The sequence below is a fragment of the Pseudomonas sp. Irchel s3h17 genome (assembly GCF_900187505.1).
In the GTDB taxonomy this organism is placed as follows: Bacteria; Pseudomonadota; Gammaproteobacteria; order Pseudomonadales; family Pseudomonadaceae; genus Aquipseudomonas.
Genome location: NZ_FYDL01000001.1, coordinates 172232 through 287574 on the forward strand (window position 1 = coordinate 172232; position 115343 = coordinate 287574).

At 61.8% G+C, this 115343-nt stretch carries 99 protein-coding genes and 6 pseudogenes (1 of these 105 cut by a window edge); 53 read left to right on the forward strand and 52 right to left on the reverse strand.

The features are described from left to right. From CKW25_RS00745 to CKW25_RS00760, 3 genes are all read right to left on the reverse strand, one after another. A protein-coding gene (locus CKW25_RS00745; RefSeq protein ID WP_095077123.1) for an arsenic transporter crosses the window boundary here: on the reverse strand, positions 1–1092 show its 5' portion. The gene continues 192 nt to the left of window position 1, outside the view; 1092 of the gene's 1284 nt are visible here — the first part of the coding sequence; its start codon is at positions 1090–1092; its stop codon lies off the left edge, out of view. Between the two features lie 44 nt (positions 1093–1136). Next, a complete protein-coding gene (locus CKW25_RS00750; RefSeq protein WP_095077124.1) occupies positions 1137–1484 on the reverse strand; it encodes a metalloregulator ArsR/SmtB family transcription factor in 348 nt (115 codons plus the stop codon). A 310-nt stretch (positions 1485–1794) separates the two neighbouring features. Beyond that, positions 1795–2352, reverse strand: coding sequence for an NADPH-dependent FMN reductase (locus CKW25_RS00760; RefSeq protein ID WP_095077126.1), 558 nt, complete (start codon positions 2350–2352; stop codon positions 1795–1797). Between the two features lie 184 nt (positions 2353–2536). Here CKW25_RS00760 and CKW25_RS00765 point away from each other — a divergent pair, with 184 nt between their 5' ends. Both CKW25_RS00765 and CKW25_RS00770 read left to right on the forward strand, forming a co-directional pair. Beyond that, on the forward strand, positions 2537–2773 hold the full coding sequence (locus tag CKW25_RS00765) for a hypothetical protein (protein WP_095077127.1): 237 nt from the start codon (positions 2537–2539) through the stop codon (positions 2771–2773). A gap of 88 nt (positions 2774–2861) precedes the next feature. Further along, the gene (locus CKW25_RS00770) at positions 2862–3755 is read left to right on the forward strand and encodes a LysR substrate-binding domain-containing protein (protein ID WP_095077128.1); all 894 of its coding nucleotides are present in this window, start codon (positions 2862–2864) and stop codon (positions 3753–3755) included. Here the strand turns inward: CKW25_RS00770 and CKW25_RS00775 are convergent. The 11 genes from CKW25_RS00775 to CKW25_RS00825 form a co-directional block, all read right to left on the reverse strand. Next, positions 3721–4335 (reverse strand): GNAT family N-acetyltransferase, encoded by a 615-nt coding sequence (locus tag CKW25_RS00775; protein WP_095077129.1) that lies wholly within the window; start codon positions 4333–4335, stop codon positions 3721–3723. The genes CKW25_RS00770 and CKW25_RS00775 overlap by 35 nt on opposite strands. 14 nt (positions 4336–4349) lie before the next feature. Continuing rightward, the gene (locus CKW25_RS00780) at positions 4350–6605 is read right to left on the reverse strand and encodes an Orn/Lys/Arg decarboxylase N-terminal domain-containing protein (RefSeq protein WP_095077130.1); all 2256 of its coding nucleotides are present in this window, start codon (positions 6603–6605) and stop codon (positions 4350–4352) included. 281 nt (positions 6606–6886) lie between these two features. Then, positions 6887–7645 carry a DNA polymerase III subunit epsilon gene (gene dnaQ / locus CKW25_RS00785; RefSeq protein WP_095077131.1) on the reverse strand — a complete coding sequence of 253 codons (759 nt, stop codon included), beginning with the start codon at positions 7643–7645 and terminating at the stop codon, positions 6887–6889. 1002 nt (positions 7646–8647) lie between these two features. Then, positions 8648–9421, reverse strand: coding sequence for a 1,6-dihydroxycyclohexa-2,4-diene-1-carboxylate dehydrogenase (locus CKW25_RS00790; RefSeq protein WP_095077132.1), 774 nt, complete (start codon positions 9419–9421; stop codon positions 8648–8650). A gap of 15 nt (positions 9422–9436) precedes the next feature. After that, positions 9437–10450, reverse strand: a complete 1014-nt coding sequence (gene benC, locus CKW25_RS00795) for a benzoate 1,2-dioxygenase electron transfer component BenC (RefSeq protein WP_095077133.1) — start codon at positions 10448–10450, stop codon at positions 9437–9439. Positions 10451–10460: 10 nt separating this feature from the next. Continuing rightward, the gene (gene benB, locus CKW25_RS00800; RefSeq protein ID WP_095077134.1) at positions 10461–10949 is read right to left on the reverse strand and encodes a benzoate 1,2-dioxygenase small subunit; all 489 of its coding nucleotides are present in this window, start codon (positions 10947–10949) and stop codon (positions 10461–10463) included. Further along, complete coding sequence (benA, locus tag CKW25_RS00805; protein ID WP_095077355.1) at positions 10946–12310, reverse strand: benzoate 1,2-dioxygenase large subunit; 1365 nt, start codon at positions 12308–12310, stop codon at positions 10946–10948. The genes benB and benA overlap by 4 nt, the downstream gene beginning before the upstream one ends. 166 nt (positions 12311–12476) lie before the next feature. Beyond that, a complete protein-coding gene (locus tag CKW25_RS00810) occupies positions 12477–13433 on the reverse strand; it encodes an AraC family transcriptional regulator (RefSeq protein ID WP_095077135.1) in 957 nt (318 codons plus the stop codon). 152 nt (positions 13434–13585) lie between these two features. Then, positions 13586–14515 carry a catechol 1,2-dioxygenase gene (catA, locus tag CKW25_RS00815; protein ID WP_095077136.1) on the reverse strand — a complete coding sequence of 310 codons (930 nt, stop codon included), beginning with the start codon at positions 14513–14515 and terminating at the stop codon, positions 13586–13588. 51 nt (positions 14516–14566) lie between these two features. Then, positions 14567–14857: a muconolactone Delta-isomerase gene (catC, locus tag CKW25_RS00820; RefSeq protein WP_095077137.1), complete on the reverse strand. Its 291-nt coding sequence runs from the start codon at positions 14855–14857 to the stop codon at positions 14567–14569. A gap of 10 nt (positions 14858–14867) precedes the next feature. Then, positions 14868–16016, reverse strand: a complete 1149-nt coding sequence (locus CKW25_RS00825) for a muconate cycloisomerase family protein (protein ID WP_172736370.1) — start codon at positions 16014–16016, stop codon at positions 14868–14870. 127 nt (positions 16017–16143) lie between these two features. On the opposite strand from CKW25_RS00825, the gene CKW25_RS00830 reads away from it, so the two are divergent. Then, entirely contained in the window at positions 16144–17025 is an 882-nt protein-coding gene (locus tag CKW25_RS00830; RefSeq protein ID WP_095077138.1) for a LysR family transcriptional regulator, read from the forward strand. Positions 17026–17055: 30 nt separating this feature from the next. Here the strand turns inward: CKW25_RS00830 and rnhA are convergent, their stop codons facing one another. Together rnhA and CKW25_RS00840 are read right to left on the reverse strand one after the other, a co-directional pair. Then, positions 17056–17508 (reverse strand): ribonuclease HI, encoded by a 453-nt coding sequence (gene rnhA, locus CKW25_RS00835; protein ID WP_095077139.1) that lies wholly within the window; start codon positions 17506–17508, stop codon positions 17056–17058. 92 nt (positions 17509–17600) lie between these two features. Beyond that, positions 17601–18359: a class I SAM-dependent methyltransferase gene (locus tag CKW25_RS00840; protein WP_095077140.1), complete on the reverse strand. Its 759-nt coding sequence runs from the start codon at positions 18357–18359 to the stop codon at positions 17601–17603. Positions 18360–18492: 133 nt separating this feature from the next. Between CKW25_RS00840 and gloB the strand changes: the two genes are divergently transcribed. The 8 genes from gloB (at position 18493) to fabI (ending at position 29221) form a co-directional block, all read left to right on the forward strand. Continuing rightward, positions 18493–19260, forward strand: coding sequence for a hydroxyacylglutathione hydrolase (gloB, locus tag CKW25_RS00845; protein ID WP_095077141.1), 768 nt, complete (start codon positions 18493–18495; stop codon positions 19258–19260). A gap of 99 nt (positions 19261–19359) precedes the next feature. Beyond that, a complete protein-coding gene (locus CKW25_RS00850; protein WP_095077142.1) occupies positions 19360–20781 on the forward strand; it encodes a LysM peptidoglycan-binding domain-containing protein in 1422 nt (473 codons plus the stop codon). Between the two features lie 256 nt (positions 20782–21037). Then, entirely contained in the window at positions 21038–22870 is a 1833-nt protein-coding gene (locus tag CKW25_RS00855; protein ID WP_095077143.1) for an extracellular solute-binding protein, read from the forward strand. After that, positions 22867–24699, forward strand: coding sequence for an extracellular solute-binding protein (locus CKW25_RS00860; protein ID WP_095077144.1), 1833 nt, complete (start codon positions 22867–22869; stop codon positions 24697–24699). The genes CKW25_RS00855 and CKW25_RS00860 overlap by 4 nt, the downstream gene beginning before the upstream one ends. Before the next feature lies 1 nt (position 24700). After that, complete coding sequence (locus tag CKW25_RS00865; protein WP_095077145.1) at positions 24701–25774, forward strand: microcin C ABC transporter permease YejB; 1074 nt, start codon at positions 24701–24703, stop codon at positions 25772–25774. A 1-nt stretch (position 25775) separates the two neighbouring features. Next, on the forward strand, positions 25776–26795 hold the full coding sequence (locus CKW25_RS00870; protein WP_095077146.1) for an ABC transporter permease: 1020 nt from the start codon (positions 25776–25778) through the stop codon (positions 26793–26795). A gap of 1 nt (position 26796) precedes the next feature. Continuing rightward, a complete protein-coding gene (locus CKW25_RS00875; protein ID WP_095077147.1) occupies positions 26797–28407 on the forward strand; it encodes an ABC transporter ATP-binding protein in 1611 nt (536 codons plus the stop codon). Positions 28408–28426: 19 nt separating this feature from the next. Next, complete coding sequence (gene fabI, locus CKW25_RS00880; RefSeq protein WP_095077148.1) at positions 28427–29221, forward strand: enoyl-ACP reductase FabI; 795 nt, start codon at positions 28427–28429, stop codon at positions 29219–29221. Between the two features lie 122 nt (positions 29222–29343). On the opposite strand, the gene CKW25_RS00885 is transcribed toward fabI, so the two are convergent. The 3 genes from CKW25_RS00885 to CKW25_RS00895 are packed head-to-tail and all read right to left on the reverse strand — an operon-like array spanning position 29344 to position 32607. Further along, on the reverse strand, positions 29344–29973 hold the full coding sequence (locus tag CKW25_RS00885) for a hypothetical protein (protein WP_095077149.1): 630 nt from the start codon (positions 29971–29973) through the stop codon (positions 29344–29346). A 1-nt stretch (position 29974) separates the two neighbouring features. Next, positions 29975–32131, reverse strand: coding sequence for a xanthine dehydrogenase family protein molybdopterin-binding subunit (locus CKW25_RS00890; RefSeq protein ID WP_095077150.1), 2157 nt, complete (start codon positions 32129–32131; stop codon positions 29975–29977). Positions 32132–32145: 14 nt separating this feature from the next. Beyond that, on the reverse strand, positions 32146–32607 hold the full coding sequence (locus tag CKW25_RS00895) for a (2Fe-2S)-binding protein (protein ID WP_095077151.1): 462 nt from the start codon (positions 32605–32607) through the stop codon (positions 32146–32148). Positions 32608–32960: 353 nt separating this feature from the next. On the opposite strand from CKW25_RS00895, the gene CKW25_RS00900 reads away from it, so the two are divergent. From CKW25_RS00900 to CKW25_RS00915, 4 genes are all read left to right on the forward strand, one after another. Next, positions 32961–33485: a sigma-70 family RNA polymerase sigma factor gene (locus tag CKW25_RS00900; RefSeq protein ID WP_095077152.1), complete on the forward strand. Its 525-nt coding sequence runs from the start codon at positions 32961–32963 to the stop codon at positions 33483–33485. A gap of 6 nt (positions 33486–33491) precedes the next feature. Next, positions 33492–34475 (forward strand): FecR domain-containing protein, encoded by a 984-nt coding sequence (locus CKW25_RS00905; protein ID WP_256577889.1) that lies wholly within the window; start codon positions 33492–33494, stop codon positions 34473–34475. Positions 34476–34815: 340 nt separating this feature from the next. After that, entirely contained in the window at positions 34816–37296 is a 2481-nt protein-coding gene (locus tag CKW25_RS00910) for a TonB-dependent siderophore receptor (RefSeq protein WP_256577890.1), read from the forward strand. A gap of 125 nt (positions 37297–37421) precedes the next feature. Next, on the forward strand, positions 37422–37925 hold the full coding sequence (locus CKW25_RS00915; protein ID WP_095077153.1) for a VOC family protein: 504 nt from the start codon (positions 37422–37424) through the stop codon (positions 37923–37925). A gap of 21 nt (positions 37926–37946) precedes the next feature. On the opposite strand, the pseudogene CKW25_RS00920 reads toward CKW25_RS00915, so the two are convergent. Continuing rightward, positions 37947–38444 (reverse strand): annotated as a pseudogene (locus CKW25_RS00920) (aspartate-alanine antiporter); the annotation flags it as partial. A gap of 105 nt (positions 38445–38549) precedes the next feature. Then, positions 38550–40004, reverse strand: coding sequence for a TrkH family potassium uptake protein (locus CKW25_RS00925; RefSeq protein WP_095077154.1), 1455 nt, complete (start codon positions 40002–40004; stop codon positions 38550–38552). Positions 40005–40241: 237 nt separating this feature from the next. On the opposite strand from CKW25_RS00925, the gene CKW25_RS00930 reads away from it, so the two are divergent. Continuing rightward, positions 40242–41123 carry an AraC family transcriptional regulator gene (locus tag CKW25_RS00930; protein ID WP_095077155.1) on the forward strand — a complete coding sequence of 294 codons (882 nt, stop codon included), beginning with the start codon at positions 40242–40244 and terminating at the stop codon, positions 41121–41123. Between the two features lie 5 nt (positions 41124–41128). On the opposite strand, the gene CKW25_RS00935 is transcribed toward CKW25_RS00930, so the two are convergent. Then, on the reverse strand, positions 41129–41716 hold the full coding sequence (locus CKW25_RS00935) for a LysE family translocator (protein WP_095077156.1): 588 nt from the start codon (positions 41714–41716) through the stop codon (positions 41129–41131). 199 nt (positions 41717–41915) lie between these two features. Between CKW25_RS00935 and CKW25_RS00940 the strand changes: the two genes are divergently transcribed. Together CKW25_RS00940 and chrA are read left to right on the forward strand one after the other, a co-directional pair. Continuing rightward, entirely contained in the window at positions 41916–42626 is a 711-nt protein-coding gene (locus CKW25_RS00940; RefSeq protein ID WP_256577891.1) for an isoprenylcysteine carboxylmethyltransferase family protein, read from the forward strand. A gap of 96 nt (positions 42627–42722) precedes the next feature. Beyond that, positions 42723–43928 (forward strand): chromate efflux transporter, encoded by a 1206-nt coding sequence (chrA, locus tag CKW25_RS00945; protein WP_095077157.1) that lies wholly within the window; start codon positions 42723–42725, stop codon positions 43926–43928. Positions 43929–43967: 39 nt separating this feature from the next. On the opposite strand, the gene CKW25_RS00950 is transcribed toward chrA, so the two are convergent. Beyond that, positions 43968–44438: an Lrp/AsnC family transcriptional regulator gene (locus tag CKW25_RS00950; RefSeq protein ID WP_095077158.1), complete on the reverse strand. Its 471-nt coding sequence runs from the start codon at positions 44436–44438 to the stop codon at positions 43968–43970. 124 nt (positions 44439–44562) lie between these two features. Here CKW25_RS00950 and CKW25_RS00955 point away from each other — a divergent pair, with 124 nt between their 5' ends. Genes CKW25_RS00955 through CKW25_RS00965 form a run of 3 tightly spaced genes read left to right on the forward strand, consistent with a single transcriptional unit; the run spans position 44563 to position 49641 of the window. Next, positions 44563–45762 (forward strand): methionine gamma-lyase, encoded by a 1200-nt coding sequence (locus CKW25_RS00955; RefSeq protein WP_095077159.1) that lies wholly within the window; start codon positions 44563–44565, stop codon positions 45760–45762. 12 nt (positions 45763–45774) lie between these two features. Then, positions 45775–48459, forward strand: coding sequence for an alpha-ketoglutarate dehydrogenase (gene mdeB / locus CKW25_RS00960; protein WP_256577892.1), 2685 nt, complete (start codon positions 45775–45777; stop codon positions 48457–48459). Between the two features lie 48 nt (positions 48460–48507). Continuing rightward, positions 48508–49641 (forward strand): branched-chain amino acid ABC transporter substrate-binding protein, encoded by a 1134-nt coding sequence (locus CKW25_RS00965; RefSeq protein ID WP_095077160.1) that lies wholly within the window; start codon positions 48508–48510, stop codon positions 49639–49641. 136 nt (positions 49642–49777) lie between these two features. On the opposite strand, the gene CKW25_RS00970 is transcribed toward CKW25_RS00965, so the two are convergent. The 5 genes from CKW25_RS00970 to speB all read right to left on the reverse strand — a co-directional run bounded on the left by CKW25_RS00970 (position 49778) and on the right by speB (position 56313). Next, positions 49778–50086: a hypothetical protein gene (locus CKW25_RS00970; protein ID WP_095077161.1), complete on the reverse strand. Its 309-nt coding sequence runs from the start codon at positions 50084–50086 to the stop codon at positions 49778–49780. A gap of 213 nt (positions 50087–50299) precedes the next feature. Next, positions 50300–51985, reverse strand: coding sequence for a choline dehydrogenase (betA, locus tag CKW25_RS00975; protein WP_095077162.1), 1686 nt, complete (start codon positions 51983–51985; stop codon positions 50300–50302). 2 nt (positions 51986–51987) lie between these two features. Beyond that, on the reverse strand, positions 51988–53556 hold the full coding sequence (locus CKW25_RS00980; RefSeq protein ID WP_095077163.1) for a cytosine permease: 1569 nt from the start codon (positions 53554–53556) through the stop codon (positions 51988–51990). A 178-nt stretch (positions 53557–53734) separates the two neighbouring features. Continuing rightward, positions 53735–55243 (reverse strand): aldehyde dehydrogenase, encoded by a 1509-nt coding sequence (locus CKW25_RS00990; protein WP_095077165.1) that lies wholly within the window; start codon positions 55241–55243, stop codon positions 53735–53737. A 71-nt stretch (positions 55244–55314) separates the two neighbouring features. Then, positions 55315–56313 carry an agmatinase gene (gene speB, locus CKW25_RS00995; protein ID WP_095077166.1) on the reverse strand — a complete coding sequence of 333 codons (999 nt, stop codon included), beginning with the start codon at positions 56311–56313 and terminating at the stop codon, positions 55315–55317. Positions 56314–56464: 151 nt separating this feature from the next. Between speB and CKW25_RS01000 the strand changes: the two genes are divergently transcribed. The 7 genes and pseudogenes from CKW25_RS01000 to CKW25_RS01025 all read left to right on the forward strand — a co-directional run bounded on the left by CKW25_RS01000 (position 56465) and on the right by CKW25_RS01025 (position 65369). Beyond that, a complete protein-coding gene (locus CKW25_RS01000) occupies positions 56465–57388 on the forward strand; it encodes a LysR family transcriptional regulator (RefSeq protein WP_095077167.1) in 924 nt (307 codons plus the stop codon). Between the two features lie 84 nt (positions 57389–57472). Continuing rightward, positions 57473–59008: a sigma-54-dependent transcriptional regulator gene (locus tag CKW25_RS01005; protein WP_095077168.1), complete on the forward strand. Its 1536-nt coding sequence runs from the start codon at positions 57473–57475 to the stop codon at positions 59006–59008. 532 nt (positions 59009–59540) lie between these two features. Continuing rightward, positions 59541–59888: pseudogene (gene gcvH / locus CKW25_RS26900) on the forward strand (glycine cleavage system protein GcvH); the annotation flags it as partial. 102 nt (positions 59889–59990) lie between these two features. Then, positions 59991–61247, forward strand: a complete 1257-nt coding sequence (gene glyA / locus CKW25_RS01010) for a serine hydroxymethyltransferase (protein WP_172736391.1) — start codon at positions 59991–59993, stop codon at positions 61245–61247. Between the two features lie 29 nt (positions 61248–61276). Continuing rightward, positions 61277–62305, forward strand: a complete 1029-nt coding sequence (gene lipA / locus CKW25_RS01015) for a lipoyl synthase (protein WP_172736392.1) — start codon at positions 61277–61279, stop codon at positions 62303–62305. A gap of 239 nt (positions 62306–62544) precedes the next feature. Beyond that, complete coding sequence (locus tag CKW25_RS01020; protein ID WP_095077171.1) at positions 62545–64203, forward strand: arylsulfatase; 1659 nt, start codon at positions 62545–62547, stop codon at positions 64201–64203. A gap of 188 nt (positions 64204–64391) precedes the next feature. Then, positions 64392–65369 (forward strand): TerC family protein, encoded by a 978-nt coding sequence (locus tag CKW25_RS01025; protein ID WP_095077172.1) that lies wholly within the window; start codon positions 64392–64394, stop codon positions 65367–65369. Positions 65370–65421: 52 nt separating this feature from the next. Here CKW25_RS01025 and map read toward each other — a convergent pair whose 3' ends face one another. Both map and CKW25_RS01035 read right to left on the reverse strand, forming a co-directional pair. Further along, complete coding sequence (gene map, locus CKW25_RS01030) at positions 65422–66213, reverse strand: type I methionyl aminopeptidase (RefSeq protein ID WP_095077173.1); 792 nt, start codon at positions 66211–66213, stop codon at positions 65422–65424. Further along, positions 66210–66443, reverse strand: coding sequence for a ParD-like family protein (locus tag CKW25_RS01035; protein ID WP_095077174.1), 234 nt, complete (start codon positions 66441–66443; stop codon positions 66210–66212). Before CKW25_RS01035 ends, map begins: the two co-directional genes overlap by 4 nt. Positions 66444–66776: 333 nt before the next feature. On the opposite strand from CKW25_RS01035, the gene CKW25_RS01040 reads away from it, so the two are divergent. The 4 genes from CKW25_RS01040 (at position 66777) to yghX (ending at position 69674) form a co-directional block, all read left to right on the forward strand. Beyond that, a complete protein-coding gene (locus CKW25_RS01040) occupies positions 66777–67181 on the forward strand; it encodes a hypothetical protein (protein WP_143497219.1) in 405 nt (134 codons plus the stop codon). A 9-nt stretch (positions 67182–67190) separates the two neighbouring features. Continuing rightward, positions 67191–67706, forward strand: coding sequence for a GNAT family N-acetyltransferase (locus tag CKW25_RS01045; protein ID WP_095077176.1), 516 nt, complete (start codon positions 67191–67193; stop codon positions 67704–67706). A 423-nt stretch (positions 67707–68129) separates the two neighbouring features. Then, on the forward strand, positions 68130–68630 hold the full coding sequence (locus CKW25_RS01050; RefSeq protein WP_095077177.1) for a PaaI family thioesterase: 501 nt from the start codon (positions 68130–68132) through the stop codon (positions 68628–68630). A gap of 156 nt (positions 68631–68786) precedes the next feature. Further along, entirely contained in the window at positions 68787–69674 is an 888-nt protein-coding gene (gene yghX, locus CKW25_RS01055; protein ID WP_095077178.1) for a YghX family hydrolase, read from the forward strand. Between the two features lie 297 nt (positions 69675–69971). Here yghX and CKW25_RS01060 read toward each other — a convergent pair whose 3' ends face one another. The 4 genes from CKW25_RS01060 to CKW25_RS01075 form a co-directional block, all read right to left on the reverse strand. After that, entirely contained in the window at positions 69972–70154 is a 183-nt protein-coding gene (locus CKW25_RS01060) for a DUF1289 domain-containing protein (protein WP_095077179.1), read from the reverse strand. 3 nt (positions 70155–70157) lie between these two features. Continuing rightward, positions 70158–70529 carry a hypothetical protein gene (locus CKW25_RS01065; protein WP_095077180.1) on the reverse strand — a complete coding sequence of 124 codons (372 nt, stop codon included), beginning with the start codon at positions 70527–70529 and terminating at the stop codon, positions 70158–70160. Positions 70530–70890: 361 nt separating this feature from the next. Next, the gene (mqo, locus tag CKW25_RS01070) at positions 70891–72537 is read right to left on the reverse strand and encodes a malate dehydrogenase (quinone) (RefSeq protein ID WP_095077181.1); all 1647 of its coding nucleotides are present in this window, start codon (positions 72535–72537) and stop codon (positions 70891–70893) included. A gap of 458 nt (positions 72538–72995) precedes the next feature. After that, positions 72996–73616, reverse strand: coding sequence for a cell wall hydrolase (locus CKW25_RS01075; RefSeq protein ID WP_095077182.1), 621 nt, complete (start codon positions 73614–73616; stop codon positions 72996–72998). Positions 73617–73816: 200 nt separating this feature from the next. Between CKW25_RS01075 and CKW25_RS01080 the strand changes: the two genes are divergently transcribed. Both CKW25_RS01080 and arsN2 read left to right on the forward strand, forming a co-directional pair. Further along, the gene (locus CKW25_RS01080) at positions 73817–74671 is read left to right on the forward strand and encodes a CAP domain-containing protein (RefSeq protein WP_095077183.1); all 855 of its coding nucleotides are present in this window, start codon (positions 73817–73819) and stop codon (positions 74669–74671) included. Between the two features lie 181 nt (positions 74672–74852). After that, entirely contained in the window at positions 74853–75293 is a 441-nt protein-coding gene (arsN2, locus tag CKW25_RS01085) for an arsenic resistance N-acetyltransferase ArsN2 (protein ID WP_095077184.1), read from the forward strand. Positions 75294–75376: 83 nt separating this feature from the next. Here the strand turns inward: arsN2 and arsJ are convergent, their stop codons facing one another. From arsJ to CKW25_RS01100, 3 genes are all read right to left on the reverse strand, one after another. Continuing rightward, entirely contained in the window at positions 75377–76597 is a 1221-nt protein-coding gene (gene arsJ / locus CKW25_RS01090) for an organoarsenical effux MFS transporter ArsJ (RefSeq protein ID WP_095077185.1), read from the reverse strand. A 12-nt stretch (positions 76598–76609) separates the two neighbouring features. Next, complete coding sequence (locus tag CKW25_RS01095) at positions 76610–77614, reverse strand: ArsJ-associated glyceraldehyde-3-phosphate dehydrogenase (RefSeq protein WP_095077186.1); 1005 nt, start codon at positions 77612–77614, stop codon at positions 76610–76612. A gap of 88 nt (positions 77615–77702) precedes the next feature. Continuing rightward, positions 77703–78059, reverse strand: a complete 357-nt coding sequence (locus tag CKW25_RS01100) for a metalloregulator ArsR/SmtB family transcription factor (protein WP_095077187.1) — start codon at positions 78057–78059, stop codon at positions 77703–77705. Between the two features lie 365 nt (positions 78060–78424). On the opposite strand from CKW25_RS01100, the pseudogene CKW25_RS26905 reads away from it, so the two are divergent. The 3 genes and pseudogenes from CKW25_RS26905 to CKW25_RS01115 all read left to right on the forward strand — a co-directional run. Continuing rightward, a pseudogene (locus tag CKW25_RS26905) lies at positions 78425–78574 on the forward strand (ArsR family transcriptional regulator); the annotation flags it as partial. 154 nt (positions 78575–78728) lie between these two features. Then, a complete protein-coding gene (locus tag CKW25_RS01110) occupies positions 78729–79268 on the forward strand; it encodes a hypothetical protein (RefSeq protein ID WP_095077188.1) in 540 nt (179 codons plus the stop codon). Between the two features lie 168 nt (positions 79269–79436). Beyond that, positions 79437–80090: a peroxiredoxin gene (locus tag CKW25_RS01115; RefSeq protein ID WP_095077189.1), complete on the forward strand. Its 654-nt coding sequence runs from the start codon at positions 79437–79439 to the stop codon at positions 80088–80090. A 66-nt stretch (positions 80091–80156) separates the two neighbouring features. Here CKW25_RS01115 and CKW25_RS01120 read toward each other — a convergent pair whose 3' ends face one another. After that, entirely contained in the window at positions 80157–81515 is a 1359-nt protein-coding gene (locus CKW25_RS01120) for an MATE family efflux transporter (RefSeq protein ID WP_095077190.1), read from the reverse strand. A gap of 169 nt (positions 81516–81684) precedes the next feature. Next, positions 81685–82347 (reverse strand): hypothetical protein, encoded by a 663-nt coding sequence (locus CKW25_RS01125; protein ID WP_095077191.1) that lies wholly within the window; start codon positions 82345–82347, stop codon positions 81685–81687. Between the two features lie 182 nt (positions 82348–82529). Between CKW25_RS01125 and CKW25_RS01130 the strand changes: the two genes are divergently transcribed. Further along, entirely contained in the window at positions 82530–83429 is a 900-nt protein-coding gene (locus CKW25_RS01130) for a bile acid:sodium symporter family protein (protein ID WP_095077192.1), read from the forward strand. A gap of 289 nt (positions 83430–83718) precedes the next feature. Here the strand turns inward: CKW25_RS01130 and CKW25_RS01135 are convergent, their stop codons facing one another. Both CKW25_RS01135 and CKW25_RS01140 read right to left on the reverse strand, forming a co-directional pair. Next, the gene (locus CKW25_RS01135) at positions 83719–85164 is read right to left on the reverse strand and encodes a SulP family inorganic anion transporter (RefSeq protein WP_095077193.1); all 1446 of its coding nucleotides are present in this window, start codon (positions 85162–85164) and stop codon (positions 83719–83721) included. A gap of 190 nt (positions 85165–85354) precedes the next feature. Continuing rightward, entirely contained in the window at positions 85355–85807 is a 453-nt protein-coding gene (locus CKW25_RS01140) for a YMGG-like glycine zipper-containing protein (protein WP_095077361.1), read from the reverse strand. Between the two features lie 195 nt (positions 85808–86002). Between CKW25_RS01140 and CKW25_RS01145 the strand changes: the two genes are divergently transcribed. Then, a complete protein-coding gene (locus CKW25_RS01145; protein WP_095077362.1) occupies positions 86003–86800 on the forward strand; it encodes an alpha/beta fold hydrolase in 798 nt (265 codons plus the stop codon). On the opposite strand, the gene CKW25_RS01150 is transcribed toward CKW25_RS01145, so the two are convergent. Both CKW25_RS01150 and CKW25_RS01155 read right to left on the reverse strand, forming a co-directional pair. After that, the gene (locus CKW25_RS01150) at positions 86797–87126 is read right to left on the reverse strand and encodes a hypothetical protein (RefSeq protein ID WP_095077194.1); all 330 of its coding nucleotides are present in this window, start codon (positions 87124–87126) and stop codon (positions 86797–86799) included. The two genes, CKW25_RS01145 and CKW25_RS01150, sit on opposite strands and share 4 nt — an antisense overlap. Before the next feature lie 144 nt (positions 87127–87270). Next, positions 87271–87582, reverse strand: a pseudogene (locus tag CKW25_RS01155) (fatty acid--CoA ligase); the annotation flags it as partial. A 314-nt stretch (positions 87583–87896) separates the two neighbouring features. Here CKW25_RS01155 and CKW25_RS01160 point away from each other — a divergent pair. The 4 genes from CKW25_RS01160 to CKW25_RS01175 all read left to right on the forward strand — a co-directional run bounded on the left by CKW25_RS01160 (position 87897) and on the right by CKW25_RS01175 (position 93348). Beyond that, positions 87897–89399, forward strand: coding sequence for a PLP-dependent aminotransferase family protein (locus CKW25_RS01160; protein ID WP_095077196.1), 1503 nt, complete (start codon positions 87897–87899; stop codon positions 89397–89399). 107 nt (positions 89400–89506) lie between these two features. Then, positions 89507–90577, forward strand: coding sequence for a sugar phosphate isomerase/epimerase (locus tag CKW25_RS01165; protein WP_095077197.1), 1071 nt, complete (start codon positions 89507–89509; stop codon positions 90575–90577). Between the two features lie 51 nt (positions 90578–90628). After that, entirely contained in the window at positions 90629–91894 is a 1266-nt protein-coding gene (locus tag CKW25_RS01170) for a nitrate/nitrite transporter (RefSeq protein WP_095077198.1), read from the forward strand. Between the two features lie 248 nt (positions 91895–92142). Continuing rightward, the gene (locus CKW25_RS01175) at positions 92143–93348 is read left to right on the forward strand and encodes an MFS transporter (protein WP_095077199.1); all 1206 of its coding nucleotides are present in this window, start codon (positions 92143–92145) and stop codon (positions 93346–93348) included. A gap of 59 nt (positions 93349–93407) precedes the next feature. On the opposite strand, the gene CKW25_RS01180 is transcribed toward CKW25_RS01175, so the two are convergent. Together CKW25_RS01180 and CKW25_RS01185 are read right to left on the reverse strand one after the other, a co-directional pair. After that, positions 93408–94208 (reverse strand): hypothetical protein, encoded by an 801-nt coding sequence (locus CKW25_RS01180; protein ID WP_095077200.1) that lies wholly within the window; start codon positions 94206–94208, stop codon positions 93408–93410. A 141-nt stretch (positions 94209–94349) separates the two neighbouring features. Next, positions 94350–94784 (reverse strand): MerR family transcriptional regulator, encoded by a 435-nt coding sequence (locus CKW25_RS01185; RefSeq protein ID WP_095077201.1) that lies wholly within the window; start codon positions 94782–94784, stop codon positions 94350–94352. Between the two features lie 124 nt (positions 94785–94908). Here CKW25_RS01185 and CKW25_RS01190 point away from each other — a divergent pair, with 124 nt between their 5' ends. After that, positions 94909–96144, forward strand: a complete 1236-nt coding sequence (locus tag CKW25_RS01190) for an NADH:flavin oxidoreductase/NADH oxidase family protein (RefSeq protein ID WP_095077202.1) — start codon at positions 94909–94911, stop codon at positions 96142–96144. A gap of 365 nt (positions 96145–96509) precedes the next feature. Here the strand turns inward: CKW25_RS01190 and CKW25_RS01195 are convergent, their stop codons facing one another. Then, positions 96510–97367: a LysR family transcriptional regulator gene (locus CKW25_RS01195; RefSeq protein WP_256577003.1), complete on the reverse strand. Its 858-nt coding sequence runs from the start codon at positions 97365–97367 to the stop codon at positions 96510–96512. A 226-nt stretch (positions 97368–97593) separates the two neighbouring features. On the opposite strand from CKW25_RS01195, the gene CKW25_RS01200 reads away from it, so the two are divergent. From CKW25_RS01200 to CKW25_RS01230, 7 genes are all read left to right on the forward strand, one after another. Then, complete coding sequence (locus tag CKW25_RS01200; RefSeq protein ID WP_095077204.1) at positions 97594–98622, forward strand: amino acid ABC transporter substrate-binding protein; 1029 nt, start codon at positions 97594–97596, stop codon at positions 98620–98622. Positions 98623–99272: 650 nt separating this feature from the next. Beyond that, positions 99273–99959, forward strand: coding sequence for a hypothetical protein (locus tag CKW25_RS01205; protein WP_095077205.1), 687 nt, complete (start codon positions 99273–99275; stop codon positions 99957–99959). A gap of 257 nt (positions 99960–100216) precedes the next feature. Then, complete coding sequence (locus CKW25_RS01210; protein ID WP_218192544.1) at positions 100217–100654, forward strand: GNAT family N-acetyltransferase; 438 nt, start codon at positions 100217–100219, stop codon at positions 100652–100654. A 153-nt stretch (positions 100655–100807) separates the two neighbouring features. Further along, complete coding sequence (locus CKW25_RS01215) at positions 100808–102244, forward strand: IS1182 family transposase (protein WP_095077364.1); 1437 nt, start codon at positions 100808–100810, stop codon at positions 102242–102244. Between the two features lie 403 nt (positions 102245–102647). After that, positions 102648–104507, forward strand: a complete 1860-nt coding sequence (locus CKW25_RS01220) for an ABC transporter ATP-binding protein (protein ID WP_095077206.1) — start codon at positions 102648–102650, stop codon at positions 104505–104507. Between the two features lie 638 nt (positions 104508–105145). Further along, on the forward strand, positions 105146–105889 hold the full coding sequence (locus tag CKW25_RS01225) for a protein-L-isoaspartate(D-aspartate) O-methyltransferase (protein WP_256577895.1): 744 nt from the start codon (positions 105146–105148) through the stop codon (positions 105887–105889). 2 nt (positions 105890–105891) lie between these two features. Continuing rightward, the gene (locus CKW25_RS01230) at positions 105892–108324 is read left to right on the forward strand and encodes an SAM-dependent methyltransferase (RefSeq protein ID WP_095077207.1); all 2433 of its coding nucleotides are present in this window, start codon (positions 105892–105894) and stop codon (positions 108322–108324) included. Between the two features lie 770 nt (positions 108325–109094). On the opposite strand, the gene CKW25_RS01235 is transcribed toward CKW25_RS01230, so the two are convergent. From CKW25_RS01235 to CKW25_RS01245, 3 genes and pseudogenes are all read right to left on the reverse strand, one after another. After that, a complete protein-coding gene (locus CKW25_RS01235; protein ID WP_095077208.1) occupies positions 109095–110573 on the reverse strand; it encodes a DASS family sodium-coupled anion symporter in 1479 nt (492 codons plus the stop codon). 48 nt (positions 110574–110621) lie between these two features. Continuing rightward, the gene (locus tag CKW25_RS01240; RefSeq protein ID WP_095077209.1) at positions 110622–111572 is read right to left on the reverse strand and encodes a lactate dehydrogenase; all 951 of its coding nucleotides are present in this window, start codon (positions 111570–111572) and stop codon (positions 110622–110624) included. 387 nt (positions 111573–111959) lie between these two features. Then, positions 111960–112169 (reverse strand): annotated as a pseudogene (locus CKW25_RS01245) (DNA adenine methylase); the annotation flags it as partial. A gap of 43 nt (positions 112170–112212) precedes the next feature. Between CKW25_RS01245 and CKW25_RS01250 the strand changes: the two are divergent. Both CKW25_RS01250 and tnpB read left to right on the forward strand, forming a co-directional pair. Further along, on the forward strand, positions 112213–112536 hold the full coding sequence (locus tag CKW25_RS01250) for a transposase (RefSeq protein ID WP_172736374.1): 324 nt from the start codon (positions 112213–112215) through the stop codon (positions 112534–112536). After that, positions 112533–112706: pseudogene (gene tnpB / locus CKW25_RS26910) on the forward strand (IS66 family insertion sequence element accessory protein TnpB); the annotation flags it as partial. The gene CKW25_RS01250 and the pseudogene tnpB, both read left to right, overlap by 4 nt. A 60-nt stretch (positions 112707–112766) precedes the next feature. Here tnpB and CKW25_RS01260 read toward each other — a convergent pair. The 3 genes from CKW25_RS01260 to CKW25_RS26605 all read right to left on the reverse strand — a co-directional run bounded on the left by CKW25_RS01260 (position 112767) and on the right by CKW25_RS26605 (position 114803). Then, on the reverse strand, positions 112767–113114 hold the full coding sequence (locus tag CKW25_RS01260) for a potassium channel family protein (protein ID WP_095077210.1): 348 nt from the start codon (positions 113112–113114) through the stop codon (positions 112767–112769). A 745-nt stretch (positions 113115–113859) separates the two neighbouring features. After that, positions 113860–114258 (reverse strand): helix-turn-helix transcriptional regulator, encoded by a 399-nt coding sequence (locus CKW25_RS26600; RefSeq protein WP_172736375.1) that lies wholly within the window; start codon positions 114256–114258, stop codon positions 113860–113862. A 56-nt stretch (positions 114259–114314) separates the two neighbouring features. Beyond that, on the reverse strand, positions 114315–114803 hold the full coding sequence (locus tag CKW25_RS26605; RefSeq protein WP_172736377.1) for an AraC family transcriptional regulator ligand-binding domain-containing protein: 489 nt from the start codon (positions 114801–114803) through the stop codon (positions 114315–114317). Positions 114804–115343: the final 540 nt, after the last annotated feature.

The window sequence follows — 115343 nt, forward strand, 5'->3', positions numbered from 1 at the left end:
GGCGTAAATCATTGCCTCCTTCACCACCCCGGTGGCCTGGCTGGCATCGATCGACAACGCGCCGATCAGCACCGTGGGCAAGTTGTTCATGATCGATGACAGCAACGCGGTCAACAGCCCGGTGCCCATGGCCGCGCCCCAGACGCCGTATTGGCCGAATGCATCGAGCCAGCCGGCCAGTTGCGCGGTCAGCCCGGCGTTACGCAACCCATAGACCACCAGGTACATGCCCAGGGAGAAGATCACGATGTGCCACGGCGCTTCCTTGATCACCTTGCGCGTGGAGATCCTGTGCCCACGGCCGGCGATCGCCAGCAGCAACGCGGCACACAGCGCCGAGATCGCGCTGATGGGAATCCCCAGCGGCTCCAGGGCAAAGCACCCCAGCAGCAGAATCGCCAACACCCCCCAACCGGCAAAGAACGTGGCCTTGTCGTGGATCGCGGTCTTCGGCTCGTCCAGCTGGTGCGGGTCGTAACGGGCCGGAATGTCGCGCCGGAAGAACCACAGCAACACCGCCAGGGTCGCCGCGACCGCCACCAGGTTGACCGGCACCATCACCGCCGCATAACGGTTGAAACCGATGTGAAAGAAGTCGGCGGAGACAATGTTCACCAGGTTCGACACCACCAGCGGCAGGCTCGCGGTGTCGGCAATAAACCCGGCGCCCATGACGAACGCCAGGGTGGCCACCGGGGAAAACCGCAGGGCCAGCAGCATCGACATCACGATCGGCGTGAGGATCAACGCCGCACCATCATTGGCGAACAGCGCCGAGACCAGCGCCCCGAGCAACACCATGTAAGCGAACAGCTTGCGCCCGCTGCCACGCCCCCAGCGCGCCACATGCAAGGCCGCCCAGGCAAAGAGCCCGGCTTCATCGAGCAGCAGGCTGATGATGATCAGCGCGACAAAGGTGCCAGTGGCGTTCCAGATGATTTCCCACACCAGCGGGATATCACTGACATGGACCACCCCGCTGAGCAGCGCCAGCACCGCGCCGAAGACGGCGCTCCAGCCGACACCCAGGCCTTTGGGTTGCCAGATCACCAGGGTAATGGTCAGCAGGAAAATCAATGATGCGATCAGCATGCGCAACAGCCTTCAACACGGGGAGACAGGAATAATGAGGGGGATCAGCAGCAGCGCACCGGACGGCCCGCCATCGCCTGCAGGCGCGCGATGTCGGCGGCGAGCCAATGTGCGTGGGCTGCCAGGGCACCTTGCAGGAGTGTGGTGACCCAGGGCGCCAGTTGTGGATGCACGCGGTAATACACCCACTGCCCCTGACGGCGGTCGGCAAGCAAACCGCTGCTGCGCAATTGCGCCAGGTGACGGGAAATTTTCGGCTGGCTCAGGTCCAGGGCCGCCGTCAGCTCACAGACGCACAGTTCACCCTCGGCGCAGATCAGCAAGGCGATACGCGCGCGGGTGTCATCGGCCAAGGCCTTGAACACGTCGACGGGATTGGCGGTTTCGGACATGGGCTATCAACGCCTGGACATAGGAGGCGCAAATATATGGAATTTCGAATATAAGGTAAAGCGTCCGTTGCAGCGACCGCTGCATAATGCTGTTCAGTTAAAGACAGGGTTGCTAAACACATCCCCCGTGGCGAGGGAGCTTGCTCCCGCTGGGTTGCGCAGCAGCCCCAAAAACTATCGCCAAGTTCTTTCTGAAAGACCGCAATAGCTTTGTTGGGGGCGCTTCGCGCCCCAGCGGGAGCAAGCTCCCTCGCCACGGGTTTATCACTCGCTTCAAAGGTTTCTTGACTGAACAGCATGACTACCAGGGTCAGGCCTTTTTATGCTGCTCGACCCACTCGCCGTAGGCATTGATGAAACTCTGCAAGAACGGCTGCAGTTTCTCCGACAGCTTGCCCGACTCGTCGAAGGCCGAACCGGCATTGCTCAGGTAGGCCTCCGGCTGCTGCATGCATGGCACGTTGAGAAACACCATGGACTGGCGCAGATGGTGATTGGCACCGAAACCGCCGATGGCACCGGGCGATGCACTGATCACCGCACCCGGTTTGCCGCCCCAAGCGCTCTTGCCGTAAGGCCTGGAACCGACGTCGATGGCATTCTTCAGCGGTGCCGGCACCGAGCGGTTGTACTCCGGGGTGACAAACAATACTGCATCGCAAGCACTGACTTGATCGCGGAAAGTACTGTAGGCTGCCGGCGGTGTAACGTCGATGTCTTCGTTGTAGAGCGGCAGGTCGCCAATCTCGACGATTTTCATGTGAAGGTTTGCCGGCGCCAGTTCGATCAGCGCCTGGGCAACCTTGCGGTTGATCGACTGTTTTCTCAAGCTGCCCACCAGGACAGCAACCGTATAGACCTTGCTCATGGGAGACTCCCGACTATCTCGCTAAAGGAGCCTGTAGTTATAGATGATCCAGCCGCCCTGCAACGACTCCAGATCATGGAATCAGGGCAAAACATTATTTTTTTCCCACGGGAAAACTTACACCGCTTATCGACGGTCTATAGAGCCGCAAATTGAGTGACTTATCTCCAGAGGTTCTAAGCAGATGGCAGCAGTACTCGTCGGACAATTCCATGCAAGAGACGCGCAAGGCCGTGTCTATTCCGTGCATGAGTTCCAGGAATCCACCCCGTCGGCAGAGGGCATCGAAGGCGCTGCGCCCGTGACCACTTACAAGCTGGCCATTGGCGACCGGGTCAACAAGCTCGATGACAATGAATTCCTGCTGGTGCAGTCCAATGTCACCCTCATCCGTGAACCTGAGCCCCGCGTTGCGTCATAACCCGCCTTTATCCGCTGAAGTCACAGGCACGGACTTGGGTTAGGATTCAGCCAATGAATCCTTCACCTGCTGAACATGGACTTCACGCATGCGTTTACGTCATATCGAAGTGATCCAGGCGCTCCTGCAAACCGGCCATCTGGGCACCGCCGCCGAAATGCTGCAACTGCCGGTGGCCGAGGTCGAAGCGCTGTTGCGCGAGACCGAGGGGCAACTGGGCTTCATGCTGTTTGCCAGCGTGCGTGGACGTTTGCAGGCGACCCGCGAAGCCCGTGAGTTGCAGGTTCAGATTGCCCACGTCTACGAAGCACTGGAACCGGTGCAACGCCTGGCCGACAGCCTCAAGCAGTACCAGGCCCCTCCCCTGCGGGTCATTGGCACCCCGCCCCTGGCCCAGCAGTTGCTACCCCAGGGCATTGCAAGCTTGCGGCGGCGCTTCCCGGAGGTGCCCTGCTCGCTGCTATGCCTGCCCACTCGCGAGATCGTCAAAAGCCTGCTGCTGCGTGAAAGCGATCTGGGGCTCAGCCTGCATGATCCCGAGCACGGGGACATTCAGTGCCAGGTCATTGCCCAGGGCAAGCTGCAACTCCTGGCGCCCCACGGCTGGCTGCAACCCCGGCAGAAATACATCAGCGTGCAAGACCTGGCCGGCCAGTCGATGGTCGGGCTGGAAGGCCACGATCCGCTCAGCGTGCTGTTCGAGAGCAAGTTGCAGGCATTGCGTCCGGCCCCGGTCGTCCATACACGGGTGCAGACCCACCAGATGATGCGCAGCATGGTCGAGGCCGGCGAAGGCCTGGCCGTTGTCGACCCCTTTACCGCCATCGGCGCCAGGGCTGGTGGCCTGGACGTGTGCCCGGTGTCACCGGCCGTGCCGATCAACCTCTACGCCCTGACCCTGAACAACGTTGCGCCAACGCCGACGGTCGAAGCCTTGCTCGACATCCTCAAGGCACAAGCACAGGCGATGTTGGCGACCTGACCGGGTGTTCCAGCGGGTTGTCAAAGACCCGGTACCAGAACAAGGCCACTTCGGCCGTCTGCGGGTCGATCCCGCGATAACGCAGGTGGTCGATGCCGCCGATCACGTAGCCGCAGCGCTCATAGAGCCGGCAGGCGCCCAGGTTGTTGTTCTGGGTTTCCAGCATGATGCCCGGCAGCTTCTTCTTGCGGCTCCAGAACTGCGCAACGTCCAGCAGTGCCTTGGCCACCCCGTGACGCCGCGCTGGAGCGTGCACCGCCAGCTCGTCGATGTGGGCAAAACCATTCCAGTTGGTACTGACCACGACGTGCCCCACCGGAAAATCATCCAGGAAGGCCATGAAAATCGCGCTGTCCACTCCATCGCGGTAGCTGGCGAACTCCTCCGGGTCGATGCCGTAGCATTTGCGATAAGGCGTAATGGGCTGCAACGGCCACTCGCTCACCGGCGTGTCGATCCGCGCGGCGGCATAGGCCCTGACTTCAAAGCTGAAGTCACTGCACCAGACGTACTCCGCAAAACCTTCGTCGGCGACACGCACGGCCAGGCCCGGGTACTTGGGATTGATCACCGGCTGCATACTGGGAAACGTCCTCAAATCTTGATGCAATCGACGGTGTACTGCCGCCCATTGCCCTCGTCTTCATGTTGCAGGCCATGCACATCGGCAACGAACCCCGGGAAACTGCTGTCGAACGTGCGGGCAAATGCCAGGTAATCGATGATCGAGCGGGTCGCTTCGGTGAACCGCTCCCCGGGCATGATCAACGGGATGCCCGGCGGGTATGGCACCAGCATCACCGCCGCGATCCGGCCCTGCAAGTGATCGATGGACACCGCCTCGACCTCGCCACGCACCAGTTGATCATAGGCGTCGGCCGGTTTCAGGGCGATCTCGGGCAACACGGTGTACATGCGCTTGAGGTGCTTGGCCGTGGCATTGCTGCGATAGCAGGCGTGCAGTTGGTCGCACAAATCCCGCAGGCCCATGCCCTGATACCGGGCCAGGTCGCGCTGAGCCACACAGGGCAGGCAGGTGGCCAGGCTGATGTTGGCGTCGTAGCTGCGCTTGAACTCCAGCAGTTCGGTGAGCAAGGTACTCCATTTGCCCTTGGTGATGCCCATGGAAAACAGCACCAGGAACGAATACAGGCCGGTCTTCTCCACCACCAGCCCGCGCTCCCAGAGGAACTTGCTGACCACCGCGGCCGGTATCCCGCGCTCGCTCAGCGCCCCTCCCGCGGTCAGGCCTGGCATGACCAGGGTCACCTTGATCGGGTCCAGCAACACGTAATCTTCGGCGATGTCGCCAAAACCGTGCCAGTCGGCTTCAGGCCCCAACAGCCAGTCGGCGGTGCTTACCTGGTCGATGCCTTCCACCAACGGTGGCTGCCAGATCGAGAACCACCAGTCGTCGGCGGCGATGTGCTGCCGCAGATTGGCCAGCGCACGGCGAAAACTCAGGGCTTCGTCGAACATTTCCTGCAGCAGCGAACGCCCCGCCGGACCTTCCATCATCGCCGACGCCACGTCCAGCGAGGCAATGATGCTGTACTGCGGCGAGGTCGAGATGTGCATCATGAAGGCTTCATTGAAGCGGTCGCGGTCCAGTTGCCGCGCCCCACCGTCCTGCACATGAATCATCGACGCCTGGCTGAAGGCCGCCAGCAGCTTGTGGGTGGAATGGGTGGTGAACACCAGCGGGCTGTCGGCCGAGCGCGAGGTGCCCATGCCGTAACGCCCGGCGAAGAACTCGTGAAAGGCCGCATAGGCGTACCAGGCTTCGTCGAAGTGCAGGACCTCGACACTGTTGCCCAGGGTTTGCTTGATCAGTTCGGCGTTGTAGCAGAGGCCGTCGTAGGTCGAGTTGGTGACCACCGCCAGTTTCACTTTCGCGGGACGACCCTGGGTCAGCGGGCTGGCATCGATCTTGGCCTGGATCGACTCGGGACTGAACTCACTCAAGGGGATTGGCCCAATGATCCCCAGCTCATTGCGTTCCGGGCACAGGTACAGGGGAATCGCCCCGGTCATGATGATCGAATGCAGCACGGACTTGTGGCAGTTGCGGTCCACCAGCACCAGGTCGTCCCGGGCCACCATCGCCTGCCAGACGATCTTGTTGGCGGTCGAGGTGCCATTGATCACGAAAAACGTATGATCGGCGCCGAAATTGCGCGCCGCACGGGCTTCCGCTTCCGCCAGCGGTCCGGTGTGGTCCAGCAGTGAGCCGAGCTCGGGCACCGACACCGACAAGTCCGAGCGCAAGGTGTTCTCGCCAAAGAACTGGTGAAACGCCTGCCCCACCGGGCTCTTGTGATAGGCCACGCCACCACCGTGCCCCGGGGTGTGCCAGGAATAGTTGGAGTCGGCGGTGTGTTGCACCAGCGCCTTGAAAAATGGCGGCAACAGGCCATCGAGGTAGTTGCGCGCCGCCCGCGCCACCTGGCGCGCGAGAAACGGCACGGTGTCTTCGAACAGGTAGAGAATGCCGCGCAACTGGTTCAGTTCGCTCATGGCATCGGCCGGGGCGTTTTCCAGCGTGACCTGCTCGCCCAGGGCAAAGATCGGCAGATGGGGCGCGCGCAGGCGGGCCAGGCGAATCAGCTCGACCATGTTCTGCAGCAGGTGGGTATTTTCCCCGGCACCCTCGGCGGCGATCAGCATGCACGCCAGGCCATGGTGGGTAGAGGCAACCAGGCGCCCTTCGGCGTAATCGACGGCCGAGAAGATACTGAAACCTTCCTGTTCCAGCTCCCTGGCGATGCCGCGCACGCGGTCACCGGCTACCGTATCGGCCTTGATGTCGCGGTGGACAATCAGGATGGGAAACTTCAAGTCTTTATACATGGGGGCTCAGCGTCCTGAGACGGCAGACCATGGGCTGCCAATACACTCAGGGTAGAGGGTGGAGGCTGATGTGGCGAGTGAATGCTCCGAAACAGGGCAACCACCCCACTGTGGCGAGGCCGCTTGCTCCCGCTGGGGTGCGCAGCGCCCCTGAAATCAGCCACCGCGGGGGTTCGGATGGAATGCAATTGCCGGATTACGACCGCTTCGCCCGAGCGCGGACCGGCCGGCGGGAGCAAGCTCCCTCGCCACGACAACCCGCTCGATTCACCGTCTGCCGGTTAGCCTTGCACCTTGGCCTCGGCCAACTGGGTCCACAGCGCGGGGGCTCCGGCGGACTTGGCGATGATTGCCAGGCGCACCTCATGCGCGGCCAGTTCCGCTTCGCTGGCGCGAATGATTCGCGCCGGCGTGCGATCGGTCGGCAGGCGACGGATTTCACTGGCCTGGCTGCCCGAGCCCTCACCGGAACCATTGCCGTCAGACGCATTACCGGCCAGGGACAGGCTGGTCTGGCCGCCGGTCATGGTCAGGTAAACGTCGGCGAGGATCTCGGAGTCGAGCAAGGCGCCGTGCAGTTCACGACCGGAGTTGTCGACACCATAGCGTTTGCACAAGGCGTCGAGGCTGTTGCGCTGCCCCGGGTGACGCTCACGGGCCATCATCAGGGTGTCGAGGATCGAGCAATGCTGGGTGATGTCCGCCCGGTCCTGCTGGCCCATCAGCGCGAATTCGTTGTTGATGAAGCCAACGTCGAACGCCGCGTTATGGATGATCAGCTGCGCGCCCTTGATGAACTCGAAGAATTCATCGGCCACTTCAGCGAAACGCGGCTTGCCCACCAGGAACTCGTTGGTGATGCCGTGGACGCCAATCGCGCCCTCGTCACTTTCCCGGTCGGGCTGCAAGTAAACGTGGAAATGCCGGCCCGTCAGGCGTCGACCGATCAACTCGACGCAACCGATCTCGATGATCCGGTGGCTGTCGGTCACCGGCATGCCGGTGGTTTCGGTGTCGAGCACCACCATCCTCTGAGCCATCTTCGTTCAACCCCTCTTCGTGCCGTTTCGCATAGGGGCGCGATCTTAACACAGGCCGCCAAACCTGACGTGAACGCCGCCCCGTGGCGAGTGAGCTTGCTCACGCTGGGCTGCATAGCAGCCCTAAAACCGGACACCGGGTTCTATCTGAATCCCCGCAATCGCCCTGTCGGGGGCGCTTCGCACCCCAGCGCGAGCAAGCTCGCTCGCCACCGGGCATTTGTCAGGCTTCACCAACCCGGTGATGTAGGCCTCTGCTGTCAACCCCTCTTCGTGCCGTTTTGCATTCGGCGGCGATCTCAACACAGGCCGCTAAACCTGACGTGAACGCCGCCCCGTGGCGAGTGAGCTTGCTCACGCTGGGCTGCATAGCAGCCCTAAAACCAGTCACCGGGCTCTATCTGAAACCCTGCAACCGTCCTGTAGGGGCGCTTCGCACCCCAGCGCGAGCAAGCTCGCTCGCCACAGAGCATTTGTCAGGCTTCACCAACCCGGTGATGTAGGCCTCTGCTGTCAACCCCTCTTCGTGCCGTTTTGCATTCGGCGGCGATCTCAACACAGGCCGCCAAACCTGACGTGAACGCCGCCCCGTGGCGAGTGAGCTTGCTCACGCTGGGCTGCATAGCAGCCCTAAAACCAGTCACCGGGCTCTATCTGAAACCCTGCAACCGTCCTGTAGGGGCGCTTCGCACCCCAGCGCGAGCAAGCTCGCTCGCCACCGGGCATTTGTCAGGCATCACCAACCCGGTGATGTAGGCCTCTGCTGTCAACCCCTCTTCGTGCCGTTTTGCATTCGGCGGCGATCTCAACACAGGCCGCCAAACCTGACGTGAACGCCGCCCCGTGGCGAGTGAGCTTGCTCACGCTGGGCTGCATAGCAGCCCAAAAACCAGTCACCGGGCTCTATCTAAAACTCTGCAATCATCCGGTCGGGGGCGCTTCGCACCCCAGCGTGAGCAAGCTCGCTCGCCACCGGGCATATGTCAGGCATCCCCGGCCGGCTCAGCCCTGGTCGCCGCCGCCGACCGGCATCACCAGCCCGGTGATGTAGGCTGCGTCGTCCGAGGCCAGGAACAGGATCGCCCCGACTTGCTCATCGAGGGTGCCGTAGCGCTTCATCAGCGTGCTGTCGACGGTCTGGTCGACAATCTGCTGGTACCACACTTTCTCCTGCGGGCTCTGCTCGGCACTGTTGCGCGGAATCCGCCGGGGGGGTGCTTCAGTGCCGCCGGGCGCCGTGGCATTGACCCGCACCCCGCGCTCGGCGGTTTCGAACGCCAGGCACGCCGTCAGCGCATTGACCCCACCCTTGGCCGCGCCATATGGCACGCGGTTGATGCTGCGGGTGGCAATCGAGGAGACATTGACGATGGCACCGCTGCCCTGCTCCAGCATGTACGGCAGCGCGGCATGGCAGCACCACAGCGTGGGGAACAGCGATCGGCGGACTTCGGCTTCGATCTGCTGCGCCTCATAGTGTTCGAACGGCTTGGCCCAAATGGTCCCGCCGACGTTGTTGACCAGGATGTCCAGACGGCCGAAACGCTCGATGGCCGCCTGCATCACCCGGTTGCACTCGGCGAACTGCTCGAGGTCGGCGGTCAGGGTCAACACTTCATGGTGCTGGCCCAGTTGTTCCTGCAGCTCGAACACCAGTTCGGAACGGTCGACCAGCACCAGTCGCGCGCCCTCGGCCGCCATGCGCTCGGCAACCCGGCGCCCGATGCCTTGGGCTGCACCGGTGATCAGCGCGACTTTTTCGTGAAACCTGTTCATGCCGATCTCCTGTGCCTATGCCGCGCTGGCGGCGAATTTTTCGTAGTAGAAGTTTTTCGGGGCAATGTCCTGCTCCCGGATGTACTGGCTGACCGCCTCGACCATCGGCGGCGGGCCGCAGAGGTAGACGTCGACGTCGCCGTCGTTCAAGTGGCGGGGCTCGATGTGCTGGGTCACGTAGCCCTTGAGCGGGTGGACGCTCTGCGGGTTGGCCACGCAGGCACTGAAGCTGAAGTTGGGGATCCGCGCCGCAAAGCCTTGCAGACGGTCCAGTTCCACCAGGTCGAAGTCGTTGGTCACGCCATAGATCAGGTGCAAAGGATGCGCGCTGCCCTGATCGGCGATTTTCTCCAGCATCGCGGTGAACGGCGCCAGCCCGGTGCCGCCAGCCAGCAGCAGCAAGGGGCGCTGAATGTCCCGCAGGTAAAAGCTGCCCAAGGGTCCGGCCAGGCTCATGCTGTCGCCCGCCTTGGCGATACCGGTGAGAAAACTGCTCATCAGGCCGCCGGGGACGTTGCGGATCAGGAAGCTGACCTCGCCGTCACGCTGCAACGAGCTGAACGAATAGGCGCGTGTCTGCTCGCTGCCGGGAATGCCCAGGTTGACGTACTGCCCCGGCAGAAAGGCCAGCTTGCTCAAGGCCTCGCCCTTGATCGACAGCGCGATGGTGCTGTCCGACAACTGGCGCACCTGGCTGATCGCCGCGCTGTAGCTGGCCTGCTGGGTCCGGCACACGTCCGAAGACGCCGGCACCCGTATCACGCAATCGCTGAGGGCGCGCATCTGGCAGGTCAGCACAAAGCCGGCGTCGGCCTCGTCGCTGCTCAGGGCGTCCTCGATGTACTCCTCGCCCAACTCGTAACGGCCGGCTTCGGCAAAGCATTTGCAGGTGCCGCACGCGCCGTCGCGGCAATCCAGGGGGATGTTGATGCCCTGGCGGTACGCCGCATCGGCCACGGTCTCACCGGGATTGGCGTCAACGAACCGGGTGACGCCGTCTTCAAAATTCAGTGCAATGGAATGAGCCATGGCGAGCGCCTCACAAATGGTAGACATCGATGACCTGGCGAACGTAGTCGTTCTTCAGGATCACTTTCTTGGCCTTGATCAGCGGGCTGTCGCCGCGCACATCGAGGGTGTAGAAGCTGCTGCCGAAGTAGCTGTCGACGGTCTTGTAACGAAAGCTCAGGGTGTGCCAGTTGAAGCGCACGTTGCACAGGCCGTCGGCCTGTTCGAGCAGCTCGATGTTGCTGATGTTGTGAGAGGTGCGGGTGTCCGGCACGCTGGCACTGGAACGCTCGGTCTTGATCCGGAAGATCCGGTCTTCAAGCCCCATGCGGTTGCCGTACCAGATCAGCGAGATTTCCCGCTGCGGATCGCAGGTCAACTCGTCGTTATCGTCCCAGGACGGCATCCAGAAGCAGGCGTCGGCGGCATACAGTTCCAGCCAGTTGTCCCAGTCCTTGTCGTCGAGGTAGCGCGCTTCGCGGTAGAGAAAATCGCGCACGGCGTCGTAGGTCATGTTCATGCCAGTTCCTCCACCTTGATCAGCGCCGATTGCTCTTCGCTCAAGGCCTTGAGCATGGTTGCCTGCCAGTACTTGTGTTGCAGCACGAACAGGCCCTCGTCTTCGGTACGCACGCCGCTGAGCAGTGGGTGCAGGTCGATTTCCCTGGCTGCCTCGTCGGCGCCCTCGATCCAGTGCTCGGCGCCTCGGGACATATCGTTCCAGGCGCTGGTACTGCCCTGGTAACCCAACTGGCAGGAGCGGAATTCTTCCAGGTCGTCCGGGGTCGCCATGCCGCTGACGTTGAAGAAGTCTTCGTACTGACGAATCCGGCTCGAACGCGCCACGTCGCTTTCACCTTTGGGGGCGATGCAGTAGATGGTGATCTCGGTGCGGTTGACCGAGATCGGCCGGGCAATGCGGATCTGCGAGCTGAACTGGTCCATCAGGTACACGTTGGGGTACAGGCACAGATTGCGCGAGTTCTCGATCATCCAGTCGGCGCGGGCCTGGCCGAAGTCCTTGGCCAGTTCGTCGCGGCGCTCGTACAACGGACGGTCCTCGGGGTTGGACCAACGGGTCCAGAGCAGCATGTGGCCCTTGTCGAAGGAGTAGAAACCACCGCCCTGCTTGGCCCAGGTGCCGGCGCTCATGGTCGGGTTCTCGTCACCGCATTCGCGCTGCTTGCGCTGGTTCTGGGTGGCGGCATAGTTCCAGTGCACGGAACTGACGTGGTAACCGTCGGCGCCATTTTCAGCGGTGAGTTTCCAGTTGCCTTCGTAGATGTAGCTGCTGGAGCCGCGCAACACTTCCAGGCCATCGGCGGACTGGTCGACGATCATGTCGATGATCTTTGCCGATTCACCCAGGTGCTCGACCAATGGCACCACGTCTGCCTTGAGGCTGCCGAACAGGAAGCCACGATAGGACTCGAAGCGTGCCACCTTGGTCAGGTCGTGGGAGCCTTCGCAGTTGAAACTCGCCGGATAGCCCGCCGCAGCCGGGTCCTTGACCTTGAGCAGCTTGCCGGAGTTGTTGAACGTCCAGCCGTGGAATGGGCAGGTATAGGAAGATTTGTTGCCGGTCTTGTGTCGGCACAGCATCGCACCGCGGTGACTGCAGGCGTTGATGAAGGCATTCAGCTCGCCGTCCTTGTTGCGCGCAATGAAGATCGACTGGCGGCCCATGGTGGTGGTGTAGAAATCGTTTTTGTTCGGAATCTGGCTCTCGTGGGCGAGGTACAGCCAGTTGCCTTCGAAGATGTGCTGCATCTCGAGATCGAACAAGCGCGGGTCGGTAAACATCTCCCGCTTGCAGCGGAAGAGGCCCTGTTCTTTGTCGTCTTCGAGCAGGGAGTGAACGTATTCGGGTCGCAGGGACATGGCCGCCGCCTCCATTGTTTTTATTCAGGCAGGCTCATGCTAGGGCGGGTGGCGGCGCGGCAATATCCGCTGGGTGCAGATCGTTATCCGTTTTGTGCAAGGCGCACGAATGAAGTGGCAGGTGCCGGTAGACCGGCGAATTGATCATGCCAGCAGCAAAGCGCGATCAATGCCGGCGCTTGAGGGTGTCGGAGGGCAGTTCGCCGAACTGCTTGCGGTAGCTGTCGGAGAACCGCCCCAGGTGCAGGAAGCCGTAATCCATGGCCAGTTCGGTGACGTTGCGCACGGTGCAGGTCGGGTCGCTGAGGCAAGCCTGGACCCGCTCGAGCTTCTTCTGGCGGATGTAGTTTTTCGGCGTGGTGGCGGCGTTGCGCTCGAACAGGCCGTACAGCGAGCGCAGGCTTATCTGCGCCTGGCGAGCCAGTTCCTCGCTGCAGATGTCCTGCTTGAGGTTACGCTCGATATAGTCGGCAATCCGCTCGAAACTGGCCGACTGCGAACCCAGGCCGGCGCGGCTGACGTTGGTTTTCATCAGGCTGAGCATCTTGCTCACGATGATCTGCGCGTAATGCTCCTGGACCCGCGGCATGCTCTCGGCCGCCTCGGCCTCCTGACAGACCATGCCCAGCAAATTGACGAACCCTTCAAGCTCGTCCAGCTGGTAGCGATTCTCCAGGAACCGCACGCCCTGCCCCGGGTGAATCCAGCGTTGCTCCTGGCAGACCGACTCCAGCAGGCTGGCGGGCATTTTCAGGATGAATTTTTCGCAATCGTCGGAGTACGTCAGGTCCACCGGATCGTCCGGGTTGATCAGCAGCAGTTCCCCGGGGGCAAAGTAGTGTTCCTGGCGATGGCCGCGCCACAGGCAATGGCCCTTGAGCAGCACCTGCAGGTGGAAAATGGTTTCCAGCGCCGGCGAGGTCACCCGCACGCTGCCGCCGTAACTGATACGGCACAGGTCCAGGCTGGCGAATTTGCTGTGATTGAGACTGGCCTGCGGGCTACCGCTGCGGGGCAGGCGGATGCAATGGCTGCCCACGTGCTGATTGACATAGCCCGACACCGCGTAGGGGTCGGCCTGGACAAACACGCTGCTGCGCTCACTCAATAGATGCGCTTGCATAACCGGTCACTCTCATTGTTTTTATAGGCTGTGGCGGGTCGCGAGTGGCGCCCGCCCAGTACATCGGGCCCGATCATTCTATGGGTGTCATTCCATAACGCAAAGCCACGAGATAAACGGTGGGTTATCTCGTGGCCAGGCCCCCTGCGACGTCAGGCCTCCAGTGCGCGAACCCGCTCGCTGCGCTGTTGTTCCTGCGGTTGTGCCGTCGACTGCAAGGTGAAATCGAAGTCGATCTCGGCGAAACGCCCGCTGACGCCATGCTCGGCCGCCCGCTGCTGATCGTCGCTGAAGGTGATCCTGGCGATCAGTTCGTCACGGGTGGCGTAGGCGAAGTCATCATGCAGGTACTGGTCACCGTCCAGGTTGATCTGGGTGGTCAGGTGGCGATGATCGTCCGCCGAGATGAAGAAGTGAATGTGCGCCGGGCGCTGGCCATGACGGCCCAGTTGATCGAGCAGTTGCTGGGTCGGACCGTCCGGCGGGCAGCCATAACCCGACGGCACGATGCTCTGGAAGCGATAGCGGCCTTCGGCATCGGTGACGATCCGGCGACGCAGGTTGAATTCCGACTGGCTGCCATCGAAGTACGAATAGGTGCCGCCGGTGTTGGCGTGCCAGACATCCACCACGGCGCCGGCCAGCGGCGTGCCATCGGTGTTCTTGACCTGGCCTTGCATGAACAGCACCACACCCGGATCGACTCCGTCGTCCAGGCGCGCAAAACCGTCGGCCAACGGCGCGCCGGCCACGTACAGCGGGCCTTCGATGGTGCGCGGGGTGCCGCCGGCCTTGCCGGCCTGCTCGTCTTCGGCGTCCATCAACAGGTCGAGGTAGTGTTCCAGGCCAAGGCCTGCAACCAGCAGGCCGGCTTCCTGGCGCGTGCCCAGTTCGTTGAGGTAGTTGACGGCTTTCCAGAACTCTTGCGGGGTCACCTGCAGGTCTTCAATGATGTTCACCGAATCGCGCAGGATGCGGTAGATCAACGCCTTGGCCCGTGGATTGCCCTGGTCGTTGAGCAGGCCGCTGGCGTCTTCGAGGAACTTCTGGGCGCTGGCAGTGTGGGAAATTCTGACGTTCATGATTAATCCTCATCTTGTATTTATTAGAGTACAGAACCGGCAAACAACGAATCAGCGATCATCCTCATGAATAGAGGAAGGATGCCTGCACATCGCGTTCACTTCGATAGCCATGTAGGGATACAGCGGCAGTTGCATCAGCAGGTCGTGCAGTTCCTGCACGCTGTCGACGTCGAACACGCTGTAGTTGGCGTACAACCCGGCGATACGCCACAGGTGCCGCCACTTGCCCTGTTGCTGCAGGCGCTGGGCCAGGGCCTTTTCATCGGCCTTGAGCTGGGCGGCCTGCTGCGGATTCATGTCGACCGGCAGGTTCACGGTCATTTTTACGTGGAACAACATGGGCTACTCCTCAGGCGGTGTGGATGGCAGTGGCGGTTTTGTCGCGACGGAAGAACGCCAGGCGCTCCTCGTCCAGGGTCAGGCCAAGGCCAGGCGCCCTGGAAACATGCAGGTGGAAATCGCGGTACACCGGCGCTTCGCCGAGGATGTCCTCGGTCAGCAACAGCGGGCCGAACAACTCGGTGTCCCACGCCAGCTTGTCCAGGGTCAGGAAGGCATGGGCCGAGGCCAGGGTACCGATCCCACCTTCGAGCATCGTACCGCCGTACAGGCCGATCCCTGCTGCCTCGGCAATTGCCGCTGTGCGCAACACCGCGCGCGGGCCGCCGTTCTTGGCGATCTTCAGGGCGAACACCGACGCCGCGCCTTCACGGGCCAGGTTGAACGCATCCTCGACGCACTCGATCGACTCGTCCGCCATGATCGGTGCCGGGCTGATGGCATTGAGGCGCGCCATGCCGGCGCGGTTGTTGCGGGAAATCGGCTGTTCGATCAGGTCGATGCCGTTGCCGCCCAGGACCCGGCAGGCGCGCAGCGCCACCGCTTCGTCCCAGGCCTGGTTGACGTCGACCCGCACGCTGGCACGGTCGCCCAGGGCTTTCTTGATGGCAATCACGTGCGCCAGGTCGCGGTCGACTTCGCCCGCCCCGATCTTCAACTTGAAGATCCGGTGGCGCCGCAGGTCGAGCATCTGCTCGGCTTCGGCGATGTCCTTGGCGGTATCGCCGCTGGCCAGGGTCCAGGCCACCGGCAGCGAATCGCGTACCCGCCCACCCAGCAACTCGCTGACCGGCAGCCCCAGGCGTTTGCCCTGCGCGTCGAGCAAGGCGGTTTCGATACCGGACCTGGCGAAGGTATTACCGCGAATGCTACGGTCCAGGCGCAGCATGGCCGCGTTGATGTTGCACGCGTCCTGGCCCAGCAGCAGCGGCGCGAAGTGACGGTCAATGTTGGTCTTGATGCTGTCCGGGCTTTCATTGCCGTAGGCCAGGCCGCCGATGGTGGTCGACTCACCGATGCCTTCGATGCCGTCGGCACAGCGCACGCGGATGATCACCAGGGTCTGGTTCTGCATGGTATGCATGGCCAGCTTGTGCGGGCGGATAGTCGGCAGATCGACGATGATCGTTTCGATCGATTCAATGGCAGAAGAAAGCATGTCCATACCCGTCAGGTTCTTGAAGTTCTGGGATGGATTCTCGTACGGCTTTTTTCCGGGTTCCAATATAGAATTGGTCTGGATCGATACCTTAAAGGTATACACCACCCTCGACGAGTGAGAACCCATGGAACTGCGTCATCTGCGGTATTTCCAGGTGCTGGGGCAAACCCTGAACTTCACCCGCGCCGCCGAACGCCTGCACATCGCCCAACCGCCGCTGAGCCGGCAGATCCAGCAGTTGGAAGACGAACTTGGAGTGGTGCTGCTCGAGCGTGGGCGGCCATTGCGCCTGACCGAGGCCGGGCGGTTTTTCCTTGAACACTCCACGGCGCTGCTGGAACAACTGAACAAGGTCTGCGACAACACCCGCCGCATCGGCCTGGGCGAGAAGACCTGGCTGGGCATCGGCTTTGCGCCTTCGACCTTGTATGGCGTGCTGCCGGAACTGATCCGTCGCCTGCGCAGCAATGACGCCATGGAGCTGGAACTGGGGCTGTCGGAAATGACTACCCTGCAACAGGTGCAGGCCCTCAAGGCAGGCCGGATCGACGTCGGTTTCGGGCGGATTCGCATCAATGACCCGGCCATCACCCAGACCGTGTTGCGCGAAGACCGGTTGGTCGCCGCCCTGCCCGCTGGCCATCCGTTACTGGCCAGGCCCATCAGCCTCACGGAACTGGCCGACGAACCCTTTGTGCTCTACCCCGGCAATCCACGGCCCAGCTATGCCGACCACGTGATCGCGTTGTTCGAATCCTGTGGCGTGAGCATCAAGGTGGCGCAATGGACCAACGAACTGCAGACCGCCATCGGCCTGGTAGGCGCCGGGATCGGCGTGACCCTGGTGCCAGCCTCGGTGCAGTTGCTGCACCGCGACGACATCGGCTTCACGGCGATCCTGGAAAGCAACGCCACCTCACCGATCATCCTCAGCCAGCGCGTTGGCGATGTATCACCGGGGTTGAATCACTGCCTGAGGCTGATCGAGGCGCTGCGCAGCTTTTAATAACCCGCGGCGCCGCGCATCAGGTAAACGTCAGTCCTGCTTGTAGCCGCGCACGTCATCGACGCCACGGTTGGCCAACTGGTCGGCGCGCTCGTTGCCAGGATGGCCGATGTGGCCGCGCACCCACTTCCAGGTCACGTTGTGGCGGTTGACCTGTTCGTCGAGTTGCTTCCACAGGTCGGCATTCTTCACCGGTTCCTTGGCCGCGGTTTTCCAGCCACGCTTTTTCCAGTTGACCATCCACTCGTTGATGCCCTTCATCACGTATTGCGAGTCGGTCACCAGCAGCACGTCGCAGGAGCGCTTGAGCTCCTCCAGGCCGCGAATCGCCCCCATCAGCTCCATGCGGTTGTTGGTGGTGTTGGCTTCGCCCCCCCAGAGTTCCTTTTCAACGCCCTTGCACACCAGCAGCGCGCCCCAGCCGCCAGGACCAGGGTTGCCCTTGCAGGCGCCGTCGGTGAAGAGTTCTACGCTATCGCTCATGCCAATCTATCCAGAAAATGTCTGCGGCTTGCCAATCGAGGACCGACAACGCCTGAGGCCGGGCAAGCCCGGCCGGGAAAATAAAGGGAGTGTTACGGCTTGCTGTCGCGGCGATTGACCTTGGCCATCGGCAGCGGAATCAGCTTGCCCATCGGTTCGCGGCGTGCCTGGCGAACCGGTCGCAAGCCGACGACGATCTTGCGCGCCACTAGCAAATAGAAGCCGCCACCGGACCACTGCCAGTCACCGGCCCTGCGTTCCCAACCGGCCAGGCGAGCTTGCCAGGCGGGGGATGCGAGCGGCGGACGATAGCACCCGAAGCGGCGTTTCTCCAGCGCAAAACCCAGCAGATTGAGCCAGTCGGCAACCCGCGACGGCGAAATGCAACGGGCCTTGCGCAGGGCGTCCTGGGCAAACACGTGGCGTAGCCCCCAACTGCTCCAGGGGTTGATGCCGACAATCAGCAAGTGCCCGCCGGGACGTACGGCACTGGCCGCCTCGCGCAGCAAGCCATGGGGCGACAGGCAGAAATCCAGCCCGTGCTGCATCACCACCACGTCGGCGGCATGCTCGCTCAAGGGCCAGGCCTGCTCTTCGCAGACGATCTCCACCCCCGGCAGTGGTGCGCCAAGCCGGACATTGCGTTGCACCTGGGGTGCCGTGGGTGGCGCTTCGGCCGACGGGCCGTAGTGCACCAGGTAACCGCCAAAGAAGCGCCCCAGTTCGTCTTCGAGCATCCGGCGCTCTTCATCCAGCAGAAATTGCCCGAGGGGACCGGACAACCACTCGCGGGCCGCGCTGATCAATGCCAACCAGTCCGGATCCGCCTGAGCGAACGCTTTATCGGTCATTGCATTCTCCAACTCGCCAAGAATTCCAGTGTCTGTAACCCAAGGAGTAACCATGGGCGGTATCCCGCGGCTAGCCACCCAACGTCAACAGCCCCTAAGATGCGCTAATGTTTACCGCTTGGCGAATCCCGCGATGATACAGATCAGTGCTCTTCCCGCCTTTACCGACAACTATATCTGGTTGTTACAGGATCACCGCAGCCAGTGCTGCGCCGTGGTCGATCCGGGTGACGCCGCCCCTGTGCAAGCCTGGCTGGCCGAACATCCGGACTGGCGCCTGAGCGATATTCTGATCACTCACCACCACCATGATCACGTCGGCGGCGTCGAACGGTTGAAAAAAGCGACGGGCGCCACGGTCTACGGCCCGGCCAGTGAAAACATCCCGGCGCGGGACGTGGCGTTGCACGACAACGACCGTATCACCGTACTGGGCTGTACGTTCGATGTGTATGCGGTGCCTGGCCACACCCTGGGCCACATCGCCTACTACTACCATGGCCTGCTGTTCTGTGGCGATACCCTGTTCGCCGCCGGTTGCGGGCGCTTGTTCGAAGGCACGCCCGAACAGATGCACCACTCCCTCGGCCGGCTCGCGGCCCTGCCTGAAGACACCCTGGTGTATTGCACCCACGAGTACACCTTGAGCAACCTGCGCTTTGCCGTCGCCGTCGAGCCGGACAACGCCGCGATCGCCGAGCGTTTCGAGAAAGTCTCCCAACTGCGCGAGGCCGGACGCATGTCCCTGCCCTCCACCCTGGCCCTGGAAAAGCTGACAAACCCGTTCCTGCGTACCGGAGAAACATCTGTTAAAGAAAAAGTAGACGAACGGATTGGCCCTAATAACCGGTCTCCGAGTGAGGTTTTTGCGGCCCTGAGGGCTTGGAAAGATACGTTCTAAAAAGGCCGGGCATAGGCCGGAAAATTCTCAATGGTTGACCGCACCCGGTACGCTTTCTAGAATCGCCCGACATTTTTGCCCGGAACTTACTTCCAGCCAATGTCGTCATCTATTCGTAAGTCCATCAACTCAGACGCATTGACCCGCCTGGCGCAAGCCATTGCGGTGGCTGTGTCCGCCACCCTGGCGGGCTGCCAAAGCACCAGTCAAGTGCCGCAAACCGACGCGGCCCACCTGGCTTCCGTCCGCGCCAAGCAGAAGCCGGCCTGGCTCAGCGAGAAGCCGACGCCAGAGATTCCCCAGGACGTCTGGGAACGCATGCGCCAGGGCTACCAGTTGCAGGACGGGCTGGGCGTCAACCCACGCATCGAGCAACAGCGCCTGTGGTTTGCCAGCAACCCGTCAGTCCTGGAAAACGCCGGCGAACGCGGCAGCCTGTACATCCATTACATCGTCGAACGTCTCGATGAACGCAACATGCCACTGGAACTGGCCCTGCTGCCGGTGATTGAAAGCTCCTACAACCCGATGGCCTATTCGCGTGCCCATGCCGTGGGCCTGTGGCAGTTCATCCCGTCCACCGGGCGCTACTTCAACCTGCGTCAAACCCGCTTCTATGACGGTCGTCGCGACATTACCGCGTCCACGACCGCGGCCCTCGACTACCTGAGCCGCCTGCACGACATGTTCAACGGCGACTGGCTGCTGGCCCTGGCGGCCTACAACGCCGGTGAAGGCACCGTCAGCCGGGCCATCGAGCGCAATGAAAGGCTCGGCCTGCCCACCGACTACTGGAACCTGACGCTGCCGTCGGAAACCCAGGCCTACGTGCCCAAGCTGCTGGCCCTGTCGCAAGTGGTGCTGACCCCGCAAGCCTACGGCGTGAACCTCAACCCGATCGCCAACGAACCCTACTTCGAAGTCGTCGAAATCAACCAGCGCATGGACCTGTCCAAGGTCGCCGCGGTGGCCAACATCGACGAAGACGAACTGTTCCAGCTCAACCCGGCCTTCAAGCAACGCACCACCATCGACGGCCCCCAGCACTTGCTGGTGCCGACGTCCAAGGCGCAACTGCTGACGGCCAGCCTGTCGACCATGAAACCTGAAGAGCTGATCAGCAAACGCTCGTTCAAACCGGTGTTCGAAGGGGCCGATGGCCCGGCACTGGCAGGCGCCAAACGCAGCTATCGGGTCAAGCGTGGCGACAGCCTGTCGTCCATCGCCAAGGCCAACAAGGTCGAGGTCAAGGACCTGCAACGCTGGAACAACCTGACCGGCAAAAGCCTCAAGGCCGGCCAGACCCTGGTCATGCAGGACACCCGACGCAGCGGCCGGACCACCACCGTGCTCGCCGCCAACACCAAGAAGCAGACCCAGTACAAGGTCAAGCAAGGCGACTCGCTGTACATGGTTGCCAAGCGCTTCAATGTCGAGATGCAGCACCTCAAGCGCTGGAACCCGCGTGTGGGCCAGGCCCTCAAGCCCGGGCAGATGCTGACGGTTTACCAGCCGCACTGATGCGGCGCTTCGTGGCGAGGGAGCTTGCTCCCGCTCGAATGCGACACGCTCGCGGCCCATGCTAGCCGCCGTCGGCTGCCCGGTTTTGGGGCCGCTACGCGGCCCGGCGGGAGCAAGCTCCCTCGCCACGGCCTCCACGCCTGTCGATGTATCGAATCGCGGCCTTCAGTGCTTTTAACCCCTACCTTTTTCCTGTGCATACAAGCTGTTACTGTACGATCCACACAGCCCAAGCCGCCTGGATCGGATCTCTGACTTGAAGCGTTCCCTCCCCCTGTTCCTGATCAGTCTGGCCTTGAGCTCCCCGGTAAGCGCCACGATCAGCGAAAGCCATGGTTATGCGCAGTTCGGCACACTCAAGTACCCGACCCGATTCACCCACTTCGACTGGGTCAACCCGCAAGCGCCCAAGGGTGGCACCTTGCGGGTCATGGCGTTTGGCACCTTCGACACGCTCAACCCCTACACCTTCAAGGGCACCAGCCCGGTCGCCACGCCGAATTTCCTGCAATACGGCATCAACGAGCTGAACGAGCCGTTGATGGTCGGCACCGGCCAGTACGCCCCCTCTGGGGATGAACCCGCCTCCAGCTACGGCTTGATCGCCCAGTCGGTCGAATACAGCGAAGACCGCAGCTGGGTGGTATTCAACCTGCGGCCCGAAGCGCGCTTCCACGACGGCAAGCCGATCACCGCCTACGATGTGGCGTTCTCCTACCGTTTGCTGCTCAAGCAGGGCCACCCGCGATACCGCACCAACCTTCAGGAAGTACAACGGGTCGACGTTCTCAACCCGCAGCGCATTCGCTTCGTGTTCAAGCGCGCGGGCAACCCGCTGTTGATCCTGCGCCTGGGCGAGTTGCCGGTACTGCCGCAACACTACTGGAAAGGCCGCGACTTCCAGGCCACCACCTTCGAGCCGCCCTTGGGCAGCGGGCCCTATCGCATCACCCAGGTCCAGCCGGGGCGCCGACTGGTGCTGGAACGGGTCAAGGACTACTGGGGCAAGGACCTGCCAGTCAATCGCGGCAAGTACAACTACGACCGCATGGAAGTCGAGTTCTACCGCGACAGCGCGGTAGCGTTCGAAGCGTTCAAGGCGGGCGAGTTCGATATCTACATCGAGCACCAGGCCAAGAACTGGGCCAATGCCTACAACTTCCCGGCGGTACGCCGTGGCGACGTGATCAAGGCACAGGTCAGCCACCAGATTCCGACCCAGACCCAAGGCCTGTTCATGAACACCCGGCGCGGGGCCTTCGCCGACGCCAGGGTGCGTGAAGCCCTGGGCCTGATGTTCGACTTCGAATGGACCAACCGCACACTGTTCAGCGGTGCCTACAAACGGGCCACCAGCTACTACCCCAACAGCGAGTTCGCCGCCACCGGACTCCCGGTCGGCCACGAATGGCTGATGCTCTCGCCTTACCGCGAGCAACTGCCCGCCAAGCTGTTCACCGTGCCCTTCAACCTGGCGCAGACCGAGGGCCGCGGCATTCCCCGGCACACCCTGCGCCAGGCCCTGGGCCTGCTCGCGGAAGCCGGCTGGACACTCAATGGCCAGCGTTTGCAAAATGCCGCCGGCCAGCCGCTGCGCCTCGAGATTCTGCTGGTCAACCCGAACCTGGAACGCATCCTCCAGCCCTACGCCGAAAACCTGGCCAGCATCGGCGTCGATGCACACCTGCGTACAGTGGACCGTGCCCAGTACAAACAGCGCCTGGACCAGTTCGATTTCGACATGATCCTCATGACCCTCGACCAGACCCTGAGCCCGGGCCTCGAGCAGTGGCAGTACTTCCACTCCAGCCAGGTCGGGGTCAAGGGCAGCAAGAACTACGCAGGCGTGGCCAACCCGGTGGTCGACCACCTGCTGGAACACCTGCTGGCGGCCAAGTCGCGCGACGAGCAACTGGCGGCCGGCAAGGCACTGGACCGGGTGCTGCTGTGGCAGCACTACATGATCCCCAACTGGTATATCAATTATCATCGCCTGGCGTACCGCAACCGGTTCGCCTTCGTCACCACGCCGCCCTATACACTCGGGCTGAATGCGTGGTGGCTGAAGACTTCGGAGAAAGCCCAATGATGCCTTTGCGTCCCCTGCTGGGCCTGCTGTTTGCCGGGATGTGCAGCGTTTCCCTCGCGGCCCCGCAACACGCCCTGACCCTGTACAACGAGCCAGCGAAATACCCCGCCGACTTCAAGCACTTCGACTACGTCAACCCGGACGCGCCCAAGGGCGGCACCTTCCGCCAGGCCGGCTTCGGCGGCTTCGACAGCCTCAACCCCTTCATCAGTAAAGGCGTGGCGGCCACCGACATCGACCTGATCTACGACACCCTGGCCCGGCAAAGCCTGGATGAGCCTTTCACCGAGTACGGCCTGATCGCCGGCAAGATCGAAAAGGCCCCGGACAACAGTTGGGTGCGTTTCTACCTGCGTCCCGAAGCGCGCTTCCATGATGGCCATCCGGTGCGTGCCGACGACGTGGTGTTCAGCTTCCAGACCCTGATGAAAAGCGGCGCCCCGCTCTACCGTGGCTACTATGGCGACGTCCAGGAAGTGGTCGCCGAAGACCCGCTGCGGGTACTGTTCAAGTTCAAACACAACAACAATCGCGAGCTGCCGCTGATTCTCGGCCAGCTTCCGGTCCTGCCCAAGCACTGGTGGGAAAACCGAGACTTCTCCAAGGGCAACCTGGAAATCCCCCTGGGCAGCGGCCCGTACAAGGTCAGCGAGGTCAAGGCCGGGCGCTCGGTACGCTATGAACGCGTCAAGGACTACTGGGGCAAGGACCTGCCGATCAACCGGGGGTTCTACAACTTCGACGTCATGACCACCGACTATTACCGTGACAACACCGTGGCGCTGGAAGCCCTCAAGGCCGGTCAATTCGACTACTGGCTGGAGATGACCGCGAAGAGCTGGGCCAACGCCTACAACATCCCGGCGGTCACCGAGGGCCGGCTGATCAAGGAGCAGATCCCCAACAGCAACCCGACCGGCATGCAAGGCTTCATCTTCAACTTGCGTCGTCCGGTGTTCCAGGATGTGCGCGTGCGGCAGGCCCTGAGCCTGTTGCTGGACTTCGAGTGGACCAACAAGCAGCTGTTCAACGGCGCCTACGCCCGCACCCGCAGCTACTTCGAGAACTCGGAAATGGCCGCCACCGGCCTGCCGGACGCGGCACAACTGGCGATCCTCGAGCCGTTGCGCGGCAAGATCCCCGACCAGGTCTTCAGCGAAGCCTTCCAGAATTCGGTATGTGATGGCAGCGGGATGATCCGCGCCCAACAGCGCCAGGCCTATCAGTTGCTGCAGGAAGCCGGCTGGCGGATCGTTGACGACAAGATGGTCGATGCCAGCGGCAAACCGGTGACCATCGAGTTCCTGCTGGCCCAGACCGAGTTCGAGCGGGTGCTGCTGCCGTTCAAGCGCAACCTGAGTGACCTGGGGATCGACCTGGTGATTCGCCGGGTCGATGTGTCGCAGTACATCAACCGGGTGCGCTCGCGGGACTTCGACATGGTGGTGGGCAGCTTCCCCCAGTCCAGTTCACCGGGTAACGAACAGCGCGAGTTCTGGAAATCGGAAAGCGCCGACAAGCCCGGCAGCCGCAACTACATCGGCCTCAGGGACCCGGCCATCGACCAACTGGTCGAGGAGCTGATCAATGCCGACTCGCGCAACAGCCTGGTGGCCCACGCCCGGGCGCTCGACAGGGTGCTGCAATGGGGCTATTACGTGATCCCCAACTGGCACATCAAGACCTGGCGCGTAGCCTACTGGAATCACATCGGCCATCCGCAGGTCCCGCCGGCCTATGACGTTGGCATCAACACCTGGTGGGTCAAACCCGACGCCAAACCTGCGATCGAAGTCCTGAGCAAAGAGCAAACGGGCGTGGAGCAATAAGATGCTGGCGTACCTATTACGGCGACTGTTGCTGATCATCCCGACCCTGTTCGGCATCCTGCTGATCAACTTCTTGATCATCCAGGCCGCACCTGGCGGCCCGGTGGAGCAGATGATCGCCAAGCTCGAAGGCTTCGAGGGCGCCACCAGCCGCATTGCCGGTGGCGGCGCCGAAGTCTCGGTGGCGGGCTCCAGCTATCGGGGCGCCCAGGGCCTGGACCCGGCGCTGATCAAGGAAATCGAACACATGTACGGTTTCGACAAATCGGCACCGGAGCGCTTGTGGATCATGATCAAGAACTACGCCCGCCTGGATTTCGGCGACAGCTTCTTCCGCGACGCCAAGGTCATCGACCTGATCAAGGAAAAGCTGCCGGTGTCGATCTCCCTCGGACTGTGGAGCACCCTGATCATGTACCTGGTGTCGATTCCCCTGGGGATCGCCAAGGCCACCCGGCATGGCAGCCACTTCGACATCTGGACCAGTTCGGCGATCATTGTCGGCTACGCGATCCCGGCATTCCTGTTCGCCATCCTGCTGATCGTGGTGTTTGCCGGCGGCAGTTACCTGGACTGGTTCCCCTTGCGCGGCCTGACCTCGAACGACTTCGACGAGCTGAGCCTGGGCGGCAAGGTCCTCGATTACTTCTGGCACCTGGCGCTGCCCGTGACCGCGCTGGTGATCGGTAACTTCGCCACCATGACCCTGCTGACCAAAAACAGCTTCCTCGACGAAATCAACAAGCAGTACGTGGTCACCGCCAAGGCCAAGGGCCTGACCCGGCACCGCGTGCTCTATGGCCATGTGTTCCGCAACGCCATGCTCCTGGTGATCGCCGGCTTTCCTTCGGCCTTCATCGGCATTTTCTTCACCGGCTCCCTCCTGGTGGAAGTGATCTTCTCCCTCGACGGCCTCGGCCTGATGAGCTTCGAGGCGGCGATCAACCGCGATTACCCGGTGGTCTTCGGCACCCTGTTCATCTTCACCCTGCTGGGGCTGGTGGTGAAACTGATCGGCGACCTGACCTACACCCTGGTCGATCCACGTATCGACTTCGAAACACGGGAGCATTGAGATGCGCCTTTCCCCTCTCAATCGCCGACGTTACGAGCTGTTCAAGGCCAACAAGCGTGGCTGGTGGTCGCTGTGGCTGTTTCTGGTCCTGTTCGGCGCCAGCCTGGGCGCCGAACTGATCGCCAACGACAAACCGCTGGCCGTGCATTACGACGGCCAGTGGTACTTCCCGGCGCTCAAACGCTACCCGGAAACCACCTTCGGTGGCGAATTCCCCCTGGAAGCCAACTACAAGAGCCCGTACATCCGCGAGCTGCTCAAGGCCAAGGACGCCTGGACCCTGTGGGCGCCGATCCCGTTCAGCTACCAGAGCATCAACTACGACCTGAAAGTCCCGGCCCCGGGCCCGCCCTCGACGGACAACCTGCTGGGCACCGACGACCAGGGCCGCGATGTGCTGGCGCGGGTGATCTATGGGTTCCGGGTGTCGGTGCTGTTTGCCCTGACACTGACCCTGCTGAGCTCGATCATCGGCGTGATCGCCGGGGCCTTGCAGGGCTTCTATGGTGGCTGGGTCGACCTGGCCGGCCAGCGCTTCCTGGAAATCTGGTCGGGCCTGCCGGTGCTGTACCTGCTGATCATCCTTGCCAGTTTCGTGCAACCCAACTTCTGGTGGCTGCTGGGCATCATGCTGCTGTTTTCCTGGATGAGCCTGGTGGACGTGGTGCGCGCCGAGTTCCTGCGCGGACGCAACCTGGAGTACGTGCGCGCCGCCCGGGCGCTGGGCATGCGCAATGGCGCGATCATGTTCCGGCACATCCTGCCCAACGCCATGGTTTCCACCATGACCTTCATGCCCTTCATCCTCACGGGCGCCATCGGCACCTTGACCGCACTGGACTTCCTCGGCTTCGGCCTGCCCGCCGGCAGCGCGTCGCTGGGCGAGCTGGTGGCCCAGGGCAAGTCCAACCTGCAGGCGCCCTGGCTCGGCATCAGCGCCTTTGCGGTGCTGGCGCTGATGTTGAGTCTGCTGGTGTTTATCGGCGAGTCCGCTCGCGATGCCTTCGACCCGAGGAAGTGAAATGAATCAGGACAATCTGATCGAAGTGCGCGACCTCTGCGTCGAATTTACCAGCGGTGAGTCGCGACAGCGGGTGGTCGAAGGCGTCAGCTTCGACATCAAGCGCGGGGAAACCCTGGCGCTGGTGGGCGAAAGCGGCTCGGGCAAGTCGGTGACGGCGCACTCGATCCTGCGCCTGCTGCCCTACCCCCTGGCGAGCCACCCCAGCGGCACCATCCAGTATGCCGGGCATGATCTGCTGAGCCTGAAAGAGAAAACCATCCGGCACATTCGCGGCAACCGGATTGCGATGATCTTTCAGGAGCCCATGACCTCGCTCAACCCGCTGCACTCGATCGAGAAGCAGATCAACGAGGTATTGGGCATTCACAAAGGCCTGACCGGCAAGGTAGCCACCCGGCGCACCCTCGAGCTGCTGGAGCTGGTGGGCATTCCCGAGCCGCATAAACGGCTCAAGGCCCTGCCCCACGAGTTGTCCGGCGGCCAACGGCAACGGGTGATGATCGCCATGGCCCTGGCCAACGAGCCGGAGCTACTGATCGCCGACGAGCCAACCACCGCGCTGGACGTGACCGTCCAGCTGAAAATCCTCGAACTGCTCAAGGAATTACAGGCCCGCCTGGGCATGGCCCTGCTGCTGATCAGCCACGATTTGAACCTGGTGCAAAGAATTGCGCATCGCGTATGTGTCATGCAGCGCGGTTGCATCGTCGAACAGGCATCGTGTGAACAATTGTTTCGCGCGCCGCAGCATCCGTACACGCGGGAGCTGCTGGCAGCGGAGCCCAGCGGCAACCCGGCGACCAATGAAATCGGCCCGCCGTTGCTGCAGGTCGAGGACCTGAAAGTCTGGTTCCCGATCAAGAAAGGCTTTTTGCGCAGCACCGTCGATTACATCAAGGCAGTGGACGGTATCCACTTCAGCCTGCCCCAGGGCCAGACCCTGGGCATCGTCGGCGAGAGTGGTTCGGGCAAGTCGACGCTGGGCCTGGCGATTTTGCGCCTGATAGCCAGCAAAGGCGTGATCCGCTTTGAAGGCAAGCAGCTAGACTGCCTGTCGCAGCAACAGGTAAGGCCGCTTCGGCGGGAAATGCAGGTGGTCTTCCAGGACCCCTTCGGCAGCCTGAGCCCACGGATGTGCGTGAGCCAGATCGTCGGTGAAGGCCTGCGGATACACAAGATCGGCACGGAGGCCGAACAGGAACTGGCTATCATTGCAGCCCTTGAGGAGGTAGGCCTGGACCCGGAAACCCGGCACCGCTACCCCCATGAATTTTCCGGCGGGCAACGGCAAAGAATCGCCATTGCCCGGGCTTTAGTGCTAAAACCGGCGTTGATTTTGCTGGACGAGCCGACCTCGGCTCTGGACCGCACCGTGCAACGCCAGGTGGTTGAACTGCTGCGCAGACTGCAAAGCAAGTACAACCTGACGTATCTGTTCATCAGCCATGACCTGGCTGTGGTGAAAGCGCTGAGCCACCAGCTGATGGTGGTCAAGCATGGCCAAGTGGTCGAACAAGGTGACGCGCAAGGTATCTTTGCCGCACCGCAACATCCTTATACACAGCAGTTGCTGGAGGCCGCTTTCCTGGCCCCAGCAACAGCCGAATAACCTGAAAGAGGAGCAACACATGGGTTTTCTCGCCGGTAAGCGCGTACTGATCGTCGGTGTCGCCAGCAAGCTGTCCATCGCATCCGGCATCGCTGCCGCCATGCATCGCGAGGGCGCTGAGCTTGCCTTCACTTATCAGAACGACAAACTCAAGGGTCGCGTCGAAGAGTTCGCACAAGGCTGGGGTTCGAGCCCTGAGCTGTGCTTCCCGTGCGACGTGGCCAGCGATGAAGAGATCGCCAAGGTCTTCGAAGCACTGGGCAAGAAGTGGGACGGCCTGGACTGCATCGTGCACTCCGTGGGCTTCGCCCCGGGCGACCAACTGGACGGCGACTTCACCGAAGCCACCACCCGTGAAGGCTTCCGCATCGCTCACGACATCAGCGCCTACAGCTTCGTGGCCCTGGCCAAGGCCGGTCGCGAAATGATGAAAGGCCGCAACGGCAGCCTGCTGACCCTGTCGTACCTGGGCGCCGAGCGCACCATGCCGAACTACAACGTGATGGGCATGGCCAAGGCTTCCCTGGAAGCAGGCGTACGCTACCTGGCCGGCTCCCTGGGCCCGGACGGCACCCGCGTCAACGCCGTATCGGCAGGCCCGATCCGCACCCTGGCCGCTTCCGGCATCAAGAACTTCCGCAAGATGCTGGCCGCCAACGAAGCGCAAACCCCGCTGCGTCGTAACGTCACCATCGACGAAGTCGGCAACGCCGGCGCCTTCCTGTGCTCGGACCTGGCGTCCGGCATCAGCGGTGAAATCATGTACGTGGACGGCGGCTTCAACACCACCGCCATGGGCAACCTCGAAGAGTGATCTTCGCGGTGTGACAAAAAACCCGCCGATCGAGACGGGTTTATCAAAGGGTCACCCCCACACCCTGCGAAGGCTACGCTTTCGCAGGGTGTTTTGTTTTTGGAGGCCATCATCCTGAGCAATCAATGCTGATCGGTATCGATCTCGGCAAACATGGTTTCCACCTCCCCGGCCTGGCTCCCCGCCTGCGGACACGGGCCACCGGCGTGTGCCCAGCGCTTGAACTGGGTAACGAACTCATCGTGAGGCACCGGCACGGGTGCCCGGTTGCCACCAGGGCGCCACCCCCACAACACCAGTTTGTCGTCACTGACATGCTTGATCAGCGCGGCAAAGTCGCGGTCACCATTGCGGTCACGGTCCTTGATCATCTGGCACAGTTGATCGGCCGGCAAACCGATCCAGGCCATCTTGTGGGCCGGTGGCGGCAGGCTCCAGTGCGGGGCACCGGGTGGCGTATGAGGACCATAGCTGGCCGGTGGATTGCCCTCGCCGTGACAGGTGGCACAGGGCAACCCGGCGGCTCCCTTGCCGTCGACACCGCGCACCACGTTCATGGCATGGGGCGCCCCTGCGTCGGACTGCAGGGGTGAGTCATCGGGGATATGGCAGTTCTGGCAGCGCGGGCTCTGGAAGACCTTCTGCACCGTGGCAAACGCGGTCAATGCCGCCTGGTCTTCAGCAAACAGGTCCGGGGCGTAACCGCCCATCCCGAACAGCAGCACGGTGCCCAAAAACAGGTGCCGCCGCATCTCACACCCCCGCCAGTTGCAAGGGCAGCTCACGCAGCCGTTGCCCGGTCAGGGCGAACACCGCGTTGGCCACTGCCGGCGCGGTCGGCGGCACACCGGTCTCACCGATACCGCCCGGTTTGTCGGAGCTGGGCACGATGTGCACCTCCACCACCGGCATTTCGTTCAGGCGCAGCACCTGATAGTCGTGGTAGTTGGACTGCTGCACCTGGCCGTCCTTGAACGTCAGCTTGCTGTGCAAGGTGAAGCCCAGGCCAAAGGTGATGCAGGACTCCATTTGCGCGGCAATGCTCGCCGGGTTCACCGCAATCCCGCAGTCGACCGCACAGACCACGCGGTGTACGCGGATCTTCAGGTTGTCCTGCGACACCTCGGCCACCTGCGCGACGTAACTGCCAAAGGACTCGTGTACCTCCACGCCCAAGGCGTGCCCCGCCGGCAACGGTGCCTTCCAGTTGGCCTTCTCCACCGCCAGGTTCAGCACGCCCAGGTGCCGCGGATGCGCCTTGAGCAAGGTGCGTCGGTATGCCACCGGATCCTGGCCGGCCGCCGTGGCCAGTTCGTCGATCAACGACTCCATGACGAAGGCCGTATGGGTGTGCCCCACCGAACGCAACCACAACACGCTGATCCCGGTCTGCGGTGAGTGCAGGTCTACCCGGTGGTTGGCCAGCCCAGTCAGGTAAGGACTGTCGGCCACCCCTTCGACCGAGGTCTTGTCGATGCCGTCCTTGACCATGGTCGCCTCCAGCATGGTCCCGGCCATGATCGACTGGCCGACCAGCACATGCTTCCAGGCCTGGGGCAAGCCATCGGCACCCAGGCCGATACGGGCCTGATGCACAAACGCCGAGCGGTAATAGCCACCGCGAATGTCATCCTCCCTCGACCAGACGGTTTTCACCGGCGCGCCCGCCGCCTTGGCCACCTGCACCGCTTCGCTGACAAAGTCCGAGGTCGGATTGGCCCGCCGACCAAACCCGCCACCGAGGAACTCGGTATGGATCACCACCTGCTCGGGTTTGAGCCCGGTGATTTTTGCCGCGATCATCTGGTCCAGGGTCTGGAACTGGGTACCGGTCCAGATCTCGCACTGGTCCGGGGTAATCCTGACGGTGCAGTTGAGCGGTTCCATCGGCGCATGGGCCAGGTAAGGCACGCTGTACTCCGCCTCGACGGTTTTCACCGCCTTGCCCAGCGCCGTATTGACGTCGCCGGCCTGGCTGGCGGGCGTCCCCGGGGTAGCGGCCAGTTTGCGGAAGCTTTGCAGCAGCGCCAGGCTGTCCAGCCCCTTGTTGGGGCCAAGGTCCCAGTCGATTTTCAAGGCATCGCGACCTAGCTTCGCGGCCCAGTAGTGATCGGCCACCACCGCGATCCCGGTCGGCACTTGCACTACTTTATGTACCCCGGGCAGGGCCAGCGCGGCTTCGGCGTCGAATGACCTGACGCTGCCGCCAAACACCGGCGAACGGGCGACCATGGCGGTCAGCAAGCCGTCGAACTGCACGTCCATGCCGAACTTCGCCTGCCCGGTGATTTTCTGCGGAGTGTCCAGGCGCTGGGTGGGTTTGCCGATGATCCTCCAGTCCCTGGCCTCCTTGAGCTTGATCGACGCCGGATCCGGTGCCGGCAGTTGCCCGGCCTCATTGGCCAGCTCGCCATAGGTGGCCCGCTGATCACCGGCGATGACCACCCCCGACTCCGTCCGCACCTGCGACGGGGCAACATTGAAGCGCTTGGCAGCCGCCTGGACCAGCATCAAGCGGGCGGCGGCACCGGCCTGGCGATAACGGTCGAACTCCATCCAGGTCGAGGTGGAGCCCCCGGTAATCTGCATGCCTCCAAAGGCCGGCAGTCCATAGTCAGCGGCCGATGCCGGCGCGTGTTCAACACGGATGCGGCTCCAGTCGGCATCCAGTTCTTCGGCGATCAGCATGCTCAGGCCGGTCCAGATCCCCTGGCCCATTTCCGAATGCCCCAACAGGACCGTCACTCGGCCATCGGGAGCGATGCGCAAAAAGGCGTTGGGGGCGAACACCGCGTCCGGTGCCGCGGCAGCCTGGGCAAAGCGATTGGCGCTGGGAATGAAGAACCCCACCACCAGGCCCGCACCCAGCACGGCGCTGCCTTTCAGAAAGGTGCGCCGGGATGTATCCATAAAAGGACCCATGCTCAAGCCTCCCCGAGGTCGGCAGCGCGTTTGACCGCGGCACGAATGCGTGGATAGGTGCCGCAACGGCAGAGATTGCCCGACAGCGCCTGGTCGATGTCGCTGTCCGTCGGTGCCGGTATTTTCGCCAGCAACGCCACGGTCGACATGATCTGCCCGGACTGACAGTAACCGCACTGCACCACGTCGATCTCGGCCCAGGCGCGCTGCACCGGGTGCGAACCATCGCTCGACAAGCCTTCGATAGTGAGAATCTTCTGCCCATTGGCGACTGCCGCAGCCGGTGTGATGCACGAGCGCAACGGCGCGCCATCGACGTTGACCGTGCAGGCGCCGCACTGGGCCATGCCACAACCGAACTTGGTCCCGGTCAGGTGCGCGACATCACGCAATACCCACAACAGCGGCATGTCGCCAGGCACTTCCAGGGGGTGATCCTTGCCATTGATATTGAACGTCAGCACGGCAATCTCCTCGGGGCGGTCAGGACTTTCGATGTCCTTTGATCGCGTCGCTGTGGCAACGGATGCCTACGCGCGCGTCGGGTTATCCATTGAGCTAAGCGTAATTTCCCTGAGGGTCGGGGTTGAGCGACCACCGGTCACCCTACGACCCGCACAAAAACGGGGTCGGCTCTTCAAAGCCCCCTTGACGTTGTCACATCGACGGGCAACAACGCTCCTCCCATGCACCCGCTCGACACATCGCCCAAAAGCAAACCAATATCATTTGCATCACTGAAGGCCTTTTGCTTTAATCGCGACCAATTCCCATTTGCACCCTAGCCGCTACGGCGTCTCCTGGACATGCGCATTCAATGATGGTCGTCGAAACCTCTCTCGTGCAGAACCTCTACACCAGCCACCATCGCTGGCTGTACGCGCTATTACGCCGACGCCTGAGCGATGCGTTCGATGCGGCCGACCTGGCACACGACACCTTTGTCCGCGTCCTCAAGCGCCCGCAGGACTTCGAGTGCGAAGTGCATGAGCGCTCTCACCTGGCGACCATTGCCCGGGGCCTGTGCATTGATCACTGGCGCCGCCGGCAGCTGGAACAAGCCTGGCTGCAGGCCCTGAGCGAACGCCCGCCAGCGCTGCAGCCCTCCCCCGAGCAACGCTTGATCATCGTCGAGACCCTGCACGAAGTGGATGCCATGCTGCAGCGCCTGCCCAAGCGGGTCAGCGATGCGTTCATCCTCGCGCAATTGCATGGGTTGCCCTACAAGGCCATTGGCCTCGAGATCGGGGTGTCCGAACGCATGGTGAAGAAGTACCTGGCCCAGGCCCTGATGCATTGCGCCCTGCTGGAGGCCGAGCTCGACGGCCTGCTGATTGAGTAAGCGCCCTTGCCTGGCACCTTGAAAACACTCAACCACGCCAGTCTGCAACAGGCAGCCCACTGGTATGTGCAGCTCAACGACCAGCAGGTCGGCGAACAGGAGCACCTGCGCTGGCAAGCCTGGCTGGCCCAGAGCGGCGAGCACCAGGCGGCCTGGCGCTACGTGGAGCGGGTCGGCGAGCGCTTTGCGCCGCTGCACGGCGACGGCGCATCACCCGCGGCCAGCCAGGCCTTGCGGGGTACCGGGCGGACCAGCGTCACGCGCCGCCAGGCCCTGAAATCCTTGCTGTTCCTCACCTCCGGCAGCCTGCTCGGCTGGAGCGCCTGGCGCCAGACACCTCTGCCGGACACCCTGGACCGCTGGACCGCCGACCTGTCCACCGGCACCGCAGAGATCCGCGAACGCCGGCTCAGCGACGGCAGCCAGCTCTGGCTCAACGCGCTCAGCGCGCTGGATGTGCGCTTTGACACCCGTGAACGCCTGCTGCGATTGCGCGCCGGCGAAGTGCTGATCGACACGGCCAGGGATCCGTTACGACCATTTCGGGTGCAGACCGCACAGGGCCTGCTACAGGCATTGGGCACGCGTTTCAGTGTGCGCCAGGACGATGAGCGGACCTTGCTCAACGTGTTCGAAGGGGCCGTTGAGGTGCGCCTGGCCAACGACCAGGTCAACGTGGTGCAGGCCGGGTGGCAAATGGCTTTCAGCCAGACGGCCTTCGAACCCGGCCGCGCCGTCTCTATCGCCCGCGAAGCCTGGCGCCGTGGCGTGCTGTTGGCGGATAACCTGCCGCTGGGCCAGTTGATCGAGGAACTCAGCCGCTATCGCCAGGGCTATCTGGCCTGCGACCCGGCAGTGGCGCAGCTGCCGGTGATGGGTTCTTTCCCGCTCAAGGACACGGACCAGGCCCTGCGTCTGCTGGAAGCGGCGCTGCCGATCCGCGTCGAAAAGACCCTGGCCTGGTGGGTCAGCGTCGGTGCCAAAGCCTGAACCATCGCCAGCACCGCAATGCTGCTCAGTTAAGGATAGGGTTGCTCAATACATCCCCCCGTGGCGAGCGAGCTTGCTCGCGCTGGGCTGCAGAGCAGCCCCCAAAACTGTCGTCGAGTTCGTTCTGAAAGACCGCAGTCGCTTTGTTGGGTGCGCTTTGCGCACCAGCGCGAGCAAGCTCGCTCGCCACGGGTCTCTCACCCGCTTCAAGCCTTTCTTAACTGAACAGTATTGCGCCAGCACCGGAGTTTTTCAGATCGCGGTTCCCTTTTGCGTTTTTCGTTCGGTTAACCCCAAGAAGCACTTCAATTGCCGATCGACTCGATCCAAAGGGACCTCCATGCCGCACCACGTCGCCGCCCGTTTTCGTTTTGCCCTGCGCCCCTTGGCTCTGGCCCTTCCCGCTGCCCTGCTGAGCCTGGCCCCCGTGGCCGCCCAGGCGGCTGACACCGCCAGCCGCGAACAGTCCAGCAGCCAGCGCCAGTACCGCATTGCCGCGGGCTCGCTGGTCAGTGCGCTGAATAGCTACGCCGAGCAATCCGGGGTGTTCCTCGCCGGGCACAACGACCTGGCCAGCGGCAAACGCAGCCCGGGGCTCAACGGCAGCTTCACTGAACAGGAAGCCTTGCAGCGCCTGCTTCAGGGCAGCGGCCTGCAAGCCCAACCGCAAGCCGATGGCAGCTACGTGCTGCAAGCGGCGCCCACGGGTGACGGCACCTTGCAACTGGGGGCCACGACCATTTCCGGCCAAGGCCTGGGGGCGACCACCGAGGACACCCACTCCTACACCACCGGCTCCACGTCCTCGGCCACCGGCTTGCCGTTGTCACTGCGTGAAACGCCGCAGTCGGTCACCGTGATCACCCGCCAGCAAATGGACGACCGTGGCGCACAGGATGTCGGCGACGTGTTGCGCAATACCCCGGGCATCACCCAACAGGCCTACGACACCGACCGCATGGAGTTCTCGTCCCGCGGCTTTGCCATCACCAACTACCAGTACGATGGCGTCAACCGGGTCTACGACGGTGTCTACGGTGAAGCGGCCACTAACGTCGACGCGGCCACCCTGGACCGTATTGAAGTGGTCAAGGGCGCTACCGGCCTGATGACCGGCTCCGGCGACCCCTCTGCCACCGTCAACCTGATTCGCAAGAAGCCGACCAAGGCATTCAAGGCCTCGGTCAGCGGTACCGTCGGCTCCTGGGACGCCTACCGCACCGAAGGCGATATCTCCGGGCCGTTGAACGACAGCGGCAGCCTGCGCGGGCGCTTCGTCGGCGCCTATCAGGACAAGAACTCCTACCTCGATCATTACAGCCAGAAGAAGGACCTGTTCTACGGCATCCTGGAAGCCGACCTGACCCCGGACACCCTGCTGACCTTCGGCATCGACAAGTCCAGCGTGACCCCGCGCGGGACCTCCTGGACCGGTAACCCGACCTATTTCTCCGACGGCGGCCGCACCGACTTTTCCCGTCACTTCAACCCGGGCGCCGACTGGAGCCGTCGCGACTTCGACGACATCACCTACTTCGCCTCCCTGGAGCAGGCACTGGCCAATGACTGGAAACTGAAAGTCAGCCTCGACGAGAAAACCACCGACCACGACACCCGCCTGGCCTCGGCCAGTGGCGGCAACCCGGACCGGGCCACCGGCGAAGGCATGTTCCTGTACTGGGGCCGCTGGGAAGGCCATCGCGTCCAGGACACCGCCGACGTCAACCTCTCCGGCCCCTTCAGCCTGGGCGGTCGCGAGCATGAACTGGTGGCCGGCGTCATGGCGTCCCACTCGCGCCAGACCGGCTCGACCTACGACACCAGCGCGTTTGAAACGGTGCCGGGCAGCATCTATGACTGGAACGGCGACCTGCCGTACCAGGCATTTCCGAAAAACGGCAAATACGAACGCACCCAGAGCCAGAACGGCGTTTACCTGGCCACCCGCCTGCGGCCGACCGACGACCTGTCGTTCATCCTCGGCAGCCGCTTGAGCACCTTCAAGTACAACGAAGACTACCCCTACTACCCGGGCTCAGGCCTGGACGACACCCACGCCAGCTACAAGGAACATGGCGTCGTTACCCCCTACGCCGGCGTGATCTATGACCTGGACGACACCTACTCGGTCTACGCCAGCTACACCTCGATCTACCAGCCGCAGGTCCACAAGGACACCGCTGGCAAGACTCTGGCGCCGGTAGAAGGCGACAGCTATGAAACCGGCCTCAAGGCCGCGTACCTGGACGGCAGGCTGAACGCCAGCCTGGCCCTGTTCCGCATCGAGCAGGACAACCTCGCCGAATCGATCGGCACCAACCCAGTCACCAACGAAGGCATCTACAAGGCCGTCGATGGCGCCACCACCCAAGGCGTGGAGCTGGAACTGGCCGGTGAACTGCAGGAAGGCTGGAACCTGATCGCCGGCTACACCTACGCCCGCACCCGCGACCAGGACGATCAACGCGTCTACGGTTACCCGCTGTCCACCACCAAGCCGGAACACGTGATCCGTACGTTCACCACCTACCGCCTGCCGGGCGCCCTGGACAAGGTCACCGTCGGTGGCGGGGTCAGCTGGCAGAGCGCGTTCTACGGCAAGGTCTACAGCCCGACTGTGGGCGATAGCACCCGGATCAGCCAGGGCGGCTACAGCCTCGTCGACCTGATGACCCGCTATCAGTACAACGAGCACCTGAGCTTCACCGCCAACGCCAACAACGTCTTCGACAAGAAGTACCTGACGGGCCTGGGCAACTTCGAGACCACCTACTATGGCGAGCCGCGCAACCTGATGCTCACCACCAAGTGGGACTTCTAGGCCAACTGCCCCTCCCGCCGCTGCCGAACCTTCGGCAGCGCGCGGCTCTCCCGACGGTCGATCCACGGCATCACCCAACGACTATGCTGATAGTCCAGCGTGATGACCTGTTGAGGAGAACCGCCATGTCGCGTATCCAGAAACTCACCCCCTGCCTGTGGTTCGACGACCAGGCCGAGGACGCCGCGCACTTCTACTGCTCGGTGTTCGAACACTCCACCGTCACCGCCATCACTCGCTACGGCAAGGCCGGCTTCGAGTTCCACGGTCGGCCCGAAGGCTCGGTGATGACCGTCAGTTTCATGCTCGACGGCCAGACCTTCACCGCCCTCAACGGCGGCCCGGTGTTTCGCTTCAACGAGGCCATCTCGTTCCAGGTCAACTGCCACTCGCAATTTGAAATCGATCACTTCTGGTACGCATTGTCGGCCGGGGGCGACGAACAGGCCCAGCAATGCGGCTGGCTCAAGGACAAGTTCGGCCTGTCCTGGCAAATCGTACCGGTGGCGTTGATGGAAATGATGACCGACCAGGACTCCAGCAAGTCCCAACGCGCCATGCAGGCCATGCTGAACATGAAGAAAATCGACATCGCCACGCTCGAGCGGGCCTTCAACGACCAGGGCTGAGACGCCCCGGCCAGTCGGGGCTCAGCCTGCGACCACAAACACGATGATGGGGCCGCACACGGCCAGCAGCACGTTGGAGATCGCATAACACACGGTAAAGCCGATCACCGGCGTGCTGCTGCCGGACTGCTCGATGATTTTGTTCATGGACGCCGCTTCGGTCTGCGCCCCGGCCAGGGCGCCCAGCAGGATCATGGGGTGCAAGCGCAAGACATACCGACCGAAATACAGGGCGACCAGAGGCGGCAACAGGGTCACCACCACCCCGGAAAGCAACAGTGGCAGGCCATGCTCGCGCATGGCGGTGATGGCCGCAGGCCCGGCCAGCAACCCGATCACGGCGCCAAAGGCGGTCAGGCCGAACTCGGAAAACGCCCATTGCGCGGCCGGGGGCAATGCACCCGTTTCAGGGTGACGGGAGTTGTACCAGCCAATCACCAGCCCCGTCACCAGCACGCCACCGCCGACACCCAGCTCCACCGGGATCATGCCGACATGGGTCGACAGCAGCCCCACCGACAGCAACACCAGTTTCAGGGTGCCGCGGTTGAGCGCGTTGCGCACCAGGTGGCAACAGAGTCCTGTCGCAGGCCAGTGTAGTCGCTAAATCATTCCGTTCCGGGCTCAGTACTTCCAGAACACCGGCGTGAACAGCACCAGCACCGTCAGGATCTCCAGGCGCCCCAGGAGCATGCCAATGGTCAGCAGCCACTTCGCCGCATCGGGCAAGGTTGAAAAATTACCTGCCGGCCCGATGATCGCCCCTGCCCCCGGGCCCACGTTACACACGGCCGTGGCCGCCCCCGTCAACGCGGTCGTCCAGTCCAGCCCGATGAGCGCCAGCCCCAGGGCGATCACGGCAATGGTGATGGTGAAGAAAAACGAGAAGGTCAGCAGCGACCGGACAATCTCCTCGTCAATGGAGTGACCGTTGTACTGCTTCTGAATCACCGCCCGTGGGTGGATCAGTTGCTTGAGGTTGCTCATCAGCAGCGCGGCGGCCACCTGGAAACGAAAGATCTTCAGGCCTCCCGCCGTGGAGCCGGAACACCCCCCCACGAAGGTCAGGTAGAAGAACAGCAGCACGGAAAAGCTGCCCCACAAGGTGTAGTCGCCGACCGCGACCCCCGTGGTCGTGACCACTGACGTCACGTTGACCGCCACGATGCGAAACGCATCCCACCATCCGAAGTCGCTGTGCAGCCACAGCCAGGTCCCGATCGCCAGCCAGGTAGTCACCAGAAACCCGATGAACCCCCTCACCTGCTGATCCTTGAGCAGGGCACCTCGATGACCGCGCAAGCTCGCGACGTACAACGCGAACGGCAGGCTGCCGAGGATCATGATGACCACCGCCACCCAATGAATCGCCGGCTGGGTCCAGTGCCCCAGGGACGAGTCCGAAGTAGAGAAGCCGCCGGTCGAGATCAGCGACATGGCGTGGTTGACCGCTTCGAACGGGGTCATCCCAGCAAGCCACAGCGCCAGCGTGCCAAGGGCGGTCAGCCCCAGGTAAACCCAGACGATGTACGTGGCACCGACATGGGAGCGTGGCGTCACTTTCTCCGACCAGTCCGACGACTCGGTCTGGAACAAGCGCATCCCGCCCACCCGCAACATGGGCAGAATCGCCACCGCCATGCCGATAAAGCCGATACCCCCGAGCCAATGCAGCATCGAGCGCCAGATCAACAACCCGGGAGAGGCGGTGTCCAGGCCGGTCAGGACCGTGGAGCCGGTGGTGGTAATCCCCGACATCGTTTCAAAGAACGCGTCGGTGTAGCTGATGTGATGGATGAACACCATGGGCAGCGCCGCAAAGGTGCAGACCACGACCCAGCTCGCCGTCGTCAGCAGGTACATGTCCCGGGGGCGCAATTGCACGGTTTCCGGGCGCCCCTTTGCCACCAGCAACAGCCCGCAAACGAAGGTGATCAGGCTCGACCAGAGAAAGGCCGGCAGGTCGTCGCTGCGCTCGTGCGCCACCAGGGTCAGCATGGGGATCGCCATGCTGACAGCCAGCGTTATCAGGAACATGCCCAGGATGAAACCGATAAGCCGAATTGCCGTGCCAGACATCAAACAGACCCGCCAGATAAAAGGCACGCAGTATCAGAGGTCGAACCGTGCGCCCGCGTAAAGTTTCCGTAATTTTTCCCTTGGCTGCGCGGTGCACTCATCACCCGCGCCGGACCACCGGGAGGCACCGGCACCCGCTTCTCAAACAACGATTTACAGTGTAGAAGAGGCGCAAGCGTCTCGTTGCCCGCGTATCACGCACGCCACTGCCGTGATGCGCACAATGGAATCCACCCCATGTCAGACCGCAATGCCGCACAGGCCAAGGGCGTTTCCACACGCCCTTCACCTCGACCAAAGACCCAGGCTGGGGACGCGTCCCCGCGCTTCTGGCGCGATGATGCCCTGCCCTTCATCGAGGCTCGCGCCATCGCCGATGGTCGAGAAGTCTGTTACGCCCGGCATTCCCACGAGCATTTCTCCATCGGTGCAATCACGGCCGGACGCAGCACCTACCTGCATGAGCGCTCGGCCTTCGAAGTTGCAGCCGGTACCGTGGTGCTGATGAACCCCGGCGACGTCCATGCCTGCAACCCCATCGACGACCAGCCGTGGGCCTACCGCATGCTGTATGTCGATACGCCGTGGCTGACCGACCTCCAGCATCAACTGGGGTTCAGCGCGGAACTGGACTTCCGCCGTTTTACCGTCACCCATATCGCCAACCGCGCCATGTTCGACGGGCTCAATCGACTGTATGACACCCTGCTCGACGAACAGGCGTCGACCCTGCAAAAACACAGTGCCACGGTGGCGTTCTTTACCGAGGTACAGACCCTGCTCAACCCGGCCGAGGTCCTGGTTCGCGAACCCAACTTCAAGCTCGAACGGGCCGCCGAGTACATCCGCGAGCACTGCACCCAGGCGCTGAAACTGGAGGATATCTGCGAAGCGGCGCAGCTCTCGGCGTCGTACCTGATCCGCGCGTTCAAGCAGCAATACGGCATGACGCCCCATGCATTCCTGGTCAACCACCGCATCCAGTTCGCCCGCCACCAGTTGCGCCAGGGCCAGTTGATTGCCGACGTCGCGCTGCAAGCGGGGTTCGCCGATCAGGCGCATTTTCAGCGTGCCTTCAAACAGCACCTGGCCGCGACACCCGGGCAATATCGCGGCTAAACCACCTAAGGCAGCAGCAGATAGCCGGCGCTGAGTGCCAGCAGCAACGCCATCAAGCGGTTGAACAGGCGCATGCCCCCGGCATTGTTCAGGTAGTGCCGCAAATAGGTACCGGCATAGGCCCAACAGGCGACCGACAGGTAGCAGATCACCAGGTACACCGCCGCAAACTGCCAGACCAGCCCCGCATCACCGTCAGCGACAAAGGCCCCCATGCCCGCGACACAGGCCAGCCAGGCCTTGGGGTTGAGCCACTGCATCAGCGCCCCGTAGAACATCGTCGGCGCCTTGCCCCCGTCCTTGGTGCCGAGACGGCCATCATCGGTCGCCAGTTTCCAGGCCATGAACAGTAGAAACGCCACCCCGGCCAACTGCACCACCCGGGTCAACGCCGGCCAGCGTTCCAGCAGCTCATGCAAGCCCAACCCCATCAACACCAGCAACAGCACAAACCCCAGGGTGGCCCCCGCCACGTGCCGCTGACTGGCGCGGAAGCCGTACTGCGCCCCCGAACTCAGGGCAACAATGTTCACCGGCCCCGGGGTGATCGACGCGACCAACGCAAACGCGGCCATGGAAATGATCAGACTCATTGCACACCTTCCTTCAGACAACCGGGGACATCCCGGCGCTCAAGGTAGAAGGAGGCCCAGGCAGCTGTATTGAAGAAAACACCCCTTGGCGGAAGTCGGTATTGCAGATCGAACGATCTGTGTCATACGGATGTCACTGACAGTACAACTGCCGCAACACCGATGACGATCCAACACTGCATCACGAGGGATAAGCCGCATGGCAAACACCGAAGAGCCCCGTGACCCGAGCCCGATGTCGCCGGGCATGGTCGTCGCCTATGCGGTCGGCCTGCCGCTGGTGCTGTTGGGCCTGATCTTCCTGCCCGCCGGCACACTCGCCTGGCGGCCAGGATGGATATTCCTCGGCGTGCTGGTGCTGGGCTTTGGGGTGTCGGCCCTGGTGCTCGCCCGGGTCAACCCGGTGATCTACCGTGCGCGCAGCCGGATTCAGGCGGGCACCAAACGCTGGGACAAAGCCCTGCTGGCGCTTCTCCTGCCGACCCTGGTGGCGATCCTGCCGGTGGCCGCCCTCGATGCCGGGCGGTTTCATGCCTCGGCCGTTCCGGCCTGGGCGGTGCTGGCGGGTTATCTCGGTGTGCTGGCGGGGATCGGTGTGACGGGCTGGGCACAGGCGGTGAATCCATTCTTCGAGCCGGGCGTACGGATCCAGTCCGAACGGCATCAGCGGGTGATTGATGGCGGTCCCTACCGCTTCGTGCGGCACCCCGGGTATGTCGGCGCGCTGTTTCTGTTCTTCGGCATGGCGCTGGCGCTGGGCTCGTTCTGGGCGCTGGTGCCCGCCACGCTGGCGGCAGCACTGCTGGTCCTGCGCACGGCCTGGGAGGACCGGTTGTTGCGAGCCGAACTGCCCGGCTATGCCGACTATGCCCTTCAGGTCCGGTGGAGATTGCTCCCCGGCGTCTGGTGAATGATTCCTGCCCGCTGATAGGCTGTAGAGAACCCCTGAGTCCTTCGCTCATCCCGATGACCAGTGCAGCCCACATGATTTCCAGAAGAACAGCCCATGCCCCCTACCCACCTCGACGATCGTAGCCCCTGGCAGGTCTTTCTGGTCTTCCTGCGCCTGGGACTGACCTCGTTCGGTGGCCCCGTCGCCCATCTGGGCTACTTTCGAGCGGAGTTCGTGGTTCGCCGACGCTGGTTGAGTGAGCGCAGCTATGGGGATCTGGTGACGCTCTGCCAGTTTTTGCCCGGCCCCGCCAGCAGCCAGGTCGGCATGGCCCTGGGCCTGTCGCGGGCCGGCTACCGCGGCGCGCTGGCAGCCTGGCTCGGTTTTACCCTGCCCTCGGCACTGTTCCTGATCCTGCTGGCCCTGGGCATTTCCGGTTATGGGGAAGTACTGCCGGCCGGCACCCTGCACGGCCTGAAAGTCGTCGCGGTGGCCATCGTCGCCCAGGCGGTATGGGGCATGGCGCGCACCCTCTGCCCGGATGTACCCCGCATCACATTGATGGTGGCCGCGACCTGCCTGGTGCTACTGCTGCCATCGGCCTGGGCACAGGTGGGCGTGATGGCCAGCGCGGGCATCGCGGGCCTGTTGCTGTGCAAGCCCGTACGGGCCGGCGAGCATGAGCCGCTGCCGATCACGGTCAGTCGCCGGGCGGGGGCGCTGTGGTTGACCCTCTTTCTGGCCCTGCTGGCGGGCCTGCCACTGTTGGCCGGACTTGTGTCCAGTCCGACCCTGGACATGCTGGATGCCTTCTACCGCAGCGGTTCCCTGGTGTTCGGTGGCGGGCACGTCATGCTCCCGCTGCTCCAGGCCGAGGTGGTCCCCACTGGCTGGATCAGCAACGAGACCTTCCTGGCCGGCTACGGTGCGACCCAGGCCATGCCCGGCCCATTGTTCACCTTTGCCGCCTTTCTCGGGGCCTCGATGCACGGCCCGCAGTCCGGCTGGCTCGGCGGCCTGCTGTGCCTGCTGGCGATCTTCGCACCGTCCTTGCTGCTGGTGCTCGGCGTCCTGCCGTTCTGGGAACGACTGCGGCGCAACCAAGGCGTGCAGGCGGCGATGCTCGGGATCAATGCCGCGGTGGTCGGCCTGCTGCTGGCCGCGCTCTATCGACCGGTATGGACCAGCGCCATTGTGCAGCCGGCAGACTTCGGCCTGGCACTGGTTGCCTTGGTGGCGCTGATGTACTGGAAACTCCCACCCTGGCTGGTGGTCGTCGGTTGCGGCGTTGCCGGCGGGCTGTCGAGCCTCATGCCCTGAGCCGCGCGGGATGTGCACCCCGCCAGGGCCCGGTCGTGCTCAGTCCAGTACCGGGACCACGCGCGACGGCTTGACCGATTTGAACGAAAAGCTCGAATAGATCTCCTTCACTGCCGGCAGGGTTTGCAGCACCTCGCGCGCGAACTCGCCGAAAGACTCCAGGTCCTTGGCCACCACTTCCAGCAGAAAGTCGTAGCGCCCGGAGACGTTGTGGCAGGCGACGATTTCCGGGATTTCCAGCAAGCGCTGTTCGAAGGTCCTGGCCATCTCCTGGTTATGGGACTCCATCATCACGCTGACAAACGCGGTGACGCCGTAGCCCAGCGCCTTGGGCGAAAGCACCGCCTGATAGCCCGTGATCACCCCGCTCTCCTCGAGGAGTTTCACCCGTCGCCAGCACGGCGAGGTGGTCAGGGCAACCTGATCGGCCAGTTCGGCGACCGTCAGTCGGGCATTGCCTTGCAGGGCAATGAGGAGTGCCTTGTCAGTGCGATCCAGGCCAGGGGGCATGTCTTGCCTCTCAATCTTGTTTTTAGGGATGTTTATTCTAAACAACCGTTTATTCGCCGGTTATTTTGGAATTTTTCGCGTTGAGTTTGAGCATAGCATTGTAGGAAATCAGGGAGCGTTGACCATGAACAATAAAAACAATGAGCTTGGCTTTTCTACCCGCGCCATCCATCACGGCTACAACCCGCTGGACAACAACGGCGCGCTGATCCCGCCGATCTACCTGACGTCCACCTTCGCCTTCCCCACCGTCGAATACGGTGCCGGGTGTTTTGCCGGCGAAGAGCCCGGGCACTTCTACACCCGCATCTCCAACCCGACCCTGGCGCTGCTGGAGTCACGCATGGCCACCCTGGAAAATGGCGAGGCCGCGGTAGCCTTCAGCTCCGGCATGGGGGCGATTGCCGCGACCTTCTGGAGCCTGCTGCGCCCCGGCGACGAGATCATCGTCAATGGCACCCTGTACGGGTGCACCTTCGCCCTGCTGCACCACGGCATCGGCGAGTTTGGCATCAAGGTGCGCCATGTCGACATGGCCAACCTGGCCGAGTTGCGCGATGCCATCGGGCCCGCGACGCGCATGGTCTATTTCGAGTCGCCGGCCAACCCGAACATGCAACTGGTCGATATCGCCGCGGTGGCCGGGCTCACCCGCCATCACCCGGACGTCACCCTGGTGGTGGACAACACCTATTGCACCCCGTACCTGCAACGACCGCTGGACCTGGGCGCCGACGTGGTGGTGCATTCGGCCACCAAGTACCTCAGCGGCCATGGCGACATCACCGCCGGCATCGTGGTGAGCAGCCAGGCACTGGCGAGCCGCATTCGCCTGCAAGGGCTCAAGGACCTGACCGGTGCCGTGATGTCGCCCCAGGACGCCTTCCTGCTGATGCGCGGGCTCAAGACCCTGTCGTTGCGCATGGAGCGCCATTGCAGCAACGCCCAGGTGATTGCCCGGTTCTTGCAGGAACACCCTGCCGTCGAGTCGGTGACGTACCCCGGCCTGCCCTCCTTTGCCCAGTACGAGCTGGCGGCCCGGCAAATGAAGTTGCCGGGGGGCATGATTGCGTTCGAACTCAAGGGCGGGCTGCCCACCGGCAAGCGCTTCATGAACGCCCTGCAACTGTTCAGCCGCGCCGTCAGCCTGGGGGACGCCGAATCCCTGGCCCAGCACCCGGCCAGCATGACCCACTCCACCTACACCCCTGAAGAACGCGCCCGCCACGGTATTGCCGAGGGGCTGGTACGCTTGTCGGTAGGCCTGGAAGACTGCGCCGACTTGCTTGCCGACGTCGCCCAGGCCCTTGATGTGTGCGCGTGAGGGAGGTTGAAAATGGCCATGGCTTACCCCGACAACGACAGCGACTTCAGTGACCAGGACCCGCAGGAAACCCGGGAATGGCTCGACGCCCTGGGCTCCACCCTCGACGCCTGCGGCCCGGAGCGCGCCCGCTACCTGCTCAAGCGCCTGGAGGAATATGCCAGCGAACACGGTATCAGCCGCGAGGCCCAGGCCTTTTCCGCCTACCGCAACACCCTGTCCCTGGAGCAACAGGGCACCTACCCCGGTGATCTGCCGCTGGAAGAGCGCATCACCGGGTTAGTGCGCTGGAACGCCCTGGCCATGGTGGTTCGCGCCAACCAGGCCTATGGCGAACTGGGTGGGCATATCGCCAGTTACGCCTCGGCGGCGGAAATCTTCGAGGTGGGGTTCCAGCATTTTTTCCGTGGGGATGGCGACAACGGCCAGCGTAACGCCGACCTGGTGTTTTTCCAGCCGCACTCGGCGCCCGGGGTGTATGCCAGGGCGTTTCTCGAAGGACGCCTGAGTGAAGAGCAACTGGCCAACTACCGCCAGGAAATCAACGGCCCCGGCCTGTGCTCCTACCCTCATCCGTGGCTGATGCCGGACTTCTGGCAGTTCCCCACCGGGTCCATGGGCATCGGCCCCATCAGCGCGGTGTACCAGGCGCGGTTCATGCGCTACTTGCAGCACCGTGGCCTGAAGCAGACCGATGGGCGCCACGTCTGGGGCGTGTTCGGCGATGGCGAGATGGACGAGCCGGAATCCATCGCCGGCCTGTCCCTGGCCGCCCGGGAGCAACTGGACAACCTGACCTTCATCGTCAATTGCAACCTGCAGCGCCTCGACGGCCCGGTGCGCGGTAACGGCCAGATCATCCAGGAACTGGAAGCGCTGTTCGCCGGTGCTGGCTGGAACGTGATCAAAGTCCTGTGGGGCTCGGAGTGGGATGCGCTGTTCGCCCGCGACACCGAACATGTGCTGCTCAAGCGCCTGGCGGCGACCCCCGACGGTGAGTTCCAGACCCTCGGCGCCCATGACGGCGCCTATAACCTGGAACACTTCTTCCAGAAGGACCCGAACGTCCGGCGCCTGGTGGAGCACATGAGCCCCGAGGAAATCAACGCCCTCAAGCGCGGCGGGCACGACTTGCGCAAACTCTACGCCGCCTTTGCCGCCGCCAAGGCCTGCAAGGGCCGCCCGAGCGTGATTCTGGCCAAGACCAAGAAAGGCTTTGGCATCGGCGCCGCCGGCGAGTCGCGAATGACCGCGCACCAGGCGAAAAAGCTCGATATCACCGCCCTGCTGACCTTCCGTGACCGCTTCCATCTGCCGCTGACGGATGAGGACGTTGAGCAACTGCGTTTCTATCGTCCGCCGGAAAACAGCCCGGAAATGCGCTACCTGCATGCCCGGCGCCAAGCCCTGGGCGGGCCATTGCCGGCGCGCAAGCACCAGGCGCCAACCATCCCGGTGCCGCCGCTGGACGTCACCGGCGGTTTTGCCTTGCAGGCCCAGGGCAAGGAGATGTCGACCACCATGGCCGCCGTGCGCCTGCTCACCGCCTGGCTCAAAGCCCCGCAACTGGGGCCGCGGGTGGTGCCGATCGTCGCCGACGAAGCGCGTACCTTCGGCATGGCCAGCCTGTTTCGGCAGATCGGCATTTACTCGCCCCACGGGCAGTTGTACGAGCCGGAAGACAGCGGTTCGATCCTGTCTTATCGCGAATCACGCAATGGCCAGTTGCTGGAAGAAGGCATCACCGAGGCCGGCGCCCTGTCGTCCTGGGTCGCGGCGGCCACCTCTTATTCGGTGCATGGCGAGCCGATGCTGCCGGTGTACATCTACTACTCGATGTTCGGCTTCCAGCGGGTCGGCGACCTGATCTGGGCCGCCGCCGACCAGCGCTCCCGGGGCATTTTGCTGGGGGCAACCGCCGGCCGTACCACCCTGGGCGGCGAAGGCTTGCAGCACCAGGACGGTTCCAGCCTGGTGATGGCCTCGATGGTGCCCAACTGCCGCGCCTGGGACCCGTGCTTTGCCGGGGAACTGGCAGTGATCCTCGACCACGCCGCGCGCCGCCTGCTGGAGGAACAGTGCGACGAGTTCCACTACGTGGCGGTGATGAATGAAAACTACCCCCAGCCATCGATCGATGCCGACCGGCACGGCGATATCCTGCGCGGCCTGTACCGCTATTCGAGCAGCAGCCCGCAAGCTTCGCGGATTCGCCTGCGGCTGCTGGGCTCCGGGACCATCCTGCGGGAGGTGATCGAAGCCAGCGCGATCCTGGCCCGGGACTGGAACATCGACAGCGAGGTGTTCAGCGCCACCAGCTTCAGCGAACTGGCACGCCAGGCCCGCGAAGTCGAGCGCGACAATCGCCTGCAGGGCGGCGCCCGGCGCAGCAGCCAGCTGGATAAATACCTGGGCGGCACCCAACCGGTGATCGCCGCTACCGACTACATCCGCGCCTGGCCACAACTGATCGCCCAATACCTGGAAGCGCCCTACACCACCCTGGGCACCGACGGTTTCGGGCGCAGCGATACTCGCCACAACCTCAGGGAATTCTTTGAGGTGGACCGGCACAGCATTGTCATTGCCGGCTTGAAAAGCCTGGTGGACCACGACGGCCTCGACCCTGGCGTACTCGCCGAGGCGATCCGGCGCTACAAACCCGACCCCGCGCGCACCGCGCCCTGGGATCGCTGAATCACCTGCAACCCCTTATGAATCGTTACCCACAGGAGTGGAACCGCTATGAGTCGTATCAACAACACCACCACCCGCTTGCTCAGCGCCATGATCCTCGCTGGCCTGTCCTGCCATACGCTGGCGGCCGACAGCATCAGGATCGGCATCGCCGGCCCCAAGACCGGCCCGGTGGCGCAGTACGGTGACATGCAGTTCAGCGGTGCGCGCATGGCCATCGAGCAAATCAATGCCAAGGGTGGCGTCGACGGCAAGCAACTGGTGGCCGTGGAATACGACGATGCCTGCGACCCCAAGCAAGCGGTGGCGGTGGCCAACAAAGTGGTCAACGACGGTATCAAGTTCGTGGTCGGCCACCTGTGCTCCAGTTCGACCCAGCCGGCGTCGGACATCTACGAAGACGAAGGCATCGTCATGATCACCCCGGCCGCCACCAGTCCGGAACTGACGGCGCGCGGCTACCGGATGATCTTCCGCACCATTGGCCTGGACAACGCCCAGGGCCCGGCCGCGGCGCGCTACATCACGGGCCTGAAACCGGCCAGCGTCGCGGTCCTGCACGACAAGCAGCAATACGGCGAAGGCATCGCCACCTCGGTCCGCGACATCCTCGGCAAGGAAGGCATCAAGGTCGCGATGTTCGAAGGCCTCAATGTCGGCGAGCGCGACTACTCCTCGATCCTGACCCGCCTCAAGCAGGCCAATGTCGACTTCGTGTACTTCGGCGGCTACCACCCGGAAATGGGCCTGCTGCTGCGCCAAGCCAGGGAGAAAGGCCTCACCGCCCGCTTCATGGGGCCTGAAGGCGTGGGTAACGACTCCATCTCGCAGATCGCCAAGAACGCCTCGGAAGGCATGCTGGTGACCCTGCCTAAATCCTTCGACCAGGACCCGGCCAACCAGGCCCTGGTGCAAGCCTTCGAAGCGAAGCAGGAAAACCCTACCGGGCCGTTTGTCCTGCCCACCTATTCGGCGGTCGAAGTGATTGCCGGCGCCATCGCGGCGGCCAAGAGCGAAGACCCGGAGAAAGTGGCCGAGGCGATCCATGGCGGCACCTTCAAGACTCCCACCGGGGACCTGAGCTTCGATGAGAAAGGCGACCTCAAGGACTTCAAGTTCGTGGTCTACGAATGGCACTACGGCAAGCCGAAGACCGTGGCCGAACACAGCGCGGGGCTCTGACCAATCACCTGTGCAAGCCGGTTCGCCCGGCTTGCACAGGTGTCAGCGGTAGAGGGTATCGACGGTATTGGGAGGGGGAGAAACCTCGGCAATCGCCGTGGCCTCTCCAGTGTTGCCTTGGATAGACCTCGGGTTTTCAGTCCCGGCGCTTTTCCAGGCACTCACGGCGCAGGGTCAGGTTGTTGATGTCCATGCAACTGACCCCGTAATCATCGTCATCGCCTTTGTTCTTGCCCTTGTTCTTGGACTTGTCGCAATTGCCGTTGGCATTGCAATTGCCTTTGCCTTTGTTGTTGTTGTTGTTGTCATAATCACTGTTGTTCTTGAGACAGTTCCTGATCTCACTCGCACTGCCCGCATCATCGCAATCGGAACCGGCGAATGACAACGAAGGCAATGTCAGGGACAACATGAACGTGCAGGCAAGTGCCGCTACGATTCGCATATCTGGACTCCTGGGTAGAATGCTTTAACCGGCGAAGGTTACGTTGGTCAGCGCCGTCTGACTATAGCAAACACCCGAAAACTAGCCGCACACCCCTGCCCTGCTGGCGGCAACGCCAACCACATGCCCTGACGTGCAACGGCCCTGGGGAGCAAGGCTCGCCAGGGCCGTGTGCAGGATCGGGGCAGTCCGCGAACGGCTACGCCGCCGGGATCACACCCTCACATTACGCGCCGGTGCCGACGTACGCTGGCGTGTCTCCCAGGCATCGGCCAGCCCCACCGGTGCATCGGAGGCCGGTAGCGTCTGGCGTCCGCGAATCAGGTCGCTGGCGCGCTCGGCGAGCATGATGGTGGGCGCATTGAGGTTGCCGTTGGGCTCCGTCGGGAACACCGACGAGTCGACCACCCGCAGCCCCGCGATACCCCGTACCCGCAGGTCGGAATCGACCACCGCCATGTCGTCCTCGCCCATGCGGCACGAGCCACACGGATGGTAGGTGCTCTCCAGGTTGTCGCGTACGAACGCATCGATCTCGGCATCGGTATTGACCAGCGGGCCGGGAGCAATCTCGCCGTCGCGGAAGCTATCCATCGCCGGCTGGCCGATGATCTCCCGGGTCAGGCGGATGCAGCGGCGGAAACCTTCGCGGTCCTCTTCGCGTTGCAGGTAGTTGAACTGGATCAGCGGGTGCTCGTACGGGTCGGCGGAACGCACGCGCACGTAGCCGCGGCTCTTGGGTTTGTTCGGCCCGGTGAGCACCATGAAGCCGTGGCCCTTGATCGGTTTGTTGCCGTCGTAGCGCATGGCCGCGGGCAGGAAGTGGAACTGGATGTCCGGCCAGCGCAGCCCTTCCTCGGACCGGATGAAGCCACCCGCCTCGAAATGGTTGGTGGCGCCCAGGCCATCCTTGAACAACAGCCAGCGCAGGCCGATCAACAGTTTGCTCAGCGGGTCCATCTTGCTGTTGAGGGTGACCGGTTGCTTGCAGCCGAACTGTATGTAGACCTCGGCGTGATCCTGCAGGTTTTCCCCGACGCCCGGCAGGTCATGCAGCAACTCGACCCCGGCGGTGCGCAGTACCTCGGCCGGGCCGATACCGGAACGTTGCAGCAGGTGCGGCGAACCGATCGGCCCGGCCGACACGAGGATTTCCCGCTTGCAGCGCACCTCATGGGTCTGGCCCTGGTGGTCGTAGAGAATGCCCACAGCGCGCTTGCCCTCGAAGACGATCCGTCGGGTCATCGCCTTGGTGATCACCGTCAGGTTCGCACGCCCCATGGCCGGGCGCAGGTAGGCGTTGGCCGTGGAGCAGCGCACGCCGTTCTTCACGGTCATGTGCATGGCGCCGAAGCCTTCCTGCATGAAGCCGTTGCAGTCGTCGGTCTTGATGTAGCCAGCCTGGGCACCGGCTTCGACCCAGGCACCGTACAACGGGTTCTTCATGTTGTTGCCGTTGGTGGTGTGCAAGGGCCCGCTTTGCCCGCGATAGCTGTCGCCACCGGCTTCATAGCTCTCTGCCCGCTTGAAGTACGGCAGGCAATTGCGGTAGCCCCAGCCCTGGGCGCCGAGCGACTCCCATTCATCGAAATCGTAGGCGTGGCCCCGGATGTACACCAGGCCATTGATCGAGGACGAGCCACCCAGCACCTTGCCGCGCGGACAGTGGATGCGACGCCCGTTGAGGTAAGGCTCCGGCTCGGTTTCGTAACGCCAGTTGTACTTCTTGGTGTTCATCGGGATCGAGAAGGCACTGGGCATCTGGATCACCACGCTCTTGTCGCTGCCGCCGAATTCCAGGACCAGCACCGAGGTGGCCGCATCTTCGCTCAAGCGGTTGGCCAGCACACAACCTGCCGAACCGGCGCCGATGATGATGTAGTCGTATTGGATGGCCATGGTTATCTCCCGACCTTCGATTCAGTGAATGCGGACGACGTGCGCTGGGTCAGCGAGTCACCGGTGGTGTATTGCGGCGAGGTGGTTTCGATGTGCTGGATCACCGCTTCTTCGCGCTTCAGGTCGATGGAGCGGCTGAACCAGTAGTACACCAGCCCCGACACGATCAGCCCGACGAGCCAGGCGATGTCGATACTGCCCAGGGCCTTGGCGAGCGGCCCGACATACACCTCGCGCTGCTCGACGCCGTCGTAGATGTAGAAGAACGGGATCATCGAGATGAAGCCGATCGCGTACGCCGCGATGCCACGCAGGCCCCAGCTGCCGTAGATGTTGCCGTGGGGCATGAAAAAGTGCGGGATGGCGTAGCGGCCCTTGCGCACGAAGAAGTAGTCGGTGAGGTTGACCGAGGTCCACGGCACCAGGAAGTACAGCATCACCACCAGGTAGATACCCAGCACCGACAAGCCCTTGCCGGTACTCTGGATGCTCAGGGCCACGCCCAGTTGCAGCAGGATCACGAACGCGATGGCCAGGATCCGCGCCCTGCGGGTCGGCTCGATGTGCTTGATGGAGTCGACACAGGTCAGCGTGGTCAGCTTCGCGCTGTAGATGTTCATGGCAATCACTGGCAGGAACGCCAGGATGGTAATCACCACCACCGCGGTGCCCATCAGCGGCGATACGGTGTTGCCCACTTGGCCCAGGGCCACCAGCACGTCGGTGGAGTGCAGGTGATCGGCCAGCCAGCCACCGACCGAGATCATCCAGGCACCGGACAGCGAGGCCCCGAGAAACACCACGGCAATCAGTTTGCCGCTGGAGGTGTTCTTCGGCAGGTAGCGCGAATAGTCGGACACGTAAGGGGCATAGGCGATGTTGTAGCTGGCCGCCGCCGCGAACTGGGCGATAAAACCGGTCCAGTTGAAGCCCAGGGGGGCGGGTTCTACTTCGCCGGCCGCGAGTACCGGCAACGGCGCGTCGGGCACCCACCCCATCATCACGGCCAGGGTCACCAGGCCGTACAGCGGGATCGACAGGCACAACGCCCATTTGAAGCTGCGGTGCATCCAGTCATGGCCAAGGATCGCCAGGACCGCCGCCGGGATAGTCACCGCCACGGCGACCGCTGCGGGGTTGAAACCGAAGAGCGTGTGCAGGCCCTGCATCATCAACACCAGGTTGACGATGTTGAAACCGGCGAACACGAACAGCGTCGCCAACAGCACCAGAATCACTCCGCGATAGCCGAACTGCGCGCGGGACTGGATCATCTGCGGCAGGCCCAGGTGCGGGCCCTGGGAGCCGTGAAAGGCCATGAACAGCGTGCCGAACATGATGCCCAGCGTGCCGGCCAGGGTGGTCCACAAGGCGGTCAAGCCAACGCTGGGGCCGACGAAGCCGATGGTCATGGTGAAGAAGGTGAAGTTGCCGAGGAACCAGAACGGACCCTGGCTCGCCAGCTTGTCGGTACGCTCGTTCTCCGGGATGAAATCGATGGAATGCCCCTCGACGACTGACTTGTCATCGAGGGTGGACACGCTCATGGCTGACTTGGCGTTAGTGTTCATGATGGACTCTTATTGTTGGAAGATCATGACGAGAAAACCGCATTCTTTTGCGGGCCCTGTAGGAGCGAGCTTGCTCGCGAAGAACGCAAATGCGCCGCGTTTAACCAGCAAGCACGCGTTTTCGTTAACGACCTTCGCGAGCAAGCTCGCTCCTACAAGGGATTGAGTCAGCCTTGACTCAGGGCAGCGTGATCCAGACAGCCTTGGTTTCCAACAGATAATCGAGCTGTTCGGGCCCAAGGTCCTTGCCGAACCCTGACTGCTTGTAGCCACCGAACGGCATCGACGGGTCGAGGGTGCCGTGGGCATTGACGTACACCGAGCCTGCCCGCAAGCGCGGAATCAGGCTGTGCACGCGTCCAAGGTCGTTGGAATACAGTGCCGCCGCCAGCCCGTAGGCCGAGTCATTGGCCAGTGCCAGCGCCTCTTCTTCATCGTCGAACGGCGCGGTCACCAGCACCGGGCCAAAGATTTCCTCCTGGACGATGCGCATGTCATTGCGGCAATGGGCGAAGATGGTCGGCTCGACGAAGTAGCCCGGGCCATCGACGGGTTGGCCACCGTAGACCAGTTCGGCACCCTCTTGCTTGCCGGTTTCGATGTACTCGGTCACGCGCTGCTTTTGCAGCGCCGATACCAGCGGGCTGATGAAGCAGTCCGGATCCAGCCCCGGCGCCATCTTCAACGTCCGTGTGTAGGCGATCAGTTCACGCAGGAATTCGTCGTAGACACTGCGGTGGATGTAGGCCCGCGTACCGGCGTCGCACACCTGCCCCGAGTTGAAGAACACGCCGTTGGCGATCGCTTGCGCAGCCGCTGGCAGGTCCGCATCGGCGAGGACGATTACCGGTGATTTTCCTCCGAGTTCCAGGGTAAGTCGCTTCATTACGTCCAGTGCCGCACGGCCGACGGTGCGGCCGACCGGGGTCGAGCCGGTGAAGGTCAGCTTGTCGATGCCGGGGTGCGTGGCCATGGCCGCGCCGACCACGCTGCCGCGACCGGTGACGATGTTGATCACCCCGTCCGGAATGCCCGCTTCCTGCACCAGCTCGGCGAACCGCAAGGCCGACAGCGACGTCAGTTCGGCCGGCTTGACCACCACGGTGCAGCCGGTTGCCAGGGCGGCACCGAGCTTCCAGGCCATGGTCTGCAACGGGAAGTTCCAGGGCACGATGGCACCGACCACCCCCACCGCTTCCTTGCGCGTGTAGGCCAGGTAGTTGCCTGGCAGCGAGGGCTCGACGGTGCGCCCGTGCAGCTTGGTGGCCCAGCCGGCGAAGTAACGCAGGGTATCGACCGTGCCCTGGATATCGACGTCCCGGGCAAAGGCCGCTGACTTGCCCATGTCGATCGATTCGATTTCGGCAAGCTCAGCGGCGTTGGCTTCGATCAGGTCGGCCAGGCGCTGGATCATCCGCTCGCGTTCGGCGGGTTTGGCCTGGCGCCAGGCGCCACCGTCGAACTGGGCACGGGCAGCTTGCACGGCGCGATCCAGGTCCTCGGTGGTGCCCATGGGAATGCGTGTGATCAAGCCCTCGGTGGATGGCTCGATGACGTCGGAAGTCTGTCCGTCGCAGGCCTCGACCCATTGGCCTGCGATGAACATCTTCTGGACCTTGCCGAGGAAGGTCTGGGTGGCTTCGCTGACGCCGAATTTCTGCAGGTACTGCTTGACGATCGTGTCCATTTTTATTCTCTCTGCCCGGCAGTCAGGGGCTGCCGGGTCACTGTGGTTTCGATGATCGATCCGGTCCTTGATCAGGCCGGGGTGGCTTCACTCTCGGCCGCGCGCACCTTGGCCCGCTCGTGGAAGATGAAACCGATGCTATTGAGCAGCAGTTGGGCAGCGAGGATCGAAGTCATGCCGCTTGGGTCGTAGACCGGGGCGACCTCCACCAGGTCCATGCCGACGATGTTGCCCTGGCTGCGCTTGGCCAGGGCCTGGATGATTTCCAGCACTTCGTAGTACAGGAAGCCGCCGTGGCTCGGGGTGCCGGTGCCGGGGGCGATGGATGGGTCGAAGCCGTCGATGTCGATGGTGATGTAGTAGTTGATGTTCTGCGGGATCAGCGCCAGCACGCCTTCGACGCCGAGGCGGCGCACATCGCGCACCGAGAGGATCTTCGAGCCGGCCTCGTGGGCCGCTTCGTAGTCATCGCGGTTGGAGGACGACACGTTGCGAATGCCCATCTGGGTCATGCCGACGATGTGGTTCATTTCCGAGGCGCGACGCAGCGGGTTGCCATGGCCGTAGCGCACGCCGTGACGCTCGTCGACGAAGTCCAGGTGTGCATCGAAGTGGATGATGTGGATCGGCCCGCGACCTTCGAACGCCTTGATCACCGGGGCGTGTACCGAGTGATCGCCTCCGAGCACCACCGGCATCACGCCGGCATCGAGAATCTTGCGCACCGCGTATTCGGTGTTGGCGTTACTGGTGGCCATGTCGGTGTGCACGATATCGGCATCGCCAACGTCCACCATGCGCACGTCGGCGGCGGTGAGGTACATCACGTCATCTTCGTGGTCATAGGCGCCGGCGTGACCGAAGGAGAACAGCGTCGATGCCTCGCGAATCCCCCGTGGTCCGAAGCGTGCGCCGGAGCGCCACTGGGTGCCCATGTCATTGGGCACGCCAAGGACCGCCACGTCGGCATCCAGCGCATCCCAATCGGTGCACACCGGGGATTTGCCAAAGGTGCAGTGCCCCACGAATGGCAGGTTCAGACGACCGGATTCATAACCATTGTTCGACATTTCTAGCCTCTCCACTTCTTGTTATCGGCCAGGCGGACTGCAAGGCGACCGCCGTTGGAGTGACTATGGGCGCAGGTTTTCGTGGAAAAAATGCTAAACATCAGATACTCATATCGGCATTGCCGATGCATCCACACGCAGGAGGTCCAAGGTGATCCAGCTGCACGATGTCGATCTGAAGTTGCTCAGGGTGTTTGCCACGATTGTCAGGTGCGGGGGCTTTTCCGCCGCACAGGCGGCGTTGAATGCCGGCCAGTCGACCATCAGCGAACAGATGACGCATCTGGAAACCCGGCTCGGGGTCAAGCTCTGCCAACGCGGGCGCAGCGGCTTTCGCCTGACCGAGCAAGGCGTGGCCATCCATGAAGCGACCCAGCGCCTGCTCTCGGCAGTGGAGAACTTCTGCATGGACGCCGACGTGCTCAAGCAGCACATCAGCGGCAAGCTCAACCTGGGGATCATCGACACCACCATTACCGACCCGGACTCACCGATTCCGCGGACCACCCAGCGTTTTGTCTCCCGGGGGCATGACGTGCACCTGAACGTGTACGTCGGCACCCCCGCCGAACTGGAAGAGCGTGTGCTCGACGGCCGCCTGCACCTGGCCATCGGGCACTTCCCGATCCATGTGCCCGGCCTGTTGCAGGCGCCGCTGTACCAGGAAGCCCTGGGCCTGTATTGCGGGCGCCGTCACCCACTCTATGGCAGCCAGGCCGAACGCGACGAACTGCTGGCCGAAATCGGCAGCAGCCGGATTGTCGCCCGGGGCTACATGCAGCAGTACGACCTGGAACACCTGGGCGTCAGCAAGGCCGCCGCCACCGTGGACAACATCGAGGCCTTGGCGATCCTGATCATTTCCGGCGCCTACCTGGGGTTTCTGCCCGTGCACTTCGCCTCACAGTGGGTCAAGACCGGCGAGATGCAACAACTGGCACCGGCAAGCCTGCAGTTGATGTCGCCCTTCGACGTCATCACCCGGCGCGGTATTGCCCCGCCGCCGATCCTCGAGGCCTTCCTCGAGGACCTGGCCGCCTGCTCACGCAAGGCCGCCCCCCACCGGGGCAAATAATGCGCCCGGCACGCTCGCCACCCTCGAGCGTGGCCCGGCATACTGATTCACACAGATTCCCTTGCCCACCCTTGCAGGCCACCCATGCGCATCCACGTCACCTTCATCGACCGCGTCGGCATCACCCAGGAAGTGCTGGCCCTGCTCGGTCGCCGCAGTTTCAACCTGGACGCCGTCGAGATGGTGCCGCCCAACGTCTACATCGACGCCCCGACCCTCGACGCCGATGTCCTGGAGGAGTTGCGCGAAGCCTTTCTGGGCGTACAGGGCGTGCAGGCGGTGACGGTGGTCGACATGCTCCCGGGGCAACGGCGACGCTTGCAGCTCGATGCCTTGCTGGCGGCCAGCGCCGACCCGGTCATGGCGGTGGATGGCCGCGGCCATGTGCTGTTGGCCAATCCGGCCTTGATCGCGCTGTGCGGGCGGGAACCGGCCGGTGAGCCACTGACCGCGCTGTTCGATGACCCGTCCTTGCAAGCCACCCTGATCGAACGCGGCTTCCGCCTGCCCATGGGGGAAGTGAGCCTGGGCGGCCAGACGCTGCTGCTCGATGCCATGCCGATCAGCGACGCCGGCGAGTCAGGCAACCCGGCACTGGCCGGCGGCTTGCTGACCCTGTACCTGCCCGCGCGCATCTCCAAATGCGTGGCCGCCCTGCACCACGACCACGCTGCCGGATTCGATGCATTGCTGGGCGATTCGCCTCCAGTGCGCGCCCTCAAGGCCCGGGCCCAGCGCGTGGCAACCCTGGATGCGCCGCTGCTGATCCAGGGTGAAACCGGTACCGGCAAGGAGCTGGTGGCCCGCGCCTGCCATGCCATCAGCCCACGGCGCGATGCGCCCTTCCTTGCACTCAACTGTGCGGCGATGCCCGAGAGCCTGGCCGAAAGCGAGCTGTTCGGCTACGCCCCGGGCGCTTTCACCGGTGCCCAGCGCGGCGGCAAGCTCGGCCTGCTGGAACTGGCGGACCAGGGCACGGTGTTCCTCGACGAAGTCGGTGAAATGTCACCCTACCTGCAGGCCAAGTTGCTGCGTTTTCTCAGCGATGGCTGTTTCCGGCGCATCGGCGGTGATCGTGAGGTCAGGGTCAACGTGCGCGTCCTCAGCGCAACCCACCGCGACCTGGAAAAAATGGTCAGCGAGGGCAGCTTCCGCGAAGACCTGTTCTACCGCCTGAACGTGCTCAACCTGCAAGTGCCGCCGCTGCGCGAGCGCGGCCATGACATCCTGTTGATGGCCCAGCACTTCATGCAGCAAGCCTGCGCGCAGATCCAGCGCCCCCCTTGTCGACTGGCCCCCGCCACCTTCCCGGCGCTGCTGGGCAACCGCTGGCCGGGTAACGTGCGACAACTGCAGAACGTGATCTTCCGTGCCGCCGCCATTTGCGAGAACCCCCTGGTGGACATCGACGACCTGGACATCGCCAGGACCGCCGTCGCGCACCAGAACGCCGACGAAGTCGGGAGCCTGGGCGATGCCGTCGAAAGCTTTGAACGCAACCTGCTGCAACAGCTCTACCGCAGTTACCCCTCCAGCCGGCTACTGGCTACCCGCCTGCAAACCTCCCACAGCGCAATCGCCACCCGCTTGCGCAAATACGGCATTCCAGAAAAGCACTGACAGCCGTCTGCAAATCGATACAGCGTAGCGAATTCGACACGGATGCCATTGCCCTTCATTCAGGCCCCTCTCCCGCCCTGCCCAGATACCTGGCCCGTCCCCTGTGGGAGCGGGCGAGCCCGCGAAAGCAATGGGTCAGCTAACACCCATACCTGCTGCGCAGACACCATGGCCCGCACCCCGTCCGTTCCACGACCGTACCCGGACCACTGTATTGATTTCACTACACAACAGTTCGATATGACTTAAAGAATTAACGTCATCTTATTGTTTTATAACGAATAAATAGAACTGGTATCACCCTTGCTCTTAATCCTCAAACCAGGCTGGTCTTCCAGGCCAAGTCAGTTAAGCGAACGCCGACCTCTGTAGGAGCGAGCGTGCTCGCGATGGACTCAAGGGCAACGCGTTTAATCAGAAAGCACGCGTTATCGTTAACGTCCATCGCGAGCACGCTCGCTCCTACCAGGGCAAGCCTGGCAATTGCCGTCCGCCATACGCAGCGGGCGAGTCAGAACAATGGGGAGTGGATATGAGCAACCTGCGTTTTACCGTCGATCACGAATGGCTGCGTCTTGAGTCCGATGGCTCGATCACCGTCGGCATCACCCCGTTTGCCCAGCAGGCACTCGGCGATGTGGTCTTCGTCCAGGTGCCCGAGCTGCGGGCCTACCGTGCCGGCGAAGAAGTGGCCGTGCTGGAGTCGGTGAAAGCCGCCAGCAACATCGGTATGCCGCTGGATGGGCGGGTGGTGGATGTCAACGCCACCCTGGAAACCTCGCCGGAGTTGGTCAACGAGGACGCACTGGGGGCTGGCTGGTTCTTCCACCTGCATCCCGACGACACCGGCGCCATGCACCACCTGCTCGACCAGAGCGCCTACGAGCGCCTACGAGCGCCTGATCGGCGACCAGGACCACGGCTGAAGGCATCGATTGCCCGCCACATCGGCCATCCAACACGCACACTCGAGGACCGCACCATGTTCACTAAACACGACCGGCTCACTGGCTACGACGACGAACTGCTGGCGGCAATGAATGCCGAGGAGGCGCGGCAAGAGCAGCACATCGAATTGATCGCCTCGGAAAACTACACCAGCCAGCGCGTCATGCAGGCCCAAGGCCGCGGCCTGACCAACAAGTACGCCGAAGGTTATCCGGGCAAACGCTACTACGGTGGTTGCGAGCACGTCGATGTGGTCGAGCAGTTGGCCATCGACCGCGCCCGGCAGCTGTTCGGCGCCGACTATGCCAACGTCCAGCCGCACTCCGGCAGCCAGGCCAACGCGGCGGTCTATCTGGCGTTGCTGCAAGCCGGCGACACCGTGCTGGGCATGAGCCTGGCCCACGGCGGGCACCTGACCCACGGTGCCAAGGTCAGCTTCTCCGGCAAGCTCTACAACGCGGTGCAATACGGCATCGACACCACCACCGGCCTGATCGACTACGACGAAGTCGAGCGCCTGGCGGTCGAGCACCAGCCGAAAATGATCATCGCCGGGTTCTCCGCTTACTCCAAGACCCTGGATTTCCCACGCTTCCGCCAGATCGCCGACAAAGTCGGCGCTTATCTCTTTGTTGATATGGCCCACGTGGCGGGCCTGGTGGCTGCCGGCCTGTACCCGAACCCGATTCCGTTCGCCGACGTGGTCACTACCACTACCCACAAGACCCTGCGCGGTCCTCGGGGTGGCTTGATCCTGGCCAGGTCGAACCCGGAGCTGGAGAAAAAACTCAACGCCGCGGTGTTCCCCGGTGGCCAGGGCGGCCCGCTGATGCACGTGATCGCCGCCAAGGCCGTGTGCTTCAAGGAAGCTCTGGAGCCTGGCTTCAAGGTGTATCAACAGCACGTGATCGACAACGCCCAGGCGATGGCCAAGGTGTTTATCGAACGTGGCTACGATGTCGTGTCCGGTGGCACCGACAACCACCTGTTCCTGGTGAGCCTGATCCGCCAGGGCCTGACCGGCAAGGACGCCGATGCCGCGCTGGGCCGTGCCGGCATCACCGTGAACAAGAACGCCGTACCGAACGACCCGCAGTCGCCGTTCGTCACCTCGGGCCTGCGCATCGGCACCCCGGCCGTGACCTCGCGTGGTTTCAAGGTGGCCCAGTGCGTTGAGCTGGCCGGCTGGATCTGCGACATCCTCGATCACCTCGGCGATGCCGATGTCGAGGCACAGGTTGCCAGGCAGGCCGCCGCGATGTGCCTGGACTTCCCCGTCTACCGCAACTGATCGGCAGCGGGAGGCGCACGCCTCCCGCATTGCCCACGCCAGATTGCCCCCCCCGTCTAGCAACGACACCACACAGGAGTACGCTTGTGGATTCATCAGGCAACAGCCCGGCAACAGTGCAAGTGGGCATCAAACTGCGCGGCGCCGACAAGGTGGCGCGGATCCCGGTGAAGATCATCCCCACCGATGAACTGCCACGCAAACCCGACTGGATTCGCGTGCGCATCCCGGCGTCCCCGGAAGTCGACCGGATCAAGGCCCTGTTGCGCAAACACAAGCTGCACAGCGTCTGCGAAGAAGCCTCCTGCCCGAACCTGGGCGAGTGTTTCTCCGGCGGTACCGCGACCTTCATGATCATGGGCGACATCTGCACCCGTCGCTGCCCGTTCTGCGACGTCGGCCACGGCCGTCCGAAGCCACTTGACGTCAACGAGCCGGAAAGCCTGGCCATCGCCATTGCCGACCTGCGCCTGAAGTACGTGGTGATCACCTCGGTGGACCGCGACGACCTGCGTGACGGTGGCGCCCAGCACTTTGCCGACTGCATCCGCGAAATCCGCAAGCTGTCGCCGAACGTGCAGCTCGAGACCCTGGTGCCGGACTACCGTGGCCGCATGGACATCGCCCTGGAAATCACCGCTGCCGAGCCACCGGATGTGTTCAACCACAACCTGGAAACCGTGCCACGCCTGTACAAGGCGGCGCGCCCGGGTTCGGATTACCAGTGGTCGCTGACCCTGCTGCAACGCTTCAAGCAGATGATGCCGCACATCCCGACCAAGTCCGGGCTGATGCTGGGCCTGGGCGAGACCGACGAGGAAGTCATCGAAGTCATGAAGCGTATGCGCGAGCACGACATCGACATGCTGACCCTGGGCCAGTACCTGCAACCGTCCCGCAGCCACTTGCCCGTGCAGCGTTTCGTGCACCCTGACACCTTCGCCTGGTTCGCCGAGGAAGGTTACAAGATGGGCTTCAAGAACGTCGCGTCCGGCCCGCTGGTGCGCTCCTCCTACCATGCCGACCAACAGGTTCAAGGAGCCCTGGTGCAAGCGTAACGGCTCGCCCCGTTCTACGAGCGATGTTGAAATCCAGCGCCGGAATCGCACGCAATGAAAAACCGTACTAGGCTTTCGCGGGCGCCTTGAGTAGTGAATGGGAGTTCTATCGAGTGGTTGGTCTCCTCGCACTGTCCAGGCTCATGGTCAGGGGTCACTCACCAGGATTCCTGGTCGTTGTGCCGACGAGATTTGCGTCGCCAGCCACCCGGATCGACACTCGTTAAAGGAAAGCCACCATGCAAAGGCTCCCACATCGCTTCAGGTACTACGCTGCCTGTTCATTGCTGATCGCGCTTAACGGTTTTGCCCAAGCCGCGCAAACCGAAAAACCCAACATCCTGTTTATCGTCTCCGACGACACCGGCTACGGTGACCTGGGCCCCTATGGCGGGGGTGTCGGCCGAGGCATGCCGACCCCCAGCATCGACGAGCTGGCCGCAGAAGGCACAACTTTTTACTCGTTCTACGCCCAACCCAGTTGCACCCCCGGCCGGGCGGCGATGCAGACCGGACGCATTCCGAACCGCAGCGGCATGACCACCGTGGCCTTCCAGGGCCAGGGCGGCGGTTTGCCCGCGGCTGAGTGGACGCTGGCCTCGGTGCTCAAGACCGGTGGCTATGACACCTACTTCACCGGCAAATGGCACCTGGGCGAAGACGACTATGCGTTGCCCAACGCCCAGGGGTATGACGTGATGAAATACGTCGGCCTCTATCACCTCAATGCCTACACCTATGCCGACCCGCAATGGTTCCCCGACATGGACCCGGACACCCGGGCGATGTTCGCCAAAGTGACCAAGGGTGCGCTCTCGGGCAAGGCCGGGGAAAAGGCCGTCGAAGAGTTCAAGATCAATGGCCAGTACGTGGACACGCCGGTGATCGATGGCAAGCCAGGGGTGGTCGGGATTCCCTTCTTCGACGGCTACGTCGAAAAAGCCGCGCTGGAGTTCCTCGACACGGCCGCCAAGTCGGACAAGCCGTTTTTCATCAACGTCAACTTCATGAAAGTGCACCAACCGAACCTGCCGGCCCCCGAGTTCGTCCATAAATCGATCTCCAAGTCCAAGTACGCCGACTCCGTGGTTGAGCTCGATACCCGTATTGGCCGCATCATGGCCAAGCTCAAGGCGCTGGGGATGGATAAAAATACCCTGGTGGTCTACACCACCGACAACGGTGCCTGGCAGGACGTCTACCCGGACGCCGGCTACACGCCGTTCCGGGGTACCAAGGGCACCGTGCGCGAGGGGGGTAACCGAGTCCCCGCGATCATGACCTGGCCAGGTAAAATCAAGGAGAACGCGAAAAACCACGACATCCTTGGCGGCCTCGACCTGATGGCCACATTCGCCTCGGTGGCCGGTGTGAAGCTGCCGGAGAAAGATCGCGAAGGTCAGCCAATCTACTTCGACAGCTATGACATGACCCCCGTACTGCTCGGCACAGGCCCTGATCCGCGTAAAGAGTGGTTCTACTTTACCGAGAACGAACTGTCCCCCGGCGCTGCCCGTGTTGGCAACTACAAGGCGGTGTTCAACCTGCGCGGCGACAATGGCGCCCAGACCGGTGGCTTGGCGGTGGACACCAACCTGGGCTGGAAAGGTGCCACAAAATACGTGGCGACCGTGCCGCAGGTCTTCGACTTGCTGCAAGATCCGCAGGAGCGCTACGACATCTTCATGAGTAATGTCACCGAGCGCACCTGGACCATGGTGCCGATCAGCCTGGCAATCAACGCGCTGATGAAGACCTATGTCAAATACCCGCCGCGCAAACTGCAAAGCATGAGCTACGACGGACCGATCGAGTTGTCCAAGTACCAGAAATTCCAGTCGGTACGCGAAGAGCTGCAAAAAGAAGGCATCAACCTGCAAATGCCTACCGGTAACTAGCCCAGCGGTGGCAGCCTCCCATGAGGCTGCCACTTGCCGCCAAGTGCCCCTGGCGGCCGGGCAACTGGCCAACACCTCGTAAAACCCGAAGCGTTCGCAAAAAATAAACGATTTTTCCTGATCCGGCAGGCCCGATAGGATGACAGGGTCCCTGGTGAACACTGCACCTGCCAGACCGGGAGAATGGCATGTCCCCCCTCAATGTCGGCGAACCCTGGATGTGGGCGGCCTTCATCGCCTTCATCGTTGCCATGCTGGCGCTCGACCTGTTTGTCCTGGGCGGGCGCAAGGCCCATCGGGTGTCCACCCGCGAGGCACTGTCCTGGGTCATTGCCTGGAGCGGCCTGGCCCTGACCTTCGCCGCGCTGCTGTGGTGGTACCTGCACGAGCAGTTCGGCGCGCAAGACGCCCAACGCATCACCCTTGAATTCCTCACGGGCTATCTGATCGAGCAGTCACTGTCGATCGACAACATGTTCGTCTTCGTGATGATCTTCGGCTACTTCGCCGTACCAGCGTCCTTGCAGCGCCGTGTCCTGCTGTATGGCGTGCTCGGTGCCATCGTGATGCGCGCCTGCATGATTTTTGCCGGCGTCTGGCTGGTGTCGCAGTTTGCCTGGGTGCTCTACGTCTTCGGCGCCTTTCTCATCCTTACCGGGATCAAGATGCTGGTCTTCGCCGAGCACAAGCCCGATCTCGCCAAGAACCCCTTGCTGCGCTGGCTGCGACGTCACCTGCGGATCACCGACAGGTTTCACGGCCAGCGGTTTTTCGTACGACGCAACGGCGTGCACTGGGCAACGCCGATGTTCCTGGTGATGGTGCTGATCGAAGCCAGCGACCTGGTGTTCGCGATCGACAGCATCCCGGCGATCTTCGCCGTCACCACCGACCCCTTCATTATCTTCACTTCCAACATCTTCGCGATCATGGGCCTGCGCGCCCTGTACTTCCTGCTCGCCGACATGGTCGAGCGCTTCCACCTGCTCAAATATGGCCTGGCCATCGTGCTGGTGTTCATCGGCACCAAGATGTCGCTGATGCCCTGGTTCCACGTACCGATCCAATGGTCACTGGTGTTGGTCGCCAGCATCATCCTGGGCTCGGTGCTGCTGAGCCTGTGCCTGACCCAGGACAAAGCACCCGCGCGGGAAGAGGATCGATGAGCGCAGCACGCCGCGTCCTCATCGCCCCCTGCCCTTGCTCGACCTCACGGCGTCAAACAATGGCGCGATAGTCCTCGACACTGTCCGGCCAAGGGGTCAACACCTGGAAACCGTCGTCCGTCACGGCGACCATGTGCTCCCATTGGGCCGACAGAGATTGATCCTTGGTGACCACCGTCCAGCGATCGGCGAGGGTTTTCACATGACGCTTGCCGGCGTTGAGCATGGGCTCGATGGTGAAGATCATGCCGGCCTTGAGCTTCAGGCCCTGGCCTGGATAACCGTAATGCAGGACCTGCGGTTCGTCGTGGTAAACCTTGCCGATCCCGTGGCCGCAGTATTCACGCACCACACTGAACCCCGCTGTCTCGGCCACCGACTGGATGGCATGCCCAACGTCGCCCAGCGTAGCGCCGGGACGAACCTGGCGGATGCCGGCGCACATGGCCTCGTAGGTGGTCTTGACCAGGTGCCGTGCCTGCGGGGTGGGCTCGCCCACGAAGTACATGCGACTGGTGTCGCCGTACCAGCCGTCCTTGATCACGGCGATGTCGATGTTGACGATGTCGCCATCACGCAGTGCCCTGGCCGACGGAATGCCATGGCACACCACGTCATTGACCGACGCACACACGGTTTTCGGAAAGCCGTGATACCCGACGTTGCCGGGTATGGCCTTCTGCACGTTGACGATGTAGTCGTGACACAGGCGGTCGAGTTCATCGGTGGTAACCCCGGCCTTGACGTGGGGGGTAATCATCGCCAGCACCTCGGCGGCCAGCTTGCCCGCCGTGGCGGACTGGGTGATTTGTGCCGGGGTATGGATCACAACATTAGCCTTCATGGCCTGGCTCCCGATGCAGGTTCGCATAGCTGTTTCAAATCAAGGCCTCCGGCCTGTTCGGCGCGAATCAGCAAGCGGCTGATTTCGCTGTGGTCCAGGTTGGGATGCAGCTCCGCCAGCATCCCGATGCGCATCCAGTGCTCGGCCTGGGCATTGATCGAGCGACTCAGCGCCGTACTGGCAATGCGCAGATGCTCGTGCATGGCTTCTGAAATTTTGACGATACCCACGGGGTCGACCTATATGAAATGCATATGAATCGTATATTAGCCGATCCAGGGCCGGGGTAGCAATTCCCGGGACCGGGCGATACTTATCATTGAAGCGGAAAAAATAATTAGAAACTGAATAGCTCATCAAAGGGCCAATAGGGAGAACGGAAAAAATCGTACGATAAGACGTTGCAGGGACTTCGGCAGTATCAGGTGTAGATCCTGATCATCCGCAGCCCCACTGTAAGAGCATCGATCCTTTCAGTGAGCGGGCGCCTCTTTTGCCAACAATACTGGGGCGTAGATGTCAAGCGATATATGGTAGAGTGCAGGCATACAGAGGGATACACCGTGAGTAAACCAGTTCAACAAAAACTTCCGCGGCTCACCGCGGGCAAAAAGACGTTGATTGACGTCCATGGCAACAACGTTAGGATCACGGCTTTTCTGTCGAATGCTGACGCTGTGGTTGAACGGCATGCCACGAAAAGCCTCGCAGTTAGCGCTCTTAGTCAAAGCGGGGGGCTCAAGACACGTTCAGTGCGTGCGCCGCACTTGTCGAACGTAGAGCGCGAGCTGGCAGAACTCAAAAAGGTCGTTGCAGCACTGGCCGTTCGCTCTGTTGCGCGTGAAGAGAAGGCTATTGATTTTGACGTCGAGGGCATGACCGTGCTCGATGCCGACACGGCGTACCAACTGCTGGACAATCCCCCAGAGCCCACTGAGGCGCTTTGCAACCTGCTTGCCTTGCGCTAAGGGCAGTCCATGGACTTCATCACTGTCGACTTCGATAAGTCGATTGACCGCTCGGCGTTTGATTGCCAATTGCACCCTGCTCTCAACACGTACATTGCGCTGCACGCTGGGCAAGACGAAAAGCGCAACGTTTCACGCACATTCATGTACGTCGAAGATGAGGTGTTGCTGGGCTACTACACCCTGGCGAATGCCTCTGTAGCACTCGATGAGCTCAGCGAAGAACAGAAAAAGAAGATGCCTCGGTATCCTATGCCGGCAGTGCTGTTGAGCCGTCTGGCGATTGACAAGGGCATGCAGGGGAATGGGCTTGGCCAACGGCTGATGTCTGACTTTTTCCGACGCGTGTACACGGTTTCCAAGCAGTCGGGTGTGGCTTTTGTTGTCGTCGACGCGAAAGACCAGGACGCTGCCAATTACTACCGGGGTAAGCTGGGGTTTGTACCTTCAACGAACAACCCGCTACGCCTGGTACTCTCCACCGCAACCTTGATCCAGGCGTTCAAGACGCAACCTGCCGGCTAATCGCCCAGGCATTTCATTTCGCCGCGAGCGCGGCAATTTCTTCGATGCGCATTGATGCCAATTCATCAAGGTTGATCCCCGCTGCGCGAGAATCCACGATCTTTTTCAGGCCCCTTGACTGCGCACGCACATTAGCAGAGACACCGGCCACATTATTGAGACGCTCACACAGGCTCCCGGGAGCGGATCGAACCGCCCAGAGAACAGCCGGTTTTCTATCTGTATTTCCAGACGTTCCCGCGTCAACCTCTATAGCCTCAACCTGGCAGGTCACGGTATTAGCGTACAAAAATCTCCGTTTTCTCTATTCGCCCCAGCAATAACGCCTCGTCCCTATTGACCACTTCTTCAGCTGCCGCCAGTTCTGATTCGACGTAAAATCCGCTAGGCTAGGTTTTTCATTTCCCAGGACGGACCCACGGCATGCCCACGCTCCACACTTCCCTGCAAGACACCGCTGCGCCGCAAGGCGTTTGTTTTGGCTGCGGCAGCCGCAATCCGCACGGGCTGCACATCAAGAGCACCTGGCATGAAGACGGTGTGCACGTCGTGGCCGAGCATCTGCCAGAGGCCAAGTACTGCGGCTGGCCCGACCTGGTGTACGGCGGGTTGATCGCGATGCTGGTCGATTGCCATTCGAACTGGACGGTGATGGCCTATCACTACCGGGCCGAGCAACGCAGCGCCGGCAGCCTGCCGCGCATCGACTGCGTGACCGGTAACCTGGGCATCAAGTTCATCAAGCCAACGCCCATGGGCGTCCCACTCACCTTGCGCGCCAGGGTGGAAGGTGAAGTCGGGCGCAAGACCCGGGTGATCTGCGAGGTGTACGCGGGCGATGTGCTCACGGCGGTGGGCGACTCCATTTTTGTGCGCGTCGATACCGGGCAACTGGCGGCCGCCGCCCATGGTCGTGAAGACTGACGCGGGACCTGTCAGGTTGACGCGGTGCGTGCCCGGCCCTACCGCCGGGAAGCGTGCCTTCGGCCGGCGTTGAAAGCTGCTTTAATGATTCAACGCCAGCCGTGCCCGTCAGCCCCTGCCAGCGGGGCAATCCGAAGCCTGAATGGGAGCGCACCGATGAACCGTCTCACTGCGAAAGACTTTGCCCCTGAACTGCTGGAGCTCTACGACTACTACGCCCACGGCAAGATCAACCGCCGTGAGTTTCTCGACCGGGCGGCACTGTTCGCGCTGGGCGGACTGACCGCCTCCGCCCTCCTCGCCGCCTTGAGCCCGAACTACGCCCTCGCCGAGCAAGTGGAATTTACCGATCCTGACATCCTCCCTGAGTACGTCACTTACCCCTCGCCCAAGGGGCATGGGCAGGTACGGGGTTATCTGGTGCGCCCGGCGAAGGCCACCGGCAAGGTGCCGGCGGTGGTGGTCGTACATGAGAATCGAGGGCTCAACCCCTACATCGAGGATGTCGCCCGACGCTTGGCCAAGGCCGGCTTCGTCGCCCTCGCGCCGGATGGCCTGACCTCGGTGGGCGGCTACCCCGGCAACGATGACAAAGGCCGGGCGCTGCAACAGACCGTCGACCCCGCCAAACTGATGAACGACTTCTTCGCCGCCATCGAGTGGATGATGAAACACCCGGCGAGCACCGGAAAAGTGGGGATTACCGGGTTCTGTTATGGCGGTGGCGTCGCCAATGCGGCGGCCGTGGCCTATCCGGAACTGGGGGCCGCCGTGCCCTTCTATGGCCGGCAACCGGCCGCCGCGGACGTGCCGAAAATCAAGGCCCCGCTATTGCTCCACTATGGCGAACTGGACAAGGCCATCAACGAAGGCTGGCCCGCCTATGAACAGGCGTTGAAAGCGGCTGGCAAGACCTACGAGGCCTATATCTACCCCGGTGCCAACCACGGCTTCCACAACGACTCCACGCCGCGCTACGACGAGGCGGCCGCCAAGCTGGCATGGAGCAGGACGCTGGACTGGTTCAAGCGTTACCTGAGTTAAGCCGGCTTCAAGCGTAACCACTGCCCCGTGGCGAGGGAGCTTGCTCCCGCTGGGCCGGGCTGGCGCTCCGGCGCTGCGCGCCCCTGATCAGGCGATTGCGGTCTTTCAGAAAAAAACCGGCGTCCTTTTTGGGGCTGCTGCGCAGCCCAGCGCGAGCAAGCTCGCTCGCCACCGGGTGTGCGCATTCCGCCTTTGGCGAGCGCGGACATGTGACCAAGACAGAGGCCCTCACAAAGAACACCCTTCAATAATGTATGAACGCGACCTCCGTGACGAGCAAGCTCGCTCGCCACGGGGTCAGGCATTCTTTTTCTGCAGGCTCTTCAAGCGTTGCGTGGCACGCTGGGCGGCGGCCATTTTTTCCGGGCGTTTCATGCGCTTCCATTTGCGGATGTCTTCCTTGCTGCGCCCGCAACTCACACACAGTTCACCGCTCAACTGGCACACGGCGATGCACGGGTTTTCGATGTCCTTGGCCATGCCTCAACCCCGCCCCGAACGCTTGCGCGCCAGGCGTTGCTGCCAGTTGCCGGCGTGGCTGCGCCGGCACTGTTCTTCACTGTCGAACTGCACATGGTCCGCTACCGGACTGACCAGCACATCCGCCTCGCGTAATGCCATGGCCGTCAGCTCGACCATGCGCGCGCCTTGCCCAGCGGCCAGGGCTCGGTCCTGATGAGCCTCGGTCTCGAAGACCCAGACGACCCTCAGGCTGGAAGGAAAAAGGTCATAGTCCAATTCATGGGTGAGCCAGGTGAACCCCGGAATTTCTGCCTTGGCCGTTTCACAGGCTTCGGTCAGGGTGGCGATCAGGCGGCGTTCGATACGGGCCTGATCGCGTTTGCTCAACGACATGGGAGATCCTTGAATGAGGGCGATCTAAAGTGCCCATCATACTGGCGAAAAAAGCCCCGGCACCGGCCGGCAATACTGTTCAGTTAAGAAAGGCTTAAAGCGGGTGAGAGACCCGTGGCGAGCGAGCTTGCTCGCGCTGGGGCGCGAAGCGCACCCAACAAAGCGACTGCAGTCTTTCAGAACGAACTCGACGACAGTTTTTGGGGCTGCTCTGCAGCCCAGCGCGAGCAAGCTCGCTCGCCACGGGGGGATGTATTGAGCAACCCAATCCTTAACTGAACAGCATTGGGCACTGGCCAGGGCTTTTTCACATCGGCTTGAAGCCTGTGCCCCAGCCAACCGTGTTGGCCGGGGCAACGACTCACAGGGCCATGTCAGCAGCCGGGTTGCTCGGCTGTGGCTTGGCCGGGGCAGCAGGTGCCGTGGTCGGAGCCAGTGCCGGGTTGATTGCCGGTGGTGGGGCCAGCTCCAGGACCTGGCTGGTGTAGGCCCATTCCTGGGCTACGCGGGCCGGATCATTGTTGAGCTTGGTGCCATAGCTTGGAACGATCTGGCGCAGCTTTTCCTGCCAGGCCGGGGTTGCGACCTTGTCCTTGAAGACTTTCTCAAGCACGGTCAGCATGATCGGCGCTGCGGTGGATGCACCTGGCGATGCGCCAAGCAAGCCGGCAATGCTGCCGTCTTCGGAAGCCACGATCTCGGTCCCCAGCTTCAGCACGCCACCGGCGGCCTCATCACGCTTGATGATCTGCACGCGCTGGCCGGCTTGCCACAGGCGCCAGTCTTCAGCCTTGGCGTTCGGGAAGTACTCCTTCAGGGCGTTGAGGCGGTCTTCATCCGACAGCATCAGTTGGCCAGCAAGGTACTCGACCAGCGGGTATTCCTTGATACCGACCTTGGTCATCGGCCACACATTGTGAGTGGTCGTGGTGGTCAGCAGGTCCAGGTACGAGCCTTCTTTCAGGAACTTGGTCGAGAAGGTCGCGAACGGGCCAAACAGGATCACGCGCTTGCCATCCAGCACGCGGGTGTCCAGGTGGGGAACCGACATCGGCGGCGCGCCAACCGATGCCTTGCCGTAGGCCTTGGCCAGGTGCTGCTCGGCAATGGTCGGGTTCTCGGTCACCAGGAACGAGCCGCCTACCGGGAAACCGGCATATTCACGCGCCTCAGGAATGCCCGACTTCTGCAGCAGGTGCAGTGCACCGCCACCGGCGCCGATGAATACGAACTTGGCGTCGGTCTGGGTCTCGGTACCGTCTTTCAGGTTCTTGTAGGTAACGCGCCAGCCGCCGTCTTCGTTGCGGACGATGTCTTCGACTTCGCTCGACAGCTTCAGGGAGAAGTTCGGCTTGGTTTGCAGGTAGCTGGCGAACTGACGGGTGATTTCACCGAAGTTCACGTCCGTGCCCAGCGGCGACCAGGTGGCGGCGATCTTCTGGTTCGGATCACGGCCTTCCATCATCAATGGAACCCACTTCTTGATCTGCGCCGGGTCTTCGGAGTACTGCATGCCAGCGAACAGCGGGCTCGCCTGCAGGGCTTCGTAGCGCTTCTTGAGGAACTTGATGTTGTCATCGCCCCACACGAAGCTCATGTGCGGTGTGGAGTTGATGAACGAATGCGGGTTCTTCAGGACGCCGTTCTTGACCTGCCAGGCCCAGAACTGACGGGAGACCTGGAAGGCTTCATTGATTTCAATGGCCTTGGGGATCTCGACGTTGCCGTTCTTGTCTTGCGGTGTGTAGTTCAGCTCGGCCAGGGCGGAGTGGCCGGTACCGGCGTTGTTCCAGCCGTTGGAGCTTTCCAGGGCGACGCCATCGAGACGCTCGACCATTTCCATCGACATGCCCGGCTCGAGTTCATTGAGCCAGACGCCCAGTGTCGAACTCATGATGCCGCCACCGATCAGCAGGACATCGACTTTCTTGGTTTCGGCTGCATGCACAGGCATAAGGGCCATCGACATGGCCAGGCCGAGTAGCCCCTTGTTCATTTTCTTCAACATACGGTAATACCTAGGATAGAACGCCATTCACCCGCGTTCGTCCCCATGAGGCGCCCTGGCTCACCGCATGCAAGGCTGCATGCCGTCGAACCCCGCTCTCAGAAAGACTGATGGGTGAACATATAAGGCCGACAAACTCGATCGACCTCACGTTTAGGCCCCTCCTGTGCTGACTTTTTGTTAGTCATTGGCTTCAGCTACTTGGGTGACACTAATACTTGTGGGTACATCATCGAACACAGTGAATAAACAGCTTAGACCCGCTTAGCCGCCTGTGCCCGTCAACTGCTTCGCGGCGCTCACACAGGTAGGCGCATCAACACACCGAACCTGTGATCCCCAACGCCGCGAGCCTCCTTGCCGCGACATTCTACCTCAGGTGTCGCGCTCAACGAAGGCGCTTCTGTTTCTCATTTCCTGGCTGGATGACCACCCGGCAAGACCTGGTGCACCTGGATTTAGCGGGCGGTGCTACCGCGGGGTTTATAGAACAGGAATTTCCGGGTCTCGGCGGTCTTGACGTACACCCTCGCCCACTCCGGTTTTACCGTCCTGTCATGGAAATACAGGGCGCCACGGGTGCGGTCCCTGAGTTGCTGATTGAGGGCCTTGCGGGCGATTTCCTTGGCCGTCGCGTAGGGCGCCTCCTCCTCTACCTGATCCGGACGCCCGTCACACCACCAGGAAAACTGACAGGTCCGGGTCTCGACACCTTGCTTGACCACAGCGCACACCGTATCGGGGAAGCCCTGATGGCCCAGGCGGTTCATCACCACATTGGCGACCCCTTCCATATCGGCCGCGCCGATCCCTTTGGCCTCCCAGTAAATGGTCCGCGACAGGCAGGTAATGGCATCGTCCAGCGGCGCGCGGCCTGCCGGATCGACCACCTGCACTTCCGCGGGCGTTATGGTTTCAACCTTGGGTCGCGGTGTCGCACCGTCCTTGTCGGCAGCCTTCTCCTCCAGGACGTGGGCCTTGCCCTCGACCGCGGCCGGGTTTCTCAGGGTGTCAGCGGCGATCACTTGACCGCCCAGCAACGCGATAACAAGACCACTGGCTATCCAGACCGGGCGCATCGTCGGACCTTCAACTTGAACTCGGGTTGAGCCGCCGGCCACCCTGGGTGAGTCGCAGCCCTCTAAAGAGTCGACACGGTGGGCGGCAAAACATTCCCGTCCGCCAATGGACAACCCATTGCCCGTCAGCCAGAAAAGCCATTGCGCGGTGGGGGGCAAAATCGCGCATCATGTGCCCAGTCAGTTCAAGGGAGACCTCCATGCACGTCCTGTCATCCGTTATCCGTCTTGCCGCGTTGTCGCTGGGCGTGATGTGCGCTGCCACCGCCTTGGCCAGCGATGAAACGCAACTGTTCGATTCGATCAACAGCTACCGCAGCCAGGTCCAGCGCTGTGCGGGCCAGGCATCCCTGGAACTGCCGCCGCTGGCGGCCGAGCCACGGCTGGTGCTGCCCGCAGCGAGCAACATCGGTGACCTGCAGCAAGCCATGGCGCGCGCGGCCTACCCGATGGTCAACGTGCAGATGATCAGCCTCAAGGGTCCCAATGACCCTCAGGCCGCCATGAAAGCGGTACAGGAAAGTTTTTGCCAGGTGGTGCTGGACCCGCAGTTCGTCGATATCGGCGTCAGCAGGGCCGGACGCGAGTGGCGCATCGTCCTGGCCCGGCCATTGTTGACCGGAGGCCTTGGCGACTGGCAGGCCGAAGGACAGAAGCTGCTCGCGTTGATCAACAGCGCCCGCCAGCAACCGCGCCAGTGCGGTGCCCAGGCCTTTGTGGCGACCACGCCGCTGGCCTGGAACGCGACACTGGCGACCGCGGCCGAAACCCACACCCGCGCCATGGCCAACAACAACTTCCTGGATCACAAGGACCGCGACGGCCGCACCCCCGGAGACCGGGCAGAACTGGCGGGCTACAGTGGCCAGCAGATCGGCGAGAACATCGCCGCCGGCCAGGACACCCCGCGCAAAGTGATCGATGGCTGGCTGGCCAGCCCCGGCCACTGCGCCAACCTGATGAACCCGCAGTACCGTGAACTGGGCGCCGCCTATGCGGTTGATCCCAAGAGCGATGCGGGCATCTACTGGACAGCGATGTTCGGCACGCAGTGAAGTCGTCATTATTCAACCGCGACAACCCTGTGCAACGTAACGCTTTGGACTCAGTGAACGTAAATACCCCAGGCGACAGCGGCAAAGCGACCCAGGCCCAAACAACGAATACCGCAGCCAGCCTGTTCACCGGGCGCTGCGGATTGAGTCTATAAATTGTTGGTAGCCAGAGGAGACAAGCATGCTGATGAAACCCGTTGCGGGGGCTGAACTCGAAAAACTTCGCCTTGCATTAAGCGGTGCAGGGTTGCCGTTTGACGACGTGGGGCAACCGGGCCAGCAGTTCTTCCGTTTCGAGTTGGATGGGGATTGGATTGCGTATGGGGGGTTGGAAGGCGAAGGCCCTGATCGGCTGCTGCGCTCAATGGTTGTTGCTGACTCCAGGCGCGGCCAAGGAATTGGGACACGCATGCTTGCTGCCCTGGAGCGTTACGCCTGTGGCAATCACGTGCTTGCGCTGCATCTGCTGACCAATAGTGCAGCAGACTTCTTCAGTGCTCATGGGTACTCACGCCTGGATCGCTGCGCTGCATCGGACTCGATCAGCCAAACGGCTCAATTCTCAACGCTATGTTGCTCCTCAGCGATCTACCTGCGCAAAACGCTTAGCGTCGGTGATTAACACCGAAAAAAGCTCGTATTGCCGGCAACCGCCATCGCGCCGGGTATGCGCGAGGTCAAGCCAAGCCGCTGCCCTCCAGGCGTTCAAGCCTGGGTGGCGTGCCTGGGCAAGGCAATGGATATCAACGCAGCGAGCAACACAAAGCCAGAGGAAATCCAGAGGCAAGCCATCAGTCCATGGGACTCATAAACCCAGCCTGAAAGGATCGTGCCGATCAGCCGGCCCAGTGCGTTGGACATGTAGTAGAAACCTACATCCAGCGACACCCCGTCCTCCTTCGCGTAGGAAACGATCAGATAGCTGTGCAGAGATGAGTTCACCGCAAACAACGCGCCAAACACCATCAGCCCACCCAACAGCACAATCTGCGGCGACCAGCCCGCTGAGAGCCCCACTGCAATGGCCGCAGGCAGGCCGGCCAGCAACGCGGCCCAAACCGAAGCCGCTCGCCCATCGGGAACCTGAGCACGCTTTTTCCCGGTGATGTTCGGGGCCAATGACTGCACGATGCCATAGCCGACGACCCAAGCGGCCATGAAGCCACCCACCCGCCAGAAGCTCCAGGCAAACACGGTGCTCAGGTAGACCGGCAACGCCACCACGAACCACACATCACGGGCGCCGAAGAGAAACATCCGCGCCGCCGAGAGGATATTGATCGCCCGGCTCTTGGAGAGGATGTCGCGGAACTTGGGTTTAGCCTTGGCCTTGCCCAGATCCTTCTTCAACAGGAACAGGCTGGCCAACCAGATCAGCGCCAGCACCGCGGCCATTGCCAGCAATGCGCCTGTGAATCCCAGCAAGGCCAACAGCGCACCACCGAGGAAGAAGCCAACCCCTTTCAGGGCGTTCTTCGATCCAGTGAGGAGCGCCACCCACTGGTACAACGTGCCTTGCTGATTATTTGGCACCAGCAGCTTGATCGAACTCTTGGCGCTCATCTTGTTGAGGTCTTTGGCGATACCCGACATCGCCTGCGCCCCCATGACCCACGGGATGGTCAGCCAGGCGCCAGGCACCGTAAGCATCAGCAAGGCGACCACCTGAAGGCCCAAGCCAATGTTCATGATGCGGTTCAGGCCCAGGCGAGCGCCAAGGTAGCCGCCCACCAGATTGGTGATGACCCCGAATATCTCGTAGAACAGAAACAGTACAGCGATTTGCAGTGGTGTGTAGCCCAGCGTGTGGAAATGCAGCACCACCAACATGCGCAGCGCGCCATCGGTCAGGGTAAAGGCCCAGTAGTTACCGGTGACCACCAGGTACTGGCGCACTGGCGGTGAAAGGGCTGACAACGCCGTCATGATCGCTCCTTGTCAAACGGCCGAGCCGACCAGCCTGGCCAACTCGACCGCACGGTTGGCGTACCCCCATTCGTTGTCATACCAGGCGTAGATTTTCACTTGAGTGTCATTGACCACCATGGTCGACAGCGCATCAATGATCGAGGAGCGCGGGTCCGTGCGGTAGTCGATGGAGACCAGGGGGCGCTCCTCATAGCCGAGGATATTTTTCAACGGGCCGGCAGCGGCGGCCTTGAACAGTGCATTGACCTCATTGGCCGAAGTGGCGCGCGCCACTTCGAACACACAATCGGTCAGAGAGGCGTTGGCCAGCGGTACGCGCACGGCATGGCCGTTCAGCTTGCCGCGCAGCTCGGGGAAGATCTCGGCAATCGCAGTGGCCGAACCCGTGGTAGTCGGGATCAAACTCATGCCCGAGGCACGAGCACGACGCAGGTCCTTGTGCGGCTGGTCGAGAATGCTCTGGGTGTTGGTCAGGTCATGGATGGTCGTGATCGAGCCATGGCGGATGCCCAGGTGCTCATGAATCACCTTGACCACCGGAGCCAGGCAGTTGGTGGTGCAGGACGCCGCGGTGACGATGCGGTGCTGCGCCGGATCGAACAGGTGCTGGTTGACGCCCATGACGACGTTCAGTGCGCCTGCCTCCTTGACGGGCGCACACACCACCACGCGCTTCACGCCCTGATCCAGGAAGGCCTGGAGTACAGCAACGGTTTTCATCTTGCCACTGGCTTCAATCACCAGATCGCAGCCCGACCAATCGGTGTCGCCAATCGCCTTGTTAGCCGTCACCTTGATGCGTTTGCCGCCGATCACAACATGATCGCCCTCGGCGCTGGCTTCTTCGTTCCAGCGGCCATGCACCGAGTCGAAGTTGATCAGGTGCGCGTGAGTCGCGGCGTCGCCTGCCGGATCGTTGATCTGCACGAACTCGAACTCCGGCCAGCTCCAGGCTGCACGCAGGGCAAGACGACCGATACGACCGAAACCGTTGATACCTACTTTGATACTCATGCTCATGTTCTCTGAAGGCCGCTGTCGGCGGGTAATATCGATGGGGTAATGTCGAACTGGCTGATGTCGCTGATAGGCCCGGCGCGACTCAGCAGCACGCAGCAAGCCGCTGCGGGCGGTCACCCATCTCCTCGAGTCGCTTGGCGTCTGGACTGAGCCAGTGCTGGTTGGCATCCAGAGTGGTTTTCAGAATGCCGACCACCCAGTCAGGCAGGCTGGGGTGCAGGCGGTAATAGACCCACTGACCTTGTCGACGGTCTTTCAGCAAGCCGCAAGTGCGCAATTGCGCCAGGTGGCGCGAAATCTTCGGCTGGCTCTCATTGAGCGCGCAGGTCAACTCACACACGCACAATTCATCCTCGCGGACGATGAGCAGCATCAGGCGAATACGCGTTTCGTCAGCCAGGCATTTGAATACGATGGTGGGTGTCAGATGGTCAGTCATAGGGCTCTCACTGTCTGGTTGCCACCAGCACAAGCATCTTGAGGCATTCAGGAATCCGGTGAAGGGCGTAACGGATGCCCATCCCTGGCCACACAAACGAACAGCGCGCACGTTCTTCAGGTTATTGCCAAGTATCGTCAAGGCTGCGATGCATGAATATATGATTATACGAATATGATGTAAAGTTTACTGAATGTATCGCTGGCGGCCAGGATCACTGCTTAATCTCTGAATTTGCTTGCATCAGTGCCTATCACTGATGAGTTAACGAGCATTTCAGGCCATGCACATTTGATTTTTCGAATATCAAAATATGGTTATTCAATAGCTCATCACGGCGGCTCCAGACGCTTCCACACCTCAAGTGCGAACCACCACCAGTCGCCGTGCTCAAGCGCGTAATGCAGTCAGGCTGAGCAGATGTCACCGAAATTGCAGCTCAATTGCCCCAGGAACGGTCGGTAGTCTCTTGCCATCTCCAGGTGTTACCTGAAGCCGGGATCGTTCGTGCCACCGCACGTGCCGTTCCTTCTCTTGACCCTGTGTCGCGGTTTCTGCCGCTACACTCAAGCAGAACAAGGCACTGCACATGAACATGGCGCGTTATCAGATACAAATGGCGCAAGACATGACGCCGTTTATAGCGCCTACTTTTATAGTGAGTCGCTCATGAACCTTCGATTGCTCACCACGCTCATCGCGATGTCTCTTTCATGGTCAAGTGTGCATGCCAATTACTGGAAGGATTCGCATGGCAATCCATCCCCGGACACTGAATCAAGACGATCCGTTGGCGAGTTTGGGGGCGCGCTATTAACCACTTCCGATCCCGACTGGGACAAAAAGTGGAACACTCCACCGGACACCATTCCCGTCTTCAAGGAAGCAACGGTTGTTACCCAGGGAAATAGGATCTTCACGCTGATTTTCTTTGCAAACCCGAAGCTCGATGCCAATCACGAAGCCAACATAACGTGCGACTTGAAAGTGACCAGGCCGGACGGTACAGAATCGATCAATCAGCGAGATGTCGTGTGCTTTCAGGGGCGCCTCAGGGGGCAACCGAACAACATCTACCTCGCCGCCCCGGTGATCGAATTCATTGCAGAGCCAGGCGACCCCACCGGTATCTGGACGATAGACGTCATGCTTGAAGACAACTTGCGCAACGTTGTCATACCGCTCACAACAACATTCACGCTGCTGTAAGTTCGTGGCAATCCTGACAATGCGCTCCAATGACTGCGCAAATGACCGCCTAGGGGCGAAAGCCGCCTCCTGCGACCGACGGCACTCCCTTGCCCCCCCCACAATCATGCAAATCCGGGCTAGGCTGTTTCAGGCTTGCTGTTCACGCCCCCTCAGAAGGAGACTCCCATGGCATTGCGCATCAATGACCTCGTTCCCGACTTCAACGCCGACACGGACCAGGGCCCCATCGATTTCCACAACTGGATAGGCTCGGGCTGGGCCATTCTCTTTTCTCACCCGAAGGACTTCACCCCGGTGTGCACCACCGAATTCGGTGCCGTCGCGCAACTGGCCGACGAATGGGCCAAGCGTGGCGCCAAGGTCATCGGTGTGTCGGTAGACGGTGTGGAGGCCCACAAGAAATGGAAGACCGACATAGAAGGCGTTTGCCGGACCAAGGCCGATTTCCCGATCATTGCCGATGAAGGGCTGGTCGTATCCAAGGCATTTGACATGCTCCCGGCCGAAGCCTACCTGCCCGATGGCCGCACGGCCGCCGATACCGCCACCGTGCGCTCGGTGTTCATCATCGGCCCGGACAAGAAACTCAAGCTGTCGATGACCTACCCCATGTCCGTGGGTCGCAACTTTGCCGAAGTGCTGCGGGCCCTGGATGCCCTGCAGTTGACCTACAACGTGCCACTGGCCACTCCGGCCAACTGGTTGGCGGGCCAGGATGTGATCGTCGCCCTGACCCTCAACGATGAGCAGGCCCGCGAGAAGTACGGCAGCTTCGACGCCAAACTGCCTTACTTGCGCACCATCCCGGCGCCGAAGTAAGGCAACAGCAAAACGCCCGGCCTGCTGCTGCAGCGCCGGGCGTTTTGCTTCATGGGCAGCGCTGCCCTATACCAGGCGCTCGATCTTCTGATGCTGCCAGACCCGTTTGTAGTAGGTGGTCTGCAACGCCAGCATGCACAGGTAAGCCACTGGAAACGCCATCCACACCCCTTGCAGCCCGAAGCGCGCATCCAGCAGGTATGCCACCGGCAACTCCACGCCGAGGATGCAGAACACCGAGATCGCCATCGGCACCATCACCGTTCCGCTGCCGCGCATCACGCCGCCAATCACCGCCTGGAAGCCGAACACCAGCATGCTCCAGAGCATGATGTGCAACAGGTGTGCCGCCTGGGCCCGGGTCGCAGGCTCGGTGATGAACAACCCCAGCAGCCAGTGCGACAGCAAGTAGCCCAACAGCACCAAGCCACCGGTCAGCCCCAGGTTGATCAACAACCCGGTACGCAGGATCGGCCCGATGCGCTCGACTCGCCCGGCACCGATGGCCTGGGCACCCAGGATCGACGCGGCGATCGCAATCGACAGGGCCGGGAACTGCACGTAGTTGACGATCTGCGTGACCGCCCCATAGGCGGCCGTGGCCTGGGAGCCGTGCTGGTTGACCAGGGCCAGGATCACCAGCTCCGACAGGGAAATCACCACCATCTGCAACCCCGTCGGTAACCCGATGCGCAGCACCTTGGCCAGGATCGCCCGGTCCAGGCGCATCGCCGCCAACAGCGCACGATCCAGTGCCAGGGCATGGCCCTTGCGATTCAACCGCCACGCCAGCATCGCCATGGCCGCCAGGTTACCCGCCAGGCCCGCCAGCGCGGCGCTCTGGATGCCCATTTGCGGCAAGCCGAACCAACCGCGAATCAGTGCCGGTGTCAGCAACAGCCCGACGCAGGTCGACACCACCAGCGCCAACAAGGGCGAGAGCGTATCGCTGACCCCGCGCAGCAACTGGGTAAACAGCACAAACACCAGCAACGGCGGCATGATCCACATCATTACCCGCGCATAGGCCACCGCCTCTTCGAGCACATCCGCCGGGGTTCCCAACCCCTGCAACGCCTGACGCGCAAACACACTGCCCAGCACTGCCGCGACCAGCCCGATCATCGCCCCCAGCAACAAGGTGCTGCCGGCAATCGCCTTCACCAACCCAGGCTCACGGGCGCCCCAGGCCTGGCCGATCAACACCCCTGCCCCAGCACCGAGACCAATGACCAGGGCAATGAAGAAGAACACGATGGGGAACATCCCGGACACGGCCGCCAGCGCCTGGGTGCCGAGCATTTGCCCGATATAGATACTGTTGACCGTGCCCGACATGGACTGGAGGAAGTTGGACAGGACCATCGGCGCCAGGAACAGCAGGTAGGTTTTCCAGAGGGGACGTAGGGTGACCGGGTTTTGCATGGAGGATCCATCTCGGCTGGGGAGGTGGCGAACGGAACCCATGAGGCTGAGCTCAAGGTGCGGGTCACTGTACAGGTCCGGGACATAGACGAGTGCAGCGGTTCTATCCCCTCACCCCCGTCCTCGTCAATGCCCATCACCGGCATGGCTTGCCCGGCGCGGTTCGCCCTTATCCGCCGAGCGCAATGATCGCGGCGATCAGCACCGCACCGGTCACGGCGAGTGCCACAGCACCAAACAAGGGTTTTGCACCGGCGTACTTCGACAGGATCCACCCGGCGATGAACAGCACGCACAGGCCCACCAGGTTGGACAGGCGCACCGCGAGCTCGGTCTCCTCCAGCACCAGGAACGGCACCACCAGCGGGAACGTCGACAACACCACCAGCAGGAACACGCCCAAGGCGCCTTTGAAGTCCTCCAGGTGCAAGCCGGACTTCAGCGGCAAGCCCGGGTTGTCGATCAGTCGCTGACGCAACAGCTCAAGGCCATCGCTGCCGGCGGCGCTGGCCAGGCGTGGCGACAGCGCATCGGCGATGAGCGCCTGGCCGGTGGTGGCGTCCGCGCCACCGCGCAGGGTCGTCAACAACGTGTGGTTGCGGGTGCGCTCGATGACGCTGCGCAGCACGTACATCACCGCGTCAGCCAACCCCCACGCCAGGTTGCAGCCCAGCGCCGCGATCATCATGGTGCGCTCGGCCTCCTGCCCCGCCGTGGCCACGCTGATGGTGCCGGTGAACGTCATGGCCATCAGCAGGCCGAAGATCACCTCCGTGACACGCTCGACCGGGTCGAGCACCCGGACCCGCTTTTGCTCGCCAGCACCTTGCATACGCCTTACCTCATGAAAATCAGTGGAATGATGCGTGCCAATTGTGCCTCAGGGGCATAGCCGCCCGTACTTCAGTGTAGTAACAAACGACAGATCGGCTGCCGGGCAGTGACGCAGGCGCTGTCTATTTTCGACTTGCGTGCTACACCTTTGTGAGCGTCCTATCCTCGAGTGGAACAACCATGACTGCCAGCCCCTTGCTCACCGCATTTCTTCCCATTGCCCTGGGCATCATCATGCTGGGCCTGGGCCTGTCGTTGACCCCGGCCGATTTCGCGCGGGTGGTGAAGTACCCCAAGCCGGTATTGATCGGCCTGATCTGCCAACTGCTGGTGTTGCCGTTCTTCTGTTTCCTGATCGCCAACGGTTTTCGCCTGGAGCCAGCCCTGGCCGTCGGCCTGATGCTGCTGGCAGCGTCCCCCGGAGGTACCACGGCCAACCTCTACAGCCACCTGGCCCACGGCGATGTGGCGCTGAACGTGACCCTGACCGCCGTCAACTCGGTGATCGCGATTCTCAGCATGCCGTTGGTGGTCAATCTGTCGCTGCTGTATTTCATGTCGGCTGACCAGGCCATTCCCCTGCAATTTGCCAAGGTCCTACAGGTATTCGCCATTGTCCTGGTCCCGGTGTGCCTGGGGATGCTGGTACGCCACTTCGCACCGCGCTTTGCCGCGCGCATGGAACGGCCGATGAAGATCGTTTCCGCGCTGTTCCTGCTCGGCACGGTGACCCTGGCGTTTATCAAGGACTGGCAAACCGTGCTCGACTACGCCCCGGTGGTGGGCCTGGCGGCCCTGCTGTTCAATCTGCTGAGCCTGGCCATCGGCTACGGCGTACCGCGCCTGCTGCGCCTGCCGCAACGCCAGGCCGTGGCCATCGGCATGGAAATCGGCATCCACAACGGCACCCTGGCCATCGCCCTGGCACTGAGCCCGAGCCTGCTGAACAGCCCGACCATGGCCATTCCGGCGGCCATCTACAGCTTCATCATGTTCTTCACGGCGGCAGGCTTCGGTTGGTGGGTCAACCGGGTCCACGGCCGGCAACTGGCACTCGAGGCGCGGGAAACGGCCGGCTGATCGCACGGATAGCGGCCTGTGCGGGTAATGCCGGTCAGTTAAGAGAAATAAAACCGAACACGAACCCCGTGGCGAGGGAGTTTGCTCCCGCTGGGGCGCAAAGCGACCCTCTTTTGGGGCTGCTACGCAGCCCAGCGGGAGCAAGCTCCCTCGCCACGGGTTCTATGTTCGGCTGGTCTTTGGCTTAACTGATCGGCATTAGCCTGTGCGGACCCCGTAAAAAACGGGCGTCTTTCATGGACGCCCGTTTTTTACTCTTCGAATCGTGGCCAACGGCTACGGCCGCGCCTCAATCGTGACTGACCCGGGCACGCTTGAGCAGTTTCTTGCAGCGCTCGGACAGGTGCAGCACCCGCAGCTGTTTACCGGCCTTGACGTAGCGCTCGCGCAAGGTGTCCAGGGCAGCGATGGCCGAGTAGTCGACGAAGCTCAGGTGGCGACAGTCAAGGGTCACCCGGGCCGGATCGTTGGCCGGGTCGAACTGGTTGAGAAAGGGTGTGATCGAGGCGAAGAACAGCGTGCCATGGACCCGGTAGAGCTTGCTGCCGTCGGCTTCCTGGTGGCTGTCGGCATAAAGCTGGCGGGCCTGCTGCCAGGCGAAATTGAGCGCGGCAACGATGATCCCGCAGAGCACGGCGGTGGCCAGGTCGGTGAATACCGTGATCACGGTGACAGCGATGATCACTAGCACATCGTTCAACGGCACCTTGTTGATCACCCGCAGCGAGGCCCAGGCAAAGGTCTGCTGCGACACCACGAACATCACCCCCACCAGCGCCGCCAGCGGGATACGCTCGATCAGCGGTGACAGGAACAGCACGAACAACAGGATCAGCACCCCGGCCACCGCACCGCTGAGACGGCCACGGCCACCGGAACTGAGGTTGATCACGGTCTGGCCGATCATGGCGCAGCCGCCCATGCCACCGAACACTCCCGACACCATATTGGCCGCCCCCAGCGCCACGCACTCGCGGTCCGGGTAGCCACGGCTCTCGGTGATCTCGTCGGTCAGGTTTAGGGTCAGCAGGGTTTCCAGCAGGCCGACCAGGGCCATCAATATCGCGTAAGGCGCGACAATGCGCAGGGTTTCCAGGTTCCAGGCAATATCGGGCAGTGCAAAACCGGGCAAGCCGCCGGCAATGTGCGCCATATCGCCCAGGGTGCGGGTCGGCAGGCCCAACAGGTACACCGCCAGACCGACGCCGAGGATCGCCACCAGCGCCGGCGGCACCGCGCGGGTCAGGCGCGGCAGCAGGTAGACGATGGCCATGGTCAGCGCCACCAGGCCGATCATCATGTACAGCGGCGTGCCACTCAGCCAGGTTTCGCCACTCTTGAAGTGCTCCAGCTGGGCCAGGGCGATGATGATCGCCAGGCCGTTGACGAAGCCCAGCATTACCGGGTGCGGCACCATGCGCACCAGCTTGCCCAGGCGCAGCAGGCCAAAGGCAATCATGATCAACCCGCCGAGCAACACGGTGGCGAGCAAATACTGCACACCGTGCTGCACCACCAGGGCAACGATCACCACGGCCATCGAGCCGGCAGCACCGGACACCATGCCGGGCCGGCCGCCGAACAAGGCCGTGAGGGTGCAGATGATAAACGCACCGTACAGCCCCATCAGCGGATTGAGGTGGGCCACCAGGGCGAAGGCGATGCACTCGGGCAACAGGGCGAACGAGGTGGTGAGTCCGGCCAGGACATCAGCACGCAGACGAGCAGGCTTCATGGAGTACCTAAACGATGGGCCGGCGAAAGCGGCCGCAGGGAATGGCGGGAAAAGAGGGCTGAGGATGTTACGCAATTGCCGGCCACCCGACCAGTTGCCAGGTCGTGGCAACCGGCGGGCGGCCCTGGGGTCCGGACGCTGGCGCAGCAGTCCAATCTGATTGCTCGGGCCGCTGGCCGGTCACCGGGTGTCAGGGCGTGACCTGATACCCCTTCCCTTGCAGGCAACTGGTATAGGCCGTCGAGCTGGTCGAGGTGCTGGTCTTTTCTTCCTCGCGGCGCTCCTGGCGCTGGCGCGAGCCTCCAACCACCACGCCCACCGCTGCGGTTTCCTTGGCACGATCCTGGCGATACTCCTGCTTGACGTCGTCGTCCACCCGATCGTAAGCCTCGTCACGCTGATTACCCCTGACCTGCGCCCCCGCCGCACCTGCCGCCGCGCCCACTGCGGCGCCCTTGAGCCTGCCGCCTGAAGTGGAGCTCGACGAAGAACTCTGGCTGGCCGCCACGTTATGGCACTCGTTGATGTCCAACTGGGTTTGTTCCGGGGTTTGCCCTTTGGTCGGCACCACCGATTCGGCCCATCCCTGGGTCCAGCAAACCGACAGCGCGACACATAGGCCAAGGGACGACAACCTGTTCATGATGACCTCCAAAACAGTGAGTGAGCGTGCAAAACCCCACGCCCGAGCGAACGACAGGGTCTTATCAGCAACGATGCCGAGCCCGGTGCGGTAGAAACAGTGTAGATCCCGCCGGTCGCCCTTCCCCGGCATCTGACGGACAACACCCCGGGGCGATCTATAGTTATGAGGGGTGAGCAACGGGATGTGATCAACATGAAACCTGTCGAACCCTTCTTCCGGGACACTGGCGCAGGCCCGGGGATCGTCTGCTTCCACGCCAACGCCAGTCACTCGGCACAATGGCGCGAGTTGCAGGATGACCTGGCGGCGAACTTCCGAGTGCTGGCCCTGGACTCATGGGGTGCAGGCAAGAGTCCTCCTTGGCCGACCGACCGGGTCGTCACCCTGAGTGACGAAGTGGCCCTCGCCGAACCCGTGCTGGCTACCGCGGGCGAGCCGCTGATCCTGATCGGCCATTCCTATGGCGCCGCCGTGGCGCTGGTGGCCGCGGCGCAGAACCCTGCCCGGGTGCGCGCCATGGTCCTGTACGAACCGACGCTGTTCGCCCTGCTCGATGCCGAGACACCACCGCCCAATGCCGCGGATGCCATTCGTGAGGTCGTGGCCAAGGCAAGGCTGTCCCTCGAGGCCGGCGACCTGGACAGCGCCGCGGAACGGTTCATTGACTATTGGATGGGCGCGGGGGCGTGGGAACAGATTCCGTCGCAACGCAAACCCGCCATCAGCGCCTCGGTGGTCAATCTGCCGGGCTGGGCCCACGCGCTACTGAACGAGCCGACACCGCTGCAGGTGTTCAGCGCCCTCGAGCTGCCGGTGCTCTATATGGTCGGAAAACACTCACCGGCGTCCTCGCGGGCCGTGGCACGGCTGTTGATCCGTGCACTGCCGAACGTCGAATGCGTGGAGTTCGAGGATCTGGGCCATATGGGCCCCATCACCCACCCGGGCCCGGTCAATACCGCGATCATGCAGTTCATCGAACGCCTTTAACGCTTGGCCAGCTCATGCTGGACGCATTGCTCGTAGTACGTCTGCTTGACGGCCGAAGGCTTGAGACGCGAAGTGCTGTTGTAGGTCTGCTCGGTGATCCCGAAGGCCGTCATACGCATCCACGGTTGCGGGAACTTGCGGGTCTGCAACTGCTTGCGGGTGCCATACAGCGACATGCCGGAAAGCTTCGACTCCTGGGCGCCGGCGGCGATTCCCGAGCCCCAGTTGCACACATAAAGCTCGTTTTTGCTCAGTTCCCTGGCGTGCGCCCCAAACGAGACCGCCGCCAGGGCGAACGTTGTCAGGGTCAATACAAAAGTCCGCATGGAGCAAACACCTAACCTGCTGAAAAGAAAGCAAGTTTGGCAACGAAGCGACGATCGGGGGGCCAGCAGTTTGCCTCATTTCGCAAAGACTTTCGCGCCGCCTGCCTGCCCTGGCGCACCTGCCCGACGGGCGAATGCCCGCCCCTACTGGCGGTCGCGCTTGCCAGCACCGGCTTGAGGGATCTGCGTGACAAACTTGAATTGCTTGGGGATCGCCCATGGGTTGATCCGGCCACGCTCGACAAACGCTTGCAGATGCGCCTCCAGGATCTTGCGGTCCAGGTACTGGCCTGGCTCGCACACCACCAGCGCCATGGGCCGCTCGCCCCATTGTCGGTCGGCAATGCCAACGACCGCGACCGAGCGGACGGCCGCATGCTGGTTGATCAGGCGCTCCAGGTCCTGGGGACGGATCCACTCCGTGCCGGCCTTGACCCTGTCCTTGATTCGATCCTTGCCCTGCCTCTCGGCGCTGGCGTTGATAGCACGACCCATTGTTATTGTTCTCCCCTGCGCACTGTTGGCGGGCTGCGTCGAATTGCGCAGGCTGGACTGTAGGTCCCGGGTCGCCGGGGTGCTTCTCATCAAACGACAATGGCTTGGCATTTCATGACAGGTGCGAAGCCTCGCTCAGTGGTCAAACGCTTGGGCACAGGGGCCCGCACTCCCTCTGCGGTGAGTGACTTCTGCGTTGCCGCTCGCTACCCTTGCAGTTCTCTGGGCTTGAAATCATTCCAGGCCAACCCCTATTCCATTCAGACGAGCATGTCATGAAATCCCCTGCCGGCTTGCTGCTGACGGGTATTGAGCTGGACCGTGCCAGCTCCATTCCCCTTTACCGTCAACTCTATTTGCAGATCCGCAAGCAGGTGCTGTCCGGACGGTTGCAAGGAGGCGTACGCCTGCCCTCTACCCGTACCTTGAGCAAAGAGCTGGCGCTGTCGCGGATCACCATTCTCAATGCCTTCGACCAGTTGATTGCCGAAGGCTTCCTGGCCTCGCGCACCGGGGCCGGGACGTATGTCGGCAACGAGTGGGAAAACCGTGGCATCGCCGACGATGACCGCCAGCGCCAACCGCCACGCCTGTCTGACCTGAGCCAGTCGATGCTGTCGCTGCGCAGCAGTCATTTTCGCGGGGTGTCCTATGCCGACTGGGACCCCGCGAGCCCCACCTCGTTCCTGCCCAGCCACAGCACGTACGACGCGTTCCCCCAGCATATCTGGAAGCGCCTGATGAGCCGCCACCTGCACAAGCCGACCAAGGCCATGCTCGGCTATGGCGAACTGCAGGGGTTGCTGGCCTTGCGCACGGCGATTGCCGAATACGTCTTCGATGCCCATGGCATCGACTGCAGTGCCGAGCAGGTGGTGATCGTTTCCGGCGCCCAACAGGCCTTCAACCTGCTGGGCATGCTCCTGCTCAACCCGCAGGACAGTGTGTGGATGGAGGATCCCGGGCATATTGCGGCGCGTATCGCGTTCCAGGCCCAGGGTGGCCAGGTGGTGCCCTTGCCCATCGACGACCAGGGCATCGATATCGAGCAAGGCCTGGCCCAGTGCCCCGACGCGCGCCTGGTGTTTACCACGCCCTCGCGCCAGCACCCGCTGGGAATCACCATGAGTTATGCGCGGCGCCAGGCGCTCATCGACTGGGCCGCGCACAACCAGAGCTGGATCATCGAGGACGACTGCGACAGTGAGTTTCGCTACAGCGGCCGCCCCCTCCCCGCGCTCTATGCCATGGATCAGTGGGCCCGGGTGATCTATGTCGGCACCTTCAGCAAAGTCCTGTTCCCCTCATTGCGGCTGGGCTACGTGGTCCTGCCACAGGCCTTGATCGAGCCGTTCTGCACCTTGCGGGCGGTCATGGATCGCAGCCCGCCCACCCTCCTGCAGGCAGTGACCGCCGACTTCATGGTCGAGGGTCACTTCCTGGGGCATATCCGCCGCATGCGCACGCTGTACCAGGCTCGCCAGCAAGCACTGGTCGAGCACCTGCAACAACGCCTGGGCAGTTTCCTGCGCATCACCCCGGTGGAAGCCGGCATGCACCTGATCGCCTGGCTGCCAGCGGAAACGGATGACGATGCCATCGCCAAGGAACTGGCCCGGCACAACATCCACACCTATGCCCTGAGCGACTATTGCCTGCAGCACAGGTTGCCACCGGCGCTATTGATCGGCTTCGCCGGCACGCCCGTGGACAAGGCCCAGGAGCGCGTCGAGGCACTGGCCCGGGCGCTGATCAGCATGGGCTACTTGCACCCGTGAACCGAGTGGTCTTATCAATTAACGAATAATGGATCTATCGAGAGTTCCCGACTGGCGCGATAAAGGCTGCGCCGGTAGACCCGGCGTCTGAACCAGGAACGACTCGAATGAACAATAAGATCCAAGAGCGATTCAATACCTTGCTCAGCCACAAGGCTGTCGAGGCCGGGGCCCCTCCCGTACTCACGCAGGCACTGGCCCGCCAACTGCTCGACCGACTCGCGCAACTGCGCCTGTTTGCCCATGCCTACCCGTTGCTGACCAACCTCACCCATGGTCGCGTCACCCCGGCCGACCTGCTGGACTTCGCCTATCGCCACGAACTGCAGGGCCTGAGCCTGCACCTGCTCGATGGCGAGGAAAACAGCCTGAGCCAGATGACACCCGCGCAGCTGCAAGCGTTCGCCGACAAGGCCAAGGCCCTGGGGCTGGATGTACACCTGGAAATCAGCAGCACCCTGAAAAAAGACGTCGATCAAGTGATCGCCATTGCCAGGGCCGTGGGCACCCGCAACATCCGCGTCTACTCACGCTATGAAGGGGCACTGTCCCGGGTCATGGACGTGATCGAGTCCGACCTGCACTACCTGGCGCAACAGGCCGACGAGCACGACCTGTTCTTCGACTTCGAACAGCACGAGGAACTCAAGAGCGACGAAATCGCCCAGCTGCTGAGCCGGCTCAACCACCCTCGCCTGCATGCCTTGTTCGACTTCGGCAACATGATCAATGCCTGCGAACAACCCCTGCAGGCCCTGCGCAACCTGGCCCCGCACATTCGCCAGACCCACCTCAAGGGTGTGCGCGTGGTTCCCGAGCAAAACGGCTTCGGCCATTACGGCGTGCTGCAGGGCAGTGACGAAGACGACCTGCCCAACGCCCGCATGCTGTTCGAACTGCTGATGCTCGGCGAAACAACGCCGCAAGTGATCGCGTTCATCCTTGAGCAGGAGAACCACTATGTCGCCCCGGCGTTCCGCCAGACCGGTGAGGCCGCCGACCCGTTCATTGCCTACCGGGAAATGAGTGAAACAGCACTGCCCGTAGGCTTCACACTGGAGCGAATGCTGGCCGATGAACACCGCTGGGCGAACAACCAGGTCGCCTATGTACGAAGCTTGCTGGCCGAATTCCGCACCCTGGCCCAGTTGACCCTGGACCACCACGCGAACGCCTGACCCTGACGTGACAACCGGCACTGCCGACTCAATGATGCCTGGAGAACAATAATGACAACTCGTGACAAGGCCAAATGGTTCAGATTCCTGATTCTCATCCTCGGTGGCGGCACCATCTACAAGCTGGCGAACCTCAAGGACGCCTTCTATGTGCCCATGCAGGAATTCATGGGGTTGACCCACACTGAAATCGGCCTGCTGCTCAGCGCCAATGCGATCATCGCCACCGCACTGTTTGTCGTCGGCGGCATGCTCGCGGACCGTTTCGACACGCGCAAGCTGATCCCCATCGGCCTGATCGGCACCGGCGGCCTGGGCCTCTACCTGGCGACCTTCCCGCCCTTCAGCAATCTGCTGATCGTGTTCAGCCTGCTGGCGATCTGTGCCGACTGCCTGTTCTGGCCTTCGTTGCTCAAGGCCATCCGCAACCTGGGCGACGACAAGGAACAAGGCCGCCTGTTCGGCCTGCTGGAAGGCGGGCGTGGCGTGGTTGATACCCTGGTCGCGTTTGCCGCCCTGGGTGTGTTCGTGGCCATGGGCTCCGGTGAAGCGGGCCTGAAATCGGCGATCCTGTTCTACTCGGTCATCGACATCCTGGCCGGTACACTGACCTGGTTCCTGCTCAAGGGCGGCACCACACAGTCGGCCGCCAAGCCGAAGAACAGCCTGGCGAACCTGCTCGAAGCCATCAAGGTACCCGGTATCTGGCTGGTCAGCCTCAACGTGTTCATGGTCTACATCGTCTACTGCGGCCTGACCTATTTCATTCCCTACCTCAAGGAAATGTACGGCCTGCCCGTGGCACTGGTCGGCGCCTACGGCATCATCAACCAGTACTTCCTGAAGATCCTGGGCGGGCCAGCCGGTGGTTTTATTGCCGACAAGCAATTCAAGAGCCCGAGCCGCTACCTGAAGTGGGCCTTCCTGGCGCTGTTGCCGGCCATGGCGTTGATCATGCTGATCCCGAAAAACCCGAGCTTCATCTACGCCGGCATGGCGGCCACCCTGTCCTTCGCGCTGATTGTGTTCTCCATGCGCGGTGTCTTCTGGGCGCCCATGGGTGAAGTCGGCATTCCCCAGCACATCACCGGCTCGGCCTTCGGCATCGGCTGCCTGGTCGGTTATGCGCCAGGCATGTTCGCCTATGTGATCTATGGCGCCATCCTCGACCACTTCCCGGGCGAGCTGGGTTACAACTATGTCTTCAGCCTGATGAGCGTGCTGGCCATTATCGGCTTCATGGTCTCGAGCCTGATGTACAGGGCTGTACGCAACAACGCCACGGCCACTGGCGGGGTCGCCGCCGCCCAGGCTTGAGTGCCTGTCACTTGATCGGGAAGAGGCGCTGGACCAGGCCTCTTCCTGGCAGGGACCGGTAGCGACCACTCGATAATCGCCCGGAAGAAAACAGGGACGCTCCCTGTTCATGAATTCAGCTCCAGACATCGGCTAAAAATCATCATGAATCAGCACGGTATTTCCCAGTAAGCTGGCTGCCACGCATCGATCAACGATGTGCGGCAGGCGAACGCCCTGGAAACCACCTGTTGAACGATGAGGCAAGGATGCTGACCACACTGAGAAACTACCCGAGAGCAGTCAATCTGCTGCTGTCGGCCCCCCTGATATTGACCCTGGCGCGGGGAATCACCCTGCCTTATCTGGTCATCTACCTTGCCGCCCGCTTCAGCTTGAGCATCGCCGACACCGGACTGGTCATTGGCAGCACACTGATCATCGGCTCGCTGCTGAGCCTCTACGGTGGCTTCCTGGTGGACCGGATGTCCAGCTACCGGTTGATTCTGGGCTGTTGCGCGGTGTTCACGCTGGGGTTTCTCGGCGCCTTCCTGGCGAGCGCTCTCTGGCTGTTCTACGTGTGCCTGGTGTTGATCAACCTGGCGTATGCGGTGATCGATATCGCGGTCAAGTCAGGCTTTGCCAGCCTGCTCCCCGTCTCCGAGCGCAGCGAGGTGTTCTCGATCAAATACACGCTGACCAATATCGGCTATGCCATCGGCCCGTTTATCGGGGCTGCCATGGCCAAGCTGGATATCAGCCTGCCATTCCTGTTGTCCGCCGGGCTCGGCACAGGGTTCTTCTGCCTCTATTTCGTCTGGGGCGACAGAGACCTGAGCAGCGCCGACGGGGCTCATCCATCCGCACCGTTCCTGGCCGTGGGGAAACTGCTGCTGCAGGACTATCGGTTAGTCTGCTTCACCCTCGGCGGGCTGCTCAGCGCCGTGGTCTTTGGCCAGTTCGCGGCTTACCTGTCGCAGTACCTGGTGGTCACGACGACGCCCGAGACCACTTACCGGATCATCAGTGCCGCGCTGGCGACCAATGCGCTGACGGTGATCGGCTTGCAGTACGCCATTGGCAGAAGGATTTCCCACCGGCACCTGAGTCGGTGGCTGGCAGCGGGGCTGAGCATGTTCATACTGGGGCTTGCGGGCTTTGCCCTGTCGACCACGGTGGTGCTCTGGGTGATTTCCATGGTCATTTTCACGATCGGCGAGATTATCGTGTTCCCGGCGGAATACATGTTCATCGACAAGATCGCCCCCGACCACCTGCGCGGCATGTATTACGGCGCGCAAAACCTGGCCAGCCTCGGCGCGGCACTGGGCCCGGTGCTGTGCGGAATCGTACTGGCGAGCCAGCCCCCCCACTACATCTTCTACATGCTCGCCCTGTTCATTGTTGCCGGGGGATTGTTCTACTGCCTGGGGGCTTCCAGCCTGAGTGATGCAAAGGCTCAGGAAGCTGATTGAGGATCGGTATCCGACGGTCTCACCTTGCGTGATTCATTTGGCGCGGATAACACTCACGCTCAGGGATTCGGTGCAGCGTTATTGCCCCGCGAGCCCTGCGCCACCGGACCTGGGTTCACGTCAATCAACTCGACCGGCACAGGTGTTTCATTGTAGACCGTTGGACGTGCTTCCTTGCCGCGTGCACCTTGACGCAAGCGATACTCAATGGCCAGTTTTTCCCCGTTCCAGTACATGCGAACAATGTCTGTCCGATTCATGTTCACCGCGATTGTAAAATTGGCGGGGAGAATAGAGGCTGCAGGAACCACTGTGATTTTGAGTTGCGGTTCAATCACCCTGGACGAAAGGTGTGGCGCGCAGTGGCGATTGTAAGCGAATGCCGTAAGCCCCCTCCTTTCGTTGGTCGTCTTCAGGACAACACTGTTCTCACAAGTAAAATCCTGGAAGTGTTTGACGAGGCCTAGTGCCAATGCCAGAAAAAACAACACCCATCCGGTTTTTCGCGAAACCACCTCGAATCGCGTGTACCGCCCTTCATTGTTTCGTGTGTCGTAATGATCGATGACGGCAGCCGCCAGGTTGGCCACCAGGCACAACAGCGCCCCATACATGATCCACGCAGGGTAGCCATACAAAACTATTGAGCCACGCTTCCCGGGAACCACAAAGTGGTCGGTGACCACACCAAAGGTTCCATAGGCCAACAAGACGACTGACAGCGTGACATTCCACAAGCGAACCTTGAACGGGACCGTATTCGGAACGTAAGCCGCTGCAGAGTAACTGTCGCTTCCGTTACTGGATGTGCGGGTTTGTTCCTTCGGGGGCGTCTGCCTTGGCTGTTTGTATGGGTCCATCGCTGACTCTCCGCACATGACGTTGAGCTAAAAGACGACAATTTTTGCACCCAAGGGAAATTTCAGACTCTTGAACTCGGGAGTTCGACATGCGAGTTCAGGATAGGCTATTTGCGGCGGGCTGCTCTGCGCCTGCGCGCCCTACCGTTCGGCCTCGTCCGCGCCCTTCCCTCCCGGCTGCCGCCACCCGGCCAGCATCCGCTGAGCATTCTCCTCGCAGCCCATGCCTTCGGGCTTGCCTTCGATGCCGGCGATTATCTCCAGCAGCCGCGCGCGGTTCTGTGCCAGGCGCTGTTGCATGGCGTCGATCTCGGTCACCTTGCGCTGCAGGCTTTCCAGCAGGCGGTCGTGGTTGTCGGTGCGCTGGGCTGGGTCAGGCATGAGGTTGCGCATCTCATCCAGGCTGAAGCCGGCCTGTTGACCACAGCCGATGATTTCCAGCGCGTGCAGCGTCTGCTCGGAATAGTCGCGATAACCATTACCCAGGCGCCGGGCACTGATCAGGCCACTGGCTTCGTAGAAGCGGATGCGTGAGGCGGCCAGGCCACTGCGCCGGGCGAGTTCGCCGATCTTCATTTAATTGGGGCTCCCCTATTGACCTTAAAGTTGACTTTAACCTTAGGCTTTATCGTATTAAAGCCCCGCCGCCGTCCGGCTATCCACGAGCCGACGCACGGCGCCCAACCTCCCGGAGAGCCCCATGTCCCCTTTCGAGCCCCTGCAGTTGCCCAATGGCGCCGTCATTCCCAACCGGATCGCCAAGGCGGCGATGGAGGAAAACCTCGCCAATCAGGACCAGACCCCATCGGACCCGTTGCTGCGCCTCTACCGGGCCTGGGCCGAGGGCGGCGCAGGGTTGCTGCTGACCGGCAACGTGATGGTAGACGCCCGCGCCATGACCGGTCCCGGCGGTGTTGTGTTGGAGGAAGGACAGCGGCTGGAGCGCTTCCGCGAATGGGCGCGCATCGGCCGCATGCAGGGGGCGCAGTTCTGGATGCAGATCAACCACCCCGGCCGGCAGATGCAGGCCAATCTCGGCCAGCCCACCGTGGCACCCTCTGCCGTGGCATTGGAGATGGGTGGATTGTCGAAGCTGTTCCCGGTGCCCAAGGCGCTCGACGAAACGCAGATCGCCGCGCTGATCCAGCGCTTCGCCCGCACCGCAGCCTTGGCCGAACAGGCCGGCTTCAGCGGGGTGCAGGTGCATGCCGCCCACGGCTACCTGCTGAGCCAATTCCTTTCGCCCCTGAGCAACCGCCGCGAGGACCGCTGGGGCGGCTCCCTGGAGAACCGCGCGCGCTTGCTGCTGGAGGTGATAAAGGCGGTGCGCGCCCAGGTGTCGCCGGGCTTCTGCGTGGCGGTGAAGTTGAATTCGGCGGACTTCCAGCGAGGCGGCTTCGAGCCGAGCGACGCACGCCAGGTGGTGCGCTGGCTCAACGAGCTTGCGGTGGACCTGGTAGAACTCTCCGGCGGCAGCTACGAGGCGCCGGCCATGCAGGGCGATGCCCGTGATGGCCGGACCCTGAAACGCGAAGCCTACTTCCTCGAGTTTGCCCAGGAGATTGCCGCCATCGCGCGCATGCCGGTCATGGTCACCGGTGGCATTCGCCGCCTGCCGGTGGTGGAACAGGTGCTGGCCGGCGGCGTGGCCATGGCCGGCATCGCCACCGCGCTGGCGGTCAACCCGGCACTGCCGGGCCTCTGGCAAGCGGGCCAGGTTCAGGCCAGCGCCGAACTGCCGCCGATCCGCTGGAAGCGCAAGGCCCTGGCCGCGTTGGCCTATATGGCCCTGGTGAAGTTCCAGATGCGCAATCTGGCACACGGCAACCCGCCGACCCCGAACGCCTCACCGCTGTGGGCATTGCTACAGGAACAGTGGGCGAGCCTGCACCGCACACGGCAGTATCGCCAACTGATGAGCCGCCGGACGGGCTGATACTTCGAGTGGGGCCCTGCGTTTCAGTGGCCCCCCTCCGCAGAGCTGACCAACAAAGGGGAACAGCATTACTCTTCTCCGATATCCACTGAGGGTCGATAGCAGCCAGTCGATACTGACCGCTATCGGCTGTGGATTCAGCCCTTCGCGACAGGCAGAACTCGGCCAATAGCGGCCAGTGGAAGAGCTGCGTCATGTCAGCAACGTTGTTTGATTCGGCGCCAATACTGATGAGCAGCTAGGGGTATCTAAGCCCGGGGCAGGTCCGTGCCGCGAACTAAGTCAAGTGTGCGGGTCATTATAAAAATTTGGGATGTGTGGTGTTCTCTGGAGCATGCCCGCTCCCACATAGAGCCACGGGAGTCCTAGGCGGGCGTGATATACGTGACCATCCACCGCAAAAACGCCTTCACCTTGGGCACTTCCCCCGCATGCTCGGCATGGGCGATGAAGTGTGCGCCGGCGCTGGGCATGGCGTAATCCCAGGGAATTACCAGGCTGCCCCGGGCCAGTTCGTCGCTCACCATGTACCGGGGCACCAGCGCCACGCCGTACCCCGACTGGGCGGCGCGAATGCACATGTAAAACGTGTCGAAACGTGGGCCGTGGTAGCTGTTTTGCGAATGCAGACCCTGTTCCAGAAACCATGCATGCCAGGCCTCAGGGCGGGAGGTGCATTGCAGCAAAGTGTGTTGGGAAGGGGCGATCTCGGTGCTGGCGACGAACCCCGGGGCGCAGACCGGCACCACATCTTCACTGAACAATTCAATGCAGGTCGCACCCGGCCAGGAGCCCTGGCCGTAGAAAAACGCGATATCGGCCTTGGCCTGCAATACGTCGAAAGGCTCCAGATCGGTGCGCACGTCCAGGTGAATGCGGGGGTGCAGCGCTGCGAAGTCCTTGAGCTTGGGCACCAGCCAGCGGTCGCCGAAGGTCGGCTGGGTGGCGATACGCAGGACTTCGGTTTCGCCGCCGTAGCTGAGGATGTAGCGGCTGGAGATGTCCACCTGATTGAGGATTTTGTGCACTTCGGTCAGGTACAAGGCGCCGGCCGGCGACAGGTGCAGGCGTTGGCGCACTCGCTCGAAGAGGTTGTGGCAGAGCATTTCCTCCAACTGCGCCACCTGCTTACTGACGGCGCTTTGGGTCAGGTGCAACTCTTGGGCGGCGCGGGTGAAACTGAGGTGGCGAGCGGCCGCTTCGAAGCACTGCAGGGCGGTCATCGACGGCGTTAAACGTTTTGAAAACACGAGGCCACCTAAAGGGGAACGGATGCGGCGCCAGGGGCAGTTCATTCCAAACCGGAAGGAGCGCTTGCCGAAAGGTTGGTTGTTGGACGGCTAAAAAACCACTAAAACTGACCGGTATCAAGGATTTCATCCACTATCGGGTGCGTGCAGGCGCGCGACATGTGCGTCGAATAACAAGAAACACTAGGGAGTCGTTGGCATGAAGAGCATGAAATCCACCCTGGCCTTGTTGGCCGCCACCGCCCTGTTGGGTGTGACCGCTACCGCTCAAGCGGGGGCGACGCTGGATGCCATTACCAAAAAGGGCTTTATCCAGTGCGGTGTCAGCGATGGTCTGCCGGGGTTCGGCGTGCCGAACGCTCAGGGTAAAATGACCGGGATCGACGTCGATGTTTGCCACGCTGTGGCTGCCGCGCTGTTTGGCGACGCGTCGAAAGTGAAGTTCAGCCAGTTGACCGCCAAAGAGCGCTTCACCGCGTTGCAGTCGGGGGAGATCGACCTTATTTCCCGCAACACCACCTGGACCAGTTCCCGGGACGCCGGCATGGGCCTGGTGTTCACCGGCGTGACCTATTACGACGGGATTGGCTTTTTGGTGAACAACAAACTGGGGGTGAGCAGCGCCAAGGAACTGGGCGGCGCGACCATCTGCATCCAGGCTGGCACCACCACCGAACTCAACGTGTCGGATTACTTTCGCGCCAATAACCTCAAATACACCCCCATCACCTTCGACACCGCCGATGAAAGCGCCAAGGGCCTGGAAGCCGGTCGTTGCGATGTGTTGACCACTGACCAGTCGGGCCTTTACGCCCAACGGATCAAAATGGCCCACCCCGACGAATTCGTGGTGCTGCCGGAAATCATCTCCAAGGAGCCGCTCGGCCCGCTGGTGCGCAAGGGCGACGAGGAGTGGTTCAGTATCGTCAAGTGGACCCTGTTCGCCATGCTCAACGCCGAGGAAATGGGCATCACCTCGCAGAACGTCGAAGAGCAGGCCAAGAGCACCAAGAACCCGGATGTCGCACGGCTGCTGGGTGCCGATGGTGAATACGGCAAGGACTTGAAGCTGCGCAAGGACTGGGTGGTTCAGATAGTCAAACAGGTCGGCAACTACAGCGAAGTGTTTGAGCGCAACATTGGCCAGGGCAGCGTGCTGAAGATCAAGCGAGGCCTCAACGCCTTGTGGAACAACGGCGGGATTCAGTACGCACCGCCTGTGCGCTGAAGTGTTGAAATACGATCTGTAAAACACAAAATGGTTACCCCTCCCACCCTGTGAACCCCCACTAAGCTTTCACAGGGTGCCTATCGGAGACCATAGCCATGAACAAAGTAGATATTGCCACCCTCTGAGATGGCGAAACCCGTTTCGTGATTTGACTGCCTACCTCAGGAGCCTAGTCGCCGCTTCCAGCCATTGATGAAAGGCTGCTTCGGGTCCAGGCTGTGTGAAACCGTTTTAGAGCAAGTTTGACAGTCAGAATCGGAACAAAAATCGCGTTCCTATGCAAATTTCAGGTCTGCTGACCAAGCAAACGCCGACAGATTTTACGTAGCAACGCAGACTTCAAAACGGCGCATGCGTTTTCACACAGCCTGGGTCGATTGAAGCCCTTCGCGACAGGCAGAAATCGGCCAAAAGCAGTCGGTAGACAGGCTAGTGGCAAATTGGTAGCGTCTCGTTGCTGCGCTGAATCTTTACCGCGCGGTCGATCTCGCCGTCAGCCATGTGGCTCTTCTCTTTGGGTTATGTCGCGTTTGCTGCGACGACCTCCCAGCTAAGCCAGGGTTTACGGGACGACAAGGAACGTATACGACATTACTGTCGTGTCTCAATGCGACAGTAATGTCGCCCAATAGTAGTTAGGCGTCATTATGAAGAGCTTTCTTCTCGCTGCAGCGAAACTCGCCACAGGCCTCTTCTTTGCAGGTTTGGCTCTCGCGATTACGATCACGTTTTTCTCCTGGGCAACCAATAGCTACAAGAGTAGCCAGGCCAAGCAGTACGAGACCATTAAGGAGTGGTCAGCAGACCTCAGCACGAATCTCAGTTTACAACTTCAGGCCAAGACAAAGGTAGTGTCCGGAAAGCTCTTGTTATCCGTAGATGTCGTCGGATATCCGGCCTACCTATCGGACCCTCGCCTGGCTGAACGAAACCAGAAAGCACAACTCATCATCTACTTCGTCGACCAGGATGGCTTCAGAGTCTTCAGCAAACCAATCGAGCTTTCCGAATTTAGTGGCATCGTAGGCGCGAAGGGCGAGAAAATTGGCCTTCGAACTCAACTGCAAGAATATGTCTCGATCGAGGACTACAAGAGGTTTCAGCATCTTCAGGTCGAATGGACCCTGGAAACCAAGGCGCCGCCAGATCTTGCGCTCGACGTAAAGGAAGATCAGAGTCGCCTTGATCACTGCGCTCCCAATATATCGCAAGCAGAACGGCTCAAACGCCTATCAAGACACGGAGAGTTACGGCAAACAGGCTCCGGCTCTTATTCTGCAGGCTATCGATCCGTGCACTTCTTCCACGATGGAACACTACTGAATTGCCAATAAAGAGCTTCTAGCGCTGGCCCAGCGACGGGCAACTATCGGCCAAAAGCAGACCATGGACACGCAGCTAATACTTCAGTAATGTGCAAAAAAATATGCCGATTCCCCCCTTCTTGATGTCGCGTTTACAGACTCGATTTTTTGATTGCTCAAGGGATTACGCATGGACATGGAACGTTATGCGACATCGCATGTCGAAAAATTAATTATTATGCCAAAAGCCGTACGACACCTCAGACTTGAATGATCGGAGCAATAAAGTGGAAATCAAGATTGATATATTGGATTCTCCAACAGAAAAGGACCAGGGAGTTCTGAATAATAGGTTTTCAGAATATCTTCGAATTCAATATCCAAATCTACCGCCAGAATCGGAAGATAAAATATTTATGGTGGTTGCACACGACGAAGTAGGCGACTACATCGGTGCAATAAGCTGTAATTGTTACTGGGATGGCTTAGAAATTGATACCTTTTGGGTTAAGGAATCTCATCGCGGTAGAAAAGTCGGTTCTATGCTATTGGAAAAAGCAGAAACGATTGGCGCCAACAATGGGGCAGTAGTTGCATTCTTAAAAACCGTTGATGCTAAACAGTTCTATGAGCAGCATGGGTATGAGATTTATGGTGTTCTTGAGGATCGACCAATCGGGACTAACCTGTATCATTTAAAGAAACGGCTAGTAAAACATGCATAACAACTGGTTCAAACCGTTCGCTTCGCTCACTGGGACGGGCTAAAGCCCGCCCCTTAACCAAATGCTGGTCAGCGTCCGCATTGGGTCCAGGCTGTGTGAAAACACTCGCAATTGTCTAATCTTCTGATCGTCGAGATCGTAGCGGGGGCGATCATGAAGCGATTTATTGAAGGTGAGGCTCGGACGCAAGTCACCTTGCTGCCGGAGTGTCTGGACGATTACGTAGCCGAAGAAAATCCAGTGCGCGTGGTCGATGTTTTCGTCGATGAACTCGACCTGGGCGCACTTGGTTTTGAGGGCGTCGATCCTGCCGCAACTGGTCGTCCGGCTTACCACCCAGCGGTGTTGCTGAAGATCTATATCTACGGCTACCTCAATCGGATTCAGTCCAGCCGCCGGCTTGAGCGTGAGGCCGAGCGCAACGTCGAGTTGATGTGGCTAACGGGGCGTTTAGCTCCGGACTTCAAAACCATTGCCGACTTTCGCAAAGACAACGGCAAAGCCATTCGCAGCGTATGCCGCCAGTTCGTAGTTCTTTGCCGCAACCTCAATCTCTTCTCTCAGTCGATCATCGCCATCGACGGCAGCAAATTCAAAGCCGTCAATAATCGCGACCGCAACTTCACTCAGGGCAAGGTGAAGGCACGCATGCAGCAGATCGAGCAGAGCATTGATCGATATCTGGCGGCGATGGATTCGGCGGATCGGGCAACGCCCGAAGTGGCCGAGGCCAAAGCAGAGCAGCTTAAAGAAAAGATAGAAACACTGAAAAAGCAGATGCAGAAACTCAAGGAAATCGAGGCGCAGCTCCACGACAGTCCAGACCAGCAGATCTCCCTCACAGACCCAGATGCACGCTCAATGGCCACAAGCGGCCGAGGCACCGGAACGGTTGGCTACAACGTACAAACAGCTGTCGACGACAAACACCATCTGATCATTGCCCATGAGGTGACCAACGTTGGTAATGATCGTGGGCAACTGAGCAATATGGCGAACCAAGCGCGTGAAGAAATCGGGGCTGAATCGCTGACGGTGGTAGCAGATCGAGGCTATTACAAGGGTCTGGAAATCCTTGCTTGCGAGGAAGCCGGCATCACTACCTTCGTACCGAAACCCCTGACATCTGGCAGCAAAGCGGAAGGTCGATTCGGCAAGCAGGATTTCATCTACCTTACTGCGTCGGACGAATATCAATGCCCTGCGGGACAGTTACTGACCCGGCGGCATTCGTCGATGGAAGACGGCATGTTATTGCATTGTTACTACTTCTCGGGCTGCCAGTCCTGCGCAATGCAAAAGCAATGTACGACGGGTAAGGAGCGCCGTGTGAAGCGCTGGGAACATGAGGCGGTAATCGACGCGATGCAGGTTCGGCTGGAGCATGACCCGGGGAAGATGAAGGTTCGCCGTCAGACTGTTGAGCATCCTTTTGGAACGCTCAAATATTGGATGGGAGCCACCCACTTCCTGACCAAAACACTTCCGCGGGTAAGTACCGAAATGAGCCTTCATGTGCTCGCCTACAACCTCAAACGAATGATGAGCATCTTCGGCATCGCAGGATTGCTTGAGGCGATCAGGGCGTGAATCCAGCCGCTTGGCTCGCCAGTTAGTAGCCGTTTGGGCCGCTGACGCGGCCCAAACAGCATTACGAACGTCTATGTAGCTGACTAGGGCAATTCGCGCTTCCGTCTGCTGGTTTCGCAGACAACGCCCGTAGTTCTCAACTTTCGACGTATTCAGTGCGTTTTCACACAGCCTGGGTCGCAAGCGGTCCTTAGATGAACGTCCGATCTTGGCCAATAGCCCTCTTCGATACCGGCCGTTTTATCCCTGCCGACCGGGTCTCTGGCAATGTATGAGAGCCCGCACCCGGCAACCCAATCCTCAGAACGACCTGCCAACAGCGCCATACCTCTAACTTCGCAAAACCCTCAAAGCAAGCGTTCAATGGCAGAATCGCCTTAACTTGATCGTTTTGGAGACCACCATGCTTCGTGCGTTTGAACGAAGGCTCGACCCCTTTCCTCCTGACGAGGTACCACCGCCACCCGATGGTTTGGTTCGGTTTCTGTGGGCCTGCACGCGGGGCGCCCGCGGTTACATCTTTGCGCTTGCGCTGCTCAGTGCCGGTGTGTCGATTTACGAAGCCTGGCTGTTTTCCTTCCTTGGGCAGGTCGTAGACCTGCTCTCGACCTGGCAGGCAGGCGGTGATGCGGCTTCGCAGGAAAGTCGCGTGTTGTGGGGCATGGGTATCGTAATGGTGACCAGCGTCGGGCTAGTGGCGTTGCGCACCATGGTGCAGCACCAGATATTGGCGATTAATCTGCCGTTGCGGCTGCGCTGGGACTTCCATCGCCTGATGCTGCGGCAAAGCCTTTCGTTTTTTTCCGATGAGTTTTCCGGCCGGGTCACTACCAAGGTGATGCAGACTGCGCTAGCCGTGCGCGACGTGCTATTCACCTTTATCGAGATCGCACCCGGGATCGGGATGTATTTCATCGCAATCATCGCACTGGCCGGCGGCTTCGCACTGAAACTGATGCTGCCTTTCCTTGCCTGGGTCGTGTTGTTCGGGCTGGCCATGCTGTACTTCGTGCCCCGCCTGGGGAAAGTCGGGCAGGAACAGGCCAATGCGCGGTCGATGATGACCGGGCGTATCTCAGATGCCTACACCAACATCACTACGGTGAAGCTGTTCTCCCACTCCAATCGTGAAGCGCACTTCGCGCGTGCAGCGATGGAGGATTTCAAGCAAACCGGCTTCCGCCAGATGCGCTTGGTAAGCCAGTTCGAGATCGTCAACCAGGCATTGGTGGTGGCGTTGATCATGGCCGCAGGTGGTTATGCCCTGTGGCTATGGCACCAGGGTGAGGTCGGTGCAGGTGCCGTGGCGGCAATCACCGCCATGGCGTTGCGTATCAATGGCATGTCGCACTGGATCATGTGGCAAATGACCTCGCTGTTCGAAAGCATCGGCACCGTACAGGATGGCATGGCAACCCTTACCCGCGGCCCCAAGGTGCAGGATGCACCGGACGCGGGTGTGCTGGTGACCTCCGGCGGGGCGGTAACCTTCGACAATGTGAGCTTCAACTACAATGGCGAACGCCAAGTGCTCGATGGCCTGAGCCTGAACATTCGCCCGGGCGAAAAAATCGGCCTGGTAGGCCGATCCGGCGCGGGCAAATCCACGCTCATCAACTTGCTGCTGCGCTTCTATGATGTAGACAGCGGGCAGATTCGCATCGACGGCCAAAACATCGCAAAAGTGACGCAAGACAGTCTGCGCGGCTCCATCGGCATGGTCACGCAGGATACCTCCCTGCTGCACCGTTCCATTCGAGACAACATCGCCTACGGCCGTCCCAATGCGACCGACGCGCAAATCCGAAGCGCCGCGGCCAATGCCCAGGCCGATGAGTTCATAAACCAACTGAGCGACCAGCAAGGCCATACCGGCTACGACACACTTGTGGGTGAGCGCGGCATCAAGCTGTCGGGCGGCCAGCGCCAACGCGTCGCGATTGCCCGGGTGATGCTCAAGAACGCCCCGATCCTGCTTCTTGACGAGGCCACCAGCGCGCTGGACTCGGAAGTCGAAGTGGCCATTCAGGAAAGCCTCGATGAAATGATGCAGGGCAAGACTGTGATCGCCATCGCCCATCGGCTGTCCACGATTGCGGCCATGGACCGGCTCATCGTCATGGATGACGGACGCATCATCGAACAGGGCACCCACACCGAATTGCTCGGGAAGAGCGGCGTCTATGCGCGGCTGTGGCAGCATCAAAGCGGCGGGTTTCTGGGTGAGGATATGGGAGTAGTCGAGGCTATGGATCAGGCGTGAGCGTGAAGGGTGCGCAGCAGAGGGGGCTTTGAGCGGTGCAGTGGGGCGAGAGGGAGTAGCACGAAAATATCGGCGTAAATCAAAGGCATGTTTCTGGGTGGAGCGTACTACGGGCCTTTAGTGGTGCGAATGTGTCTGGATAGTTTTTGGCGGTGCCGACTGGCCGCTTATGGCTAATGCCGATCAGTTAAGCCAAAGACCAGCCGAACATAGTACCCGTGGCGAGGGAGCTTGCTCCCGCTGGGCTGCGTAGCAGCCCAAAAACAGGGCCGCTTTGCGCCCCAGCGGGAGCAAGCTCCCTCGCCACGGGTTTCGTGTTCGGCTTTATTTCTCTTAACTGACTAGCATTAGCCGCTTATGGCTGTCTTTCGCGAAGGCTGCTTTGGGTTGTGGATTCAACCGGTCGATGCAACAGATTGGCTAAATCGTTCAGCGGGCGTTTCTGAGTAATGACGTGCATTGTGAGCCTGTCATCGCAGCTTGCTTTGAAGCCAAGGTATCGCGATGCCGGCAGTATTACAGGTTGCGATATTTTCTCAGGCTGTCGCCGCAGCCTGGTTTGGTCGCCGGCCCCCCCGGCTTGCCTAGCCAGCCCGCCGGCCATACGATTCGACTATTCCTTAGGCGGAGGAGTCATTGTGAAGCCGGTGATGCTCCTGACGCGCATCCTGGCGCCTGCCATCGCTCTGGCGCTGGCATCCGCCGGCCTGCATGCCGACGACCCGTTCGCGCGGTTGCGCGACGCCATGGTGCGGGAGATCGCCAACATGTCGTCCGTTACCCGCGACGAAACCGGCAGGGTCGAGTTTGCCGCGCCGGTGATGACCGCGATGGCCAAGGTGCCACGCCATAAGTTCGTCCCGCCCGACGAGGTGCCCTACGCCTACGAGAACCGCCCGCTGCCGATCGGCTACGGCCAGACCATCTCCCAGCCCTACATCGTCGCCCTGATGACCGACCTGACGCAGGTCGGGCCCGGCGACGTGGTACTCGAGATCGGCACTGGCTCGGGCTACCAGGCGGCGATCCTCGCCGAGCTGGCGCAGGCGGTCTACACGATGGAGATCATCGAGCCGCTGGCAGTCCAGGCCGGAGAGCGCCTGGGCCGGCTGGGATATGCGAAGGTGCAGGCCCGGCTGGGCGATGGCTACCACGGCTGGCCCGAGCACGGGCCTTACGACGCCATCCTCGTCACCGCCGCCGCCAGCCATGTGCCGCCGCCACTGATCGCCCAGCTCAAGGCCGGCGGACGGATGGTAATCCCGGTCGGCGCGCCGTTCATGATCCAGTACCTGCTGCTGATCGAGAAGGCCGGCGATGGCAGTGTGTCTACCCGGCAAGTGCTGCCTGTGCGCTTCGTGCCGCTGGCCGGAGGCGGTTGAACATGCATTCGCCGCCATTGCTCGCCCTGGCGCTGCTGTCTGCCTCCGCGCTCGGCTACGAGGTGCTGTTGCTGCGACTGCTTTCGATCATCCAGTGGCACCATTTCGCCTACATGATGATCAGCGTCGCGCTGCTCGGCTACGGCGCTGCCGGCACCGCCGTGGCGCTGGCGCGGCCGGTGCTGGCGCCGCGCTTCCACGGCGTGTTCATCGGCGGCGCGGTGCTGTTCGGGCTGAGCGCCATCGCCTGCTTCAGCCTGGCCCAGCAGGTTCCGTTCAATCCCCTCGAGATCCTCTGGGACGCGCGGCAGTCGGCGCGCCTGCTGATGATCTACCTGCTGCTGTTCGTGCCGTTCTTCTGCGCGGCGGTGTGCATCTGCCTGACCTTCACCTGCTTTCAGGAACAGATTCATCGGATCTATGCCTACGACATTCTCGGCGCCGGCGTGGGCAGCCTGGCGATCGTCGCCGCGCTGTTCGCCCTGACGCCCGTCGATGCGCTGCGGCTGCTGGGCGGCACCGGCATCGCCGCCGGGGCACTGGCCTGCATGGCTTGCACGAGGCAAAGGCACTGGCTCGCGCCGTTGCTGCTGGTGGCGGCAGTCGCGGTGCCGGCCGGCGTGCCCGAGCGCTGGATCGCCCTGTTGCCCTCCGAGTACAAGGAACTGAGCCAGACGCTGCGTATCAAGGATGCGCGCGCAATCGCCCAGACCTGGAGTCCGCTGGGCCTGCTCACGGTCGTCGACAGCCCGACCATTCCCCTGCGCCACGCGCCGGGCCTGAGCCTCAACGCGACGCAGGAACCGCCCGCACAACTGGCCATCTTCACCGACGGCGACGGCCTTTCCGTGCTGAACCGCTATGACGGGCGCCGCGAGCCGCTCGCCTATCTGGACTACCTGACCTCGGCTCTGCCCTATCACCTGCTGCACCAACCCCGCGTGCTGGTGCTGGGCAGCGGCGCCGGCGCCGATGTGCTGCAGGCGATCTACCACGGTGCCAGCGCGGTGGATGCCATCGAACTGAACCCGCAGGTGATCGATCTGGTCCAGCGCCGCTTCGCCGACTTCTCCGGCAAGCCGTACAGCGCGCCCAACGTCCGTGTGCTGATCGGCGAGGCGCGCGGCCTGGTGGCTTCGCGCGAAGCGCCTTACGACCTGATCCAGATCGCCCTGCTGGACTCCTTCGGCACCGCCTCGGGCGGCCTGCATGCGCTGTCCGAAAACTACCTGTACACGGTGGATGCCTTCGCCGAGTACCTGCACCATCTCGCGCCCGGCGGCCTGTTGGCCATCACCCGCTGGGTCACCCTGCCGCCCCGCGATGTTCCCAGGCTGCTGGTCACCGCGGCCGCGGCCATCGAGCGCGACGGGCAGGCCAGCGCGGCGCGGCGCATCGTCATGATCCGCGGCTGGAAGACCACGACGCTGCTGGTCAGCAACAGGGATTTCGACGACGCCGGCATCGCCGTGCTGCGGGAGTTCTGCCGGGCGCGCTCCTTCGACCTGGCCTACTACCCCGGGATGACCGTGGCCGAGGCGAACCGCTACAACCTGCTCGACCGGCCCTGGTTCTTCGAAGCGGCGCAGGCCCTGCTGTCCGGCAAGCGCGCGGAGTTCCTGGCACGCTACAAGTTCGACGTGCGTCCGACCACGGATGACCGGCCGTATTTCTTCCATTTCTTCAAGTGGCGCTCGCTGCCGGAACTGCTGGCGCTGAAGGAGCAGGGCGGCCTGGCGATGCTGGAGTGGGGGTATCCGGTACTGATCGCCACGCTGCTGCAGTCCAGCGTGGCCGCCGTGCTGCTGATCCTGGCGCCGCTATGGGTGGCGCGGCGGCGTCAGTGGCGCTCTCGGAATGCGGCGTTGGCTAGGTTCGAACGTCGGGTCGTGTCCTACTTCGCCGCCATCGGCTTCGCCTTCATGTTCGTGGAAATCGCCTTCATCCAGAAGTTCACCCTTTTCCTCAGCCACCCGTTGTATTCGGTGGCGGTAACGCTCAGCGCGTTCCTGATCTTCGCGGGCCTCGGCAGCCGTTACTCCGGCCGGCGGCGGGAGGACATTGGAACAGGTGTGGGGCCCCGTCATCCGCTCGCGCGACCAGTCCTGGCGATCTGCGCGATCGCCCTGCTCTACCTGATCGCCCTGCCCCCGTTGTTCCAGCTGCTGGCGCCAGTGCGGACCCTCGCCAGGTTCGGCATCTGCGCCGCGCTGGTAGCGCCGCTGGCGTTCGCCATGGGCATGCCGTTTCCGCTCGGACTCGGGCGCGTCTCCGCGCGCGCCGAAGCACTGGTGCCGATCGCCTGGGGCGTCAACGCCAGCGTGTCGGTGGTAGCGGCCGTGCTGGCGACCCTGCTGGCGATCCACCTGGGCTTCACCGTGGTGTTGCTGCTGGCGTTGCTGCTGTATCTCGCGGCGGCGGTCGCATTTCCCTGATCGCGGCGGTTCGGAGCGAAACGTCAACAGACCCTGGTGAGACGAATGGCCTGCTGGAACGCCGCTTGCCGCCGTTCACACGTCTCGCTGTGTCGATCAGCGAGGGTGACGCCTTTCCCTGCTTCGAAGCTGAACATTTGACAATGTGGACGTGTGCGTCATGCCAAAGATGAGAGGTTCCGTGCCGCAAGCAATTGGTTTTGGCCGACGCAGTCGAGTCATAAGAGGTGGCTTTCATCTCATAGCTGCCGGTGGTGACCGGCAGAACCCGGCCAAATGCAGACAGTGGTCGCAGCATCCACGAGGATACCCGAAGGTCGGTCCCGTTCCGAGAGCGGACCTTGGTGTGCTAATCAGTCGGGTCTTGCGGGCAACAGTTAGGAGCGGCGGAATGCGCTCGATGGGACAGAATCATGAGCGTCCTGTGCTGCTTACTTCTGATCCAATACGCCTTTACAGTGTTTGCTGCGCGGAATATCCGTATTAGCTGCCACCGCTCCCGCCGTGCTGCGAGCGGTTTCGCAATAAAGGCACCGGTGCCGGGAGCGCGGCAGTCGCAAGTCGAGTCGGTCGCACCGGCCGACAACGAACTTCCGGGTTCCGCCAACTATGGCCGTCTGCCAGGCCGTTACACAGACATCTGGACACCAGCCTGGCCGCTGAAGCAGCCCTTCGTTGGGGCATGCCCTCCGGCGGGTCATCGGTGAGTACGGGCGGCACGCTGGCCATCAATCTGTGCCGTACGTATCCTGATTTCTGCGCCCTGTATCTCAGACATACCCAAGGACTTTCCACCAAAGCGGGCCGATGACCAGCCAGACGACCATATAGATGAGACTCATCAGGAAGCCAGCCTTCCACCATTCCTTCTGTGTGACATAGCCGGAGCCAAACATGACTGGACCGGAGCCAATACCGTATTGGGTCAGAGAACCGTTGATGCTGCTCAGGATACCGAGGGCAATCGCTGCGGTGAACGGTGGAATCCCGGCGGCCACCATCAGCGCCATGGAAAGGGGGAAAAGGGCACTGACATGCGCAGTGGCGCTGGCGAAGAAGTAGTGGATGTAGAAGTAGATCACCGCCACCATCATGTAGACGGCGAGTCTCGGGAAGCCAGCCAGATGTGCCCCGAACTCTTCTCCGAACCAAGAAACCATGCCGTACTCGTTGAGTTTGGACGCCAGCATAACTAGTAGGCCGATCCAGATCATCGTGTCCCAGGCGGTTTTCTCATTAAGGGCGTCCTGCCAGGTCAGCACTCCGGTGATGAACAGTAACGAGACGCCGAGAGCCGCTGCCAGCGTCGCGCCGATGTCCAGTTCCTTACCAAAAATCCAGAGCACCAGCAAGGCAAGGAAAATTACCGCCATGACTTTTTCCTGCACCGAAATGGGACCCATGGCAATTAGCTCTCTCTGAGCCAGTGCTGTCGCATCGGGCGTCCGGCGAATCTGCGGCTTGGCAAGCCACAGCATGGCTACTGGAATGATGGCAAGACAAAGCAAGCCCGGAACGGACGCTGCCACCGCCCAGTCGAGCCAGCTAATCAAAGCACCTTGATCCGCAGCCAGCTTGACCACAAGGGGATTGCCCGCCATCGCTGTGATGAACATGCCCGCAGTGATGATATTAGCGTGAAAGGCGCAGAGGATCAGATACCTGCCCACCTTGCCACGGGATTCCGGATCATCTGCATGGCTGCCGAGAACTTCCGCCATCGACCGGGTAATTGGTAGCATCACCCCGCCGGCGCGGGCGGTAATGCTCGGCATGGCGGGTGAGATAAGTAGCTCCGTGATGACCAGGCCATATCCCAGCCCCAGGGTCCGCTTGCCCAGCAACCGCATGAACAGGAGCGCGATGCGTCGCCCGAGGCCCGTCTTGATCACACCGCGCGAGATAAAGAAGGCAAGCATGACCAGCCAAACGAGATCCGTGCCCGTCGATCGGGTGACATCGGCAAGAGACACGACACCAACAAGGACGCCCACCGTGGAGCCAATAATGGCTACCGCCGACATCGGTAAAGGGGCGGTCATGATGCCCGCGATGGTGGCGACGAACACGGCAAACATGTGCCATGCCTTCCCATCGAGGCCGGACGGCGCCGGCAGGAACCACAGGGCGATACCGATAATCACCGGGACGAAAAATCTCCAGGCATTTCTGAGATCCCCTAACGAGGAGCTTGGTTTCGGCGCAAGCGAGCTTATCGGCGTTGAATCCTTGTCAGATGATACAGCCATGACATACCATCCTGATGGCGTTGTTCGGTTGACGCGTAGGCAATGTTCCTACCGTAGAGTGAGAAGCACTTTGTCGGTTGCTTCCTTGACGATGCGCGCGCTGCGCTGCAGGGCCTCTCGCTCGTTGGAGTTGAAGTCCGGATAAGCCAGTAAGTGCGCTCCGCTGCCATTGACCACCATTGGCAGCGACACACACACCTCTGATACGCCCTCGACTTCAGCATGCACGATGCCGACCGTAAGGATGAGGTTGGTGTCATGCACGATGGCCTGACAAATTCGTCCAATCGCACTGGCGATCCCGTAGTGAGTAGCGCCCTTGCCTTCCTTGATGAGCCTTGCGGCGTCGTGGACGGAGCGCAGGACCATATCTCGGCTGGCCGGCCCCAGCTCCTTGCCGCTTCTGGCCAGAAATATTTCGAGGGGCATGCCGGAGACCGTTGCGCCGGACCAGTCGATCAGCGCGGAGTTGCCGTGTTCGCCGAGTACGTAGGCGTGAATCGCAGGTGCTTCGACGCCCAGCCGCTCGGAAAGAAGCGATCGCAGTCGCCCGGTGTCGAGGGAGGTGCCGGTGCTGATGACGCGTTCCCGCGCGCAGCGCAGTCGGTCAAAAACGACGCCGGCCAACAAATCACAGGGGTTGCTCGCGAGGAGGTAGATCGCATCTGGGGCCAGTGTCGCAGTGCGATCAACAATTTCCAGCGCGACTTCCGCGTTGGTACTCGCCAAGTCCAGACGGGTCTGCCCTGGCTTCACACTGACGCCGGCGGTGATCACGATGATGTCCGCGTCGCGCGCGCTCTCATAATCGCCGGCATAGAAGCGGTTGTGCCCCCAGAATGCTGCGGCGTGGGCGAGGTCCAGCGCCTGCCCTTCGGCGTGCCCTCGGGCCAGATCGACGATGATGATCTCTGCACTCGGAATGGCCACGGCCGCGAACAGGGCCGCCGACCCACCAACCAGTCCTGCACCAACGATTACGATCTTGGGCTGTCGCATAGCTTGCCTCCCTTGTGCCCGGCATGATTAAAAAACCATACTAAAGTTAGGGATTATAGGCCGCTGAGCGTTACATATTATTGTTGCAGAACAGTAGAAAGCCTTCTGCAAGGTTTCCAAGACAAGTGCTCAACCACTCGGGAGATGGCTTCCCGTAGTCTTAGCCGCGATTCGAAAGCGCACGACGTTTAGTCGCGAAGCGCCTCGCAGATTGATCGGGAGTGAGTGTTTCGCTGCGACAGAGGGCGTATGGCGAGCGGCTCCTGTGCAGCTCACTGTAGCAGACGATCGCATACGACCTCGGTCGTTGAATGGCCGCTGCCCCCTCGGAAGCTGCCATTCATGTCGAGATAGCCCCAACGGCTGGAGAGGGTGAAAGCGGTCATTTCAAAACAGCCCTCTTAGCGCTGCTGGCTCCCAGTTCATGATCACCAGCTCGCCACTGACCTCGGCCTTGCCCTGGCGCTGGTTGCTCGTGGTGTAGCGGATATCCAGTGTCTCAAAATGAAAGCCCTCAAACACCCGGCGGATGTCCGGGTGGTCGTTGATACTGACCATCACCCTGCCCTTGCAGCGGCGCATGAAGTCGGCCATGCGTAAGCGTCCGGCGAAGTCACCTACCCTTATCGTTAGGATTGCCATGCGCCAACGAACCTCCTATGCCAAACCCTTTAAAGCCCAGGTCGTCCAGGAATGCCAGGGGCCTGGCGTGTCGATGGCCAGCGTAGCCTTGCGCCACGGCATCAACGCCAACCTCGTCCAAAAGTGGATACCTGCTTATCGTGATCGGCAGGCGCCGGCGTTGCCCGCTTTCGTTCCGATGAAACTAGAGTCCCGAACCCAGCCCGATCAGCAAATGTCCATCAGCATCGAGGTTCCTTTGGGGTCGCAGAAACTCACCGTGAAGTGGCCATCCTCAGATCCTGATGGGTGCGCCCGTTTTATCCGCGAGCTGGCCCAGTGATCCGCATCGACGCCATCTGGCTTGCCACCGAGCCCATGGATATGCGCGCCGGCACCGAGGCCGCGTTGGCCAGAGTGATCGCCGTATTCGGTGCGGCGAAGCCGCACTGTGCCTATCTCTTTGCCAATCGCCGCGCTAACCGAATGAAAGTCCTGGTGCATGACGGCGTGGGTAACTACTGCTCAAACCTTGAGCTGGAGGCTACGATGGTTCTGCTTATTGCGCCGGTCTTACTCATCGGAACTTGCCGCACGAGCGGTGACTTCAATGGCCTTAATACTGATAGCCGCAAAGATGGCCGTCATCAGCACGCCGTTAAAACCAAGCACGATGGCAAGGACACGCGAGGTGGCCAGTTTGGGTGCCAGGTCGCCGTAACCGATGGTCAGGCCGGTGACAAAAGCAAAGTAGATACCTTCAAATGCGCTCCACCCTTCGAGCTGACTGATGATCAGACCGAGCAGCGAGATAATAAAAATGAGCATTAAAAAAATCGGCGAGACAACAAGGAAATAAAACCACACAGTTTTGTAGAACTCGCGGCGAACTTGCTTGGCATAAGTGATACGCGTACGCATGTTATGGATTCCTGAGTTTTATCGACATTGGGTCGCGTAACCTACTCGCACCAATAGGTTGACACAAGCGCCAGAGACTGAGGCCATACCACCCTGACACCGGGGGCTGGCCCTGGCCAGCCACTACCGAGCCTAGAAAATCTAAAAATCGCCAAACACACAAAGGCTAATGCTACCGGCCTCAAATCAGAAAGGCCGAATATTCGTACATTAAACAAAGGCAACTTCAGCAAACTGCAAACCACAAATGATTTATACGTCCAACTATTTGGGAACGCCTAACAAGCGGTTCAAACCGTTCACTCCGCTCACTGGGACTGCGTTCCGCAGCTCCTTAACCAAACGTTATGAATGTCTGCAAAGGGTTTGTTGCCCGTCGCGACAGGCAGCAACCGGCCAAAGGCAGTCCGTCGAACCAGGCCACTTTCGCTCCTGTGTTGACGGTAGCGACCTCTCGAAACCACAGGCGATTCAATGCTTATCTGACGCATTTCCAATCCCGCCCCCTCCCCGCTATCTGACTTCAGTTTCCGCTCAATACGCTGCCGCGAGTCAGAAGCCGTTGCTTCCAATGACTTTCCTTCAGCTTCATTTTCTCTGTGCCGGTGGGCTTTTCTACGATTTCCAGGACGCTGAAGTCGGCGTCGGTTTCTACTGGGCGACTGTTGAGTTCACTACGACCATTGATGGCCGGAAGGTCCCGGTCTTGAGGGCGGCACATCATTCAACAATGACAGATACTCCATCACGACCTGGCACCAGGGCTTACGCCATACCAACGGCGAAAGGCTCGACTGAAGTTTGATACCTCTCGATACCCCAGTCGTTCAGCCACTTCGCTCACTGTCAGTTCACTGTTCGAGAGCAAATCGCGCGCTACGTATCGTCGCTGAATTTCAACAATAGCGTTGAATGTCCAGCCTTCGCGCTGCAAAGCCCGATGCAATGTGCGTGAGGTCATGTGCAGGCGTTCGGCGGTTTGATCCAGGCCAGGCGCGTGCGCCAGATCAGTCAGCACGATGTTAGCCACCGCCTCAAGCACCGATTCACGGCTGGTTTGCGTCGCATAATTCTTCAACGAGTTCGCCAGGGCATTGCAGACTGCCGGACTTCCGGCTGGGCGCGGCTCACGCAGAGCGTCCATGTCCAACACCACCTCATCGCGTAGGGCATCGAACCGCACCGGGTCTGCGGCAAGGTTCAGCCAAGGCTCCGGGTTCTCTGGGCGTGGCCGCCGAAGGCGTAATTCGCGAATGCCATTAGTGGTGCCGGGCAAACCTTTGAGGTGTGGATTTGCAGCGCACCCCGGAAATCCAGCTCTTCGACTGCCGGCAGCAAGGCATGACCGGGTAGCAAGGCAACGTGCAGCAGTCCATTTTTCTCCTCGACCTGCAATGCCATGTGCCCGGTCCACAGTGGCCAATAGCGCGACAACTCCACCAGCGACGCTGGCCGACTGGGCATCAGTTGCATCAGATAGGCCAGGCCAAGCATCTGTCCCGGATCACTTTGGCGAGCGGCGGCAAGGCCAATGGCTGGATCACCACTGAGTTCGCGTGCCACTTCCCAGAAGCGTCGGGCGAGAAACGCCGGCAGGCGCACATGAGGCTGGCGCAGGCTGGTCAAGCTCACGCCCCAGTCGGCTTGCAATCGCTGCAAGTCCAGGCCGCGCGCCTCCAGCTCCTGCACCCCCGAGTTGATTATGCAGACACATAACGACGGTCTATTTCGATGTACGGGGAAACGATTTGTCGGCCAATGATTAACGTTTTTCAAGCAAACCCTCCCATCGTTGTCATCGAGGCGGAGCAACGTTTTGCGCCGTCGCAAGCGCGACATAGCACGGCCCTGGGGTAATCCTCCCTGAAAAAAGTACTCGTCAGAACAGGCGGGGGTCTGAATTCCACAGCGGCGGTCCAGGCTAGACCGTCGCTGTGCGGCCAAAAGCACTGCGTCCGGCCTGCATCGCACATTTTTCGTATCCGCCCTCCCGTAGTGGCTTTGCGACTCGACGTCCCAATACGCGAAGAAACTGTCCCACCATGCCCATAGCATCGCGCCCGCGATACCTACTATAGGGCCGGGACCTCTGCCCAACTGGCAGGGGCCAATTACCTCTACCGGATGCACATTTTGCGCACCGTCGTATAAGTAGATTGGAGACAACAATGACAAAAGTCGCCGCAGCCCAAGACACTCCTTCACCAGCCTCCCCCTCGGCACCCGCCA

Bases quoted from the DNA above. Each gene is read 5' to 3' on its own strand.
- CKW25_RS00750 (WP_095077124.1), bottom strand. From the start codon at position 1,484: ATGTCCGAAACCGCCAATCCCGTCGACGTGTTCAAGGCCTTGGCCGAT.
- CKW25_RS00760 (WP_095077126.1), bottom strand. From the start codon at position 2,352: ATGAGCAAGGTCTATACGGTTGCTGTCCTGGTGGGCAGCTTGAGAAAA.
- CKW25_RS00765 (WP_095077127.1), top strand. From the start codon at position 2,537: ATGGCAGCAGTACTCGTCGGACAATTCCATGCAAGAGACGCGCAAGGC.
- CKW25_RS00770 (WP_095077128.1), top strand. From the start codon at position 2,862: ATGCGTTTACGTCATATCGAAGTGATCCAGGCGCTCCTGCAAACCGGC.
- CKW25_RS00775 (WP_095077129.1), bottom strand. From the start codon at position 4,335: ATGCAGCCGGTGATCAATCCCAAGTACCCGGGCCTGGCCGTGCGTGTC.
- CKW25_RS00780 (WP_095077130.1), bottom strand. From the start codon at position 6,605: ATGTATAAAGACTTGAAGTTTCCCATCCTGATTGTCCACCGCGACATC.
- dnaQ (WP_095077131.1), bottom strand. From the start codon at position 7,645: ATGGCTCAGAGGATGGTGGTGCTCGACACCGAAACCACCGGCATGCCG.
- CKW25_RS00790 (WP_095077132.1), bottom strand. From the start codon at position 9,421: ATGAACAGGTTTCACGAAAAAGTCGCGCTGATCACCGGTGCAGCCCAA.
- benC (WP_095077133.1), bottom strand. From the start codon at position 10,450: ATGGCTCATTCCATTGCACTGAATTTTGAAGACGGCGTCACCCGGTTC.
- benB (WP_095077134.1), bottom strand. From the start codon at position 10,949: ATGAACATGACCTACGACGCCGTGCGCGATTTTCTCTACCGCGAAGCG.
- benA (WP_095077355.1), bottom strand. From the start codon at position 12,310: ATGTCCCTGCGACCCGAATACGTTCACTCCCTGCTCGAAGACGACAAA.
- CKW25_RS00810 (WP_095077135.1), bottom strand. From the start codon at position 13,433: ATGCAAGCGCATCTATTGAGTGAGCGCAGCAGCGTGTTTGTCCAGGCC.
- catA (WP_095077136.1), bottom strand. From the start codon at position 14,515: ATGAACGTCAGAATTTCCCACACTGCCAGCGCCCAGAAGTTCCTCGAA.
- catC (WP_095077137.1), bottom strand. From the start codon at position 14,857: ATGTTGTTCCACGTAAAAATGACCGTGAACCTGCCGGTCGACATGAAT.
- CKW25_RS00825 (WP_172736370.1), bottom strand. From the start codon at position 16,016: ATGCTTTCTTCTGCCATTGAATCGATCGAAACGATCATCGTCGATCTG.
- CKW25_RS00830 (WP_095077138.1), top strand. From the start codon at position 16,144: ATGGAACTGCGTCATCTGCGGTATTTCCAGGTGCTGGGGCAAACCCTG.
- rnhA (WP_095077139.1), bottom strand. From the start codon at position 17,508: ATGAGCGATAGCGTAGAACTCTTCACCGACGGCGCCTGCAAGGGCAAC.
- CKW25_RS00840 (WP_095077140.1), bottom strand. From the start codon at position 18,359: ATGACCGATAAAGCGTTCGCTCAGGCGGATCCGGACTGGTTGGCATTG.
- gloB (WP_095077141.1), top strand. From the start codon at position 18,493: ATGATACAGATCAGTGCTCTTCCCGCCTTTACCGACAACTATATCTGG.
- CKW25_RS00850 (WP_095077142.1), top strand. From the start codon at position 19,360: ATGTCGTCATCTATTCGTAAGTCCATCAACTCAGACGCATTGACCCGC.
- CKW25_RS00860 (WP_095077144.1), top strand. From the start codon at position 22,867: ATGATGCCTTTGCGTCCCCTGCTGGGCCTGCTGTTTGCCGGGATGTGC.
- CKW25_RS00865 (WP_095077145.1), top strand. From the start codon at position 24,701: ATGCTGGCGTACCTATTACGGCGACTGTTGCTGATCATCCCGACCCTG.
- CKW25_RS00870 (WP_095077146.1), top strand. From the start codon at position 25,776: ATGCGCCTTTCCCCTCTCAATCGCCGACGTTACGAGCTGTTCAAGGCC.
- CKW25_RS00875 (WP_095077147.1), top strand. From the start codon at position 26,797: ATGAATCAGGACAATCTGATCGAAGTGCGCGACCTCTGCGTCGAATTT.
- fabI (WP_095077148.1), top strand. From the start codon at position 28,427: ATGGGTTTTCTCGCCGGTAAGCGCGTACTGATCGTCGGTGTCGCCAGC.
- CKW25_RS00885 (WP_095077149.1), bottom strand. From the start codon at position 29,973: ATGCGGCGGCACCTGTTTTTGGGCACCGTGCTGCTGTTCGGGATGGGC.
- CKW25_RS00890 (WP_095077150.1), bottom strand. From the start codon at position 32,131: ATGGATACATCCCGGCGCACCTTTCTGAAAGGCAGCGCCGTGCTGGGT.
- CKW25_RS00900 (WP_095077152.1), top strand. From the start codon at position 32,961: ATGATGGTCGTCGAAACCTCTCTCGTGCAGAACCTCTACACCAGCCAC.
- CKW25_RS00910 (WP_256577890.1), top strand. From the start codon at position 34,816: ATGCCGCACCACGTCGCCGCCCGTTTTCGTTTTGCCCTGCGCCCCTTG.
- CKW25_RS00915 (WP_095077153.1), top strand. From the start codon at position 37,422: ATGTCGCGTATCCAGAAACTCACCCCCTGCCTGTGGTTCGACGACCAG.
- CKW25_RS00925 (WP_095077154.1), bottom strand. From the start codon at position 40,004: ATGTCTGGCACGGCAATTCGGCTTATCGGTTTCATCCTGGGCATGTTC.
- CKW25_RS00930 (WP_095077155.1), top strand. From the start codon at position 40,242: ATGTCAGACCGCAATGCCGCACAGGCCAAGGGCGTTTCCACACGCCCT.
- CKW25_RS00935 (WP_095077156.1), bottom strand. From the start codon at position 41,716: ATGAGTCTGATCATTTCCATGGCCGCGTTTGCGTTGGTCGCGTCGATC.
- CKW25_RS00940 (WP_256577891.1), top strand. From the start codon at position 41,916: ATGGCAAACACCGAAGAGCCCCGTGACCCGAGCCCGATGTCGCCGGGC.
- chrA (WP_095077157.1), top strand. From the start codon at position 42,723: ATGCCCCCTACCCACCTCGACGATCGTAGCCCCTGGCAGGTCTTTCTG.
- CKW25_RS00950 (WP_095077158.1), bottom strand. From the start codon at position 44,438: ATGCCCCCTGGCCTGGATCGCACTGACAAGGCACTCCTCATTGCCCTG.
- CKW25_RS00955 (WP_095077159.1), top strand. From the start codon at position 44,563: ATGAACAATAAAAACAATGAGCTTGGCTTTTCTACCCGCGCCATCCAT.
- mdeB (WP_256577892.1), top strand. From the start codon at position 45,775: ATGGCCATGGCTTACCCCGACAACGACAGCGACTTCAGTGACCAGGAC.
- CKW25_RS00965 (WP_095077160.1), top strand. From the start codon at position 48,508: ATGAGTCGTATCAACAACACCACCACCCGCTTGCTCAGCGCCATGATC.
- CKW25_RS00970 (WP_095077161.1), bottom strand. From the start codon at position 50,086: ATGCGAATCGTAGCGGCACTTGCCTGCACGTTCATGTTGTCCCTGACA.
- betA (WP_095077162.1), bottom strand. From the start codon at position 51,985: ATGGCCATCCAATACGACTACATCATCATCGGCGCCGGTTCGGCAGGT.
- CKW25_RS00980 (WP_095077163.1), bottom strand. From the start codon at position 53,556: ATGAACACTAACGCCAAGTCAGCCATGAGCGTGTCCACCCTCGATGAC.
- CKW25_RS00990 (WP_095077165.1), bottom strand. From the start codon at position 55,243: ATGGACACGATCGTCAAGCAGTACCTGCAGAAATTCGGCGTCAGCGAA.
- speB (WP_095077166.1), bottom strand. From the start codon at position 56,313: ATGTCGAACAATGGTTATGAATCCGGTCGTCTGAACCTGCCATTCGTG.
- CKW25_RS01005 (WP_095077168.1), top strand. From the start codon at position 57,473: ATGCGCATCCACGTCACCTTCATCGACCGCGTCGGCATCACCCAGGAA.
- glyA (WP_172736391.1), top strand. From the start codon at position 59,991: ATGTTCACTAAACACGACCGGCTCACTGGCTACGACGACGAACTGCTG.
- CKW25_RS01020 (WP_095077171.1), top strand. From the start codon at position 62,545: ATGCAAAGGCTCCCACATCGCTTCAGGTACTACGCTGCCTGTTCATTG.
- CKW25_RS01025 (WP_095077172.1), top strand. From the start codon at position 64,392: ATGTCCCCCCTCAATGTCGGCGAACCCTGGATGTGGGCGGCCTTCATC.
- map (WP_095077173.1), bottom strand. From the start codon at position 66,213: ATGAAGGCTAATGTTGTGATCCATACCCCGGCACAAATCACCCAGTCC.
- CKW25_RS01045 (WP_095077176.1), top strand. From the start codon at position 67,191: ATGGACTTCATCACTGTCGACTTCGATAAGTCGATTGACCGCTCGGCG.
- CKW25_RS01050 (WP_095077177.1), top strand. From the start codon at position 68,130: ATGCCCACGCTCCACACTTCCCTGCAAGACACCGCTGCGCCGCAAGGC.
- yghX (WP_095077178.1), top strand. From the start codon at position 68,787: ATGAACCGTCTCACTGCGAAAGACTTTGCCCCTGAACTGCTGGAGCTC.
- CKW25_RS01060 (WP_095077179.1), bottom strand. From the start codon at position 70,154: ATGGCCAAGGACATCGAAAACCCGTGCATCGCCGTGTGCCAGTTGAGC.
- CKW25_RS01065 (WP_095077180.1), bottom strand. From the start codon at position 70,529: ATGTCGTTGAGCAAACGCGATCAGGCCCGTATCGAACGCCGCCTGATC.
- mqo (WP_095077181.1), bottom strand. From the start codon at position 72,537: ATGTTGAAGAAAATGAACAAGGGGCTACTCGGCCTGGCCATGTCGATG.
- CKW25_RS01075 (WP_095077182.1), bottom strand. From the start codon at position 73,616: ATGCGCCCGGTCTGGATAGCCAGTGGTCTTGTTATCGCGTTGCTGGGC.
- CKW25_RS01080 (WP_095077183.1), top strand. From the start codon at position 73,817: ATGCACGTCCTGTCATCCGTTATCCGTCTTGCCGCGTTGTCGCTGGGC.
- arsN2 (WP_095077184.1), top strand. From the start codon at position 74,853: ATGCTGATGAAACCCGTTGCGGGGGCTGAACTCGAAAAACTTCGCCTT.
- arsJ (WP_095077185.1), bottom strand. From the start codon at position 76,597: ATGACGGCGTTGTCAGCCCTTTCACCGCCAGTGCGCCAGTACCTGGTG.
- CKW25_RS01095 (WP_095077186.1), bottom strand. From the start codon at position 77,614: ATGAGTATCAAAGTAGGTATCAACGGTTTCGGTCGTATCGGTCGTCTT.
- CKW25_RS01100 (WP_095077187.1), bottom strand. From the start codon at position 78,059: ATGACTGACCATCTGACACCCACCATCGTATTCAAATGCCTGGCTGAC.
- CKW25_RS01110 (WP_095077188.1), top strand. From the start codon at position 78,729: ATGAACCTTCGATTGCTCACCACGCTCATCGCGATGTCTCTTTCATGG.
- CKW25_RS01115 (WP_095077189.1), top strand. From the start codon at position 79,437: ATGGCATTGCGCATCAATGACCTCGTTCCCGACTTCAACGCCGACACG.
- CKW25_RS01120 (WP_095077190.1), bottom strand. From the start codon at position 81,515: ATGCAAAACCCGGTCACCCTACGTCCCCTCTGGAAAACCTACCTGCTG.
- CKW25_RS01125 (WP_095077191.1), bottom strand. From the start codon at position 82,347: ATGCAAGGTGCTGGCGAGCAAAAGCGGGTCCGGGTGCTCGACCCGGTC.
- CKW25_RS01130 (WP_095077192.1), top strand. From the start codon at position 82,530: ATGACTGCCAGCCCCTTGCTCACCGCATTTCTTCCCATTGCCCTGGGC.
- CKW25_RS01135 (WP_095077193.1), bottom strand. From the start codon at position 85,164: ATGAAGCCTGCTCGTCTGCGTGCTGATGTCCTGGCCGGACTCACCACC.
- CKW25_RS01140 (WP_095077361.1), bottom strand. From the start codon at position 85,807: ATGAACAGGTTGTCGTCCCTTGGCCTATGTGTCGCGCTGTCGGTTTGC.
- CKW25_RS01145 (WP_095077362.1), top strand. From the start codon at position 86,003: ATGAAACCTGTCGAACCCTTCTTCCGGGACACTGGCGCAGGCCCGGGG.
- CKW25_RS01150 (WP_095077194.1), bottom strand. From the start codon at position 87,126: ATGCGGACTTTTGTATTGACCCTGACAACGTTCGCCCTGGCGGCGGTC.
- CKW25_RS01160 (WP_095077196.1), top strand. From the start codon at position 87,897: ATGAAATCCCCTGCCGGCTTGCTGCTGACGGGTATTGAGCTGGACCGT.
- CKW25_RS01165 (WP_095077197.1), top strand. From the start codon at position 89,507: ATGAACAATAAGATCCAAGAGCGATTCAATACCTTGCTCAGCCACAAG.
- CKW25_RS01170 (WP_095077198.1), top strand. From the start codon at position 90,629: ATGACAACTCGTGACAAGGCCAAATGGTTCAGATTCCTGATTCTCATC.
- CKW25_RS01175 (WP_095077199.1), top strand. From the start codon at position 92,143: ATGCTGACCACACTGAGAAACTACCCGAGAGCAGTCAATCTGCTGCTG.
- CKW25_RS01180 (WP_095077200.1), bottom strand. From the start codon at position 94,208: ATGGACCCATACAAACAGCCAAGGCAGACGCCCCCGAAGGAACAAACC.
- CKW25_RS01185 (WP_095077201.1), bottom strand. From the start codon at position 94,784: ATGAAGATCGGCGAACTCGCCCGGCGCAGTGGCCTGGCCGCCTCACGC.
- CKW25_RS01190 (WP_095077202.1), top strand. From the start codon at position 94,909: ATGTCCCCTTTCGAGCCCCTGCAGTTGCCCAATGGCGCCGTCATTCCC.
- CKW25_RS01195 (WP_256577003.1), bottom strand. From the start codon at position 97,367: ATGACCGCCCTGCAGTGCTTCGAAGCGGCCGCTCGCCACCTCAGTTTC.
- CKW25_RS01200 (WP_095077204.1), top strand. From the start codon at position 97,594: ATGAAGAGCATGAAATCCACCCTGGCCTTGTTGGCCGCCACCGCCCTG.
- CKW25_RS01205 (WP_095077205.1), top strand. From the start codon at position 99,273: ATGAAGAGCTTTCTTCTCGCTGCAGCGAAACTCGCCACAGGCCTCTTC.
- CKW25_RS01215 (WP_095077364.1), top strand. From the start codon at position 100,808: ATGAAGCGATTTATTGAAGGTGAGGCTCGGACGCAAGTCACCTTGCTG.
- CKW25_RS01220 (WP_095077206.1), top strand. From the start codon at position 102,648: ATGCTTCGTGCGTTTGAACGAAGGCTCGACCCCTTTCCTCCTGACGAG.
- CKW25_RS01230 (WP_095077207.1), top strand. From the start codon at position 105,892: ATGCATTCGCCGCCATTGCTCGCCCTGGCGCTGCTGTCTGCCTCCGCG.
- CKW25_RS01235 (WP_095077208.1), bottom strand. From the start codon at position 110,573: ATGGCTGTATCATCTGACAAGGATTCAACGCCGATAAGCTCGCTTGCG.
- CKW25_RS01240 (WP_095077209.1), bottom strand. From the start codon at position 111,572: ATGCGACAGCCCAAGATCGTAATCGTTGGTGCAGGACTGGTTGGTGGG.
- CKW25_RS01250 (WP_172736374.1), top strand. From the start codon at position 112,213: ATGCGCCAACGAACCTCCTATGCCAAACCCTTTAAAGCCCAGGTCGTC.
- CKW25_RS01260 (WP_095077210.1), bottom strand. From the start codon at position 113,114: ATGCGTACGCGTATCACTTATGCCAAGCAAGTTCGCCGCGAGTTCTAC.
- CKW25_RS26600 (WP_172736375.1), bottom strand. From the start codon at position 114,258: ATGGACGCTCTGCGTGAGCCGCGCCCAGCCGGAAGTCCGGCAGTCTGC.